Below are 112,635 nucleotides of genomic sequence, written 5' to 3' on the forward strand. Positions count from 1 at the left end.
CGTCCCCGTTGAGCGCGGATACCTCGTCCACGGCGACCCGGGCCAGCGGGTGCGCGTCCGACGGGCTGGTGGGCTGCGACAACGCATCGATCAGGTCCGTCGCCCGGTGGCAGGTCGTCGGACCGTCTCCGCCGATGGTCTCCAGGGCGGTGCTCTTGCCGTAACCGGCGGCGGCCACCATCATCAGCCACCGCTGGGCTCGGGTCCGCCGGTCGGTTGCCATCGCGTCGCCTCCGCTCGTCCGAGCACCGCGGAGGGTCACCCGGAGGGCCGGTCACCCACGCTAACCATCCGGTGGCCCGTCGACGCTGGCGTTGTCCGAGAACCGACGCAGTGCCGCCGGTGGGTCAGGACGGCCCTCGGGCGGCGGACCGTGCCCGCGACCGGTCGGTCACGATGACGGCGACGGTCACCGCCAACGCCAGCGCGGCGCACACCGCGACGGGCAGTCCCAGCCGCACGCAGATCGGCACCAGCGCCAGCAGCACCAGCACGGCGGTGATCCGGCTGGTCGGTGGGCGTCGCCACAGCAACGCCTTGTAGGCGCCGTGCCCGGCGAGGAACAACGCCGGACCACCCAGGGTGAACAGCGCGGCGACAGTGGTGGCCGGCGCGCCGGGCTCCCGCAGCAACAGCTCGTCGCCCGCGGAGGCGACGATCACGCCGGCGACGATCACCGGGTGCAGGTAGTTGAACGCGACCCGGCTCAACGCCCCGGTGCGCTCGCCCGCCCCCGCGATCACCTCGGTCGCGGCCGGGGCCGACCGGGCGAAGTACACCCACCACAGCGCCACCGAACCGGCGAACGCCAGCAGGAACGCCCCGGACGTCACCAGGTCCACGTGTGAGGTGAGGGTACTGCCGGTGACCAGGATCGACTCACCCAACGCGATCAGGACGAACGCCGCGCACCGTTCGGCGAGGTGCCCGCCCTCGACCATCCACCGTTCGGGGCGGCTGCGTCCCCGCCCCGGTAGCGGGTAACCGATCAGCAGGCCGACCACCTCGAGCACGATCACCGCCGCCCACAACGCCTCCCGGGCGACCCCGCTGGCCAGGCCGCCGAGCACCACGAGCACCGACGTCCCGGTGATCCACGGCAGCACCTGCTGGAATCCGGCGACCAGCCACGGGCTGCCCTGCACCGCCCACAACGCGAACAGGGTGCGGCCCACCTGTACGGCCACGTAGACCACCGCGAAGAGCAGGCCGGTCCCGGCGAACGCCTCCGGGATCGCCGCCGACAACGACAGGCTGCCCAACGCCACCCCGATCAGCACCGTGCGCACCGGCCCCTGATCCGGTTGCAACCAGTTGGTCAGCCAGGTGGTGTAGACCCAGACGAACCAGACGAGCGCCAGCAGCAGCGCCGTCCGCGCGGCGCCCCGCCAGTCCGGGTGGGCGATCAGGTAGTGCGACAACTGGGTGATGGTGAAGATGAAGACCAGGTCGAAGAAGAGTTCGGTGGACGTGGTCGGTTGCACCCCCGTGCGCGGGCGCAACAACTGCGGACGTACCGGGGTGGAGGTCGGTGGCTCAGAAGGGGTCACCGCACACCCGCCAGTCCCCGCCCTCGCGGACCACCGGCAGGCGCCGTTCCTCGCTGAGCCCGCCGTCACGGGTCACCTTCACCGTCACCGTGCCGTGCGGTCGTCCGCTGCGGGTGGCGACCGACACGTCGGTGATCTCGTAGTCGGTGACCATCGGCGGCGTCCGCACCCAACTGGTGAAGCCGATCGCGCTCCACCGGCTGCGCGCGTCCGCGCAGAGCCGCTCGTACGCCTGGTCGCTGTCGCCCAGGGCGACCTCGCTGAGAAAGTCGTCAGCGGTTTCCCGGATCGGGCCGGCGGCCTGGCGGACGGTCTGCAGGTTCCAGGCGGCCACCCCGGCCACGCCGACGCAGCACAGCGCCACACCGAACCCGGCGAACGCCAGCCCGGTGCGCATCGGGCGGTTGCGCCGGGCCGGTCGGCTCCACGGCTGGCCGGCACCCACGACTACCGACCGTAGAGAACGCCATCGCACTGAAGTGCGACAAGTCGGAAATCGGGCGTACCTGGGTCGGTGGGACTGCCCTGTTCGGAGCGGCCACGGATCGTCTACCGTCGGCGCACGTCCCCGAGCAGTGCCAGGAGTCGATCGATGAGCCGCTTCGTGCAGCCGGTGCCACCTCCCGTCGACCCGTACGCCGGTGACGGCCTGCTGCGCTCCTGGCTGGAGCGCCACCTGGGTCCGGACGGGCACGCCGCCGCGAAGGGACGCCTCGCCGACCTGGCCGCCGACGTCAGCGGGCCGCTGCGCGCGGCGCACGCCGACGCGGAGGCGCACCCGCCGACCCTGGTCCGCTACGACCCGTGGGGTGCCCGGATCGACCGGATCGACACCTCCGCCGGCTGGCAGGCGCAGCGCGCCGCCGCCGCCCGACACGCCGTGGTCGCGCTGCCCTACCTGACCGAAGCGCGCGGCACCTGGGGCGCCGCCGCGCGGGTCGTGCAACACGCCCTGCTACACCTGTACGGGCCGGAGTCGGCGACGTTCTCCTGCCCGGTGGCGATGGCCGACGGGGCGGCGGCGCTGCTGAGCATGCCCGACGTGGACGCCGGGGTGCGCGACGCGTGGCTGCCCCGGTTGATCTCCACGGACCCGGCCACGGCGATCACCAGTGGGCAGTGGATGACCGAGTCGCAGGGCGGCTCCGACCTGGGCCGGTCGAGCACGATCGGCCGACCGGCGGCGGATGGGTCCTGGCGGCTGACCGGGGAGAAGTGGTTCTGCTCGGCCGCCGACGCGGCGATGGCGGTGGCGCTGGCCCGACCGGAGGACGCCGGACGCGGCAGTCGGGTGCTGGCACCGTTCCTGGTCCCCCGCTACGCGGCCGACTCGCCGTTGAGCATCGGCGGGGCGCCGGACGCGCCCGCATCGGGTGTCACCGTGCGCCGCCTCAAGGACAAGCTCGGCACCCGCGCGCTGCCCACCGCCGAGATCGGTCTGCACGACGCGTACGCGCTCCCGCTGGGCGACCCGGCGGTGCCCGGCCTGGTCCGGGCGATGACCCTGGTCGTGGTGACCCGGGTGCACAACGCCGCCGCGGCGGCCGGCGGGATGCGCCGCGGGCTGGACTACGCCCGCGCGTACGCCGACGTGCGGCACGTCGCCGGCGGGCCGTTGCTGTCCTCGCCGCTGCACCGGGCCACGCTGGGCACCCTCGCGGTCGACGCGGCGGGCGCGTTCGCCCTCGCCGGGCACGCGTTCGCCCTGCTGGGGCGGGTCGAGGTCGGCGCCGATCCGGAGGCCGCAGCGGAGCTGCGCATCGTGGCACCGCTGGCGAAGCTGGCCACCGGCCGGCTGGCCGTCAGCTCCGCCAGCGAGTACGTGGAGAGTTTCGGCGGCGCCGGTTACGTGGAGGACACCGGCGTGCCCCGGCTGCTGCGCGACGCGCAGGTGCTGCCGATCTGGGAGGGCACCACAAACGTGCTGGCCCTGGACGTGCTGCGCGCGTTGACCAGGGAGGACGCCGGGACCCCGGTGCTGGGCCGGCTCGCCGCCGCGGTCGACCTGGCCCGACCGCTGTCGCCGACGCTTGCCGACACCCTGGCCGCCGCCGCCACGGCGCTGGGCGACACGATCACCTCGGTGACCGCCGATCCGGGCGCCGCCGCGGTGCAGGCCGGTGCCCGTGGTCTGGCGCTGCGCCTGGCGTACGCGCTGACCACCGCGTTGCTCACCGAGCACGCCGCGTGGGGTGACGAGCAGGCCGAGCTGGCGGCCCGGCTGTGGGCGCGGCGCTGGCTGCGGCACGAAGAGATCGCTGAGGACGCCCACCACCACCTGGAGTTGCTCTGCTGACCGGCCGGAGCGAGCACACGGACGGGCACCCGTGTCGGTGCTGATCGAGCTGGGCGACGACCGGGGTGCGCCCCGAGACGACGACAGACCCCCGCCGAAGGTGTCGCGGGGTCGGCGGGTGGCGCTGCTGGTGGTGGCGTGCGCCCTGCTCGGCGGGGCCGCCGAGCCCGCGTACCTGACACCTGAGCTGGGACCGGCGACGCCCGCCGGTGCGACCGTGCTCGGTGCGGGGCCGCTGCTTCTGGTCGTCGACCCCGGCCCGGACCCGCCGACGATGAGTGCCTACGACGCGGCCGCGCCACGTCGCCCGGCGCGGTGGCGGGTCGCGGTGCCGCCGGGCTCCGGGTGGTCCGCCGAAACAGTCGGTGACGTGGTGCTGGTCGCCGAACGCGACCAGGTACGCGGGACGCGAGTGACCACCGCCCGGTCGATCCGCACGGGCCAGGTGGTGTGGCGACGACCCGAGCGGGTGTACGCGGCCGGCGACGTGGCGGTCGCGGTGAGCGAGGTACGCAGTGCCTCCGAGCCGGGTCGCCGGATCGAGGGCGGCGTGCACGGGGTCGATCCGGCCACCGGGGTCAATCGTTGGTCGGTGCCGGTGCCCTCCACGGCCGTCCTGCGGGTGCTGCCCGACGTACCCGGGCGGTTGCTGCTGGTCCAGGACGACGGGCTGGCCCGGCTGCTCGACATCCGCGACGGCGCCGACCGGGGGCGGGGGCGACTTCCGCCGGCCGACTACGGCCCGGACAACCCGCAGGTCGTTGGCGCGCACCTGGTGCTGCGGCATCCGAGCGGCAGCGGAGGGTCGGCGCTGACCGGTTACGACCTGCCCGGGCTGACGCCGCGCTGGCAGGTGGCGGCCGAGCCGGGCGAGTTGACCCTGCGGCCCTGCCAGGGTCTGATCTGCGGGCAGGACGAGCAGGGCCGCTGGGCCATCGACGCGGGCACCGGCGCGCGGCGGTGGACGTGGCCGGGCGGGGCGCGTTGGCACACCGTCGCGGGCGCTCGGGTCGCCGGCGAGTCGTTGGTGCTGCTGGGCTTGGCCTCGGACGGCCGGCGCGTCCTGGTCGCGACGGTGGGCGCGGACGGTCACCGGGTGATCGCGGTGCTTCCGGCCGGGCTGAGCGGCTGCCGGCGGGTCGGCGCCCGGCTCATCTGCGGCGACGGCACCCGCGTGACGCTCTGGCCGCTCGGTGTCCCCTGACCCGACCGCGTCCGCGGGTCGACGCTCAGCGCAGCGGGCCTCGGGCGACGGCGGCGCGCATCGTGCCCGGGTCGTCGACCGGGATGAACTCCAACCACCAGGTGGCGCCGGCTGCCGCGAGGTCACCGAGGTACGCCCGTTCGGCGCGTTCGTCGGATCGGCGTCGCCGGCCACCGATCGCCACGTCGAACGGTTGACCGTCGGCGCGGGTCGCGGGCAGGGCGCTGACCAGGTCGTGGACCTCGTCGGGGGTGAAGTCGGACCACCCGTCGGTGTCGGTGAGCTTGTACGGCACGATGCCGTCGGCGCGGGCCGCCCGGCGGCGCACCGCCCCGGCCTGGGTGCTGCCGCCGACCCAGACCGGCACCCGGGGCGACTGCACCGGCGGTGGTCGGAGCGCGACGCCGTCGGCGCGGTAGTGGGTGCCGTGGTGGTCGACCCGCTCGCCGCTGAGCAGCCCGGTCAGCAGGTCGAGGCCCTCGTCGAGCATCGCGGCGCGCACGGACACCTCGGTCTGCTCGCCGAACGCCGCCATCCCCCGGTCAGCGGGGTCGCCGACGCCGACCGCCACGGTGGCGCGGCCCGCGCTGAGGTGGTCGAGGGTGAGGACCTCCCGCGCCAGCTTCGCCGGGCGGCGTCGGGGCAGCGCGGTGACCGTGGTGCCCAGCCGCACCCGGTCGGTGCGGCCGGCGATCGCGGTGAGCACCAGCCACGGGTCGTAGGTGGACGGGTCGTCGCCGGAGTAGTAGATCAGGTAGTCCTCCAGGAACACGCCGTCCCAACCGGCGCGCTCGGCGAGCTCACCCAGCTCGACCAGGGTGGACACCGCGACGGAGGCGCCGCCGCAGGAGATTTCCAGACCGTGTCTCATCGGTCGACCGTAGGACGGGGGTACGACGTCAGCTGCGGCGGCGGGACCGGGCCGCCCACACCACGTAGGCCGGGTCGCGGTCGAGGTTGTGCCGGTCGCGGTCGTAGCGGCGGGTGGTGCGCGGGTCGGCGTGGCCCATCGCGTCCTGCACGTCCTCCAGCGGCACCCCCTCGGAGCGGGCGGTGGTGGCGAAGGCGTGCCGCAGTGAGTGCGGGGACAGCTTCGCCCAGGCCGGGATACCGGCGGCGCGGGCGAGGCGGCGGACCATCCGGAACACCGAGTGCCGGTCCAGCCGGGCGCCGCTGGCGGTGACCAGCAGCGGCCCGGTGAGCTGTGGCACGGGCACGCCGGTGGCGGCGGCCCGCTGGGCCAGGTAGGCGTCCACGGCGTACCCGCTGCCGGGGGTGAGGGCCCGGCGGCGCTGCTTGCCGCCCTTGCCGACGAAGCGCACGCTGCGGTGGCCGCGTTCGGTGCCGAGGTCGGTCAGGTCCAGCGAGATCAGCTCGCCGACCCGCAGGCCCAGGTCGGCGAGGAGCGCGATCGCCGCCCGGTTGCGCAGGGCGGTCGGGCCGGTGTCCGCGTCGGCGGCGGCGAGCAGGGCGTCCACCTCCTCCGGGCTGAGCCCGAGGGTGGCGGAGTGGTCGCGGTCGACGCGGGGCCGGTCCGCGCCGGAGACCGGGTTGGCCGGCACCGCGCCCAGCTTCACCAGGAAGTCGTACCAACTGGACAGCGCGGAGAGTCGTCGCGCTACGGTCGCCGGGGTCAGCGGTCGGCCGCTGCGGGCGGCGAGGGTGGACTCCAACGCCCGGGCGTAGTCGTTGACGTGCAGGAACGTGGCGCGCAGCGGGTCGAGGTCGCGGCCGGCGCACCAGGTGAGCCAGCCGGTGACGTCGCGTCGGTACGCGTCGCGGGTGTGCTCGGACAACCGCCGGTTACGCAGCCACGCCTCGGTGACCTCGACCGGTCCACTCGGCAGCGCGGGTGGCGCGGACGGGCGGGCCAGCACCGGAGCGTCGGAGAACACCATGTGAAAAAGGTTCTCAGCCTCGGGTGGGATCAGCGCGCAGGCGCGCCGATCCCACCCGACACCGTGCTCATGCGTTGATCTGCCGACGCCCGTCGCCGTTGGCGGTGATGGTCACGCGGCGGGGCTTGGCGCGCTCGGCGACCGGGATGCGCAACGTCAGCACCCCGTGCTCGTACCCGGCTTCCAGCTTGTCGCTGTCCAGGGTGTCGCCCAGGAACAGCTGCCGGGTGAAGGTGCCCATCGGGCGTTCGGCGGCGACCAGCTCGACGCCGTCGCCGCTGGGTCGGCGACGCTCGGCGCGGACGGTGAGCACGTTGCGCTCGACGGTGCAGTCGATGGTGTCCGGGTCGACGCCGGGCAGGTCGAACGCCGCGTAGAAGTGGTCGCCGTCGCGGTAGGCGTCCAGGTGCATCATCGCGGGACGGGCTGCCGTACCGAAGAACTGCTCGGCGAGCCGGTCGATCTCGCGGAACGGGTCGGTACGCATCAACATGGTCATGCCTCCTCGGTTCTCCTGGCCGAAGGTGATGAGTTGAGCCGGGTCGACTCAACTTCCTCTTCTTATTTAGCGCATCCCCCGACCGGACGTCAACCGCTCAGCGCAGCCGCTTCTCGAACCAGTGCTCGGCGTAGGGGTCCTGCGAGTACGCCGGGATCTCGACGTAGCCGTGCCGGGCGTACAGGGCGCGGGCCTCGACCAGGTCGGCGCGGGTGTCGAGCCGTATCACGTCCGTCCCGGCCGCCCGGGTCCGCTGCTCGACGGCGGTCAGCAGTGCGGCACCGCCACCGCCGCCGCGGTGCGCGGGGCGGACGAACACCCGGGTCAGCTCGGCCCAGCCCGCATGCCAGCGCAGCCCGGCGCAGCCGGCCAGGTCGGCGCCGTGGTGGGCGAGCACCAGCAACCCGCTCGGGTGGGCCAGGTCATCGCCGGGCATCTCGGCGAGCGCCTTGTCGACCTCGCCGGGCAGCGCCGGGCGGCGGTGGTGGCGCACCACCATCTCGGTCATGTACTCGCGCAGCAGCAGCACCGCGTCGGGTTGGTCGGGTCGGCTGACGCTCGTCGTCCAGGTCGGTCCGGTGGTGGTCACCAGTCGATCATCAGCGCCCGGTCAATCGCTTATCGAGGTGGTCAGCGGCGGCGTGCCGGCAGCAGGGCGATCAGGGGGACCGCCACGGCCAGGTGCGTCGCGCCGAGGGTCAGCTTGGCCCCGCCGGTGGCCTCGACGCCGAACAGGGGGACGAGGGACACCGCCGTGACCACCACGGCGAGGGAGATCCAGACCGGCCGGGCGACCTTTGGGGCGAACCGCTCCAGCAGGGCCAGCGCCGCCCAGCCGAGCAGGGCGGCGCCCAGGGCGACCACGACGATTTCCCCCGCCCCGATGTCGATGGCGGGTTGACCCGGGCTCTCCACCGTGAAGTCGACGCCGGCCAGCGCGCCGATCGCCCAGACGGCCAGGGCGGCCACCACGGCGGCGGCGACGCCGAGGGCGCGGCGGCGCAGGGTCGAGGTGGTGGGGGTCGTGACGGCGGTAGCGCTCATGACGGCTCCTCGTTCAGGGGAAACGAACGAGTACGACCGTAGCAGATAGTCTTGTTCGGAACTATCTCTCTCGGAACTAACAGGTGGAGCGGCCACCCGGCGCGTACGGGGAGGTGGTGGCCAGCGGGCCGCTCACCAACGCCAGCAGGGCGCGCAGAAACGCCTCCCGGTCCTGCTCGGGCAGGGTCGCGAGCAGGTCGTCCTGAATGCGCCGGACCACCTGCTGCGCCCGTTGCAGGACCTGCTCCCCCGCCGGGGTCACCACGACCAGCCGGGCTCGCCGATCCGTCGGCGCCGGTCGGCGCTCGGCCAGCCCGGTCCGCTCCAACTGGTCGAGCGTGACGACCATCGTGGTCTTGTCCACGCCACACCGCTCGCCGATCTCGCGCTGGGTCAGCTCGCCGGTGCGGGCCTGCGCCAGCACGTAGTGCGCCCGCGGCGAGATACCCAACTCGGCCAGCCCCGCGGCATGCTCGGTCTGCAACGCGTGACTCGCCCAGGAGAGCAGGAACAACAGGTCCGGTGGGCCGTCGGCGGGCGTGCAGGAGGTCATGCGCCGAGGCTAGCAAGATGCTCCGCGACCAGACGGTTTGCGCCGTGGACGATCAGGGCCGCTGGTAGATGCCGTGCTCCCGGGTGAGCAACTGCTCGTCAATCAGATACCGACGTAGCGTGGCGTGGTCCGACCCGCCCGCCGCGCACCACGCCTTGAGCACCTCGTCGACGGCCCGCTCCGGATAGCGGGTGCCCGGCTCGAACGACCGCTCGGCGATGTGCGTGAGCAGGACGCGCCGCCGTTTCGGCTGCGCCGGCAGGCCCACCAGGACGTCTCCGCGTAGGAAGGTGCGCAGCACCGGATCGGCGGCCGGGTCGGTGTCGTCGGCCGGGCGGCTGTCGCGGGCGGCCGCCCGCAGCGACGCCTCGTCGGCCGCGAGCGCGCCGTCCGCGCCGGCGACAAGGCCCGCGTCGGTGAGCCGACGAACCCCGGTGAGCACGACCCGCACCGGCAGGCCGGTGCGCTCGGCGACCTGCGCCGCGCTGGTCGCCCCCAGCACGATCGCCGCGAAGATCCGTCGTCGTCCGTCGTCGGCCAGCGTCCCGGCCAGAGCATGCGCAGTCACGCCGGTCACCCTCGCATCAGCGGTACGCGCACCGCCAGGCGTTTTCCGGCCGATCGGATGGCCGAAGGCGATGATCGGCTATTTCCATGTGCGACGGGCACCCTCCCACGCCTAGGAAGAAGGCATGACCAACGAGCGGACCGTTCCCCTGCTGCCGTGCGCATCCATCGACGACATCGAGAACTTCTACGGAGTTCTCGGTTTCCGCACGACGTACAAGCAACGCAAGCCCAACGCGTGTGTGGGGGTGCAGCGCGAAGACCTGCATCTGCAGTTCTTCGAGATCACCGGATTCGACCCGGAGCAGTCCTATGGCTCCTGCCTCGTCATCACCGCCGACATCGAGGGACTACACCGGGCATTCGCGGCCGGCATGCGCGCCGCGTACGGCAAGGTACTGGTGTCCGGAACGCCGCGGATGACCCGACCCAGGGCGCGGAAGAACGCCGACGGGTTGGGCGGATTCAGCGTCATCGACCCGGGCGGCAACTGGATCCGCGTCTTCCGGGACGCCGCCACCGCGCCCCTGCCGGCCGCCACGACTGCCGGGCGGCTGGCCAAGGCCCTGGCGAATGCTGTCGTACAGGCCGATTCCAGGGGAAGCGTGGGACAGGCCGTTCGGATCCTCGACAGCGCGTTGGCCCGCCCGCAGGCCGACGACGACCCGGTCGAGCAGGTAGAGGTCCTGGTCTACCGCGCTGAACTCGCACTGGTGCTGCACGATCCATCGACCGCGACCGAGATGCTGACCCGCGCCCAGTCCGTCACGCTCACCGAAGACGAATCCGAACGGGCGGCACCGGCGTTCGACAACGCCACCGAACTCGCAGCAGCACTGCGGTGACTCACCATGCGAACGCCAGCCGGCCGACGGCTCCCGCCGGGCGGCTCAGTCGGCCGCGGGCTGCTCGGCGACGAGCAGCACCCGGCGCAGCAGGTCGGCGAGGTGTCGCCGCTCGGTCGTCGTGAGCGCGCCGAGCAACCGGTGCTCCTCCGCGCCCTGGATCTCCATCGCCCCGCGCCACGCCGCCCGCCCCGCGTCGGTGAGTTCCACGTCCACCCGCCGACGGTCGACCGTGGACGGGATGCGGCGCACGAAGCCGCGCCGCAGCAGGGCGTCCACCCGCGCGGTGATCGAGGCGGGAGCCATCGCGAGATCCGTGGCGAGGTCCGAGGGCGCCGCCCGGCCCCGGCGGCCGGCCAGGGCCTGCAGGGTGTCGTACTCATGGACCGACAGGTCGAAATCGGCCAGGACCCGCTCCTTCACCGAACGCAGGTGCCGGGTCAGCTTGATCATCCTGGTCACCGCGCCCTCGACGTCGGCGTCGAGGTGCGGCACCACCGGCAGCCACCGCTCGATGTGGCTGTCGACGGTGTCGGGAGTCGTGGTCACCGCCCCAGTTTACCTCAACGTCGAAATATTCGTTGTCGAAAGGTTCGACCTCGAAGTATGTTGCCGGTATGACCCACCCCCTGCGTACCCGCTCGTTCCGGTTGCTGTTCCTGGGCCGGACCGTCTCCGCCGTCGGCGACGCGGTGGTGCCCGCCGCGCTGGCCCTGGCCGTGCTGCGGGCCACCGGCTCCACCGGCGCGCTGGCCGTCGTCCTGGCCGCGGCGATGGTCCCCCGGCTGCTGCTGTTGCCACTCGGTGGTGTCGTCGCCGACCGGTTCGACGCCCGACGGGTCGCGTTGCTGGCCGACCTGGTCCGCTGCGCCACCCAGCTCGCGGTCGGCGTGGAGCTACTCGGGGGTGATCCGTCACTGACCACAGTCGTCATCGCGTCCGCCCTCGGCGGCACCGCGTCGGCGTTCGCGATACCGACCGCGTCTCCGCTGGTCGCCGGCACCGTCGAACCGGCCAGCCGGCAGCGGGCCAACGCCCTGATGGGGATCACCGCCAACGCCAGTCGCCTCGCCGGCCCGGCGCTGGCCGGCGCGCTGGTCTGGGCCGCCGGCCCCGGCTGGGCGTTCATCCTCGACGGCGCGTCGTTCGCGCTCAGCGCGGCACTGCTCGCGCTGGTGCGGATCCGCCACGTGCCGGTGCCCCACCGGTCCGTACTCGCCGACCTGCGCCACGGCTTCGGGGAGGTCCGCGCCCGGGACTGGTTCTGGACCAGCCTGCTCGGGCACGGCGTGTGGAACGGCGCCGCCGCCGTACTGATGACCCTCGGGCCGGCCGTCGCCATCGACCGCCTCGGCGGCGAGACGACCTGGGTGCTGCTGTTGCAGGCCGGCGCGATCGGCATGCTCACCGGCTCACTGCTGGCCGGGCGGGTCCGCCTACGGCGACCGGTGTTGCTGGCCAACCTCGCGTTGGCCAGCTACGCCGCGCCGCTGATCCTGCTCGCCGTCGCCGCGCCCGCCCCGGCGGTGATCGCCACGTACGCCGTGGCGCTGAGCGCCCTCGGCTACTTCAACCCGGTCTGGGAGACCGTCGTGCAGCACCACTTCCCGCCGGAGGTCCTGGCCCGCGTCACCTCCTACGACTGGCTGGTGTCGCTGGGCGCCATGCCGCTGGGGTACGCGCTGGCGCCGCTGGCCGCCGACGCGTTCGGCGCACCCGTCCCGCTGGCCGTCGCCGGCCTGCTGGTCCTCGTCTCCTGCGCGGGCACCGCACTCGTCCCCGGCGTACGCCGACTCACCTGGCCGACCACCCCGCAACCGCGAGCGGCCGGACCCGCCGGCGTTCGGTGAGCCAGACCGTGCGCGCCCACGAAGAAGGCTCTCGCCCAGCGCCGGGAGCCTGCGAGCGGGGTGGTCGGTCAGCCGGCGTCGCGGGTCATCGCGACGCGAAAACGCTGCATTAATCGCGCGCTCTGCGACGCCGGTATGGCTAGCCTCACCCAGAGGCTGGTCGGGAAACGGCACATCCATGAGTCGGAGGATTCTCGATGTCAGGCGCAGCGACCGGCGGCGACTCGCTGCGTCCCACCCAACTGCTTCGCCGCAGTCGGCCCTTTCGCAATCTCTTCTCGGCCCGGCTCGTCTCGTACGCCGGCGACTCGCTCAGCCTCGTCGCGCTCATGTTGCACGTCAGCGAGACGACGGGGAAGGCGCTGGCCGTCTCCCTCCTGCTGCTTGTCGGAGACCTCGCGCCCTCGATGTTGGGTCCCTTCAGCGGCGCGCTCGTCGACCGGCTCAACCTCCGGCGGCTGATGGTCGTCTGCGAACTCGTCCAGGCCGCGGTCCTGCTGGTGATCGTGGTGACGCTGCCCCCGCTGCCGGTGCTGCTGGCCCTCGTCGCGATCCGCGCCACCGCCTCGCAGATCTTCCAACCGGCGTCGCGGGCGGCGGTGCCCGCACTGGTCGCCGACCGTGACCTGGAGACCGCCAACTCCACAGTCGGGTTCGGCTCGAACGCGGCGGAGGCGGCCGGACCGCTCCTCGCCGCGGCCCTGTTCCCGCTGGTCGGAGTGCGTGGGCTGCTGCTCGCCGACGCGGTGACGTTCCTCGTCTCAGCCGTCCTGCTCGCGACTCTCCCTTCGCTTCCGGCGGTGACCCCCGAGGGGCGCCAGCCGTCGCTCCTGCGCCAGGCCAGATCGGGAATCGGCTATCTGCTGAGCGTTCCGACGGTGCGGGTGATCTTCCTGGGCTTCACCGCGGTGGTCGCCTTCAACGGGGTCGACGACGTGGCACTGCTGGTGTTGGCCCGGGACACGTTCGAGGTGGGCAACTCCGCGTTCGGGTTGCTGCTGGGCGCGGTCGGCATCGGACTCGTCGCCGGGTACGCCGTGTTGTCCCGGTGGGGTACCCGGGCGTCGATGGCGCTGCTGCTGATCGTGGGCTTCGGGGTCAGCAGTCTCGGGAACCTGCTCACCGGGCTCGCCTGGGCCGTCGCCGCCGCGATCGCGCTCCAGGGGGTCCGGGGGCTCGGACTGGCGGCCATGGACGTCGCCTCCAGCACGCTGCTGCAACGGACGGTCCCCGCGGGCATGCTCGGCCGGGTCTTCGGCAACCTGTACGGCGCGATCGGGGTCGCCGCTGCGGCGTCCTACCTGGCCGGTGGCCTGCTGCTGGACCTCACGTCCGCTCCGGTGACCCTGGTGATCGCGGGTGTCGGCGGTCTGGTGGCCACCGGCATAGTCGCCCTGCGACTGCCACGGGCGATGCAACGCGATGATGGTGCGACGCCGACGACATGGAGGTCCGGCGCTCCGGAATGAGGGGCCTCGGCCGCTCGACTGGCGCAGAGCGGGGCGCACCGGCCATCGCCGGTACGCCCCGCCGCGAGGGGGTCGGTGTGTCAGCTCGCGGGTCCGATGTTCATCACGTACTGGCCCTCCATGTTTCCGGGCGGCGAGAAGTTGGCCACGATGAAGGTCTCCCACCACTTCGTGCCCTGGCCGGCGACCCGCCCCACACCCAGCTTGGTGGTGGTCTTCCACACCAGTGCGGTGAAGTGCCCGATCGGCTTCGTGGGGTCGATGGGTTCGCCCGTGGCGAAGTTGTAGTTGCTGTTCTCGGCGTACCAATTCTCCACCGCGGCAGTTCCCGAACCCGCCGTGGGGCCGGTCGAGGCGCCCGCCCACGACGCGTTCTCACCGGTGTCCGGTCGCAGGCCCTCGTGGGTGAGCTTGGTGCTCTCGGCCATGAAGGACGCCCTCGACTTCGAATACTCCACGAGTTCCGGGTCGAGGGTGAGCAGCGACGAACCGTGCCGTGCCCGCAGTTGGTTGACCTTGGTCAGCACCTCCTGCAGGAACTCGTCGTTGGTTCGATCAGCGAATCCAGCTCGCATGATGTGACACCCTTCTGCTGAAGACGAACGGCGGAAGATCTACCCCCATGGCGGGCGGCTCGGCCCCGGAGGGCTCACACAGCGGGCCGGACAGCCATCGGCAGCCTTCCATCCGCCAACGCGAAAAGACCGTCACTTAAAGTGACGCATCAATGACAGAGGCGCTAACACTGGACTCGCCGATGAGTCGGCGAGGAGAGGTTGGGGCGAATCCCCAGGTAACCCCGGGTAGGCGGGCGCGGACGCAGCGTCAGCGGCAGGTCGTGCCAGCCGGGCATGACATCAGCGGCGTGCCAGAGAAATTTCTACTCTCTGGCACAACGGCAATTTCGCACCCAGCGGCACGGTGCGGCTACCCGCCGCCGGCCACCGGGTGGTCCGGTTGTTGCTGGCCGCCGAGGCTCCCGGTGGGCGCGGCGGCGTCACTCGCCGGTCGGGCCCCCGGCGAGTTCGGCGACCACGTCGAGGTGACCGAGGTGGCGGGCGTACTCCTGGACCAGGTGGAACAGCACCCGCTCCAGCGACGCCGGGTCCGCGCCGTTCCACCGCGGCCCCGGCGCGCCGATCTCCGCCAGGTCGTGCGCCGTCACCACCGCCGTGGTGTGCGCGCCCTGCGTCCGCAGCGCCGCCACCAGGTCCTCCCGCGTCTCGTCGGGGGCGACGTACCAGCGGTCCTCACGGCGGTCGCCCCACGGCTGCGCGACGTCCCGGCCCTGGAACCCCCACTCGATCCAGCGCCGCTCGACGTGGCGCAGATGCGTGAGCAGCTCCAGCGGGGTCCACCCGGACGGCAGCCGGCTGCGCCGCAACTCCGGCTCGGCCAACGCGGACACCTTGGCCACCAAGGTCTCGCGGAAGTAGTCCAGGTAGCGCAGGAAGACCTCGGTGCGGCTGCCGGCCGGTTCGGTCGGCTCGGGAAAGGCAGTCACGACCCGGTGGGCAGGTCGCGGGCGCGCTGTCGCACACCCGCCCCGCCGTACGGGTAGTCACCCACCAGCGGGGCGCTCGCCTCGTCCAGTGACCGCATCTGCTCGGCGTCGAGGACCAGGTCCGCGCTGGTGAGGTTGTCGTCGAGCTGCTCGGTGGTACGCGCGCCGAGGATCACCGAGGTGACCGCCGGGCGGGCCGCCAGCCAGGCCAACGCCACCGCCGACATGGACACGCCCCGTTCGTCGGCGACCCGGCGCACCGCGTCGAGCACCCGCCAGGTGCGCTCCTCGGCGTTGCGACCGGCGTACGCCTCGACGCCGCGCTGCGGGTTCTCACCGAGTCGGGTCGCGCCGGTGGGCGTGTTGTCGCGCTGGTACTTGCCCGTCAGCCAGCCGCCGCCCAGCGGCGACCACGGCAGGATGCCGATGCCCTCGTTCTCGCAGACCGGCACCAGTTCGAACTCGATCTCCCGGGCCAACAGGTTGTACTGCGGTTGCAGGGACACGATCGGGGTGAGGTTGAGGTGCTGGGTGAGCAGGGCCGCCTTCTGCAACTGCCAACCGGTGAAGTTGCTGACCCCCGCGTAGCGGATCTTGCCCGCGCGCACCGCGTCGTCGAAGAACCGCAGCGTCTCCGGCAGGGGGGTCAGCGGATCCCAGGCGTGCGCCTGGTACAGGTCGACGGCCTCGACACCGAGCCGCCGCAGGCTGGCGTCCAGGGCGCGGGTGAGGTGCACCCGGGACAGGCCGGCGTCGTTCGCGCCCGGACCCATCGGGAACCGGCCCTTGGTGGCGATCACCAGTCGGTCGCGCACGTCGGGCCGCGTCCGCAGCCAGCGTCCCACGATGTCCTCGGAGACACCCGCGGAGTAGACGTCGGCGGTGTCGAGGAACGTGCCCCCGGCCTCGACGAACCTGTCGAGTTGAGCGAAGCTGCCGGCCTCGTCGGTCTCCGCCCCGAACGTCATCGTGCCCAGACACAGGGTCGACACCACCGTGCCGGTGCTGCCTAGAGTGCGGTAGCGCATATCGTCCTTTCGGTCCGAGTGACAAAGCCGATCTTCGCACTCGGTGGGGCCACCCGCACACGGAGGCCGCCAGGCCCCGGCACGGGCACCCGCGCGGTCACCTCGCCGGTCATCATGGGCGGGTGAGCGAGTCCGCGATCAACATTGACCGGCCTCACCGGCCGGCTCCGACATCACCGCCGGGAGCACCGGAGCCCGGTGCGCCCACCCGCGGCCCGGGGCTGGTGGCCCTGGCGACGAGCGTGGTCCTGCTGTTGCTCGCCGGGCGCTACGGCTATCACCGCGACGAGTTGTACTTCCTGCTCGCCGGCCGGCACCTCGACTGGGGTTACGTCGACCAGGGGCCGCTGGTCCCGGCGCTGGCCCGGCTGCTGGACACGATCGCGCCGGACAACCTGGTGATTCTGCGGACCCCGTCGGCGCTGCTGGCCGGTGGCGCGGTGCTGCTGGTCGCCGCCATCGCCCGCGAGTTGGGCGCCGGTCGCGGTGCGCAGACCTGCGCGGCGGTGCTGGCCGCACTGTCCGGCATCGTGCTCGCCAGCGGGCACCTGCTCAGCACCACCACCGTCGACCTGCTGGTCTGGCTGGCCGCGGCGTGGTGTGCGGTGCGGTTGCTGCGTACCGGCGACAGCCGCTGGGCGCTGGGCATCGGGCTGGCGCTCGGCGTGGGCATGCTCAGCAAACTGCTGCCCGCGCTGCTGGCCGTGGGCCTGATCGCCGGCGTGCTCATCGGCGGGCCACGTCGGCTGCTGCGCGACCGCTGGGTGCTCGCCGCCGCCGGGATCGCCGTGCTGCTGGCCGCACCCAACCTGATCTGGCAGGCAGCACACGGCTTTCCCCAGCTCGACGTGGCGGCGTCCATCGCCGACGGTGACAGCTCCTACAGTGGCCGCCGCGACGCGTTGACCCTCCAGTTCGTCATCATCAGCCCGTACGCCGTACCCATCTGGATCGCCGGCCTCGTCGCGCTGCTGCGGCGACCGGCGTGGCGGGCCTACCGGGCGGTGGGCTGGGCCCGGTTGGTGGTGTTCGGCATCGTGCTGATCGCCGGTGGCAAGGGCTACTACGACGCGCCGCTGCTGCTGGTGCTGACGGCCGCCGGCGCGGTGGTGACCGTCGGGTGGGCGTCGCGCGGGTCGGTCCGGCTGCGCCGAGCGCTGCTCGCGTTGGGCGTGGTGCCGTTCCTGTTGCCCAACATCGTGCTGCTGCTGCCGGTGCTGCCGGCCGAGCGGTTGCCGGGTTTCGTGGTCGACGTCAACTACGACGCCGGCGAGACGATCGGCTGGCCGGCGTTCGCCGACTCGGTCGCCACGGTCCATCGTGGGCTGCCGCCCGAGGAGCGCCCCCGGGCGGTCATCCTGACCAGCAACTACGGCGAGGCCGGCGCGCTGGCCCGCTACGGTCCGGTCCGTGAGCTGCCCCGGGCCTACTCCGGGCACAACAGCATGGTCGACTTCGGCCAGCCGCCGGCCAGCGCGGACGTGGTCATCGCGGTCGGCTGGGAGCGCCCCGAGCCGCTGACCGCCTGGTTCGACGAGTGCACGCTCGCGGGGCGGGTGGATCAGCGGGTCGAGGTGGACAACGACGAGAACGGCGGCCCGATCCACGTCTGCCGGGGGCTGCGGCGTCCGTGGGCGCAGATCTGGGACACCGAGGTACGCCACACCGGCTGATGCCCCCGGGGCGCGCGCGTCGGCAGTGGGCCGCGGTGGTCAGCCGGCCCCGCTGGTCAGCCAGGTCTGGATGCCGGCCAGTGCTTCGGGGCCGGAGGTGGCGTCGACGTCGCGGGCGAGGTCGGCGATGGTGACCGCGGCGAGCGCCTGGCGCCAGGCGTCCTCGGCTGCCCACATCGCGCGGGCGACCGGGCACGGCGTGGTACAGGCGTCGGCCGGGGTCGCGAACGGGCCGCGCTGGCGGATCTCGGTGCAGACGAAGGTCGGGCCGGGGCCGTCGACGGCCCGGACCACGTCGAGCAGGGTGATGCTCTGCGGTGCCCGGGTCAGCACGTAGCCGCCCGCCTTGCCCTGCACGGAGTGGATCAGGCCGGCGCGGGCCAGGGCCTGGAGCTGCTTGGCGAGGTAGCTGCCGGAGACGTCGTGCAGCTCCGCCAGCTTGGCCGCCGGCACGGGCGCGCTGCTGGTGGTGAGCACCACGCAGCAGTGCAGCGCCCACTCGACCCCGCCGGACATCTTCATGCCCTCACCCTAGCCAACCCCACTTACTCGGACTTCAAATGTCCGAGTATTGTTCTCGGACAGGAAAGGTCCGAGTTTCGGCCGCGCACAGTGCGGCCGGACAAAGACCCCACAACGTCACGGGAAGGTGCACTGTCATGAAGATCGCCGTACTGGGTGGGACCGGGCTCATCGGTTCGCAGGTCGTGCGGATCCTGCGGGCCGCCGGTCACGACGCGGTGCCACTGTCGCCGTCCACCGGGGTGGACCTGCTCACCGGACAGGGCCTGGCCGACGGACTCACCGGCGCGGACGTCGTCGTCAACCTGACCAACTCGCCGACCTTCGACGACGCCTCCCCCGCCTTCTTCCAGACGACCATGGACAACCTCCTCGCCGCGGCCGATCGCGCGGGCGTCGGCCACGCCGTGGTGCTCTCCATCGTCGGCGTCGACCAGGTGCCCGACCTGGCCTACTACCGCGCCAAGGTCCTCCAGGAGGACATCCTCAAGGCCGGTCCCGTCCCGTACTCGATCGTGCGCGTCACCCAGTTCTTCGAGTTCGTCGAGGCGATCCTGTCGTGGACGGCCGACGACACCACCGTCCGCCTGCCCCGCACCCCCGTGCAGCCCATGGCCGCGGCCGACGTGGCGCAGGCCGTCGCGGACGTCAGCACGGGCGCACCGCTGCGCGGTGTCCGCAACGTCGCCGGCCCCGACGTCTTCGCCCTCGACGAACTGGGACGGGTCACCCTCGCCGCGCGAGGTGACCAGCGCACCGTCACCACCGACGACAGCGCCGGCATGTTCGCCGCCGTACCCGGCGCGGTGCTCATCGCCGCCGACGACGCCGTCATCGCCCCCACCACCTACCGGGAGTGGCTCGGCCGCCAGGGCTGAGGCGTCCGCCGGCCCGCACGCCACCGTGCGGGCCGGCGCCGGTCGTGGGGCCGGGGCCGCGAAGACGAGGTGGTGACGGCTAAGGTCGGCGTCGTGACCGACACCGCAACCGAGGTCGACAGGCCCGTCGCCGAGGCGTGGGCGCGGATCGAGGCTGGCCTCGGTCGCGTCCTGCCGTCCTCCCTGAGCCAGCTCAACGCACCGGCCCCGGCACCCGCGATCGATGCGGTGGAAACCGCCTTGGCCATCACACTGCCGCCCGATTTCCGCGCAAGTCTCCGCATCCACAACGGGACCGACCCCGGTACGACACTGCCGGCTGTTGAGCCGACCCCGGTACCGCTGGACAACCTCTGTGACACCGACCAGATCATCGAGATGACCCGGATGTGGCGCGACAACTACGGTCCGGAGCCGGACTGGGACGACCCTCAGGTCTGGGCCTACCTGGTCGACAGAGGAATGCTCTGCCTGAACGGCCCGGTGCGGCCGATCGTCGGCACGCCGGGCGCGGTGGTCGTGGGGCACATGAACGGCGACGTGCTGTGGCTGCTCGACGGTGACCCGGCACCGGGAGGAACGCCCGGACAGGTGGTCCGGGTGGATGTCGAGTGCGCCTCCTGGGACGTGCTGGCCCCATCCTGGACGCAACTGCTCGTCCGCTACGCCCAGGACCTCGCGCTGTTCGCGGCGGACCCGGACACCTCACCTCTGGAGATCGATCCCCTCGTGGGGCCGGCCTGCGAGTGGGGCAGCACCCCGTCGGCCTCGTGGGGGACGCGTCCGGCCTGGCTTCGGGACGTCCCAGCTCGCAGCCCCTACACCTGATCCTCGCCGACGAGCCCTGGACGGGCGGTCAGTGTCGCAGCAGGCCGGTCGTGTGGATCGGCTCCACGTGCCCGGTGGGTGGCGCGGTGCGGTGCAGTTGCAGACCGATGTCGACGACGACGGACCGCTCCAGTGCCACGACCTGCGCCAGCGGAACCCACTGCGCCAGGTCGGTCGTGCCACAGGTCTCGGATCGAAGCTCACCGCCCACGATCCGGGCCCGATAGAACACCGCGAGCATGTGCAGCTCGACGACGTCGTCGTCGAGTCGCTCCACGTTCCTGGTCCGCGAGTTCACCCCGAGCAACTGCTCGACCCGCGCCGCGTACCCCGTCTCCTCCGCCACCTCGCGCACGACGGCGTCGAACGGATCCTCGGTGTGCTCGACCCCGCCGCCGGGCAGCGTCCAGTGCCGCCGAGCCCCGTCCGGCGACACCCAACGGGCGAGCAGCAGACTCTCGTCCCGCAGACACACCGCGTACGCGGCCACGCGAAGCCGTTGTGTGATCACAGTGACCAGGATCGCGCAGTTGCCGGCGACGTGCCGCCCGCACACGCGGTCGGCCGGCCTCACCGTGGACGTGCAGACGATGTCCGCAGACGGGGAGCGATGGCGCGGCGCCGCTCTCGCTCCCGCAGGTCAGGAGGGCTGGACGTCGTCGAAGAGGGCGAGGGCGTCGGCGGGGTCCGGGCTCACGAGACGTTCCAGACCGGCCGTCGTGATCGTCGCCCACCTGCCGGCCCGTGCCCACATCTGTTCCTCGAAGGCGCGGACGGCCTCGTCCAGATTCTCGGGCTCGGCGGCGATGGACTCCGCGAGTTCGGCACCGTCCAGCATCGCGAGGTTCGCGCCCGCGCCCAACGGCGGCATCAGGTGGGCGGCGTCGCCCAGGAGCGTCACCCCGCGCACGTGGACCCAGGTGTGGGATTCGGGCAGCACGTAGAACGGGCGGTGGACGAAGGCGGTGCCGTGGCCGAGCAGGTCGAGGACGGGAGGTGCCCAGCCGTCGAACAGCGCCAGCAGGCCCGATCGCGTGGCCTCGACGTCGGCCAGGTCCAGGCCGGCGTGCCAGTCCAGCGGTGCGCGGAACTTGGCGTACACCTTGACGTGACCGCCGCTGTTGCGCTGGGCGACGAGAGATCGGTTCACGCCGTACACGGCCACCGAACCGTCGCCGATCAACCGGGCGAGGGCGGGGTGGCGGGTGTCGACGTCGTCGAGGGAGGTCTCGACCGAGGTGACGCCGGTGTACTGCGGCGTCACCGGCGAGACTGCCGGGCGTACCCGGGACCAGGCGCCGTCCGCGCCCACCACGAGATCGAACGTCTCCTGCCGCCCGTCGGCGAAACGAATGAGTACGCCATCCCCGGCCCCCGACACCACCTGCGCCACCTCTCGACCCCACTGCACGTCGAGGGAGCCGAGCAGCAGGTCACGAAGGTGCCCGCGGTCGATCTCCGGATTGGCCTGTTCCTCCGGATCGGGTCGCCAGTCGCGCAGAACGGTCCCAGCAGTGTCCAGGATGCGCATGGCCTGCCCCTCGGGACGAGACAGCGCCTGGAACTCTGCCCGCAGCCCCGCCTTGTCCAGTGCCAGCTGGCCCAGCCCCTCGTGCAGGTCCAGCGTGCCGCCCGGGGGGCGGGCGTCGGGCGCGGGATCGCGTTCGAGGACGGTGACGGGGTAGCCGTGGCGGTGCAGGACACGGGCGAAGGTGAGACCCCCCGGGCCACCCCCGACCACCGCGATACGGTGTCTCATAGCGATACACCGTATATCGCCCGTACAATGCATCGCAACAACAGGGAGTGATCATGACCGTGTGGGACCGGCCGGAGCCGCCGCATCGCCCCGTGCCGCTCAGCCGGGAGCAGATCATCACCGCCGCCATCGCGCTCGCCGACGAGGGCGGACTGGAGGCGGTGTCGGTGCGCAAGGTCGCCGCCCGCCTCAACGCCGGCCCGATGCGGCTGTACGGATACATCTCCACCAAGGACGAACTGCTCGACCTCATCGTGGACGAGGTCCACGCCGAGATCCTCCCCGCGGAGCGGCCCGGTGACTGGCGGGAGACGCTGCGCATCCTCGCCCACCGCACCAGGCAGGCCGCGCTGCGCCACGTTTGGCTCGCCGATCTGCTCGGCGGCCGCCCGACCCTGGGCCCCAACGCCATGGCCGTGACCGAGGCCAAGCTGGCCGCCCTCGACGGTCTCGCCGACATCGACACCGTCCTGCGCGCCGTGGACACGGTCAGCGCCTACGTCATCGGTGCGATCAGGCGCGAAACCGCGAACCTGCGGGCCGAGCGCGCCACGGGCCTGTCCAAGCGCGACTGGCAACGCGCCTTCGGCCCGCACGTGACGAAGATGTTGGCCACGGGTCGCTTCCCGGCACTGTCCAAGGCCGTGCACGACGGCACCGAGGTGGACCCCGAAGCATCCTTCGCGACCGGCCTGGACTGGGTCCTCGACGCCGTGGCCGGCAAAATCACCCGACCGCCGGCGTAACGCTCACCTCCTACCCAACCCGCGGATACGCAGGTAGGCGCGATCGTCGAAGCTCACCTGACCAGGCAGCACCCCCTTGGTCCCGGCAAGTTCAGCCACGCACCACGGGTCCTGTCGCTCCGATGGTCTCTCCACTCAGGCTCGTTCGCACTCAGCTCGACCCTCGTCGGCCGATGTCGACCTTGGTGAGGATCGGCCGGGTCACATCCTGGTTGTCGATGACGACGTCCGCGCGTTCGTGCGGCGCACAGGCGGCGAAGTACAGCCGCTGGCCGCCGACGTAGCGGCCGAGGCTGGGATGGTCGGGATCCGGATGCGAGCCATCGCGTCCGGCCATCCGTGCCGCGGTGACCGCGAACGGCGCGTCGAGAAAGACGGAGAAGTCCCAGAAGTCCACCAGTTCGTCTCGGTGCAGGAACAGCCCGTCGACGATGAGTACCGTGCCAGGCGCCGCGGTCCGCCACGCAAGATCCAGGACCTCGTCGGTCCGAAGATCGTGGGCAGCAGGGCGGTAACGGCGCGCGCCCCCGGGACCGAACCCCTCTAGGACGTTGTGGACGAGGGCGTCGTAGTCGTAACTGTCGAGCCAGAATCCTTCCGGCGAATCCCGGCCCCGGCGATGCCGCACGGCCCGACGGTGATGAAAGTCGTCCGCCGACACGTGCACGACATGACGTCCCCGCTCGCTCAGCGACGCGGCCAGCTCGCCGGCGAACGTCGACTTCCCCACCCCATCGACCCCGTCAACGGCCACCCGCACGCACTGCGGCGCGGCGAACGTCGGAACCAGGTCAGCGACATCGTCAAGCAGTTGCCCCCGTACGACGTCCACGCCCGTCCCCTCCGCACGCCGACCGCCCGCGACCACCGTGCTCTCCCCCACCTGTCAGGGGTGCAGCGGTGTGCGGCGGGGAATCACCCTGCGATACGCGATACGCCATCCAGCCGCTTCCCGACGCACGACGTCCTCGTAGACGACACTGCCCACGCCGCCGTCGGCGGAGATCCCGATTCCCTTTGACCGCACCCGCACCGTGCCGTCCGGATCCTCGGTCACGCAGATGTTCGTGACGTGATGCCCCACCGGGTTCGCATCGCCTACCGCCAGGCTGGCTTCGGTGATCGCCTCGTACCCACGCAGTTCACCGAACCCCAACGCGGAGACGTCGTACACGATGTCGGTACAGAACAGCTCACCCATCCGGTCGAACTCGCCGCTGTCCATCAGATGCCCGTGCAACGAGATCAGCTCATGCACCGCGAGCCTGTCTTCGACTGACAACGCCACCAATGACCTCCACCCGACAACCCGACATCTTCGGCGGCGCATCGCCAACCCGCCGACGTCGATATTCCTATCAGGTCGTGGGCGGGACAGCGCGGCCGGCGACCGGGAGCATCCCCGACATGGGTACGGTGACACCGTGCTCTCGGCCGTGAAGGGTCTGTCCCGCTACCACACCGAGGAGTCGCTGCGCACCTACCTGCTGCAGCGCTCACACCGCACCGAGGATGGCTGCCTGGTCATCGAAGGCTACGGGCGGCGACGCGGGGTGCACCAGAAGGTCGCCGGTCGTGCGTGGGCGCACATCGCCGCGTACGTCGTCCTCGTCGGCGGGTACGACGCTGCCCTCGACGTCGACCAGACCTGCGGCGCCGCCGACTGTATCGAGCCGACGCACCTGCGCCAGCTCAGCCGGGCCGAGACCTGCCGCACCCGCAACCAGCCGGCACTGTGCCGCAACGGCCACGACCGTGAACTCGACCCGGTGACCAACCGGTACCGGCGAGTCTGCCGGACATGCAACCGGGAGGCTCAACGCCGATGGCGCGAACGCCAAGCCGCCGAGGTAGCCCAAGCCCGCTCCGCGCATGGCCGCTGACAGCGTGTTCCCTGACGCACCACCACGAACACCTCCCCAACCCGAACCGGTCCGTCAGCATCGCAGCCGCCACGCCGGTCTGCCGTCGGTCGAGCGGCGGGGTCAACGGGACATCGCGTAGAGGGTCAGCGCAGCCAGCGACGGCGCATCGACGATTTCACCAGCCAACACCATCGCCCGGATCTGCACGTCGGTGAACGACAGGTGCACCATGTCCTGCTCGGTCGCCTCGCGGTCCGGCTCTCCCTCGGTCAACCCGGTGGCCAGGTAGACGTCGCAGCCCTGGGTGGAAAACCCGTACGCCTCGTACAGGTGCCCCAGATGGGTGACGGTCTCCGCACGCAATCCGGTCTCCTCGGCCAACTCCTGACGAGCCAGCTCGGCAGCGTCGCCCCTGACCCCGTGTCCCCAACTGCCCTGAGGAAACTCCCAGGCTCGCCGGCCGACCGGGTAGCGGAACTGCTCGACCAGCCAAAAGCCCTCAGCCCAGCGGGGCAGGACCAGCGCGGAGTCCGGCTTCTCCACCACCCCGTAGATGCCGGTCGAGCCGTCCGGCCGGCGAACGCGATCCTCCCGGACGGTCATCCAGGCATTGGTGTAGACGGTCCGACTATCCAAGCGCTCCATCGCACGATGCTCGCAGGCCACCTGCATCGGTCGAAACACCGTCGCCGCCACTGAGCGGCTTCAGTGGCCCGCGCCCGCACCGAAAACCCGCGTCATCGACGGATCCACACCAGCCGGATGCCTTACGCACAAGAACTGTCATTATGGTGTACGCCTGGTTCGCCCCTTTTGTGATGGTGATTTACTGGATTACTGTTACTGGCAATACGATAAATAAGCGTCGCAGGACTTCCAGCGGGACTGAGCACCGCCACCATCCATGCCTGGTGCTCGTGCCGGCTGAACCGGCACGAGCACCAGAGGCGACGAGGTCACCTCACGCGACGGCGGTTCCCTCAAGTTCGACCATCTGTCCGGGGATCGCCAGCCGTGTCACCCCGAGCATCGTGGTGGTCGGTGCCACCCCGGCGGCACCCAACCGCGACGCCAGGACGCCGTAGTGCGGAAACAGCAGGTCGACGTCGGTGGTGTAGACGTTGAGCCGGACGAGGTTCGCGAGGGACATGCCGGCCTCGCCGAGCACGGCCTCCAGGTTGTCGAGGCTCAGCGCCAACTGCGCGGCCAGGTCCCCGTCATGCAGAGGTTTGCCGTCGCCGCTCATCGCGGTCTGTCCGGAGCAGTACAGGGTCCGGGTGTGCCCGGACACGATCTCACCCTGGTTGAATCCCATGTCCAACGACCAGGTCACGGGGTTGACTGCCGTTCGCTGCACTGCCACATCAGCTCCATTCGACTCAAAGGACGTACGCCCACGGGCTCGGTAGCCACCGTCGTTGACGTCGCGTTGATGAGCCTCCCAAGCAATCACGACACCCTGTGTCGTGTATCGGTAGAGTCTTCGCATGCGTGCCGACCGATTGGTCTCGCTGGTGCTGCTGCTGCGCCAACGCGGTCGGCTGTCCGCGGCCACGCTGGCCCGCGAGCTGGAGGTGTCCACCCGCACGGTGCTGCGCGACATCGAAGCGCTGTCCGCCGCAGGCGTCCCCGTACGTGCCGACCGCGGTCGGCACGGAGGATTCGCACTGTTGCCCGGGTTCCGGACCGAACTCACCGGACTGAATCACGACGAAGCGCTCGCCCTGCTCGTCGCCGGATCGCGGCGCGGCGCTCAGGCATTCGGTCTCGGCTCGGCGCTGGCTTCGGCCATGCGCAAGGTGGTCGACGCGCTGCCCGAAGGCTACCGGGCCACTGCGGCCGACGCGGTCCAGCGATTGCTCATCGACCCACAGACCGACCTGCTGTCGCGCCGGCAGGTCCCCGACGAGGTGCCCGACGCCGTCGTGGCCGAGGTCCGACGTGCGGTGTTCGCCGGACACAAGCTGCGCATCCACTACGCAGCCGTGGACCAAACCCCGACGTGGCGCACGGTGGACCCCATCGGCCTCGTCACGGTACGCGACCAGGGCTACCTGCTGGCCACGAGGTCTGGCACGGACCGCACCTACCGGCTGTCCCGGATCGTGGCCGCCGAGGAACTCGCCGAACCCGCACAGCGACCAGACCAGGTCGACCTGGACGGGGCCTGGCAGGAACGCAGCGCGCAGTTTCGCAACGGCGGCGACCAGGTCACCGTGCTGGTACGGGTGAACCCCGCGCGGCGGGAGGACTTGGTGGGCACCGCACTGGCCGTCCACGCCGAGGAGACCGACGCAGACGGCTGGCTACGGATGGAGGCGACCTTCCAAGATCCAAGACACGCCGAATGGGCGCTCTGGCAGCTCGCCACGAACGCGGAAGCCTTGGCCCCGCAGTGGTTGCGCACCTCCCTCCGTAACCGAGCGGCCACGATCGCCGCCCGCTACGGGGTGCCATCCTGAGAGTTCGATCGGGGCTTCGCGTCGGGCGACTGCTCCGGTTCACGAGATGACAGCGCCCACCTCAGGCCAGCACGGGCGGCCTCGTACGCCAAGGGAATCGTTGACTGCGAATCGGTCGAGGGCATGAAGAACATGCTCGCGCGTCTCCACGGTACCGAGATGACCCGCGCTCTCGATCACGGTCAACGTCGAGTCGGGCCAGGCACGATGCAGATCCCACGCTGTTTGCAGCGGCCCGCCCAGGTCGAGTCGGCCATGGATGAGGACACCGGCGATGCCGGCCAGCTGGCCGGCATCGCGCAGCAGCGCGCCCTCCTCAAGCCACGCACCATGGGCGAAGTAGTGCGCGCAGATGCGCACGAAAGCCAGCCGCGCCGCAGGGGGGCGATCACCGTACGGACGTGATGCGCCGCCGGTCTCCCCGGACAGGACCGCGTCCTCCCAGGCGCACCAATCGATCGTGGCCCTGTCCCGCACGGCGGGGTCGGGGTGTTCCATGAGGCGGGCGTACGCGGCGACAACGTCCCCGTCGCGGGATGTGCCCGTAGCTCCTTCGAGGAATCGTTCCCACTGCTCGGGGAAGAACCGCCCGACGCCTCGGTAGAGCCAGTCGATGTCGGCGCGCCTGGTCATGGTGACGCCGGCGATGACGATCTCGGTCACCCGCCGAGGGTGCTGCTGCGCGTAGGCCAGGATGAGCGTGGAACCCCAGGATCCGCCATGAAGCAGCCAGCGGTCGATGCCGAGGCGTTCGCGCAGCCGCTCCATGTCGGCGATCAGGTGCCAGATGGTGTTGTGCCGCATGTCGGTCGCCGGATCGCTGGCGTGTGGTGTGCTCCGACCGCAACCACGCTGGTCGAACAGGACGACTTGGTACCGGTCCGGATCGAAGTACCGACGCCAGCCGGTCCCACACCCCGAGCCGGGCCCGCCGTGGACGACAAGCGCTGGCTTACCGGCCGGGTTACCGCACACCTCCCAGTACACGACGTTGCCGTCGCCGACGTCGAGCATGCCGGTCTCGTACGGCTCGACTGGTGGGTACAGCTCGGTCAAGGTCCAGACCTTTCGGTGCTCATTCGTGATCGGCTGCTGAGCCTGCCCGGCTGAGCAGGTGCAGAACTCTGCGGGCAAGCAAGGGGAGTACGAGCAGCGCGACCAGGCCCTGCGCGAACAGGTCCGACTTGAGGCCGACGGCGCGGTGTATCCGTGCAAGCGACTGCCCGACCAGGGTGAGGCCGCGCCTGCGGGTGGAGGTCATGATCAGCGCTACTCCCAGTGCGAACTGGGCTGCCAGCGTCCCCGGGTGATCGGCGCAGTTTCTCGCGCCCGTCCCGCAGCTGGCGTGCCGAGGCCTCCCATTTACTCGGATCCGGCCTCAGCTCGAACAGATGAGGTGAGCCAAGCCTGCGCGAGGACCGCGTGCGCGGCGACCGGGTCGGCGGCCAGGTACTCATCCGAGCACCGTATGGCCAGGCTGCCTGCATGGGCCGGGTGGCAACATCCCGACGACCGGTCCCGGCGACGGTCCGGCGGTGGTCCCGGCCGGGTCGTGAGGACGCGGGTCGCGGCACGACGGTACATCCGGTCCTATGCACGGCCGGTCAGGCCCGACTCATGGGCCCAGACGGCGATCTCGACCCGGTTGCGGGTTCCCAACCGGGCGTGGATGCCGGTGAGGTGCCCCTTCACCGTGCCCACGGAGATGTGCAGCTCAGCGGCGATCTCAGCGTTGGACCGGCCGGTAGCGACGAGTCGCGCGACGTCGCGTTCCCGCCCGGTGAGCATGGCCGCATCGGGCTGTTCCGGCGCGATGGCAGCCTTGGCGTTCAGATGCCTCAGTAGGCGCATCGTCACTTGTGGGCTGATCAGAGTGTCGCCAGCCATCGCCGCTCGGATTGCCTCGATCATCAGCGTCGGGCCCGACCGCTTGAGCATGAACCCGGACGCGCCGTGGCGCAGCGCGGCGTGCACGTACTCGTCGAGGTCGAAGGTGGTGACCACGATGACCCGGATCGGGTCGGCGACACCGGGGCCGGCGAGCTCGCGGGCGAGGTGCAATCCGTCGAGGCCGGGCATCCGCACGTCGGCGAGCACGATGTCCGGGCGCAGGTGGCGAGCCAGTTCCAGGGCGGTGACGCCGTCGGCCGCCTCAGCGATCACGGTCATGTCGGGCTGGGCGTCAAGGATCAGGCGGAACGCGGCCCGGATGCCCTCTTGATCGTCGGCCAGGAGGATTCTGATCGTCGTCACGGCCGGCCGTTCCCCGGCGCCAGTGGTAGTTCGGCACGCAGCCGCCAGCCGCCGCCGTGCGCTCCCGCGTCGAGGCGTCCGTGCAGAGCTGCCGCGGCCGCGGTGAGCTCCGGTAGCCCACGCCCACCGGGTGTGGCCCGAGCCGGTGCCGCCGCGGTGGTCGGCACGTCGTTGGTCACAGTCACGGTGAGGGTGCCGAGGTCGGTACGGACCACCGTGACCGAGACCGCGGTAGCGGTCGGGGCATGCCGGCGGATGTTGGTGAGCGCCTCGGCCACCGTGCGGTAGGCGAGGGCCGAGACGTCGGCCGGGACCAAGCCCGCGGGTACCGGGTCGAGGTCTAGGTCGGCGCGAACAGGACCGGCGGCGTCGAAGCCGGCCACCAGCACAGGCAGTTCGTCGAGGCCCGGTAGCTGATCGCCGAGCATGTGCACGGTCCGGTCGAGTGCGGCCATCGCGTGCTGTCCTGCCTGCTCGATCCGCCGGAACAGCGCCGTCGCGGTAGCCGGGTCGCCGCCGACGACCATCCCGGCCTGAGCGGCGGCAACCATCTCGCTGACGTCGTGGGCAACGTAGTCATGTAGATCCCGCGCAAGTCCCAGCCGCTGTGCCCGCCGCGCCTCGGCTGCGACCTGTACCCGTCGCCGGTCCTGGCGACGCAGGTGCAGTCCGACAGCGACCGCACCCACAGCCGGCAATCCCCACAGGCAGCATGCCCCGACGGCGGCGAGCAGCGACGGCGGCCCGGTGAGCCGCAACACGAGCAGGGCCACCGCCACCCCGGCCGAACCCGCCCCGAGCGCCGCTGCCCGTGGCCCGGTCCGGCGCGTCACCCAGGCCACGATCACCGTCAGCGCCGCGAACTCTGCCAGCAACGGCAGCAGCGACAGCCCCCAGGCCGGAGGCGAGCCGCTGGGACTCCGCCCGGCGACCGTGACGGTCATCGAACCCGTGACGGCGACGGCCACAGCGAACCCGCCGAACCTGCCCCGAACGATCAACACGGCCGCGACCACCGCGAGCACGGCCGAAGCCAACGTCAGCACGGTGCCAACCCTAGTGACCTGCCCGCACCGGCCACACCTGCCCAACGGCCGAAGTGCGTAGCGGGTGCGGCCCGGAACCGGCCGTTCGGCAGGTACACGGGCAACGGCTCCGCGCCGACGCTGGTCTGCATGCGAAAGAACCTCGTGCAAACAGCGACCGCCGGATGGTCGGCAGCGACCGCGGTAGCCGGTTTGATGTGGGCGACCGGCGGCCCGGGCTTCCCGTTCGGTGACAGCGATCGGGCCACCCGGATGGGCGCGGTATTGACTGGCCTCGACCCGCTCCCCACCGGCCTCGCCCTCGCCGTGCTCGCCGCGCTCGGCGCGGTCGTGGCCGTGCTGCCGGCAGGGCGCCCACCGTTGCGGTTCGTCGGTTGGCCGGCCGCCGCCGTACTCCTCCTGGTCATCCCCGACGGGCGTCTGCTGCTCGCGGTCGGCGAACTGCTGATGCTGCGGGCAGATCGGGTGGAAACGGCCGCGGTTGCGCAGGCCTGGTTCGCGGCGGGCGGCGCGTTGTGGGCGGCGGTGGCACGCCGGCCCACACCCTGCACCGCACCGCCCTGGGGCCGGCCGGTGACGTTGCTCGCCGCAGCGTTCCCGTTCGTGTATGCGGTACCGCGAGCGGTGTGGGCCGCCGGTTATCCGTTCGGGCTTGATGCGGCGACCACCGTGATGGTGTCCTCGCCAGCCGGACGCGCGCGGGAACTGGTCTTCGCGTGCGCCGCGGCCGGCGGCGGCCTGCTGACGCTCGGGCTCACCCAGCCCTGGGGAACACGAATGCTCGGCATGCGTGTGCCACGGCTGCTGGCGGTCGTGCCGGCGACGGTCGTGGCCGTGATCCTCACCGGGTCAGGCGTCACGATGTGGCGAGCCCTGGCTCAGTTCGACCCGGCCAACTGGGCAGCATGGGTCGGAAACCTCGTATGGCTGCCGTGGGGCGTGACGCTGGGATTGGCCACCTGGGCGTATCACCGTCGACGCTGCACCGTCCACGACGAGAAGGCCCACGACAACGTGCCGGATCAGCCGTATCCGAACTCCGCCACGGCCACGTGACGCGACGCGATCACACTGCTCCGATCGCCCGCACGCTCATCGGCCAGAAGTGGATGCGCGATCAAGGTGGCACGGCACGCGTCACGTATGGCCGACGTCGCGTTTCCGGCCGTGCTGGCAGGTCGGTCAGGTCGGGCGTGGGGTCCCAGCCCAATGTGAAGACGATCTTCTCGTATGGCCGGAGTTCGGTGAAGTGGCCACGTACGACGGGCTGCTGGCCCCTGCGGCAGCCGAGGCGTCGGGAGCGCGTCGCGGTGAGGAGACGGTGTCGCCGGCGAATCGAGGACGACGATCGCGATCCGCTCCTCCCCCAACGACGGCAGCGTGATCGCGTATGGCGATGGTTGCTCGGTGACCCCTAGTCGGCTGGTGCTTGCGGCGTAAAGGGTCGACGGGCTTCCGTCGCACCAGAACCTGGCGGTGACGAGTGCAGCCCTCCGCCCGGGCCTCTTTTTGGGTGATTGGTAACGGCGCGGAGCGACGTTTCATCTTTGCTGTTGGTGCAGCTTGCCGCACGGCTGCTAAGCCGTCCTAGGACACTGGGTCCCTGCCTGGTTCGGCTCGGTCCGTTCATCGGGTCCCAGGGATCGGTACGGAACTCAGGAGGGCGGTCGCTGAGATCGGTGAGGACGCCGTCGACGAGCGCGATCGCCGCGTCGAGGGTGGCTGGGTCCCCCGTCGATATGGTCGAGGTGCTCGGCGTACGAGCGCAGGCCCTGCCGATGGGCCAGCTGCCCGGCGGTGGTCAGCACATTCGCGCGGCGTCGCCGTACCCGGCTCAGCCGCCACGGCCAGCGCCCCGTGCCGCGGTCCGGCCGTAACAGCCGCTCATTCAGGCCGCCTGCTCGGGCCTACCGCAGTCGGAGGTACGGGCGACGTGCGGCGGCGTTCCCCGTAACGCACCGAGCCTGACGGCAGGCCCGGCGCCGGGGCGGGAGATGTCTCGTGGTCAGTTGTCAGCACGGCCCCGTTGGTGCGGGCGGGCGGCGGTGGTGAAGCGACCGCGGTAGGCGCTGGGCGTCAGCCCGGTGTGGCGGCGGATCTGGGTACGCAGGTTGGCGCTGGTGCCCAGGCCGCTGGCGCGGGCGACGCTGTCCAGGCGTGGTTCACCTGCTTCGAGCAGGCGGCAGGCCAGATTGATGCGTTCGCTGGTCAGCCAGGCCAGCGGGGTGGTGCCCAGTTCGCTGTGGAAGCGGCGGTGCAGGGTAGCCGGGCTGACGGCGGCGTGGGTGGCCAGGTCCGTCACGCTCAGGGGTTGGTGCAGCCGTCCTCGGACCCAGTCGAGCAGCGGTGCCAGAGACGTGTCGAGTACGGCCGGCAGTGGCTGGGGGACGAACTGGCGTTGCCCGCCGTCGCGGTGCGCGGCGAACACGAGCCGACGGCTGACCGTGTTGGCGATCTCCGCGCCGTAATCGCGGCGGATCAGGTGAAGGCCGAGGTCGAGGGCGGCGGCGCTGCCGGCGGCGGTGAGGACGTCACCGTCGTCGACGAACAGCACGTCGGGGTGCAGCAACACCCGGGGGTGGCGGGCGGCGAACAGATCACTCCAGCGCCAGTGGGTGGTGGCGTGCCGGCCGTCGAGCACCCCGGCGGCGGCGAGGGTGAACGTGCCGGTGCAGAAGCTGACCAGTCGGGCGCCGCGGGCGGCAGCCCGCTGCACGGCGTCGATGACGGCGGGCGCGGGCGGGACGTGCGGGTCGGGCCGGTTCGGCACGATGAGGGTGTCGGCGCCCTCGGCGGCGTGCAGGCCGGGTACGCCGCTGAGGGTGAACAGCCCGGCGTGCAGCACGGTGTCCGGGGCGGCGGCGCACAGCGTGAAGTCGTACCAGCGGCGGTCGATCTCCGGGCGGCGCAGGCCGAACAGTTCGGTGGCCACGCCCAGTTCGAACGGGTTCGACCCGTCGTCGACGAGCATCACCACCCGGTGCGCGTCGCCAGGTTGCGAGGATTGGTGCGGCATACGCGATTTCTAGCACTCACGCCTGGCTGACGGCATCGGCCACGATGACAGCCATGATCAGCGAACCGGTCCAGCTGTCCACCGCCCTGGCCACCTTCGAGGCGCTGTGGAGCCCGCGCATCGTGACGCGGGTCAACGACTATGACGTACGCATCGCCAAGGTCGCTGGCGAGCACGTGTGGCACCGCCACGACAACACCGACGAGTTCTTCCTCGTACTGTCCGGGCAGTTGACCATCGCCCTGCGCCTACCGGGCGAGCAGGAACGAACCGTGGTGCTGCCACAGGGGTCGGTGTTCGTCGTACCGCGCGGCACCGACCACAGACCCTCCTCCGCGGACGGTGCCGCGATCCTGATGTTCGAACCCACCGGCACCCTCACCGTCGGCGACCACCATGACCCCGTGCCCGACCACGTCGACACCACCACTGGGTACGACCTGCGGTGATCCCGTCCACGTGCCCCCCGGTCAGGGCCGCAGCCAGCGATCGAACCAGGCGCGGGTGCGGCGCAGGACGTCGATCTGGTGGTGGCGTTCCCGGATCGAGTGGCCCTCTCTCGGGTAGATCACGAACTCGTGCTCGACGTCGAAGTGGCGCAGCGCGCGATGCAGGTACACGGCTTGTCCGAGGGGAACGTTCGTGTCCTCGGCGCCGTGCAGGATGAGCACCGGAGTGCGGATGTGGCTGGCGAAGGAGATCGGGCTGACCGCGTCGTGTGGGTGTGGTCCGGTGCCGGACCAGCCGGTGCTGCCACCGAGTGCGGCTTCGAACTGGCCGTTCTCCCCCGTTGCGGCGAGCATGCCCCAGTCGACGACGCCGGCGCCGACCACCGCGGCGCGGAAGCGGTCGGTCTGGCCGACGGCCCAGGCGGACATGAAGCCGCCGTGACTCCAGCCGGCAATGCCCAGCCGGTCGGGGTCGGCGATGCCCTCGGCGACGAGCAGGTCGATGCCGGTCAGGATGTCCGTCCACTCCTGCTGTCCGACCCGGCCGGCGACGCTGGCGGCGAAGCCGTGGCCATGGCCCTGACCACCGCGCGGGTTGGGCAACAACACGGCGTAGCCGGCGGCGGCCAGCCACTGCGCGCTGGGAAACCAGAACAACTGGCACCGATCGGCGTAGCGGTCGTACGGGCCGCCGTGCACGATCGTGATGAGCGGGAACGGACCCTGCGCTGCGGTTCTTCCGACCGGCAGGACGAGCAGGCCGTCCAGGTCGAGGCCGTCGGCGGCCCGGTAGGCCAACGGTTGTTGCGTGCCGAGTGCGACGCCGTCCAGTTCCGGGCGCGTGTTGGTGATCCTTCGCAGCGCCCCGGTTGGCGGTCCGACGTGCACGTTCGGCGGTTCATAGCGGGTCCCGGTAAGGACGGCGATCACCGCACCGGCTGGGGTGGTGGTCAGGTTGTCGAGGCGTCCCGGGTGCTGCGACAGGGTCGTGAGGCCGGTGGGGTCGAGTCGGGCCAGGGTCGTGTTCAGGCCATCAGCGCACACCACCAACGGCGCGGCGTCGGTCTGGCAGAGTTCGGTGGGGCACATCGGTAGACCAGCCGTGCGGTTGCGCAGGACGCGGCTGTCCACGGCCAGGTCGAACACGGCAGTGCCGGCCTGCAGACCCGGTGGGGTGAGCGCGAGGTGTCCGAGGTGCCAACCGTCCTCGCCCGGCCACCAGGCCAGCGACTGTGCGTCGACCCCGACCGGTCCGAGGTTCTCCACGGTTTCGGTGGTGGGGTCGAGCAGGTGCAGTTGGCCGCCGCGCGGGCCGTGGTCGTTGTCGGCGCTGGCCCTGGTCAGCACGGCAAGTGGGCCGCCGTCGGGACGTTGCCGCAGTTCCACGACGTGCCGGTCACCGAACACGTTCGGGGTGGTGATCCGGCCGGTGCGCAGGTCGAGCAGACGCAACCGGGCACGCGGTTCGCGCTCGCCGACGACGATGGCGTCGTCGCGGTCCCGGGCGCGGCGCGCGTCCGGCCCGGTGGGTTCGTCCTCGGCGAGCAGAGCGACCAGGGTGGGGTCGGCGAGCGGCAGATGGTCGATGACGCCGGTGCGCCAGCTGGTCACCGTGGTCAACGTGCCGTCGGAGAGGTTGAGGGCGTGTAGCTGCGGGGTGCCACGGACGGCGCGGTCGGACAGGAAGAACAGGGTCGTCGAGTCGGCCGACCAGCGTGGTACGGACTCGGTCGCCGTGTCGGCGGTCGCCCGGTGCGACGCGACGGCGCCATCGGTGTCGACGAGCCAGAGTTCGGTGTCGAGGTGGTCACCGGTCCGGCTGGTCGGAGCGAGGACGTAGCAGAGCCGGCGCCCGTTCGGGGCGAGCGCCGGCCTCTGCGGGGTACGACCATCGACCACGAGCTCGGCGGTCAGACCTGTCATGCGATCAGTCTGCCCGGTGTCGATCGAGTCGATCAAGAAGCGACGTCAGTGGGTGGACGTGCCGAACCAGCGGGAAAGGTGGTCGTCCAGGCTTTCTTGGTCGTCGCCGATCCAGGCGACGTGCCCGTCGGGGCGCAGCAGGACACCCGGCACGTCCAGCGCCGCGGTGGGATCCGCGAGGTGGTCGACCCGGTCTGACCAGCCGCCGACGGTCAGGCGTTCGGTGCGGTCCAGCAGCAGGCCGCGGCCGCGATGCAGCAGACCGTAGAGATTGCCCTGTTTCAGGGCGACGTCACCCAGGCGGCGTCCGAGCAGATCGGGACCCTCGCCGAAGTCGTAGCGGATGGCGACCGCGGTGATCTTCTCCAGCAGGTAGCGGTTGACCTCGTCGAAGTCCATCAGCTCGGTGAGCAGCCTGCGCACGGCCCGTGGACCCGGTTCGGTGGACAGCAGCTCCGTCTGGGCGCGGGTGTTGTCCAGCACGTCCTCGGCGACCGGACGGCGTTCGGCCTGGTAGGTGTCCAGCAGTTCATCCGGCGCCCAGCCGCGGATCCGCCCAGCCAGTTTCCAGCCCAGGTTGACCGCATCCTGGACGCCCAGGTTGAGGCCCTGTCCGCCGATGGGTGGGTGGATGTGCGCCGCGTCGCCGGCCAGGAGCACCCGCCCGACCCGATAACGTTCGGCGAGCCGCGTGGCGTCACCGAAGCGGGACAACCAGCGCGGAGAGTGGACGCCGAAATCGGTTCCGGCGATGCTGCGCAACTGCTGTTGGAAGTCCTCGAGGGTGGGTGGTCCCGTGCGGTCGCTGACTCCTGCGGCAGGGACCAGCACGCTGTAGACCCCTTCCCCGAAAGGCCGGAGCCAGAACCGTTGTGGGGCCTCGCCGAGCGCGGCCACCGTGGCGGCGACCTCCTCCGGGGGCATGCCCACCTTCATCTCGCCCATCAGCGTCTCGGTGCGTGTCGGCTCACCGGGGAAGCCGACACCGAGCAGTTTTCGTACGGTGCTGCGCCCGCCGTCGCAGCCGACGAGGTAGCGCGACCGCAACCGTTCCCCGTCGGCCAGCAGGACTGTCACACCCTCGTCGTCCTGCTGCACGTCGGTGACCGCGCACCCGTGCCGTACCTGCGCACCCAGTTCGAGCGCGCGTTCTTCGAGCACGTTCACGATGACCGGCTGCGGGATTCCCAGCAGGTAGGCGTACGCGGAGTCCAGGCTCTTGGGCGCGGGTTTGGCGATGGCGGCGAAGAAGCCGGCAGCTGGACGCCGTCGCCCGTGCGGGAGGACGCGATCCAGCAGTCCACGCATCGCCATCAGCTCGAGACTGCGCATGTGCAGACCGACGATGCGGACGAACGACGCGGGCTCGGTTTCCTTCTCCAGGACGAGTACCCGCACCTCGTGCAGCCGTAGCTCGGCGGCCAGCATGGCTCCGGTCGGTCCACATCCCACGATGATCACATCGAAGGTGAGGGGTGCGCGGTCGGCCCGGCTGGCAGACGGCTGCGCGGTGGTGAATTGCGGAGAACGCATAGGTGTTGCCCTTCGAGAGTGCCTTGGTGGCGAGGCGCTCCCGGCGACACCTACGTCAATCGCCCGGCCATGACGGGATGGGGAGCACCCATATCGATACAGCGGTCATGGGTCTCACCTCCTCGGGTGCTGTCACGGTCAGGCGCAAACTACAAGGCGCGCATCATCGCGTCCAATGCTTTTTCCGCGCCAGGCGATCACCTTCGGGCTGGCCCGCGGGGCGCGGTCAACGATCGGTGGAGCCACTCCGTCATGAGCGCGCGTTCGGCGTCGGTGAGCCCCGGAAGGTCGGGCACCACCGTGGCGAAGGTGACCGCCACCGCGCTCACTGTGGTGTCGGGTGTCGCTGGAGCGCTCACGAGGATGCTGCTGAGTACGGCGTCGAACATGGCGTCACCCAGACCACTGTCGCGCTCCTGCGGAGGTGTCGCCAGGAGGGCGAGGATGGTTCCGTTGCCGGCGGCGTGGATCATCATGAGCGCACGCCGCTCGTCGACGCCCAGCAGGCCGGCCGCGGCCAGTCGCCGCACGCGGGTGCGCAGCACCTCGATGCCGGCAGCCGTCGCCGGCGACGCCCTCCCGGCCTCCCGAGTGCCGATGAGGGCGTACAACTCGGGATTCGCCAGGCCGAACTCGATGTGCACCCGCCATCCGAGCCGCAGGTCCGCTACCGGATCTCCCTCGGCGGCCTGCACCACGGCGGATTTGGCGGCGACGTAGGTCGCCATGACGTGTTCCGCGACGGCATCGATCAGGCCGTCCTTGTCGCCGAAGAGGCGGTAGATGGTGGGCGCCTGCACACCGGCCGCCTGGGCGACGGCCCGCGTCGTCACCGCGTTCGCGCCCTTCTCCCGCAGCAGTTGGCTGGCCGCCGTGACGATGCCGAGCCGCACGTCGTCTCGGGATGCCGTGTCCTGCGCCGCAGTCATGGATCAATGCTAACAGAAACTTGTTATCCTAGTACTATCACTGCTAACGTTGCCACGATAACGTCGATAACAGGGAGTGCCCATCATGTTCGTCATCACCGGTGCCACCGGTCAGCTCGGCTCCCAGATCGTCGACCGGTTGCTCGAGCGGGTGCCCGCCGACACCGTGGGCGTCAGCGTGCGCGATGTGACCAAGGCGGCGGGTCTCGCCGCGCGCGGCGTACGGGTCCGCGCCGGAGACTTCACCGAACCGACCACGTTGCAACACGCCTTCGAGGGCGCCGAGAAGGTCCTCGTCGTGTCCGCCGCCATTCGCGGCAGCGGTGCGATCACCGCGAACCGCGCCGCCATCGACGCCGCCCACGCCGTCGGGGCCAAGCGCGTGCTGTACACCAGCCACCAGGCGGCGGCCAGGGATTCGCTCTTTCCCGCCCAGCACACGCATGCCGAGACCGAGGAGCATCTGGCCGGACTGGGTGTTCCCTTCACCGCCCTGCGCAACGGCTTCTACGCGAGCACGCTCGGCTTCGCCATCGGCACGGCCCTCGACACCGGTCAGCTCGTGGCACCAGCGGACGGTCCGGTCTCCTGGACCGCACACGCCGACCTCGCCGAGGCCGCGGCCATCGCCCTCGCCGAGGACGGCGTACTCGGCGGGGTCACGGCCCCGCTCACCGCGCCGGAAATGCTCGACCTCGAGGCGGTGGCGGACATCCTCAGCACCGTGACGGGCCGCACCATCAGGCGCGTCGTCGTGGATGACGACCAGTGGCGGGCCGCCGCCATCGCCCGCGGCATGCCCGCGGCGGCAGCGGACTTCACCCTCGGCATGTACCGCGCGGCTCGCCGTGGCGAGTTCGCCGTCACCGACCCGACACTGGAGGCCCTCATCGGTCACCGTCCGACGTCCGCCCGTGCGGTGCTCACGGCCATCGCCGCCCAGGCCTGAGGGGCACCAGTTCAGCGGGCGGGGCACTTGTCGGGTGCGGGTTGGGAGGAGTCCGACCACCATCGCGTCGTCCTGCGGGTGTGGGCCGCCCCAGGACGACTCCGACCAGAACGAGCGCCAGCCCGCACAACTGCTGAACTGTGAGCACATCTCCGGCCAATGCCGTGCCGAGCAGCACGCCGGTGACAGGGTTGAGCAGTCCGACCAGGCCCACCGTCCCCGCGGGCAGGTGCCGCAGCCCGGTGAACCAGGCAACGAATGCCAGCGCCGTGGCGACGACTGTGACGTAGCCGAACGCGACGAGTGCCGGCGCGGAGAGCGCGGGCGGTGGGCCCTCCACGGCCGCGGCGACAGGCAGCAGGAACAGCCCTCCGGCCGTTAGTTGCCAGGCGGTCGAGGCGAGCACGTCGGCACCGGTGTTGTTCCACCGTTTGGTCAGGATGTGGCCAAAGGCCGACACGAGCATCGCCGCAGCCGAGGCGAGGACTCCCGGCGTGCTCACTCGTCCCGCCCCCGTGAGCAGCATGAGGCAGACCCCGCCGAGCCCGATCGCGGCGCCGGCGAGGTGCGCGATGCCTGGGCGCTCGGAGACGAGGGCCCAGGCGATGAGCATCATGGCCAGCGGGGACAGCGCCATGACGGTCGAGGCGATGCTCGTCGGGAGGAGTTGCGAGGCGGCGTAGACGAGCACGAAGAACACGCTCACATTGAGCAGCCCGAGCACCGCGGAACGCCACCACCACGCACCGCGCGGTCGCTGCCTGCACAGGCCCAGCAGGACGAGGCCGGCGGGGAGCGCCCGCAGAGCGGCTCCGTAGAGAGGGCTGTCGGGTGGCAGAAATTCATGGGTGACGTAGTAGTTCGCGCCCCAGGCCACCGGTGCGACAGCGGTCAGGGCCACCCACCGCAGATTAGCTTCCACGGAAGACAATATAGCTTCCTCCGAAGCTATATTGGGGTACATGGACGACCCGCAACCGCTGGACCGCGTGGCCCGCATCCAGGCCGACTGGCGTCGCGAGCGGCCCGACCTCGACATCTCCCCGCAGGGCGTGATCGGTCGGCTGCATCGCCTGGCCGACCACCTCACCGAAGAACTCTGCCTCGTCTACCGCCGCTACGGACTCAGCGAGGGAGAGTTCGACGTCCTGTGCGCACTGCGCCGCGCTGGTGAGCCCTATGAGCGCGCGCCCGGCGAACTCGCCGCACACACCATGGTCACCACCGGCGCGATGACGAAGCGAATCGACAGCCTGGAGCGGGCCGGACTGGTCACCCGCCGCCGTTCCGACGACGACCAGCGCGGCCGGATCGTCGCCCTCACCCAGCCCGGTCGCGAACTGATCGACCAGGCATTCACCGACCACATGCGCAACGAGCGCCGCCTGCTGAGCGTGCTGACGACCGCGGAGACCAAGGCACTTGAGGGACTGCTCACCACCTGGACTTCCCACGTGGAAGATCTGCGTCCGTCCGACAGCGAGTGACCCGACCGGCGCGCCGGCACGGTGCCCGAAGTGCTCAGGGTCCCCCACACCAGCGCGAGACGGTTTGCCGGGCCAGCGACCGGCGACCCGCGCGGTGCCGTGCGGAGCCCTTCGGGTCGCGGCTCAGTTCGCGCCGGCAGACCGGACCGGTGACGGCCGCACCTCGGCGGTGGCCAACGTCTGGAAGCACGGACGAAGCAGCTCGATGATCTCATCGGGTGAGGCGTCCGCGAGTCGGCCGAGTCGAAGCAGGTAACGCTCGATGATCACGCCGTGGACGATCGCGCTGAGCAGGCTGGCGCGCAGTTCGGCGTCCTCGGTCGGAATCGCGGTGGTGATCTGGCTGAGCTGAGGCTCGGCGGCGGCCCGGTACCGCTCGGCGGCGTCGCTGTTGGTGAGCATGGACCGCAGGACCGCCAGTGAGGCGACCGGCTCGTCGTCCAGGCGGCTGGCGAGCGAGGCGAGCAGGACGTCGACGATCCCTTCATCCCCGCCGCTGGGCAGATCGGCGGCCGGCAGCTCGTCGGCGGGCAGTTCGGCGGCACGGGAGAAGAGGTTGTCCTTGGTTCCGTAGTAGTGCATCACCAGGCCGGCGTCGACCCCGGCCGCCCTGGCCACGGCACGGATCGTGGTGCGCTCGTAGCCGAGTTCGGCGAACATCTGCCGGGCCGCCGTCAGGATGCTCTCTTCGGTCTGGCGGCGCTGTTGGGCTCGAGTCAACCGCGGGCTCGGTTCGGTCACCTGGTCATTCTACGGTTGTTGACCGGCTCTCTCGTTCGTTCTACGCTGGTTCAATCAACGCTTGTTCAATCAATGCTGGCCGGGAGGTCGCGATGACAACCTCGTCTCGCACTGTCGTCGAGAAGGTGCTGCGGGCTGGCCGCGAGGTCGACGTCGACACGTTCGTGGCGTTGATGGCGCCGGACGGATACATCGAGTGGCCCTACCGACCGCCGGGCGTGCCCGCTCGACTGCGAGGGCGTGCGGAGATTCGCCGTCATCTCACGGAGACAGCCGGCACCTTCGTCACGTTCGACGAATACCGCAACGTGGTGCTACACGAGACCGCCGACCCGGAGGTCGTCATCGTGGAGTACGAGGCGTACGGCAACCTCGTCGTCACCGGCCAGCCTTTCGAGCAGACGGTGATCGCGGTCATCAGAGTTCGCAATGGCCAGATTCTGTCCTATCGCGACTACCTCAACCCCTTGCCCTTGGTCGAGGCGCTGGCCAGTGTCACGGCCCGACCGACTGGCCGGGTCGGGTAGGCGAACCGGTACGCGGCCCGCCAGCGCAATCCCGCCTACCGTTTCGGCAGGTGTCGGTGTGCGGTGATGGTGAGGAGTGCGAGCAGACCGGCTGTCGTCGCGGCGGCGACCGCGACGTGGTTGAGGCTGATGGCGAACGCCTCCCGGGCGGCCTGGGTGAGGTCACCGGCCAGCCCGTGGGGCAGTTGACCCGCGATGGCGGCGGCGTCGATGACCGACTGCCGAGCGGTCTCCGCGGCTGCCGTTGACAGCGCGTCGGGCACGGTGAGGTGCTGCCGGTAGACGGCATTGCCGAGGCTGCCGAGCAGCGCGACGCCGAGCGCGAGTCCCAGTTCGACGCTCGTTTCGGAGAGAGCCGAAGCCGCGCCGGCTTTGCGGGGAGGTGCCGCACCGACGACGAGATCGGTGCCCAACGCCATGATCGGACCTTGACCGAGGTAGACCACGGTGATGCCGGCCAGGAGGGGGACCGGGCCCGATCTGGCGTCGATCTGTGTGATCAGGGCAAACCCGATCGCGGAGAGCGCAAGCGAGCCGCACACGATGCCACTGGCGGAGCAGCGCTGGGCCAGCCGCGGCGCGAGTATGGATGTCACGGTCATCGCCACCGCCGGTAGCAGCAGCCACAATCCCGCCTCGAACGCGGATAGATCAGCCACGTACTGCAGGTACACGGTGACGAACAGATAGACGCCAGCGACCGAGGCGAGCCCGAGGATCAGCGTGACTATCGTCGTGGCGAACTTGCGGTCGCGGAACAGACCCACGTCCACCATCGGATTGCTGAGCCGTCGTTGCCGCCGCCAGAACGACAGACCGGCGGCGAGTCCGCACGCGATGAAGGCAACGGCCACTGGTGTGGCGCCGGAGTTGGCAAGCTGCTTGATCCCGCCGACGACCGGCAGCACCGCGGCGAGGAACAACGCGATGCTGGCGGCATCCATGCGGGCCGACCGGTGATCGCGGAACTCCGGCAGGAGCCAGGGCCCAGCGATCAGCAACAGGACCATCACCGGTACGGCGATCAGGAAGGCGGCGCCCCACCAGAACCAGTCCAGCAACGCTCCCCCCACCAGCGGTCCGAGCGCCACTCCTGCGGACAGCGAGGCCGCCCAGATGCCGATCGCGGTGCCGCGTTGCCGTGGCTGCTGGAACATGTTGCTGAGCAACGCCAAGGTGGACGGCATCAGCGTGGCGCCGGCCACGCCCAACACGGCGCGCGTGGCGATGAGCATGCCGGTACTCGTCGAGTAGGCGGCGAGTATGGATGCGGCAGCGAACACCGCCGCGCCGACGAGGAGGAGTCTGCGCCGTCCGATCCGATCCCCCAGGACCCCCATGGGCACGAGGAAGCCAGCGATCATGAATCCGTAGATGTCAGTGATCCACAACAGCTCGGTGCCGTTAGGACGCAGGTCGACGGCGAGGTGCGGTACAGCCAGGTAGAGCACCGTCACGTCCATGGACAGCACGAAGGTGGGTAGGGCCAGCACGGCCAGGCCGAGCCATTGGCGTGGCGCAGCCCCGGTCGATGCGGCCTGATCGGCGTGGTTGGTGGTCATGGGCCGAGGCTAAACTCTCTCATCGATGTGAGAGTCAAGCAGTTGGGCGTGAGCACATGCGAATCGGAGAGCTTCAGCGTCGTACCGGCGTCAGCCACCGGCTGTTGCGCTACTACGAGGAGCAGAATCTGCTGCGACCAGAACGCCGCCCCAGCGGCTACCGCGAATACCGCGAGTCCGACGTGGCCACCGTGGCGCACATCCGCACGCTGCTGGCCGCCGGGTTGTCCACCGCGACGATCGCCGATCTGCTGCCCTGCATGGGCACGGACGGCAACCGCCTGATCGTCGACTGCCCGGAGCTGCTCGTGGACCTCAATCGGGAACGCGAACGCCTCACCGCCGCCATCGACGACCTGCGGGCCGTGCGGGATGTCCTCGACGGCGTCATCTCCTCCGCCCCGCCGGAGGTCTCCCGAGCGTGACCGGAGGGTGCGCGTCGTCAGGGGTGGCGTACGCGCAGGGCGACGAAACTCGGGCGCTCGGTCAGCCGCTCGTAGCGCTCCGGGTTGACGGCGCGCAGCGTCTCGACCGCCCGCGCCTCGACCAGCCGCTCCAGCACGAACCCGGCGTCGAGCACCTCGGTCACCAGGGACTCGATGGTCATCCGCTGGAAGCGCATGGTGATCCCGTCGGCTGCCGGGAACTCGACCCAGCTCTCGTCGAAGTACGATCCGCCGAAGTACCGCCAGTCCGACGTCGGGTGGGTCGTCGACAGCAGGAACCAGCCGCCCGGCCGCAGCACTCGCCGCACCTCCCCGAGGAACCGGGCGCGGTCGGTCAGGTGTTGCAGCACCAGCGCGCAGACGACTCCGTCGAACGACGCGTCGGCCGCGAACTCCAGCGGGGCGTCCAGATCGTGCTGCTGGACGTCGGCGCGGTCGCCGAGCAGTGCCCGGGCGTGCCGGACCAGCGTCGCGCTGCCGTCCACCGCCACCACCTCGGCTCCCCGGTCGACCAACTCGACCGCGTAGTGCCCGCCACCGCAGCCGGCGTCCAGGATCCGGAGACCGGCGACGTCGCCGGCGAGCGTCAGCATGGCTGGTCGGTCCGTGTAGGCGTTGTGCGGACCGTCGGCGGCGTGCGCCGCGAACACGTCACCGGCCTGGTCGTGGTACGCGTGGGCTGCGGGCATCCGGGAAGCGTGCCCGGGTGCTGGCACGGACCGCAACCGAGATCGACCAGGGCGCAGCTGATTTGACCCTCGACCGGGTCGAGGCCCGAGCATCGGCGGTATGGACGACCACCCGACACCCGACCCGACAATGACCCGTATCGGCGAGGCGGTGCAGCTCGGCCGGTCAGGGCGCAAGGGTCCCGCCCGCGACGCCCTCACCGCGTTGTGGGACGAGATCGGCCCCACCGGCGACGCCTTCCACCGCTGCACCCTCGCCCACTACCTCGCCGATCTCCAGGACACCACCGAGGCGGAGCTGACCTGGGACGAGCGCGCCCTGGCCGCGGTGTCCGACCTGACCGACGAACGCGCCCAGCGCTACCTGTCCTCCCTCCAGGTCCGGGCGTTCCTGCCGTCGCTGTATCTCAACCTGGCCGACTGCCACCGGCGTCTGGGTAACCCCGCCCAGGCCCGGGAGCACCTGGCTCGGGCCGGCGAACACCTGGCGCACCTGCCCGACGACCCGTACGGCGAGGCGATCCGTGCCGCCGTCCGCGACTTCGCCGCGGACGACCCGACCGACGCAAGGCGGTGACCACCAGCGGACCGACCCGACCCAGCCGCACCGTCAGCGCAGCATCATCCGGGTCATGCGACGGGTCGCGACGATCATCGCGATCGACCCGAACGCGAGCAGGTAGACGACCGGGATCAGCAGGTCCCAGCCGAGCCGACCCAACGTCGGTTCGCGGACCAGCTCGATGCTGTGGTAGAGCGGCAGCGCCTGGATCAGGGGTCGCACCGCCTCCGGATAGACCGACAGGGGGTAGAACGTCGTCGCGAACAGGTACATCGGCAGCATGAAGAGCTGGATGTACTGGAAGTCCGGGAAGTCGCGCAGGTACGTCGTGACGGCTAGCCCGCCCGCGGCGAACGCGTACGCGATCAGCAGCGACGCGGGTAGGGCCAGCAGCACCCACGCCGAGGTCACCAGCCCACCGACCGCCATGAGGATGAGGAATCCGATCGACGTGAGCAACGCGTTGATCATCGCGCTGGTGACCTCGCCGACGGCGATGTCGGTGACGGACAGCGGCGTCGGCAGGATCGCCTGGTAGGTCTTCTCGATCCTCATCCGGGCGAAGACACCGAAGCTGGTCTGGTTGAACGCGGTGTTCATCGCGGTCGTGGCCAGGATCGCCGGGGCCACGTAGACGGCGTACGGGACGTCGACCCCGGGTACGGCGCCGACGAGCATCCCGACGCCGACGCCGATCGACAGCAGGTACAGGATCGGTTCGACGAGCGCGTTGAGCAGCGGCGTGACCGACCGACGGTAGATCATGAAGTTGCGTTCGACGAGCGCGAACGCGCGACGTCGCGTCCAGGCCGGTACGACCACGACGGTGCTCATGCTGTCTCCACGGGACTCGGTGGGTGGGCCGTCACGGGTGCAACCGTCGCCGGTAGGTGACCCGGGCGACCAGGAAGCCGCCGACGGCCAGCGTCAGCAGGTAGGCGATGTGGACGGAACTGCCGGTGATCGTCGCGGTGCCGAGGCTGAGGGTGCGGCACAGCTCCACCCCGTGCCACAGCGGCAGCAGGTAGGACACCGGGCGGATCCACTCCGGCAGCTGGGAGACGGCGAAGAACGTGCCGGAGAACATGTAGAGCGGCATGATGACGAAGCGGAACACCGTGTCGATGTGGCGCAGCTTGCGTACCCCGACCGCCCACGCGGCGGCCGGTGCCGCGAACGCGACCCCGGTCAGTGTCGCGCCGAGCAGGGCGCCGAGCGCCCACCAGCCTCCGACCAACCCGAACGCGGCCATCACCACGATGAAGGCGCCGCTGGCGATGAGCACCCGGAAGGTGATGAAGAGCAGGTGCCCGGCGGCGAGCTGCTCCGGGCCCAGCGGCGTCGGGGTGGCGCTGCGGTACGCCCCGAAACCCGCGGCCCGGGCAACTCCCCCGGACCCCTCCAGGAACGCGTTCTGCATCGCCGCGGCGGCCAGCATGCCCGGGGCGAAGAACGCCGCGTACGAGACGCCGGCGATCTGGGCCGGCGCGTTGTCGTCGACGAGGGCGCCCAGGCCGGCGCCGATACCGATGAGGAACAGCAGCGGGTTCAGTACGTTGATCACGATCGAGCCACGCCAGGTGCGTCGGTAGCGGACCATCCAGTATCCGAATGCCTGCAACACCGTGGTCTCCTCTGCTACTCGATGAGCGATCGGCCGGTGAGCGTGAGGAACACGTCCTCCAACGTCGCGCGACGGACCAGGGCGGTGAGCGGCGTGAGCGACATGGCGTGCACCGCGGCGAGGGCGGCCTCACCGTCGGCGGTGTAGACGAGCACCCGGTCGGGAAGCGACTCGACACGGCCGTCGGTGTCGTTGCCGTCGGTGGCCAGGGCCGACGTCCGGAGCTTCTCCGTCGCGGTGTCCCGGTCGTCGAGGCGGAACCGCAGTTCGAGGACCTCCCGGGTGGCGTACCTGGTGATCAGGTCCCGGGGTGAGCCCTGCGCGACGATCCGGCCGTGGTCGACGACGATGAGCCGGTCGCAGAGTTGCTCGGCCTCGTCCATGTAGTGGGTGGTGAGGATGAGCGTGACGCCCTCCTGCTTGAGCTGGAAGAGCCGGTCCCACAGGATGTGCCGGGCCTGCGGGTCGAGGCCGGTGGTGGGCTCGTCGAGGAGCAGGATGTCGGGTTCGTTGATCAGGGAACGGGCGATGGTCAGGCGTCGGCGCATACCGCCGGAGAGCGTCTCCACCTGGTCGCCGGCCTTCTCCTGAAGCTGGGCGAAGTCCAGCAGTCGGGTCGCGCGGTCCCGGATGACGGCCCGGGGCAGGCTGAAGTAGCGCCCGTAGATGTGCAGGTTCTCCCGGACGGTCAGCTCGTTGTCCAGGTAGTCGTCCTGGGTGACGACGCCGAGCCGGGCGCGGATCTCCGGCCCCTGTCGTGTCGGGTCCAGGCCGAGCACCCGCAGGCTGCCGCCGCTGATCGGCGACGTCGCGGCGATCATCCGCATGGTCGTGGACTTGCCGGCGCCGTTGGGGCCGAGCAGCCCGAAGGACTCCCCCCGCTGGACCTCGAAGTCGATGCCGTCGACCGCGCGGAACTCCGCTGTGGACCCACGCGGTGGATAGACCTTGGTCAACTGCCTCGCCTGAACCAGGGGCTGATCGATCACCAGGGCAGCCTACGAAAATCAACATCGGCCTGCAAGATTTTATCAGACAGATGAAATTTACGAACGAGAGCGCTGGTGGGCGGCGGCCCGGTATGCCTGCGGTGAAAGTCCGAAGCGAGCACGAAACAGGCGGCTGAAGTGGGCCTTGTCCGCAAACCCCCACCGGGCGGCGATGGCCTGAACCGGTTGCCGGAGGTGCAGCGGATTCCCGAGATCACGCCGGCACTGTTCCAGACGCTTGACGCGGATCAGTTCGGCCGCCGTCGTCGTCTCCCCTTCGAACAGACGGTGCAGCGACCGCAGCGAGATGTGGTGGGCGGCGGCGACGCTACGAGGGCTGAGCTCAGCACTGCCGAGATGACGATCGATGAAATCGACGACGCGGGCGCGCAGCGCGGTGTGCCGGGCCTCCGGTGACAGGGTGCCCTCGACATCGAGGTGCTGAGCGAGCATGGCGGTGAGCAGGTCAAGTGCCACCCGGCCCAGGACCTCGGCGTCAGCCTGCCCATACTGCTCCGGCTGCGCCGCGACGCTCCGGAGGTGGTTGGCCAACAACCCGCCGACGCCGAGGTGCGACGGCATCGTCATGGCCAGCAAACGGCGCAGCAGGTCCGGCGCGAAAGGTAGCGCCGCGTGGGGTATCTGCACAGTGATCGTGGCGGCGAGACCGGGGCCGTCAGCGCTGTGCCGGGCCACGTGCGGCCGCGCGGTGTCCAGCAGCGTGAAATGATTCCCGGCTTCGAACGCGGACTCGTTGCGGTCCTGAGTCAACACGTTGCGGCCCGTCAGAGGTAGGGCGAGCTGATACACGTCCGCCTCGGCTCTGCGGACCAGTTGGGCGGGCCGGGTCGAGTCCAGCGACGGGTACCGCAGCGAGGTCAGCCGGATGGGACCGAGATCGATCGCCTGGGCGTACGCGACGAAGTTGTCCAGCTGGGCACTGCTGATGTGCGCCGGCGCTGTCTCCTGGGCGACCAGGGCATGCCAGAATTCGAACCTGTCCGCCGGTGCCAACACCGTCGTGTCCACCAGCAGGTTGGGCAACACTCCACTCGCCTCCCCGCATGCAAGAATGGATTCTTGCATGCGACGAATCTCCTTGCTGACGACGAAATTCCCACGTCTTCCGATGCTGTCCGGCAGGTCGACGAATGTCAGCGGTGACCGGCGTCGAGGTGCTCCAAGCGGCCGACGAGATGACCCGGGTGTTGCACCCGCACCGCGAGCGCGACTGGTCCGTGCCCGCCGGGCCGCTGACCTGGAACTGCTGGACCACCGCCGCGCACGTCGCACACGACCTGCTCGCGTACGCCGGCCAGGTCACCGGCCGCCCGGAGGACGGCTACCTGCCGTACGACCTGCGGGTCTCCCCCGACGCGAGCCCGGCGCAGACCCTCACCGTGGCGCGGGCCTGCGCCGGGCTGCTCGCCGCCGCCGTCGACTCCGCCCCGCCGGACGCGCGGGCCTGGCACTACGGTCCCTGCGACCCGGCCGGCTTCGCCGCGATGGGGGTGGCCGAGATCCTGCTGCACACCCACGACATCAGCGTCGGCCTCGGTGTGCCGTGGCAGCCGCCGCAGCGGTTGAGCACGTTGGTGTTGCGGCGGTTGTTCCCGGACGCCCCCAGCGGCGCCGCACCGGAGGTGCTGCTCTGGATGACCGGCCGCGGTGAGCTGCCCGGCCGAGCGCGGCGAACCTCGTGGGTGTGGCAGGCGGCGGTCAGCTGACCGCTAGTCGACGCTCAGCGAGTGCCGGTGACCGTCCAGCGGAAACGGCGGCCGGGCGGGCAGCACCTCCTGGAACACGTAGCCGCTCTTCTGGGCCACCCGGCAGGAGGCCACGTTGTCCACCTGGTGCAGCAGGTCGAGGCGCTCCAGCGCGGGGAACCTGTCGAACGCCCACCGGCTGAGCGCGGTGACCGCCCGCGGAGCGACGCCGCGCCCGCGCGCCCACGCCGCCGTCCAGTAACCCACCTCGGGCGCGGGCCAATCCTCGCTGACCCGCTTGAGCACCACGTTCGCCACCAGCCGCGGCCCGTCCGCGTCGTCGTCCTCGACGACCGCGAAGCTGTACCGCCGACCCGCGTCCCAGTCCTCTCGCACCCGCTCCAGCCACTGCCGGCCCTCGGCCGGGTTGGTCACCGGCAGCCGGGTCCACTGACGCAACACCGGATCCCGGTACGCGTCCAGCAGGGCGTCCAGATCGTCGTCCGCCCAGGGACGCAGGGCCAGGCCCGGCACCGAGGAGATGCCGGACGTTCGTGGGTCGATCACCATCTGCACAGTCTGCCGGTGCCGGGCACGGCCGAGCAGGCGGGTCAGCGCGACCGGCGGCGCCACGGCAACCACCAGGCGCGACGCGGCCGGCGTGGCGCGACGACGGTCACCCGGTCGGTCGTCCGCGTCGGGAGGCTGGGCGGGGCGTGCTCGGCGCGCCAGCAGCGTACCACCTCGTCGGTATTGACCGGACGCACCGCCACGCGGGGGCCGTCGGGGTTGCGCAGCCACGCCACGATCTGCGTGTTCAACTGACCCACGAAGTCACGGACGGCCTGTTCGGTGGGCAGGTCACGGACCTCGTCGGGGACCTGCTCGACACGTCGGCGCAGTTGCAGCGGGGTGGGTAGGAGCAGGTCGCTGGGCAGCGCCTCCCGTTCCAGGAAGCTCTTGATCCACCACGACTCGTCGTACGGCGCTCCCCGGCCGGGAATCGGCTTGCCCATGCCGGGCAGGTCGTCGAACTCGCCGCGTTGCACGGCTCCCCGGATCTGCGCCTCCACGGCCGCTTCCCACGCATCGGTCACTCTGCGGCACCTCCCCTGGCCACGGTAACGCGCCGCCTCCGCCCGGCGACGCGCGCTCGTAGGGGGTCAGCGCGCCCGCGACGGTGACCATTCCCGGCGGCGACCGGCCGAGGTGGTTTCGGCCCAGGTGTCCGATTCGAGGGCCACGACCTGCGAGGTGGCCCTCGGTCGACACGGTCGCCCCGCCTACCGTCGGTACGGGGCTGACGAACGGGGGAAACATCGTGGTGAGCACGGGGGCACTGCTGGGCATCGCGCTGGTGGCGTTGGGGCTGGTCCTCACGCCCGGCCCGAACATGGTCTACCTGGTGTCCCGCTCGGTGGCCCAGGGCCGTCGGGCCGGCCTGGTCTCACTGCTCGGGGTGGCCGCCGGCTTCGGGGTGTACCTGGCGGCGGCGGTCGCCGGTCTGGCCACCGTCTTCGTGCTGGTGCCGACCCTGTACGCGGTGGTGAAGCTGGCCGGTGCCGGTTACCTGCTCTGGCTGGCCTGGCAGACGCTGCGCCCGGGTGGGCACTCACCGTTCACGCCGACGCCGCTGCCGCCGGACCCGCCCCGGCGGCTGTTCACCATGGGTCTGATCACCAACCTGCTGAACCCGAAGATCGCGATCCTCTACGTGTCGGTGCTGCCCCAGTTCATCGACCCGGCGCGCGGGCAGGTGGCGGCGCAGAGTCTGCTGCTGGGCCTGACCCAGATCACCGTGGCGCTGTTCGTGAACACGCTGATCGTGCTCAGCGCCGGCTCGTTGGCCGGGTTCTTCGCCCGCCGACCGGGGTGGCTGCGGGCGCAGCGGTGGGTGACCGGGACGGCCCTGGCCGGGCTGGCGGTCCGGATCGCCGCCGACCGCTCCCGCGCGGCGGTCGCCACGCCCTGACCGGACGGTCGCTGCCACGGTCGCGGCGGACCACCGAGAGCCACGCCCGGACCGAGGCGGTCAATGCCCCCGGTGGCGGCGGACCATCCCGGCGGCCAGCGGCGCGGCGTCCAGGTCACCGGCGGCGAGCCGGGCGGCGAGGGTACGACGGACCAGCCGATCGGCGAGCGCGGGCGCGTGCCGGCCGACGGCCAACTCCAGCCGACCGCGCGTCGTGGTCGCCACGTCGCGGGGTGCCCGCCGGGCCGTGGCGGTCCGCAGGATCGCCGCGACCACCCCCTCGACGGGCTCGGGGCGGGACACCCCCCGCAGGGACAGGCCGGCCTCGGCGGTGCTGTGGTGGATGGGTGAGACGACCATGCTCGGGTAGACCACGCTCACCCCGACGTGTGTGCCCACCTCGTGGCGCAGCGCGTCGGCGTACGCGACCAGAGCCCGTTTGCTGACTCCGTACGCGGCGGCGAGGGGCAGGGGCAGCACCGCCATCCGACTGGCCACGAAGATGACTCGTCCGCGCGCGGTGAGCAGCGGTGGCAGTGCCGCGGCGGTGGTCCGCCAGGCGGCGAGCAGGTTGACCTCCAGTTGTCGGCGGACCACCTCGTCGGGTGGCAACTCGGCGGGGGCGGGACCACCGACACCGGCGTTGTTGATCAGCAGGTCCAGCCCGCCGAGCCGGTCGACAGCGGCTCGTACGGCCGGTGCCACGGCGTCCGGGTCGGTCAGGTCGCAGCTGAGCACCGGCAGGTCGCCGTCGGGGCGCGCGCGCAGGTCGAGGCCCACCACGTGCGCGCCAGCGGCGGTGAAGGCCGCGCCGAGATGCCGGCCGAAGGTTCCGCTCGCGCCGGTCAGCAGCACCCGACGGCCCGCCAATGCGCTGGCCCTCACTGCTGAACCCCGACCGAGGAGGCCGTAGCGGTCGCAGCGGCGGCACCGGATCGGGCGCGGCGGGTGCCGGCGGTCAACTCGCGGGCCAGGTCGGCCAGGTAGGCGTCGAAGTCCACGCGCATCGCCGGGCGGCGCTGGCCCCACCGGGCGGTCGCAGACCGCAACTCGGCCCGGCACGTGGCCCGCTGTCGGTCCGGGTCCGGCAGCGCGTACCGGCCGGCGAGCTGCGCGGCGATCAGCTTGGCCTGCGCCTCCACCAGGGGGAACGCGGACCCGGTGGACTGCATCAGGCCGACGAAGGTCAGGCCGGGGGCGTCGGTGTGGAACACGTGCCGGTACAGCGGCAGGGTGTCGGCGCCACGGCCGAGCAGCGCCGGGTCGAGGAACGGGATCTCCACCCGGTAGCCGGTGCACCAGACGATCAGGTCGACGCTGTCGCTGCGGCCGTCGGTGAACTCGACCCGGTCGCCGTCGAGGGCGGTGACGCCGGGTCGGGCCTCGACGTCGCCGTGGGTCAGCCGCGACAGCAGCCCGTCGGAGAGCGTCGGGTGGTCCTGCAGGAGACCGTGCGTCGGCGCGGGCAGCCCGTAGCGGGCCGGGCTGCCGACGGTGGCGCTGAGCATCGTCTGGCTGATGCGTTGGCGCAGCCGCCACGGCAGTCGGCGGGCCAGCGCACCGTTGAGAGTGTCCGAGGGGCGACCCAGCAGGTACTTCGGCACCACCCAGACACCCCGGCGCAACGACAGCAGGGTGCGGGCGGCGGCGTACGAGGCGTCCACGGCGATGTCCATCGCGGAGTTGCCGCCACCGACGACGAGGACGCGCCTGCCGGCCAACTGCTCCGGGCCCCGGTAGTCGTGGCTGTGGATCTGCTCGGCGGTGCAGGTGCCCGGGTACGCGGGGTCGGGCAGCCGGGGCACCCGGTTGTGCCCGTTGGCGACGACCACGGCGTCGACGGTGACCTCGACCGACCGGTCCGGCCCGCGAGCGGTCACCGTCCAGGTGCCGGCGGAGTCCCGGGTGACCTGCTCGACGGTGTGTCGCAGCCGGATGTCCTCGCCCAGCCCGAAACGGTCGGCGTAGTCGGCGAGGTAGGCGGCGACCCGGCGGTGGTCGGGGTAGTCGGGCCAGTCGCCGGGCATCGGGTGGTCGGCGAACTGGGTACGCCCCCGGCTGGTGTTCAGGTGCAGCGTGCGGTACGCGGGCGAGTCGGGTGCCCCGTACACCCAGAGGCCACCGACCTGGTCGGCGGCCTCGAAGCCGATCACCGGCACCGCGGCGTCGCGCAGTGCCTTGACGGCGGCGAGCCCGGCCGCGCCAGCGCCGATCACCGCCACCCTGGGTGGTACACCCATCGCCGCCCCCATTTAATCCAACGTCTGCTGGATAATCGTCGCGCGGCGGCGACGCGTCAAGGGGTCGACGGTCCGTACAGGCCGACGAGCAGGCGATGCACGAACGCGCGGAACTCACGCCGCTCCCGAGCGCCCGGCGCACCCGCGGCCAGCGCCACCACGTGACCGTGGGTCGCCCACACCAGGCTGCGGACGGTGATGTGCGGGGTCGGCTCGGCCAGCGCCCCGGCCGCCGCGGCGGCGGTGAGCAGCTCCGCGACCAGCCGGTACAACGGCTCGGCGTACCGCTTGTCGAGCTCGTCGTGCCGCTGCGGTTCCAGCCAGCGGCGCAGCCACAGCGCGGTGGTCTCCGGGCGGTCCTCCAGAAAGTCGACGAAGACGTCGACCAGGTCGTGCAGCGCGCGCCGGGAGGCGTCCGGCCCCGCGTCGAGGGCCGCGCGGGCCTGCTCGGCGGCGCGGGTGAGCACCTCCTGCTCGGCGGCGAAGACCCGGGCGAAGCAGGCGTCGTAGAGCGCCGCCTTCGTACCCGTGTGGTGCGCGACCGTGGCGACGTCGACCCCGGCGGCGGCGGCGACCTCCCGCAGCCCGACGGCGTCGAAGCCACGCTCGGCGAACAGCGCGGTCGCCGCGGTGAGCACCACCTCCCGGGTCGGCCGGGTCTCGTCGCGGCGGGGCCGACCGGGACGGCGGCGGGGCATGGTCATGACCGCCATTCTGCCCCTAGAATCCAGCAACCGTTGGATTACCGAGGGGATGCGGCGATGACCGGGCTCGACCGGCGGCCCGTGGCCGCCACCGACGCGACGCTTGCCCGTGGTCCCCTGGCGGGCTTCGCGGCCGGCTCGCTCGGCATGGGTGTCTGGGTGACAGTTCCCGGCCTGCTGCTGCTGTACTTCCTCACCGACGTGCTGGCGGTCGGGCCGTGGTTGGCCGGCCTCGCGCTGCTGCTGCCGAAGATCGCCGACGTGCTGCTGCACCCCTGGGTGGGGCACCGCGCCGACGTCGAGCAGACCCGCCGGGGCGACAGGCGTCGCCTGCTGCTGCTCGGCTGTGCCCTGCCGGTCGCGTTCGCCGCGCTCTTCGCGGTGCCCGGCGGCCTGACCGGCGTGCCGGCGGCCGCGTGGGTGGCGGTGTTCTTCGTCGCCGGCAACCTGCTCTTCGCCGCCTACCAGGTCCCCTACCTGGCCACCCCGGCCGACCTGCGGATCGGTTATGACGAACGCACCCGGCTGATGGCGTTCCGGATGGTCGTGCTGACCCTGGGGATCCTGCTCTCCGGGTTGCTGGCCCCGCTGCTCACCGGCGGCGACGCCGCGACCCGGGGCGGCTACCAGCGGATGGGGGTGGTCCTCGCCGTCGGCATGCTGGCCGCCATGCTGGTCGGTGTCGCCGGCATCGCCCGGCTGCGCGGCGGCGCGGCGGACCCCACGCGAGCGGGGCACGGCGGGTGGCGGGCGCTGCGCACCGCGCTGCGCGACCGACAGTTCCGCTGGCTGGTGACCGCGTACCTGGCCATGTCCACCGCCACCCACCTGGTGCTCGCCGGGGTGCCCTACTACGCCGAGTACGAGTTGCGCGCGCCCGGTCTGACCACGGTGCTGGTGGCCGCGTTCGTGGCGCCGGCGCTGCTGGTGACCCCGGCCTGGCTGGTGGTGGCCCGCCGGGTCGGCAAGCAGCGGGCGTTGCTCGGCGCGCAGGGCACGTTCGCCCTCGGCTCGCTGGTGCTCGCGGTGGGTCGCCCGGCCGGACTACCGGTGCTGATCGGCGCGGTGGCAGTGCTCGGGGTGGCGTTCGCGGGCATGCAACTGCTGCCCTTCTCGATGCTGCCCGACGTGATCCGCGCCGCCGCGAGCGACCGCGCACCGACCGCCGACAGCACCGGTGCCGCCGCACCGACGGGCGCCGGCACCTACACCGGGGTGTGGACGGCCACCGAGGCCACCGGCGCGGCCCTGGGCCCGTACGCGTACGCGCTGTGCCTGGCCGTCGGGGGTTTCGTGGCCTCGACGGCCGGTGACTCGCCGACGCAGCCGGACGCGGCGCTGGCGGCGGTCCGCTACGGCTTCGGGGTGCTGCCGGCGGTGGCGATGCTCGCGGCGCTGCTGCTGCAACGCCGCTACACCCTGGACGCGAGCGCCCGCGCCGCGAGCTGACCCCGCCGCGGTGCGCCGGGCGGCGCCGCCCGGCACTAGACTGCCACCTCGATGGACGCCCAGCCCACCACCACCGAGACCCGCCCGTGCGCCCACTGTGGACTGCCGGTGCCGCAGCGTGTCGGCGCGGGCCGACCGTTTCGGTACTGCCGGGACAACGACGGCGCCTGCCAGCGCGCCTCCCGCAACAGCCGGATGCGCCACCGCAACGCCCCCGGCCTGCCGGGGCAGGTGGCCCGCACCTGGGAGGCGGTGGACCGCCTCGACCAGATCGTCGAGACGTTGACCGAGTCCCTGCACGCCGAGTTGTCACCGGTGGGTGTGCAGCGCCAGATCGCCCAGGCTCGCGCGGAGGCCGCCACCGAGGTCGCGGCGGCGCAGACCGAACGCGACGAGGCCCGCGACGACGCCGAGGCCGCCGCCGCCGACGCGGCGCGGGCCCGGGAGCAGGCCCGCACGGCTCTCGCCGACGCCGACGAGGCCCGGCGACGCGCCGAGCAGGCCACCGAGGCCACCGAGCGGGCGCACCAGCAGGCCACCGCTGCCGACGAGCGGGCGCGGCACGCCGAGGCCGCCCGCGACCAGGCCCGCCACGACGTCAGCGCCGCCGAGGCGTTGCGCGCCCAGGCCGAACGCGACCGGGACCAGGCCCGCGCCGAGGTGCGGGATCTGCGCACGCAACGCGACGCCGAGCGGCAGCGGGCGGCCGACCTGACCGCTGAACGCGACGCGGTCCGCGCCGACGCCGAACGAGCCACCCGGGTCGCCGCCGACGCGACCGAACGGGCCGGCCGGTGGCAGGCCGAGGTGCAGGACGTGCGCCGCCAGATCGAGCAGGCCCGCGCCGACGCCGCGCGCGCCCGCGCCGAGGCCGCCGACGCCACGCGGGCGCGGGAGCAGGCCGACCGGGCCCGCGAGCGCGCCCAGGTCGCCGCCCGCGAGGTCGACGACGCCCGGCAGGAGGTCGCGCAGGTGGCGGCACGGCTGCGCGCGGAACTGGCGGCCACCGAAGCCCAGCGCGACACGCTCACCGCCGAGCTGACCGCCGCCCGGCAGGCGGCGGCCACCGCCGAGAGCCAGGTCACCGCCCTGACGGTACGACTCGACGCGGCTGAAGGCGGCCGGGACCTGGCTCAGCAGCGGGTGGCGCAGCTCGGTGACCAGGTCAGCGACCTGGCGGCGGCGCTGGCCCGGCTCGGCTCGGTGCCGACAACCGGTTGAGCCGCCCGGGGGCGCAACTTCCGCCGCCCCCGGGCGGTTAACCTCCCCGGTGGCAGCGGATCCACACCCCCGTTGCGACAGGCCTGGGGATCACCCGGCCGGGTGCGTGTCCCGGCCGGCTACCCTTGGTCGCGGCCCCACCCGTGGACGCCTCACGCCCTCGGGCGGGAATGGCTCGACGGGAACGCGCCGTTACACCCAGAAGACCAGCACCACGAACGAGGGGAAGTCGATCATGGGCGAGCGTATGCTGCGCGGAAGCCGCCTTGGCGCGGTGAGCTACGAATCCGACCGCAACACGGAGCTCGCGCCGCGTCAGACCCGCGAGTACCTCTGCGCCAAGGGCCATCAGTTCGAGGTGCCGTTCGCCGTCGACGCCGAGGTCCCGATGACCTGGGAATGCAAGTTCGACGGCAGCGTCGCCCGACTCGTCGACGGCAACGAGCCGGAGCAGAAGAAGGCCAAGCCGCCGCGTACCCACTGGGACATGCTGCTGGAGCGGCGTTCGATCGCCGAGCTCGAGGACATCCTCGAGGAGCGTCTGCAGGAGGTTCGGACCCGCCGCGGCCGCGCCTGAGCCGCACGACACACGGCGCCCCCGGGATCATCCCGGGGGCGCCGTCGTGTCCGCGTGTGATGCTGAGGCTAGCGACCGGGCTCGATGATCTCGCCCTCGATGGCCCGACCGCCGTCGACGACCACCGGCTGCTGCGGCTGCGGGGCCGGTTGCGGCGCACCCTGGCGCACCCGCACCGTGCGGGGGCCGAACAGGTCACCGGCGACCATCGACGACACCCGCCGCTCGGTGGCACGTCGCACCCCCGCGCGGGCCAGTCGACGCACCGGAGGCACCAGCAGCAGCAACCCGATCAGCCCGCTGACCAGCCCGGGCGCCGCCAGCAACAGGGCGCCGCCCAACCCGACGAGCCCGTCGGTCACCTGCCCACCCGGTGGTTGCCCGGCCGCCGCGGCGGAGCGGAAACCACGCCAGGCGCGCATCCCCTCCCGGCGCAGCAGCACCAGGCCCAGCAGGGACGCGGCGAACACCAGCAGCACCGCCGCCCCGAACCCCAGCGCCCGTCCGACTCCGACGAACACCGCCAACTCCAGCACCACCGCCAGCAACAGGGCCAACGGCACGAACCTCAGTCCTCGGCGCATCTCACCTCATCGCCATTCCCGCGACACCATGGACGTGTCCCGCTCATCCAGCATGACACGGCCGCGCTCACGACCATCGCGCCTGCGGCGCCTCACGGCCACCGCGCCTGACCGGTGGTGGTGCCATGTAGGCCACGGCGTACCGCCTGCCGCCGGTCCTGCACACCCCAGGCGGTGATCCGCCACAGCGCCTCGGCCACGATCCGCGGGCTCATCTTGCTGTCCCCGTGTTCCCGTTCGGCGAAGGTGATCGGCACCTCCACGATCCGCACCCCGGCCCGGTGCGCCAGCCGAGACAGCTCCACCTGGAACGAGTACCCCTGCGACGTCACCGACTCCAGGTCGATGGCGTCCAACGCGCTGATCCGGTACACCCGGTAACCGCCGGTGGCGTCCGAGACGGGCATGCCCAGGGCGAGGCGCGCGTACAGGTTGCCGCCGCGCGACAGCAGCAGCCGCCGCAGCGGCCAGTTGAGCACCCGCGCGCCGCTGGTCCACCGTGACCCGATCACCACGTCGGCGTCGCGGGCGGCCTCCAGCAGCGCCGGCAGGTCCTCCGGCGCGTGCGAGCCGTCGGCGTCCATCTCCACGACCGCCTGGTAGTCGCGCTCACGCGCCCACCCGAACCCCGCCAGGTACGCCGCTCCGAGGCCCTGCTTGCCCCGGCGGTGCAACACCTGCACGTGCGCGTCGCCGTCGGCGAGGGCGTCGGCGATCGCGCCGGTGCCGTCGGGGCTGTTGTCATCGGCGATGAGGATCCGCACCGCCGGGACGGCACGTCGGACCCGACCCACGATCGAGGCGATGTTGGCCGCCTCGTTGTAGGTGGGGATCACCACCAGCACCCGGCCCACGCCCGGCACCTCGTCCGGGCGTCGGATCGTATCGGTCGCCTGGATCATGGTTCCTCCGCTCCCGCCGGCGTACCGGCTGTTGCTACCCGGGCATGACCCGCTGCCGCCGGCGCAGCACCGCCGCGCCGACCAGGGCCGCCACGGCCAGCGCGGCGAGCGTCACCTCCGGCCACCAGCCGAGGCGGGTGGCGAGGGTACGTCCGTCGTCGAGCCGCAACTGCCGCACCACGACCTCCCGGGTGTTGAACCCGGTGGCATCGCTTACCCGCCCGTCGGGTGCGACGAACCCGGACACGCCGACCGTGGACGCCATCAACGCCGGTCGGCCGTGCTCCACCGCCCGCAGCCGCACCATGGCCATCTGCTGGCGGGCCTCCGCCACGTTGAAGGTGGCGTTGTTGGTCTGCACGACCAGCAGCTGCGCGCCGCCGTCGACGGTGTCGCGGACCACGTGGTCGTAGGCGACCTCGAAGCAGATCACGTCGCCGAGCACGGCCGGGCCGGCGCGTACCACGCCCGGGGTGCTTCCGGGCACGAAGTCGCTGCGGATCAGGTCGACCTGCTTGCTGACCATCCGGGCGATGTCGCGCAGCGGCACGTACTCGGCGAACGGCACGGGGTGGCGTTTGGTGTACAGCTGGTCCAGGTCGGCGCCGGTGCCGGGGTGCCACAGGATGCCCGCGTTGCGGACCTGCCCGGGGCCGGGGCCGAGCAGCACTGCCCCGACGAGGATCGGCGCGCCGATCGTGTCGGCGGCCTGGGAGATCCGCGCGCCGGCCGTGGGGTTGCGCAGCGGGTCGATGTCGCTGGAGTTCTCCGGCCACACCACCAGGTCGGGGCGACGTTCCTGACCGGCGGCGACCCGCGCGGCCAGCTCGATGGTGGCGTCGACGTGGTTGTTGAGCACCGCCTGCCGTTGGGCGTTGAAGTCCAGGCCCAGCCGCGGCACGTTGCCCTGCACGATCGCCACGGTGGTGGTGGCGCCCGACCCGGCGGTGGCGACCGGCACGAGCAGGCCCCCAGCGGTCAGCGCGAGGGCCACGGCGGCCGGTGCGGCCACCGGCGCCCACCGGCGAGCCGACGTGACCCCCCGCCCGCCGTCGGCGTCCTGGGAGCCCTCAGCGGGCGAGGTGGGGGGACGGGCGGCGGCCCAGCCCCGCCACGCGGCGGTGACCAGCAACCCGCCCACGAGCGCCGTCGTGAAGGTCACCAGCGGCGCGCCGCCCAGCGCGGCCAGACGCAGCAGCGGGGAGGTGTCCTGACTGAACGCCAACCGCCCCCACGGGAACCCACCGAACGGGGTGCGGTCGCGCAGCGCCTCCTGCCCCACCCACAGCAGCCCGGTCAGCACCGGCCACGCCCAGCGGACCCGGTCGGCCAGCGGCGACACCCAGGCGGTGGCCACGCCCAGCAGCGCCAGGTAACCGGCCTGCAGCAACGACAGCAGCACCCACGGCAGGTAACCGGTGTGCAGGTTCGTCCAGGCCAACAGCGGGGCGAACAACGCCACCCCGGTCAGGAAGCCCAGGCCGGCGCCGGCGCGCAACCGCCGCCGGTGTGCGGCGGCGGCCAGCAACGCCACCCCGACCGGCGCGAGCGGCCACACCCCGTACGGGGGGAACGCCACCAGCAGGGCCAGCCCGGCGGCCACGGCCAGGGGCACGGCGACCCGCAGCGGCAGCGGCCGACCGGTCCCGACCGGCTGACTCGGCGCGGCCGGGCTGTGGGTGTCGTCCCGGTCCAGAATCGTCACCGCTTCACCTCGATCACGGGGCGAAGGCTACCTGGCTGGCCTGCGAACCGACCGCATCGGGCCGGCCGGCACAGACCGCCCAGCGGACATGAAATCGGGGCGCGGCTCACGCCGCGCCCCGATGCTCCCAGGCCCTTCCCGGCCGGTGTGGCGAGGATGGGGTACGACGACCTTCGGACCGACCGGACGTGGACTGGCTGCCCCCGCCGGGCCGTTGTCTACTGGCCGTGCACCTCACCCTGCCCGTACACCGGTAACCGCGGCCGGTTCGCGCCGCCCCGCCGACCCCCGCCCGCTGGACCTGGCCGCCGCGACGATGACGCTGAAAATGTCGCTCGGCCAGCGGACGAGAGGACGAAGCGAACAACAGCCGCTTCCCGTGGTAGGACTCAAAGACGGTACGTGCCGACCCCCGTCGGTTGTCAACCCACCCCCGGCCTGTCGTGTGTTGCGACACGGCGTGTCGGGTCGGCGAGTCTCAATGCGTGCGTAGATGGTGGCGCAACAGCGCCCCCGCCGCCGCCCGGTGCTCCTCGGCGAGCAACCCCCCGGCGGCCAGCACGTACTCGGTGTCGACGACCGCGGCGGCGGCGCGCGGCAACGCCCACCCGCCGGCGTGGTCGGCCAGCACCGCCGCCAACACCTGCGCGGACGTGTCCGCCGAGGCGTGCCGCAGCACCCCACCGGAACCCACCAGCAACCGCACGTCGCGCAGGTCCCGCCCGGCCCGTTCACCGGTGGCGGCGCCGCGGGCGTGGCGGCGCAACGCCACCGTCGCCGCGAGGGTGGCGATCCGCCGGTCCACGGCCCGCTCGATGTCGTCGACAGCCAGAAACGCCGGGTCCGCGGCCCGACCCGCCGCGGCGGCGCTCAGGTCGTCGGCCTCGTCCGGGGTGAGCAGCCGCTCCTCGACGGCGGCCCGCACCACCCCGGGCGCACTCCACCGCATGCCCAGGTCACCCTCCACGGTACGGGCCCGCCACAGGTTCCCGGCGACCTGCCGCGCCGGCCCGCTGGCCCGCTCGTCGGGGGTGAGCACCGAGTACACGTCGGTGGTGGCACCACCCACGTCGACCACGGCGAGGTCACCGCCGAGGGTGTCGGCGAGCACCTCCACACCGGTGAGCACCGCGTCCGGGGTGGCCGCGCGCACCAGGCGCGCGAACCGGGTGCCCCTCGACAGTCGTTTGCCCCCGATGACGTGGCGTAGGAACACCGCGCGGATCGCCGCCCGCGCCGACGCCGGGGCGAGCACCCCGATGCGGGGCAGGACGTTCTCCGCGCCGGTCACCGGCACCCCGGCGGCCTCCAGCAACCCGGTCAGCTCGGCGCGCACGTCGGCGTTGCCCGCGTACACCACCGGGACCCGCCACCGGGCGCGGGCCAGGCGGGTCGCGTTGTGGGTGACCGTCTCGGCGTCACCGCCGTCGGTGCCACCGACGAGCAGCACCACGTCCGGGCGGGCCGCCCGCATCGCCGCCAGGTCCACCGCGCCGAGCCGACCGGCCGCCACGTGCACCACGTGCGCGCCGGCGGACAACCCGACCCGCCGGCCCGCCTGCGCGGTGACCAGCGGCTCGTAGCCGACCACGGCCAGCCGCAGCCCACCACCGGCCGACGAGCACACGTACCACGGCGCGTCGCGCACCCCCAGTCCGGCGGTGGCCGCCGCGACCGCGGCGTCCAGGCCGTGCAGCACGTCGGTGCCCACCGTGGTCGGCGCCGCCGCCGCGCCGACCAGCACACCGGCGGCCAGGTCCACCACCGCCACCTTCGTGTACGTGGAACCGACGTCCGCGCAGACCGCCAGGGTCACGAGTCGGCGGGAACGACCACGGTGCCGGTCGCGGTGACCGCCACGATCGGCGGGTCGAGGACCTCGGCGGCGGACGCCGAGCGCTCCGGTCGGCCCCGGCACACCACCGCACAGCTCAACTCCAGGGTGCGGCTGCGGGTGCCCACCCGCGACACCTGGGCGGTGACCTCGATGACGTCACCGGCATGGATGGGCGCGTGGAAGCGCACGTCGGCGTAGCCGGCGAACAGGCCCTCGTCGCCGTCGGTGCGGATACACACCTCCGTGGCGACGTCGCCGAACAACCCGAGGGCGTACGCCCCGTCGACGAGGTTGCCGGCGTAGTGGGCGTGCGAGTACGGCACATACCGCCGGTGCGTCACCGTCAACCCGAGCCGTGCGTCGGTCATGCGTTCACCTTCCGTTGCGTGATCAGGGCGTGCACGAGGTAACTGGCCACCTCGCCGGGCGTGGTGCCCCGACCGAAGATCCGGTCCACGCCCAACTCGTCGGTCATCGACTCGTCGAACCGGGGACCACCGACGATCAACAGGGGCCGCCGGCCCGCCGGCATCGCCTCCCGGAACGCCGCCGACATCTCCCGGGTGTTGTGCAGGTGCGCATCGCGTTGCGTGACGACCTGCGACACGAGCACCGCGTCGGCCTTCTCCACCCTCGCTGCCTCCACCAACTCCGGCACACTGACCTGCGCGCCCAGGTTGGTGACCTTCAACTCCCGGTAGTACTCCAGGCCCTTCTCCCCCGCGATGCCCTTGACGTTGAGGATCGCGTCGATGCCCACGGTGTGCGCGTCGGTGCCGATGCACGCCCCGACGACGGACAGCTTGCGCCGCAACCGCTGCTTGACCACCGTGTTGACCTCCTTCGCCGACAGCAGCGCGAAGTCCCGTTCCACCACCTGCACCGCGTTCAGGTCGACCAGGTGGTTGACCCGCCCGTAGACCACGAAGAACGTGAACCCGTCACCCATCGGCTTGGCGTGCACCACCATCGCCGGGTCGATGCCCATCTTGTTGGCCAGCTGCACCGCCGCGCCCTCGGCCCGCTTGTCGTGGGCCACCGGCAGGGTGAACGACACCTGCACCATCCCGTCACCGGTGGTGTCCCCGTACGGGCGCACGATCTGCTTGCCGGTTCGCTCGCTGCGCTCGCTCACGCCGCCACCTCCAGGATGTCGGTGGCCGGATTGCAGTAGTCCGCCTCGTGCGCGGCCACTCCCGACAGGCCCTTGCCCCGGTCCGCGGGCCGCTTCATGATCCCGAAGGTGCCCTCGGCGATGGCCGTGAGCAACGTCTGCTCCCCGATGCGCTCCAGCAGGTCCAGCGCCTCACCGAGAACCTGGTTGGCGCGGCGGCGGATGAACCCATCCGGCGCCGGCACGAAGTCCTCGTGCAGCCCACCGGCGGCGCCCAGCACGTACCGCACGTTCTGCAACGCGATGTCCCGATCCGACAACCACGGTGTCACCACCGCCTCGGTCATCATCCCCACCAGCAGGATGCCCTGACCGGTCAGCGCGCCCGCCAGGTTGAAGAACCCGTCGAGCAGGTTGCCCCGGAACACGTCACCGGTCATGTGCTTCGTCGGCGGCATCCACTTCAACGGCGCGTCCGGGAACAACTCCCGGGCCAGCAGGGCGTGCGCCAACTCCAGGCGGAACGACTCCGGCACCTCCGGGTTGATCTCGAACGCGTGCCCCAACCCCAACTGCCAGTCCGCCAACCCCGCCTCGTGCGCGAAGAACTCGTTGAGCAGCTGCGACACCGTCACCGTGTGCGCCTCGTCGACCGCGTCGGCGGTGGTCAGGTAGTTGTCCTCACCGGTGTTGATGATGATCCCGGCGCGGGCGTGCACCTGCCGGGAGAACCGCTGGTCGACGAACGTGCGCACCGGGTTGATGTCGCGGAACAGGATCCCGTACATCGAGTCGTTCAACATCATGTCGAGGCGTTCCAGCCCGGCCAGGGTCGCCATCTCCGGCATGCACAACCCCGACGCGTAGTTGGTCAACCGCACGTAGCGGCCCACCTCCCTCGACGACTCGTCCAACGCCGCCCGCATCAGCCGGAAGTTCTCCTGCGTGGCGTACGTGCCGGCGAACCCCTCCCGGGTCGCACCCTCGGGCACGTAGTCCAGCAACGACTGGCCGGTGGAGCGGATCACCGCGATCACGTCCGCGCCCGCCCGCGCGGCGGCCTGCGCCTGCGGGATGTCCTCGTAGATGTCCCCGGTGGCCACGATCAGGTAGATCCACGGCCGCTGCTTCGGGTCACCGTGGCGCTTGATCAGCCGGTCCCGCTCGGCGCGCCGCCGGTCGATGCGCCGAATGCCCGCGCCGACGGCCCTGCGCGCCGCCGACCGGGCGGCCGTGGCGGCCCGCCCGGTAGGCAGGTCGAACCGCACCGACCCGGCGGCGGCCTTCTGCGCCAGCAACGTCACGTCGGTGCCGCCCTCGCGGGCCAGGGCGTCGAACACCGGCACCGCGACCCCGTGACCCAACCCGACGTCCGCGGCGACCGCGTCGACGAGCCGGTTCACCCACGGAATCCCGTCCGGGTCCGCACCGGTCACCCCGGCCAACCGCAGCACCGCCCGCTCCACCGACACGGTGGTGTGGCTGCGGGCCAGGTCCACCACCGGCTGCCCGGCCCGACGCGCCAACTCCCGCGCCCGCGCCACCAGCACCGGATCAAGATCAAGCTTCCCGGTCATGATGACCCTTCCTCGTAGATGACCTCACCGCGCAGCACCAGCCGCCGGCACACCGGCAACGGCGTCGGGTCGTCCGGACCCCGCGCCTCCGGATCCTCGGCCAGCAACACCGGCAGTCCCCGCTGCACCCCCGCCGGCGTCGACCACACCGCGAACGTCGCCGGCGCGCCCAACGCGAGGACCCCCTCGGCGTCCAGGTGCACCGCCCGCCACCCACCACGGGTGTGCGCGGCGAACGCCGAACGCACACTCATCCGCTGCGTCGGGTTGTGGTGCGCTGCCGCCGCCCGCACCGACCCCCACGGATCCAACGGCGTCACCGGCGAATCCGACCCGAACGCCAACGCCACACCCACCGAGTGCATCGCGCCCATCGGGTTCGACTCCAACGACCGGTCCAACCCCAACCGTGACTCGTACATCCGGCCCGCGCCGCCCCACAACCTGTCGAACGCCGGCTGCATGCTCGCCACCACCCCGAACTCCACGAACCGCGCGATCAACCGCTTGTTCATGATCTCCGCGTGCTCGATGCGGTGCCGGGCCGCGCGCAGCCGCTCCACACCCAACGTCGTCGCCGCCGCCGCGAACCCGTCCAGCACCGTGCCGATCGCCGCGTCACCGATCGCGTGGAACCCACCCTGCACACCGTGCGCCGCGCAGTCCAACAGGTGATCGCGCACCTGCTGGGTCGTCAGGTACCCGTGCCCGCACCCGGCGCCGTCGCCGTACTCCTGGGACAGATGCGCCGTCCGCGAGCCCAACGCGCCATCGGCGAACAGGTCACCACCGGCGCCCACCGCACCCAACTCCCGGGCCCGCGCCGCGCCACCCAACTCACCCCAGTACCCGTACACCTCCGGCAACCCCGCACCCGAGATGCCCAGCAGGCCGGTGAAGTCCTCCTCGTCGGAGATCTCCGGCCCACCACACTCGTGCACCGCCGCGATCCCCAACGACGCCGCGTGCGACAGGGCCACCCGCTGCGCGGCGACCCGCTGCGCCCGACTCACCGACCCCTGCGCCGCCGCCCGCACCACGTGGTGCGCGTCGCGACGCAACCAGCCCGACGCGTCGTAACCGACCGCCCCGACCACCTCCGGGCACGCCGCCAGCATCGCCGACGACACCAACGCCGAATGCAGCGACGCCTGCGACAGATACACCCGCCGTCCACCAGCCGCCCGGTCCACCGCCGCCGCGTCCGGCAACGTCGCATCCGACCAGCCCGACTCGTCCCAGCCGTGCCCCAGCACCACCGCGTCCGCCGGCAGACCCGCCGCGAACCCGGCCACCGCGTCCAGCAACTGCCCCGCCGACCGCACCCCGGCCACATCCAGCCCGGCCAACGCCAACCCGGTGTCCGTGGCGTGCACGTGCGCGTCGACGAACGCCGGCGTCACCAGCGCCCCACCCAGATCCACCACCCGGTCGGCCGGCGGCGCGTCACCGTCGGTCCCCAACCAGGTGATCCGCCCACCGGACACCAGCAGCGCGGTGGCGCTCGGGTCGGCGGGGCAGTGCAGCACACCGCCGCGGTACAACGTCGAGGGGTTCGTCATGACTCTCAGTCTGCCGCGATCCGCGCCGCGAAAAGCTGACGCACGCCCGGCTCGGCCCGCAACAGGCCCAGCGCCAACTCCGCGTGCCCCGGCACGTACCCGTTGCCCACCAGCATCGTCACGTCCGCCGCCAACCCCTCGGCGCCCAACGCCGCCGCGGAGAAGCTCGTCGCCATCGAGAAAAAGATCACCGTGCCGCCGTCCGCGGTGGCCAACACCGCCCCGTGCTCACACCCCGGCACGTCCACGCACACCACCGTGACGTCCGCCGGCGCCCCCAGGGCCGTGGTCACCGCCGTGGACAACCCCACCGGGTCCCGCGCGTCGGCCAACGCCACCACCGACGCCAGGCCGGCAGCCGTCAGCGCGTCGCGCTCCGCCGCCACCGGCACCACCCCGACGGTACGCGCGGCACCGGCCCGCCGCGCCGCGGCGAGCGACAGCGACCCACTCTTGCCCGCCCCGCCGATCACCGCGACCCGCACCGGCGTCGGGTCACCGAGGCGACCGCGCTCCTCGACGTAGCGCGACACCACCCGGGCGGTCAGCGCGGGCGCCCCGCACACGTCCAGCACCGCCAGGGACAACTGCGGATCCTCGTCGTCGGGCAGCACCGCGGCGATGGACCGCGCGAACAGGATCGCCCACCCGTCACAGGGCACCTGCTCGCTGCGCCCGTCCCAGCGGGCCAACCCGTCGGTGATCACCAGGGGCGTCAGCGTCAACGACACCAGGGTCGCGACCCGCTCCCCCGCCCTGAGCCCGAGCGGGGAACGCCGGCCGGCCTCCTCGACCGTGCCGATCAGCATGCCGCCGGACCCGGTCACCGGGTTCTGCATCTTCCCCCGGGTGGAGATGATCTCCAACACCTCGGCGCGGACCGCGGCGCCGTCCCCACCGTGCTTCTCCGACAACTGCCGGAAGCTCGCCGCGTCCAGGTTGAGCCGCTGCACCCGGATCCGCACCTCGTTCGGCCCGATCGCCGCCGACGCGTCCAGGCGCCACGCCGCCTGCGGCAGCACCCCCGCCGGTTGCACGACACGGTGCAAGCCCACCGGTGACGTCACGCCAACCTCCCCCAGCCGCCGCCCGAAGCCCCCCGGTCAAGGCTCGCGTAACGGGAAAACTTACGGCAGACTAGTTTCTGCACCGAATATTTTCCAGTAGCCTTCGGGCCTTGCTGATCAGCCGTAACACCGAGGAGGGGCCGTGACCCAGACCCAACCGGTTGAGACCATCCCTCAACCCCGTCACGCCCCGGTCGCCGTACCGACCGCCGGGCAGCCCTACGAATACCACCGCCGCCCCCTGGTCGAACCGGACTGGACCCGCTTCCCCGGCTGGCGCCACATCACCCGCGACCAGTGGGAATCCGCCCAGTGGCAACGCGTCAACTGCGTCAAGAACACCAAGCAGCTCCGCGCCGTCCTCGGCGACCTCGTCGACGACACCTTCTACGCCGACCTCGAGGCCGACCAGCAGGCCATGGCCACCATGTCCATGCTGGTGCCACCCCAAATGATCAACACGATGGTGCCGTTCGCGACCCCCACCACCGAGGCGCTGCTCGCCGACCCCATCCGCCGCTACATGATCCCGGTCGCCTCCGACCGACGCACCGACTGGCCCTCACACCCCTACGCCAGCCGCGACAGCCTCCACGAGCACGACATGTGGGTCGCCGAAGGCCTCACCCACCGCTACCCCACCAAGGTCCTCGCCGAACTGCTCTCCACCTGCCCCCAGTACTGCGGGCACTGCACCCGCATGGACCTCGTCGGCAACTCCACCCCCGCCGTCGACAAACTCAAGCTCACCCTCAAGCCCGTCGACCGCTACGACGCCCACATCGCCTACCTCAAGGCCCACCCCGGCGTCCGCGACGTGGTCGTCTCCGGCGGCGACGTCGCCAACGTCCCCTGGCGCAACCTCGAGTCGTACCTCATGCGCCTGCTGGAACTGGAAACGGTCCGCGACATCCGGCTCGCCACCAAAGCCCTCATGGGCCTCCCCCAGCACTGGCTGCAACCCGACGTCGTCGAAGGCCTGGAACGCGTCGCCCGCACCGCCGCCCGCCGCGGCGTCAACCTCGCCATCCACACCCACGTCAACCACGCCCAGTCGCTCACCCCACTGGTCGCCAGGGCCGCCCAGACCGCCCTCGACGTCGGCGTCCGCGACGTCCGCAACCAGGGCGTCCTCATGCGCGGCGTCAACGCCACCACCCCGGAACTGCTCGACCTCTGCTTCGCCCTCCAGGGCGAAGCCGGGATCCTGCCGTACTACTTCTACATGTGCGACATGATCCCCAACGCCGAACACTGGCGGGTTCCGGTCTGGCACGCCCAGCAACTCCAGCACGACATCATGGGCTACCTCCCCGGCTACGCCACCCCCCGCATCGTCTGCGACGTGCCCTTCGTCGGCAAACGCTGGGTGCACATGCTCACCGACTACGACCGCGAGCGCGGCATCTCCTACTGGACCAAGAACTACCGCACCTCCATCGAATCCGCCGACCTGGAGGCGCTCAACAAGCGCTACGCCTACTACGACCCGATCGACACCCTCCCGGCCGACGGCCAGCAGTGGTGGACCGCCCACCGCGACGACTGACGACCGTCAGGCACGGATACCGGCGACGACGAGGTCCGCCACCAGACCGATCACCCGGACGCTCGTCGTCGCCGGCAACCGCCGAAGCGACGCGATGGCCAGCAGCCCGGCCCGGACCTCGTCCGCGCCGACGCCGTCGCGCAGCACACCCGCGGCCCGCGCCCGCACCACCAGCACGTTCAACGCCTGCGCGTGCTCCCGCCGCTCCCGCTGAAACGCCGCACCCAACTCACCCGGCCCCAACAGCACCTCGTTGAGCTCCCGGTCATGGATCTGCCGCTCAGCGAACTCGCGCACCACGCCGGACAACGCCCGCCACGGGTCCGGGTCGTCGAGCGCCCGGCGCATCCGCACACCGCAGTCGTCCACCCGCTCGGCCAGGACCGCCGCCACCAACTCCGTACGCGTCGGGAAGTGCCGGTACAGGGTCGCCACACCAACCCCCGCCCGTCGCGCCACCTCCCGCATGGGCACCTCGAGCCCCGCCGACGCGAACGCCTCCCGAGCCGCCGCCATCACCCGATCACGGTTGAACCGGGCATCAGCACGCCGTATCTGAGACATCCCCGATTCGCCCCACTCTCACTTGACCCCACAGCGGAACAGCTGCTCCGTTTCCGGCCTACGGTACGACTACCACCATGTCAACCAGGCAGAGGAGCCCCTGATGTTCGCCGTGCAGTACAACCAGTTCGGCGGTCCCGACGTACTCCACCTCGGCACCACCGACGCGCCACAACCGCGGGCCGACCAGATCCGCATCCGTGTCCACGCCGCCGGGGTCTCCCCCGTCGACGTCGGCCTCCGCTCCGGCCGCACCCCGATGAGCGCCCAGCTACCGTTGCCACACATCCCCGGCGTCGACGCGGCCGGAATCGTCGACGAGATCGGCGACGACGTCGACGGCGTGACAGTCGGCGACCACGTCTTCGGCATCGTCGAACTGGCCCGGCTCGGCGGCGCCAGTGCACAGTTCGCGGTACTCCAGCTCTGGGCGCACAAGCCCACCGCCATGCCGTGGGCCCAGGCGGGCGCCGCGGGCACCAGCATCGAGACCGCCACCCGGGCCCTCGACCTGCTGGACCTGCGGCCCGGCATGACGCTCCTCCTCGACGGCGCCGCCGGCGGTGTCGGCAGCATCGCCGTCCAACTCGCCGCCGCCCGTGGCGTCCACGTCATCGGCACCGCCCGCGCCGAGAACCACGATTTCCTCCGCCAGCTCGGGGCGACACCGGTCACCTACGGCCCCGACCTCACCAACCGCCTCGACGCCCTGGGAGTGACCCGGATCGACCGCGCCCTCGACGTCGCCGGCGCCGGGTCCCTGAGCGAACTGCTCCGCCTCACCGACGACCCCACAGCAGTGGTCACCCTCGCCGACTTCACCGCCCCCACGTACGGCATCCGCCTGTCCATGGGCCAACTGGCCGGTGAGCCCGACGGCCGGCACGGTCTCGGCGCCGTCGCCGAACTGTTCGCCGAGGACCGGTTCAGGGTGCCGATCGAGGCGACCTTCCCCCTGGAGAAGGCGGCCGACGCACACCAGACGGCCGAGCGCGGATCCCGCCGCGGCAAGATCGTCCTGACCGTCGACGACGTACCGGAAAGCTGAGCCTCAGCCCTTCGCCAGCACCTCGGACAACGGCGCCGGCACCAGCCCGCGCTCCCGCAGCCCGGCCAGGATGTGCGGCAACGCCTCATCGGTCATCGCCGCGTTCGCCTCGGTCACATGCATGATCACGACCGACCCGGGGCGGACGTGGTCCAGGACCGCCCGCACCAGCGGCTTCCACGCGGTCGCGAACGGATCGCCGCTGACCACGTCCCCGTCGACGACAGTCACACCCAGCGGCGCCAGGGCATCCAGGGTCGCCGCGTCGTGGCACAACCCCGGAAAACGGAAGTACCGGGTCTGCCGACCCCCGTACGGCTTGATCACCTCGAACGTCTTCGCCACGTCGGCGGCCAACTTGTCCACCGGCAGCGAGGGCAGGTCGTAGCAGTCAGCGGTGAACGCCGCGTGCCCGTAGGTGTGGTTGGCCAACTCGAAGCGCGGATTGCCGGCGATCCGCCGCGCCACATCCGGATACCGCTGCACCCACTTGCCGGTCAGGAAGAACGTCGCCGGCACCTCTTCCCGCTCCAGCAGGTCGAGGATGCGCAGGTTCGCGTACGACTTCACGCGGCCGGCCCGCAGGCTGGCCAGCATGCCGTCGGTCATGTCCGCGTCGAAGGTCAACGCGACCTTGGCGCCGGTACGCGGGCCGTGATCCACCACCGGTGCCCGGGTCCCCACCCGCGTCGCACCCGGGACAGCCGGTGCGGCGGCGCTGGCCGACGGGGCCGCAGTGGTGGCGGACGAGCCGACGAAGGCCGGGCGCTCCGTCGGGGGCACCCGGGACGCCGAGCACGCGGCGCTGCCGAGGACAGCCGCCGCCACCAGTACGCCCCACCGGAAGCGAAGCCGAGGTCGATTCACGCCGCCGATCATCGCAGAAGCGAAGAACGCTCACCGTCCCCGAAGCGCAGGGCGGCAAGGGTCTCAGGTACCGCGGGGGGCGTACATGATGACCGCCACGCCGAGCAGGCACAGCGCCGCACCGGCCAGGTCCCACCGGTCCGGACGGAAACCGTCGACCACCATCGCCCAGCCCAACGAGCCGGCCACGAACACCCCGCCGTACGCGGCCAGAATCCGGCCGAAGTTCGCGTCCGGCTGGAACGTGGCGACGAAGCCGTAACAGCCCAGCGCCACCACGCCGGCGGCGATCCACCACAGCCCACGCTGCTCCCGCCAGCCCTGCCAGACCAGCCAGGCGCCGCCGATCTCGGCCACCGCGGCCAGCGCGAACAACACCAGGGAACGCAGCACGGTCACCGGCCGACACTAACCGCAGCACGCGACAGGTCCCCGGGCGGTCATGCCGCCCGGGGACCCGTGGACCGCTCAGGTCACTTCGTGAAGGAGTCCTTCATGTTGCGACCGGCGTCCTTGACGTTCTGACCGGCCTGCTTGGCGCGCGCGTCGCTCTCCTGGCTGGCGCCCTCGCCACGCATCCGCTCGTTGTCGGTCATGTCGCCGACGCGCTCACGTGCTGCGCCGGCCATCTGCTCGACCTTGTTCTTGGCCTTCTCGGTGAAGCTCATCGCGCCTCCTCGGTCTGGCGGTTGTCCTCGTTCGCTTGCCCGGTCTCCGGGTGCCGAAACCGGTGGTGCCGGTCGGCACACCCGCTCAGGCATCCTAGGAAGATAGGTTGAGGGAGGGTCGCCTGCCGGCAACGGCCGCGATGGTTAACTGGCCGTATGGGAGAGCTCCTGCTGATCCGGCACGGCGAGACCACCTGGAGCGCCAGCCTCCGGCACACCTCGTACACCGACCTCGAGCTGACCCCCGACGGCGAGCGGCAGGCCCGCACCCTCGCCGCGTTCCTCGCCGGCCGGCGGTTCGCGACAGTGCTGGCCAGCCCCCGCGCCCGGGCGCTGCGCACCGCGCAGCTGGCCGGGCTCACCGTCGACGGGGTCGACGAGGACCTCAGCGAGTGGAACTACGGCGAGTACGAGGGCCGCACCACCGTCGACATCCACGCCGACGACCCGCACTGGAACATCTGGACCGACGGCTGCCCCGGCGGAGAGTCACCCGCGCAGGTGGGCGAACGGCTCGACCGGGTGCTGGCCCGGGTCACCCCACTGCTCGACCGTGGCACCGTCGCGCTTGTCGGCCACGCGCACAGCCTGCGCGTGCTCGGCGCTCGCTGGATCGGCCTGCCCCCGTCCGCCGGCGGACGACTGCGCCTGGAAACCGCCACGGTCAGCGCGCTCGGTCACGAGCACGGCCGGCAGGTCATCCTGCGGTGGAACCAGCCGGCTCCTCCGGCGCCCGGGACCGCGACCGACTCGATACCGCAGCGGTGACCTTCGGCGGCCGGTTCTCGTACGGGGTGGACAGCACCACGGTCGTCCGGGTCGTCACGTTGGCCGAGGTGCGGATCTCCTGCAGCAACCGCTCCAGGTCGGTGGGGCTGGCCACCCGCACCAACAACATGTAGAAGTCCTCCCCCGCCACGGAGTAGCAGGAGTCGATCTCGGGCAGGTGCGCGAGACGCTCCGGCGCGTCGTCCGGCTGCGACGGGTCGAACGGGCGGATCGCCACGAACGCCGTCAGGGGCAGGTCCAGCGCCTCGAACGACACCCGCGCGGCGTACCCCTTGATCACCTCACGCTGCTCCAGCCGGCGCACCCGCTGGTGCACGGCGGACACCGACAGCCCCACCTTCTCGGCCAGGTCGGTGTACGACAGTCGGCCGTCGGCGGTCAGCGCGGCGACGATAGCGCGGTCGATCTCCTCCACGGCGTGCAACCTACCGGGAAAACCGCCGCACGGCGACGCAGCGCCCTACGCGGCACCCGAGCGGCGGGCCGCGGCGGCTTCGCCGCGGCCCCACCAGCACAGGCCGACCTCAGCCCTGGGCGAGGGCCCGGGAGATCACCAGGCGCTGGATCTGGTTGGTGCCCTCCACGATCTGCAACACCTTGGCCTCACGCATGTACCGCTCCACCGGGTGATCGGCCACGTAGCCTGCGCCGCCGAGCACCTGCACCGCGTCGGTGGTCACCCGCATCGCCATGTCGGTGGCGAAGAGCTTCGCCTTGGCCGCCTCGATCGCGTACGGGCGGCCGGCGTCGCGCAGCCGGGCCGCGGCGAGGGTCAACGCGCGGGCGGCGGAGATCTGGGTGGCCGCGTCGGCGAGGAGGAACCCGAGGCCCTGGAAGTCGATGATGGAGCGGCCGAACTGCTGCCGCTCCCGGGCGTAGGACACCGCGTAGTCCAGCGCCGCCTGGGCCAGCCCCACCGCGCAGGCGGCGATGCCCAGGCGACCGGAGTCGAGCGCGGACATGGCGATGGTGAAGCCGGCGCCCTCGCCGCCGATCAGCCGGTCCGCCGGCACCCGCGCCTCGTCGAAGACGATCTGCGCCACCGGCGAGGCGCGCAGTCCCATCGTCCGCTCGGCGGCCTGTGGCTGAATGCCGGCCGTGCCCGCGTCGGCGAGCAGGCAGGAGATCCCCTTCGGCCCGGGTCCCCCGGTGCGGCAGAAGATGTTGTAGAAGTCGGCCGTCCCCGCGTGGGTGATCCACGCCTTGGTGCCGGACACCAGGTACGCGTCCCCGTCGCGAACCGCCCGGGTGCTCAACGCGGCCGCGTCCGAGCCGCCCTGCGGCTCGGAGAGGCAGTACGCGCCCAGCAGCTCGCCGCCGATCATGTCCGGCAGCAGTTTGCGCTGTTCGTCGGTGCCGAACGCGAACACCGGGTAACAGGACAGGGTGTGCACGCTGACCGCCTCGGCGACCGCGAGCCAGCGGCTGGCCAGGATCTCCAGCACCTGCAGGTAGACCTCGTAGGGCTGGGCCGCGCCGCCGTACTCCTCGGGGTAGGGCAGGCCGAGCAGGCCGGCGCGGCCCAGGGTCCGGAGTACGCCGCGGGGGAATTCGGCGCGCTCCTCGAAGGCGGTGGCGTTCGGCGCGAGCTCGCGGTCGGCGAGCTCGGTGGCGAGACCCAGCAGGTCGTGGGCCTCGTCGGTGGGGAGGATCCGGTCGACAGTCATAGCGCGATGAGCTCCGTGGGGGTGGTGTTGAGCCGTTGCACGCCGTCTGTGGTGCAGACGACGATGTCCTCGATGCGGGCGCCGTGCCGGCCCGCCAGGTAGACGCCCGGCTCGATGGAGAACGCCATCCCCGCCTCGATCGGGCGGTCGTTGCCCGCCACCAGGTAGGGCTCCTCGTGACCGTCCAGACCGATGCCGTGGCCGGTGCGGTGCAGGAACGCGCGGCCGTAGCCGGCGGCGGCGATCGGGTCCCGGGCCGCGGCGTCGGCGGCCGTCGCGGTGATCCCAGGCCGCACCGCGGCGACGGCGGCGCGCTGGGCGTCGTGCAGCACCGCGTAGTAGTCCAGGAAGTCCGCCGGCGCCGGCCCGCCCACCACGTAGGTGCGGGTGCAGTCCGAGCGGTATCCCGAGGCCATCGTGCCGCCGATGTCGACCACCACGGGCTCTCCGACGCCGATCGGCCGGTCCGAGGTGCCGTGGTGTGGGCTGGCGCCGTTCGGCCCGGCCGCCACGATGACGAAGTCGACCCGGACGTGTCCGGCGGCCCGGATCGCCGCGGCGATGTCCGTGGCGACCTCGGCCTCGGTGCGCCCCGGGCGCAGCCACTGCCCCATCCGCAGGTGCACCTCGTCGATCGCCGCGCCGGCCTCGGCGAGCGCGGCCACCTCCGCCGGGGACTTGCGCACGCGCAGCTCGCCCAGCACCTCGCCGGCGAGGCGTTGCGCGGCACCGGGCAGGGCGGCCCGCAGCGCGAGGACCTGCTCGGCCCACATCCGGTCGGCCAGCCCCACCGCCGCCGGCGGGCCGTCGAGGGCGGCGACGACAAGCGGGTACGGGTCGGTGCCGTCGAGGTGGTCGACGATGCGGACGCCGGTGGCCGGTGCCGCCTCGGCCGCCGGGCGTTCCAGCGTGGGCACGATGAGGGTCGGCTCGCCCTGGGCGGGCAGCACCAGGCAGGTCAGTCGCTCCCCCGCGTGGGCGTCGTAGCCGGTCAGGTACCGCAGGTCGGAACCGGGGGTGAGCAGCAGGGCGTCCAGCCCCGCAGCGGCGGTGGCGCGCTGCGCGGCGATCAGCCGGTCCGGCGGGTACAGCTCGTCGAGTCCCACGCCATCAGCTTAACGGTCGTTTGGGTAAACCCCCATATCGGCACCAGTGTCGGGGAATTCACAGATGTTGATTGACGCGGACAGTTAACACTCTTTAAGATTTGGCTGCCTCGAGGCCCACCCGTTCCTGCGTCCCGCACCGCCCGTCCGCGACAACCCGCGTGGGCGGGTGTCGTCCCCCGCCCACGGGAAGGCCCCCGATGTCCTCACCACTGCGCCGCGCCCTCGCCGCCGGCTTCCTCGCGCTGGCCACCGCCGGCGCCACCCTCACCGTCACCTCCACCGCCGCGCAGGCCGTGGTGCTGCCGAACAACTTCAAGAGCGTCGGCTACATGCCCTCCTGGGCCGGCAACATCAACACCATCCAGTACAACAAGCTCACCCACATCAACTACGCCTTCATCCTGCCCAACGCCGACGGCAGCCTGCAGGGAGTCGACGGGGGCCGGCTGTCCTCGCTGGTCTCGCAGGGACACGCCAACAACGTCAAGGTCTCGATCGCGGTCGGCGGCTGGAACGACGGCAACGACTCGGCCTTCGAAGCCCTGGCGGCCAACTCCGGCAGCCGGACCAACTTCGTGAACAACCTGGTCAACTTCGTCAACCAGTACAACCTCGACGGCGTCGACATGGACTGGGAGTACCCCGACCCGGGCACCTCGGCCAACAACTACACGGCGCTCATGACGCAGCTCGGCAGCGCCATGCACAGCCGCGGCAAGCTGCTCACCGCCGCCGTGGTCTCCGAGGGCGGCAGCGTGCAGGGCGTGCAGACCGCCGTCTTCAACCAGGTCGACTGGCTCAACATCATGGCGTACGACGGCGGCAGCCCACACGCCAACTACGACTGGTCGATCAACAGCATCAACCTGTGGAAGGCGCGCGGTCTGCCGGCCAGCAAGGCGGTGCTCGGCATCCCCTTCTACAGCCGCCCGGTGTACTACAACTACTCGTACATCGTCGGCCTGGACCCGGCGAACGCCAACCGGGACTGCGCCACCATCGGCGGGTCGCAGCAGTGCTGGAACGGCATCCCGACGGTCAAGCGCAAGACGCAGTGGGCGCTGGCCAACGCCGGCGGCGTGATGAACTGGGAGTTGAGCCAGGACACCAGCGGCTCGACCTCACTGCTCAGCGCCATGTACGACACCATCATGGGCGGCACCACCCCGCCGCCGACCGGGCGTACCGGCCGGATCACCGGCCTCGGCGGCAAGTGCGTCGACGTGGCCGCGGCCAGCACCGCCAACGGCGCCGCCATCCAGCTCTACGGCTGCAACGGCACCACCGCGCAGACGTGGACGGTGGCCGGCGACAGCACGCTGCGGGCCCTCGGTAAGTGCGCCGACATCGCCAGTGGTTCCACCGCCAACGGCGCGAAGGTCCAGCTCTGGGAGTGCAACGGCAGCGGCGCCCAGGTGTGGCAGGCGCAGTCCAACGGCACCCTGCGCAACCCGCAGTCGAACAAGTGCCTGGACGTCACGGACAACAGTTCCGCCGACGGAACCCGGCTGCAGATCTGGGACTGCTTCGCCGGCGCCAACCAGCGCTGGACGCTCCCGGCCTGACCGGCGTGGTCCCCGGTCCCCGGTCGACGCCCAGGCGTCAGCCGGGGACCGCCGCGTGTTCCCGGGCCAGGGTGAGCATCTCCTGCACCGAGCCGGCCGGGTCGGTGACCGGGAACTGCACGGCGCGCACCACCGCCGTCGGGTCGACGAGCAGCGTCAGCCGCTTGAACCGGGTCACCCCGCCGGCCCGGAAGACCGGCAGCAGCAGGCCCGCGGCCAGGCGGCCATCCTCGTCGGACAACAGCGGAAACGGCAGTTCGGCGTACGCGGCGAAGTCGGCGAGCTGGTCCGGGCGCTGGGTGCTGATCCCGTGCACCCGTACCCCGGCGGCCTGGAAGTCCGAGTGACGCGTGGCGTACGTGCGCGACTCCAGGGTGCAGCCCCGGGCGCCGGGGATCTCCCCCCAGCCCGGCGGGTAGCCGGGCGTTCCCGGCGCGTACGCCCCGGGGAAGAGGTAGAGGACCGCCCAGGTGTCCATCGTGGCCAACGCGACCGGCCGACCGCCGGGACCGGGCAGGGCTACCTCGGGCAGTCGCCGCCCGACCAGGTGGTGCGCCCGCTGCGCCTCGGCGGAGTCGGCGTCGGCCGTCGCGGTCAGCTCGCCGTCACCCATGAGATGCCTCGTTCCCCAGTCCTGTAGGGCGATCAGCACCGGCAGCAGCCCCTCGCCCCGAACGGTGAGCAGGTAGTCGTAGCGCGGTGGGTGCCGCGAGTAGGACCGACGCTCCAGCACCCCGTGCTGCACCAGGGCGGCGAGGCGTTCGGTCAACGCCCGCCGGCTGACGCCCAGCTCGCGTTGCAGCGCGTCGAAGCGGGTCGTTCCCCCGGCGACGTCGCGCACGATGAGGAACGTCCACCAATCCCCCAGCACGCCGAGCGCCTGCGCGATGCCGCAGTCCGCATCGGCGAGATCCTCTCGCCGCACCCTTTACCTCCGTCGGTCCCCACCGACTATAGTGCGTTCCAGATTGGAACGCACTGGTTCGACGAACGGGGGCCGACGACATGCGCGTCGACGATCGGGCCGGAGCCTTCTGGCGCTGGTGGACCGCCGGCACGACCAGCATGGTCGGATCGGCGGTCGGCTCGGTGGCCCTGCCGCTGACCGCGCTCACCGTGCTCGACGCCTCCGCGTTCCAGCTGGGCGTGATCACCGCGGCCAGCTACGTCGCCTGGCTCGTGATCGGGCTACCCGCCGGCGTCATCGTGCAACGCCTGCCGCTGCGCGGCGCCCAGGTGGGCGCCGACCTGGCCCGCGCGGTCGCCGTCGCGTCCATACCTCTTGCCTGGTGGTGGGGGCACCTCACCGTCGCCCACCTGGTGGTCACCGCGCTCGTGGTCAGCTTCGCCAACGTGCTCTTCGACGTGGCCAACTCGACCTTCCTGCCCAGCATCGTGGAACGGGAGCAGTTGCAGTCGCGCAACAGCCTCACGTCGGGCACCCACGCCGTGACCCTGCTCAGCGGCCCGTCCCTCGGCGGGCTCGCGGTGCAGACGCTCGGCGCGGTGCCCACCCTGCTCGTCGACTCGGCCAGCTACCTCGTCTCGGCGGCACTGCTGCGCACGCTGCCCGCCGGTCGGGTCGACGCGCCGGACCGCTGGCCGCCGGTCGGCGAGCTGATCCGCGCCGGCTGGCGTTTCGTCGCGCACCACCCGGTGATCGGACCGAGCATGTGGGCCGCGACGGCGATGAACCTCGTCTGCGGCGCACAGTTGGCACTCTTCCCGCTCTACCTCTTCCGCGAGCTGAACGCACCAGCCGGCCTGGTCGGGGTGCTGCTCGCCGTCGAGGGAGTCGGGGCACTGGTCGGGGCCGCGCTCACCACGCTCATCACCGCGCGGATCGGCACCGCCCGAGCATTGCTCGCCGCCGCGTTCACCACGGTCGCCGGTTCGTTCCTGCTCCCCTGGGGCACCGGCTGGCCGGCGTACGCCGCCTTCGCCACCGGCAGCGTCGTCTTCTCCCTCGGGACGGTGGTGCTGAGCGTGACCACCCGGACGTACCGGCAGATCGCCAGCCCGCCCGAGCTGCTCTCCCGGGTGATGGCCACCGTACGGTTCGTCTCCTGGGGCGCGATCCCGGTCGGCGGGCTGGTCGCCGGCGCGCTGGCCGGCCCGCTCGGCGCCCGCGCCACCCTGTTCGTCTTCGCGGCGACACTGGTGTGCGCGCCGCTGGTGCTGTTGCTCTCCCCCGTCCGCCACCTGCGCGACCTCACCGACCACGACGAACCGCGCCCCGTCGCGTCGCCGGTCACCGCCGTTCGGCGGTGAGGGCGGCACCGCAGGAGGCACTCTCGGCCAGCCGCGGCCACGAGGGCCGTGCGGATCACCCGGCGCGCGCCGCCGCCATCCGCAACGCGGTCGCGGAGTCCGGCGGGCCGAGCACGATCCACGACCCGTCCACGAAGAGCAGGGCGAGACGCCCGAGCATGCCGCCGGGCAGCGCGTCGAGGCGGACCAACGACTCCAGACCCACCTGCCAGGCCACCTCCAGTGGCGCGTGGCGGTCCACCGGGCCGGGTCCCTGCCAGGCCGCCCGCACCTGGCTGGCCGCCGCCGACAGGCGATCCCGCAGACCGCCACCGGCGGCCAGCTGCGTCCCGACCGGTCGCGCGCGGCGGCGGAGCACCAACACCCGGCGGTGTGTCAACGCCAGCACGCGCACCACGCTGGGCTCGGGCAACTGCTCGTCCAGCCCGACCGCCAACGAACCCGGCGGACCGCCGAGCACCCCGTTGCGGGCCGCCTCGTACCACTCCACCCCCGGCCCGGTGGATGCGGTCACCCCGACGGCGTCACCGGCCAGCCCTTCCGCCACCCGCAGCGGGTTGAACGCCGCACGGAACACCTCCCCCGCCGACCGGCGGCCCGGGACGCGGCCCACCCAGCACGCCTCCCGCAGGGTCTCGCCCGGGGCCAACACGGCTCGCACCTGAGTGAGCAGCTCTGCTCGGCGCGCCCCCGACTCGTCCATCGACTCTCCCCGCGTCACGGCACCCGGCCGGCTGCCGGGTCCGTCCTGACGCGGCTGCGCGACGAGCGTATCGATGACGATCCGACCTGGCTGCCCCGACGCGACGGCGTGGCCGGGCCACCCACAGGCACCGTGATTTCCCGTTCGAACGGGCGGACGGGGCCATAGCCTGGATCCGGGATGCCCGCGCGGGCGTCGCCGGCCGGGAGGATCACGTGGCACCGAACGAGGAGGACCGGGCGGCGACCCGCCGACGCCGCCAACTGTGGGCGGGAGTGCTCGCGCTCGTCGGCCTGGTCCTGCTGATCATCGGTGTCACCGTGGCCGACGGCGTCGCGGCCTGGGTCGAGGTGCTTGTCGCGATCCTGCTGCTGGTGACCAGTTACGTCGTGCAGCACCTGGCCCGGCGCGCGACCGTCTACCGGCACGACGAGCGGCGCTGACACCGCCGACGGCCGGGCGTACCCCGGATCGTCGGAGGCTTGTGCCAGGCTGTCCGGCGTGGCACACCAACCCCCGATCCTGCTGATCGACGCAGCCAGTCTCTACTTCCGGGCCTACTTCGGCATCCCGGAGTCCACCGCCCGCACCGAGGACGGCACCCCGGTCAACGCGGTGCGTGGCTTCCTCGACATGCTCGCCACCCTCATCCGCGGACGCGGCGCCGACCGGATGGTCTGCGCCCTGGACCACGACTGGCGTCCCGCCTGGCGGGTCGAGCTGTTGCCGTCCTACAAGGCACACCGGGTCGCCCCGCAGGGCGGCGAGATCGTCCCGGACACCCTGTCCCCGCAGGTGCCGATGATCCTGGAGGTGCTCGCCGCGGTCGGCATCACCGCCGTCGGGGCGACCGGCTACGAGGCCGACGACGTGCTCGGCACGCTCTCGGTCACCCAGCCGGGCCCGGTCGAGGTGGTCTCCGGCGACCGGGACCTGTTCCAGCTCATCGACGACGCGCGGCCGGTCCGGCTGCTCTACGTGGGGCGCGGCGTCAGCAAGCTCGACGACTGCGACGACGCGGCGGTCCGGTCCCGATACGGCGTGTCCGCCGACCGGTACGCCGACTTCGCCGCGCTGCGCGGCGACCCCAGCGACGGGTTGCCCGGCGTGGCGGGCGTCGGCGAGAAGACCGCGGCCCGGCTCATCGAGCGCTACGGCGACATCGCCGGCATCCTGGCCGCGCTCGACGACTCCGACTCGTCGTTCGCACCGGGCCTGCGTACCAAGCTGGCCGCGGCCCGCGACTACCTGGCCGTCGCGCCCACGGTGGTCCGGGTCGCGCTGGACGTGCCGCTGCCGGAACTGCCCACCGCGCTGCCGACCGCTCCTGTCGATCCGGACCGGCTGCTCGAACTCGCCGGCCGCTGGAACCTGGCCGGCTCCACCCGCCGGCTGGTGGACGCCCTCGCCGCCCGCGCCGACGCCTGACCGTCGAGGCGGCCGCGCCGACCGCGGGTCAGGCTCGTCGCACTCTATTTGATCTTTCGGGTGGACCGGACCACGATGCCCTCGTACTCCGGGTGTTTGACCAGCCAGTCGGCGAGGAACGGACAGATGGGTACGACCGTCCGCTTCCTGGCCCGTGCGTCGTCCATCACCGCGCGGGCCAGGGTCGAGCCGACGCCCCTGCCCTCGAACGCCGGGTCGACCTCGGTGTGGGTGTAGGCGATGATGCTGCCGGTCAACTGGTAGGTGACAAACCCGGCGATCGTCCCCGCCTCGTCGCGCGCCTCGAATCGCTCCCGCTCCGGCGCGTCTGTCACGGTGATCTGCATCCGGTCATCCAATCACCCGCCCCGCCACCGCTCACCGCGCGGCCGAGGTCAGGTGACGCCGCGCGCATTGTCCCGGCGGTAACGGGAAACGCACCGCCGCCGGTCGAGACGCGGGAGGAGGCGTGCCAGGTGACGAACCCGTCGACAGACCTCGGCTTCGCCGTCGTGGAGATGTTCACCTCGCAGGGCTGCTCGAGCTGCCCTCCCGCGGAAGAGGTGCTGACCGAGATCGAGCGGGACGCCCGGGATCGGGGACAGCCGGTCTTCGCCCTCGGATTCCACGTCGACTACTGGGACGACCTGGGCTGGCCCGACCGTTTCGCGGACGCGGCGTACACCGCACGGCAGGAGGCGTACGCCCGCGCCTTTGGCACCGGGCGTCTGTACACACCGCAGATGGTCGTCAACGGCACCGTCGAGTTCGTCGGATCGGACCGGCGGCGTGCGGCGGGTGCGATCGCGTCCGCCCTGGCGTCGAGCGCCACCACGGCGGTCACGCTCCGGGCGGAGGACCTCGGCGGACGGGTGGCGGTGGACTACCAGAGCGCGCCGCCGCCGGAGGGCGCGGTGCTGCACGTGGCGATCGTGGAACGTGGGCTGGACAGCGAGATCGCCCGGGGGGAGAACGCCGGGCGGACGCTGCGACAGGACAACGTCGTCCGCGCCTTCACGTCGGTGGACCTGCGCGCCGAGCGGGGACGGGTGGAGGTGGCGACACCACCCGATCTCGATCCTCGCGGGGCCTCGGTGGTCGGCTACGTGCAGGAGGACGGTAACCGGGCCGTCCTCGGCGCCACCGCCGTCGACCTGTCCACCGCGTAATCTCGGCACATGCTGATCGTGTGTGGTGCGGGGGGCCTTGGTGGCTGACGCCGACGACGTACGCCGGGTGGCGCTGGCCCTGCCGCACACGGTGGAGATCCCGAGTGACGGCTTCGACTTCCGGGTGGCGGACAAGGGCTTCATCTGGTCCTACCCGGAGCGCGTCCCCGGACAGCCCCGGGTGATCCGACTCGACATCGCCGTGCTGTTCGTCGGCGACGAGGCCGAGAAGCAGGCGCTCGTGCTCGGCGAGCCCGAGCTCTTCTTCACCACGCCCGGCTACGCCGGACTGCCCCTGGTGCTGGTGCGGCTGGCGGCGGTCGATGTCGAGCGGTTGCGCGAGCTGGTGACCGACGCGTGGCGGATGCGCGCGCCCGAGGCGCTCCTGGGCGACCTCGACGACGGCGGCGCGCCGGTCGTCGCGTCGGACGCGGGCGCTGGCGGTTAGCGACATCCGCACGCAACGGGTTTGACACATTGACGGGGATCTAGGTGCTCCACTACCGTTGCCGTGAGAGCGCTCTCTCGCCTGACCTTCTCCCTAATTCAGACGCAACGCGTCGGACCCGGCACCTGCCGCACCCCGGCGCGCGATGGAGGCACCATGAAACCTCCCGTCCCCCACCGCCGCTGGGCCCTGGCCATCGCGACCGCCCTGGCCCTGGTCGTCGGCGGTCTCACGATCCCCGTCAGCCGCGCCGCCGAGGCCGCACCTGTCGGCGCCGGCAGCTACACCACCACCCCGGTCGGCGCGCTCCCCAGCGGCTGCGGCGCGATGGCCAGCAACCCCCGACAGTTCGCCACCGCCAACGCGCCCGCCGGGCCGATCCCCACGAACGACTGGTGGTCCTCGCTGCTGTGGAAGCGCACCGACTGCTCCTTCAGCGAACCACTGCACGCTCACCCGATCTCGTACGACACCTTCACCGACGGCCTGGGCTTCTCCGCCAACTCCACGCCCACCATCAGCGGCACCGCGACCGGCGTCGGTGAGTACCACTACCCGTACGTGCAGGACATCCGGGTCGGCGTGGCCGGGCTCGGCGCACCCCAGGTCAGGGTGGACGGCTGGACCGACTGGACGGTCAGCCCACACTGGAGCGACGGCACCCGCACCATGCGCGCCACCATCGGCCACGGGCTGCCCTTCGCGTACTTCCAGACCACCGGCGGAGACGCGGTGATCGGCACCGCCGGCACCCCCGACGTGTGGTCCGCCAGCGGCGCCACCATCGGGTTCCGGGTCAACGGGCACGACTACGTCGCGTACGCGCCCAGCGGCGCCAGCTGGACCGTCGCCGGTGGCCGGATCTCGTCCACCCTCGCCGGTCGGGGCTACTTCTCCGTGGCCCTGCTGCCACCGACGTCCAGCGCCACGGAGCGCGCCGACCTGGCCGCGACCTACGGCCGGTACGCCCACGCCCACGTGACCGGCACCCAGGTGTCGTACGCGTACAACCCGTCGACCAGCGGCCTGACCACCACGTACGCGTTCACCACGACCGCCCGGGAGGGCTCCGCCACGCAGACCGTGGTCAGCCTCTACCCGCACCAGTGGAAGTCGCTGAGCGGGTCCACCGCCATCACCCCGACCTACCCGTCGGCGCGCGGCCGGATGAAGGTGCTCACCGGCGTCAACCAGTTCCGCACCGCCATGACCTTCCAGGGCGTCCTGCCGGAGCTGCCGGCCGTCGGCGACGGTAGCGGAAGCGACCTGGCCACGTTGAACAGCCAGCTCGCGGCCACCCGCGCGAACCCGATGGACCAGCGCGGCACCGACACGTACTGGACCGGCAAGGGGCTGGGCCGGGCCGCCCGGATCGCCGAGATCGCCGACCAGGTCAACGACACCACGACGCGCGACAGCGCGCTGAACGCCATCCGCGGCACGCTCACCGACTGGTTCACCGCGTCCAGCGGCAAGACCAGCCGGGTCTTCTACTACGACAACAACTGGGGCACCCTGATCGGCTATCCGGCGTCGTACGGCTCCGACCAGGAACTCAACGACCACCACTTCCACTACGGCTACTTCATCGCCGCCGCCGCCACGCTCGCCAAGTTCGACCCGACGTGGGCCACCGCCAGCCGCTACGGCGGCATGGTGGACCTGCTGATCCGCGACGCCAACAACTACCAGCGCGGCGACACCCGTTTCCCCTACCTGCGGGACTTCGACATCTACGCCGGCCACGACTGGGCGTCCGGGCACGGCTCGTTCGGCTCCGGAAACAACCAGGAGTCCTCGTCCGAGGGGATGAACTTCGCCAACGCCCTGATCCAGTGGGGGCAGGTCACCGGCAACACCGCCGTCCGTGACGCCGGTGTCTTCCTCTACACCACGCAGGCCGCCGCCATCCAGGAGTACTGGTTCGACTCCAGCGACCAGAACTTCCCCGCCGCCTTCGGGCACTCCACGGTCGGCATGGTCTGGGGCGACGGCGGCGCGTACGCCACCTGGTTCAGCGGCGAACCGGAGATGATCCAGGGCATCAACCTGCTGCCGGTCACCGGTGGACACCTCTACCTGGGCAACAACCCGGCGTACGTGCGGACCAACTACGCCGAACTGGTCCGCAACAACGGCGGGCAACCGACGGTGTGGCAGGACATCCTCTGGCAGTTCCAGGCCCTCGGTGACCCCGACGCGGCGCTGGCGAACCTCCGCGCGAACCCCGGCTACACCCCGGAGGAGGGCGAGAGCCGGGCACACACCTTCCACTGGATCCGCAACCTCGCGGCCCTCGGGTCCGTCGACCCGACGGTGACCGGCAACCACCCGCTGTCGGCGGTGTTCTCCCGCAACGGGGCACGCACCTACGTGGCCTCGAACCCGACCGCCGCGCCGATCACCGTGACGTTCTCCAACGGCACCAGACTCACCGTGGCGGCGGGCCGGACGGCCACCACCGGGGCGTACACCTGGAGTGGTGGCAACGCGTCCGGCGGCGTACCGCCGACCACCCCACCCACGACCGCCCCACCGACCACGGCCCCACCGACGACCGCCCCACCGACGACGGCCCCACCGACCACCGCTCCGCCGACCACGACGCCGCCGGCGACGGGCGGTCCCACCCGGTACCTGCTGCCCGGGGGCGGGCTGGGCGCGGCCGGTAGCGCGGCCACGACGACGGTCGCGGCAGCCAACGGCAACCACGACGGTACGCCCACCAACGCGCAGGTCTTCACGGCGACCGGCCTGAACCTCGCCTACTCCGGTGGGCAGACCGCGTTCGACCTGCTCGTGGATGCCGGGACGGCGGTCGGCAACGGTGTGCAGGTGCGGATCTCCTACGACCTCACCGGCAACGGCAGTTGGGACCGGGTGGAGACCCTGCGGTACTTCGCCACCGACCCGGTGCCCGGCTACGAGCGCTACACCCAGAGCGCCGGCCTGGCCTCGGCCACCGGCACGTTGGGCACGTTGAGCAACGGCACGGTCCGGGTGGAGATCTGGTCCGCGATCGGCAACAACCCCAGCACCGTGGGCATCGGCAACCAGTCGGTGGTGCGGCTGCCGTACTCCTGATCGGCTCGTGCACCGCGAACGGCCGGTGTGCGGGACCAGGAACGGTCCCGCACACCGGCCGACGGGGACGGGTCGGTCAGTCGTGCTCGGTCAGGAGGCGGCGCAGGTGGGTGTGATGCCAGCCCCGCTGCCGGTGCCCTGGAAGCCGAACTCGGCGACCTGGCCGGCGCCGAGCTGGCCGTTGTAGTTGACGTTGGTGAACCGGACCGTGCCGGTGGAGCCACTGGCCGTCGCACTCCAGGTGTTGGTGACACTCGCACCGCTGGGCAGCGTGACGCTGACGTTCCAGCCGTTCGTGCCGGCCGCGCCGGCGGTGACCTTCACGCTGGCCACGAAACCACCGGTCCACGAGTTCAGTGACACCGATGCCGTGCAACCACCCGGCGGAGGGGTCGTCGGCGGAGGAGTCGTGGGCGACGGGCTCGTCGGCGGAGGGCTCGTCGGCCCCGGGGTCGTCGGCCCCGGCGTCGTGGGCGACGGGGTGATGCCCGGGCCGGCGTTGAGGGCGTTCAGGACGCTCGTGTACGCGGCCTTCTTGTTACCACTGCACTCGAAGAGCAGGGCGTTGTCCGACCCACGCCACGAGTCACAGTCGCGCACACCCCAGGTGGTGATACCGGTGCACCGCGAGACGTTCATGCACGCGCGGGTAACCCCGGCGTAGATGTTGGCCTGGTTGCCGCCACTCATCACGTCCAGCTCGGTGATCTGCACGTCCACACCGAGATCGGCGAAACGCTGCAGATTCGCCTGGTAGTCACTGGACAACGACGTGCCCAGGTGCGACTGGAACCCCACACAGTCGATCGGCACACCACGGGACTTGAAGTCCCGCACCATGTTGTAGATACCCGTCGACTTCGCGTTGATCCCATCGGTGTTGTAGTCGTTGTAACACAACTTCGCACCCGGATCCGCGGCCCGCGCCGCCCGGAACGCCGCCTCGATCCAGTCGTTGCCCGTGCGCTGCAGGTTCGAGTCACGCCGCGCACCGCTGTTACCGTCGGCGAACGCCTCGTTCACCACGTCCCACGAATGGATCTTGCCCTTGAAGTGGGTCGCGACCTGCGTGACGTGGTTCATCATCGCGCTGCGCAACGGACTGCCGGACATGTTCTGCGCCCAACCCGGCTGCTGCTGATACCACAACAGCGCATGGCCCCGCACACTCTGACCATTGGCCTGCGCGTGCGCGACCAGCCGGTCACCACCGGTGTAGTTGAACCGACCCTGCTGCGGCTCGGTCGCGTCCCACTTCATGTCGTTCTCGGCCACGACACTGTTGAACTCGCGGTTCAGAATCGTCACATACGTGCTGTCGGACAGCTTCTGCCCCGCGACGGCCGCGCCGAAGTAACGGCCCTTCTCGGCCGCCGACGCCTTCAGGGTCGTGCCGGCACTGGCCGTGGAGGTCAGCGTCATCGTCATTCCGGCGGCGAGTGCGCCGGTGGCAGCGACGGTCACCGCCAATCGCAGGACTCTCTTGTGATTCATGCGAATTCCTTGTCTGTGGTGGTTCGGTGATGGAGACGGGTCGGCTCGCGGTGGCGACACCAGGACGAACGAGAGCCCGGTCGCCAGCACGGCACCGGTGGTGGGAGACCCCGACACGACGTCCGGCATGCCCTGGGCGGACGTTGTGCTCCGAGGTGCGACCAGCAGGCTCGCCCGGTGAACCACAGGTGCGGCCGCCCTCAAACATCGACTGTGAGCGATAACATGCCGTTCGTCAAGTCGTAACGATCCGCCGTCGCGGGCGGGCCGCTCCGGTCATCCCGGCCGGGGTTGTGCTGCCGGAGCCGTCCGCAGCCGGCTCCGGCAGCACGCGTCACTGGAACGAGGCGTCGTCGACGAGGAGGCTGTCGGTGCCCGCCGCCGTCTCGACGTAGAAGGTCGCGTTGGACAGCGTGCCGCTCCACGACACGGTCGTCGTGCCGGTGAGCAGGGTCCAACCGTTGACGTTCACCCCCACGGCCGGGGTGAGCTGGACGTAGTTCGTCGTACCGTTCGCGGTCAGCGACAGGGTCGCCTTGGCCGACGGCGTGCCGCTCTGCGCCCGTACCCAGACGTTCGTGGTGTAGCTCTTGCCGTTGGTGAGCTTCGAGGTCACGTCCTGGCCGGGGCCGTTCCACGCCCCGGTCCGGCCGGTGATCGACAGCGACCCGCTGCCGCCGTGGGCGACCGACGTGTTCCGGGAGAGCGTCCCGCTGCCGTGCACACCCCAGCCGGTCGTGCCGTTCTCCACGTCACCGTTGGTGAGCACGGTGCCGCTGCCGCCGGTGCCGCCGAACTGCCACCAGTTGATGTTGAACAGGTTGCCGCTACCGCCGGCGAAGCGGAGGTACAGGTCATGGGTGCCGGTGGCGCCGGTGACCGCGCAGGTCGTGCTGGTCCAGGTCTGCCAGCCGCCCGTGCCGCCCACGGTGCAGGTGCCCACGACCGGGCCGCTGGCACTGTCGAGGCGGACCTCGATACGCCCACCGCTGGTGGCCGAGGCGACCCGTGCGGTGAACGACGTCGCGCCCGCGCCGAAGGCGACGCCCTTGACCTTGACGTGGTCGCCGTTCTCGATCCACCCGACGTTCATACCGCCCTCGCTGGCGACCTCCGTCTCGATCCCCGAGCCCCACGCGATCGTCTCGGCCTCCTGGCGCACGTACGGGTTCAGCGTCCCCACCTGCGGCGCACCGGTCGTGCTCATCGTGATCGTCGGGAACATCCCGGTGGAGGTGTAGGAGAACCTCTCCACCGCCACCGACCGGGTGTAACCACTTCCACCGGGCAACGCCCCGTTGTGATAGAAGAAGTACGAGCCACCGTTGAAGTCGACGACCCCGGCGTGATTGGTGAAGCTGGCGCCCTGCCGCGGCATGATCGTCCCCCGGTACGTCCACGGCCCGGTCGGACCGGGGGCCGTCGAGTACGCGATGAACTCCGAACAACACTCCGCCGCGAACACGTTGTAGTACAACCCGCCGCGCTTGAACACCCACGGCCCCTCCTCGTACAGGGTCGGCCGAGAGGCGTTCCCCGTCCGAGTGCCGAAACCCGCGGTCGTCAACGGAATCCGCGTCACGCTGCCCGAGTAGGAGATCATGTCCGCGTTCAGCCGGACGTACCACAGACCCGGATTACCCCAGTACAGGTACGCCTGCCCATCGTCATCGACGAACACGTTCGGGTCGATCTCGTTGTTGCCCACCAGGGGCCGACCGAGCGCGTCCCGGAAGGGCCCCGTCGGGCTGTCCGCCACGCCGACGCCGATCACCATCTGTCCGTTCGACCGCTGCCGGACCGGCACGTACCAGTAGAACTTCCCGTTGCGCGCGACCACGTGACCGGCCCACGCGTTGGCATCCGCCCAGGCGAACGTCGCCAGACTCATCGGCGATCCATGATCGGTCCAGTTCACCATGTCCGCCGACGAGAACACCCGCCAGTCACGCATCGTGAAATTCGTCGACCCGTCCTCGTCATGACCCGTGTACAGATACACCCGGCCGTCGTGGACCATCGGGGCCGGATCAGCGGTGTACACGTGCTGAACGATCGGATTGTCCGCCTTGACGGCGCTGGCCGGGACCAGTGCGAGGACGCAGACGAGGCTCGCCAGCCAGGCGACGGCCCGCCTGAGGGTGGGGGTGGTGGTGGCTCGGGTTCTCACCTTCACGATTACTCCCAGAGAGAGTGCGCTGTGCGCGAGGTCCGCGTCGAGTCGACGAGTCACCGCCATCCGGGTTGCCGGTCGAACGAGCTGCACCGTGCGCGTGGGACGGAGCACGGGCGGCACCCGTGTTAGCGCTAACAGATCTTGGTCGATGCCTTCCTCGGCGGTTGACCTGGACTTTTGGGCGATGCGGAGCGCCCGTCGTAACGACATCGCCGCAAGGATGTAGCGACGACGACATCCAAGATTTACGATGCAACGTACTGAGCCGTGCAGCCGACGTCAACGGGGCGGTCACCGCCCGCCGGCATCGGCTGCCCGTTACGCGCTGTTATCTTCTGGTGGTCAGAAGCCCCATCCGCGTCCATTCCGGACCGACGGCGATCCCCTCGACCGGCGCCGACCAGGGGTCACGGCGTGCTGCCACCGGGCCGAGGCGGCGAGGCGATCGGCGCGGTGCACTCGGGGGTTGCGGGCGTGTTAACGACCAACTATGTTAGCGATCACATCGATGTGCCGCGATAGGCCTCCGGGCAGCCCATCGCGTCCACGGCGACCCTGCTCCACCACCATCGCACCCGCCGTGCGTGTTTTCCGCTGACGACCCGCCGCCATCGATGCGCCGCCACCAGCCGGCCCCCGACCACCGCTCGGGCGGCCACCACACCCGTCCCGCGCCTCGGAAAGGTCGCCTACCGTGCCGCTGACTCGACGCACGTTCACCCAGGACGCTCGGTCCACCGCCAGCGGCGCACCGAGTCTTCCGAGCGCCGCTGTCGCCGCGCCGCCGACCGCCAGCACCGACGCGCACCGCGGCAGCTCACACGCCGCCGACCGCCAGCACGCCACCGTTCGCACCACCCCGTAGCGCACCCGTCCCCGTACCGAATCTTCCCGGAGGTTCCCATGCCATCCCTGCCCCTCAGCCGCCGCCACCTCCTTCAGGCCGCCGGTGCCACCGCGGTGGTCTCCGCGGCCGGCAGCACCCTCGTCGCCGGCAGCGCCGCGGCCGCCGTGGTCCCGCCGGCCCGGGCGGACATCGGCGTCTCGGCGTACGCGTTCGACCTCGGTCAGGTGCGGCTGACCTCCGGCCGTTGGATGGACAACCAGTCGCGGACGCTCAACTACCTGCGGTTCGTCGACGTCGACCGGATGCTCTACAACTTCCGCGCCAACCACCGGCTGTCCACGAACGGCGCCGCCACCAACGGAGGCTGGGACGCGCCGAACTTCCCGTTCCGGACCCACATGCAGGGCCACTTCCTGAGCGCGTGGGCGTACGCGTACGCGGTGCTGGGCGACACCACCTGCCGGGACAAGGCCAACTACATGGTCGCCGAGTTGGCCAAGTGCCAGGCGAACAACGGTGCCGCCGGCTTCGGCGCGGGCTACCTCTCCGGCTTCCCGGAGTCCGACTTCAGCGCGCTCGAGGCACGGACGCTGTCCAACGGCAACGTGCCCTACTACTGCATCCACAAGACCCTCGCCGGGCTGCTCGACGTCTGGCGCTACATCGGCAACACGCAGGCCCGTACGGTCCTGCTGTCCCTCGCCGGCTGGGTCGACACCCGGACGTCGCGGCTCAGCTACAGCCAGATGCAGTCGATGCTGGGCACCGAGTTCGGGGGCATGAACGACGTGCTCGCCGACATCTACCAGATGACCGGCGACAGCCGGTGGCTCGCCACCGCACAGCGGTTCGACCACGCCGGCATCTTCGACCCGCTGGCCTCCGGCCAGGACCAGCTCAACGGCAAGCACGCCAACACGCAGGTGCCCAAGTGGATCGGCGCGGCCCGGGAGTTCAAGGCCACCGGGACCACCCGTTACCGGAGCATCGCCAGCAACGCGTGGAACATCACCGTCGGCGCGCACACCTACGTCATCGGCGGCAACAGCCAGGCCGAGCACTTCCGGCCGCCGAACGCGATCGCCGGCTACCTCACCAACGACACGTGCGAGCAGTGCAACACGTACAACATGCTCAAACTGACCCGGGAACTGTGGCTGCTCGACCCGAACCGAGCAGACTACTTCGACTACTACGAGCGCGCGCTGATGAACCACCTGATCGGCGGACAGAACTCGGCCGACAGCCGCGGCCACATCACCTACTTCACCCCGCTGCGACCGGGTGGCCGTCGGGGTGTGGGCCCGGCGTGGGGTGGCGGCACCTGGAGCACCGACTACAACTCGTTCTGGTGCTGCCAGGGCACCGGCCTGGAGATCAACACGAGGTTGATGGACTCCATCTACTTCTACAACGGCACGACGCTGAGCGTGAACCTGTTCACGCCGTCGGTGCTGAACTGGACCCAGCGCGGCATCACGGTCACCCAGACCACCAGCTTCCCGGTCAGTGACACCACCACGCTGACCCTGTCCGGCTCGATGAGCGGCTCCTGGAGCATCCGGGTGCGGATCCCGTCCTGGACCAGCGGCGCGACGATCACCGTCAACGGCACGGTGGAGAACGTCACCGCCACCCCGGGCAGCTACGCCACGGTCACGCGCACCTGGGCCGCGGGCGACACCATCACCGTACGGCTGCCCATGCAGGTCGCCATCAAGGCCGCCAACGACAACGCCAACGTCGGAGCGGTCACGTACGGCCCCACGGTGCTGGCCGGCAACTACGGCAACACGGCCCTGAGCACCCTGCCCACCCTCACCGTCTCCTCGATCACCCGGACCAGCACCAGCTCGCTCGCGTTCACCGCCAGCGCCAACGGGTCCACGGTGAACCTCGCCCCCTTCTACGACGCCCACGGCTACAACTACACGGTCTACTGGAACACCAGCGGCAGCGGCGGTGGCCCCACCGGCAGCTACCGCCTGGTCAACGTCGGCACCGGGCTGGTCCTCGGCGTGCAGAACATGTCCACCGCCGACGGTGGTCTGGCCGTGCAGTGGAGCGACAGCGGCACCGCCGACCACAACTGGGTGGTCGTGACCGACGGCAACGCGGTCCGGTTCCGCAACGCCCACAGCAACAAGGTGCTGGGTGTGGAGAACATGTCCACCGCCGACAACGCCCGGGTCCTGCAGTGGGCGGACAACGGCACCGCCGACCACCGGTGGATCCTCGTCGACAACGGCGACGGGACCTACAAGATCCGCAACGTCAACAGCAACAAGCTGCTCGCCATCCTGAACGGGTCGACCGCGATGGGAGCGCAGGCGGTGCAGGATTCGGACAACGGCAGCGCGGACAACCGCTGGCGGCTGGTCCGCAACGCCTGACGATCCGCCCAGCTCGCCGGCGCGCCGGCGCGGTCACCCCGAGGACCGCGCCGGCGACGCCGGGCGAGCGGGCGGCGGCGGTCGTACAGTGGCAGGGTCCTGGCCCCAGTGATCGTGGTGGATCTGTCGGCTCGTGCCGCGGTCCGCCCGGAAGGAGCACAGTGAACCGACCTCTTCGGGCCGCGCTCGGCGGTGCCCTGACCGCCGCCCTCCTGACCTGCGTCGCCGTCGCGCCCGCGCAGGCACACCCCGCCGGGCATCTGCCCACCGTCCTCGCCCTGCCCGACGGTTTCGCACCCGAGGGCATTGCCACCGCCGGCCGGTACGCGTATTTCGGCTCCCGCGCCACCGGCGCCATCCAGCGCGTCGACCTGGTCACCGGCCGGGGTACCGCGATCGGCGCACCCACCGGCACCCCGTCGCTCGGCCTCAAGATCGACCCGCGCGGCCGGCTCTTCGTCGCCGGGGGCACCGCCGGCGACGCCCGCGTGCTCGACACCCGCACCGGTGAGGTGCTGGCGCGCTACCAGTTCGCCACCACCCCGACGTTCGTCAACGACGTCATCCTGACCCGCGACGCCGCGTACTTCACCGACTCCAACCGGCCGGTGCTCTACCGGCTGCCGCTCGGTCGTGGCGGCGCCCTGCCGCCCGCCGACACGTTCACCACCATCCCCCTGACCGGGGCGTACGAGCAGGTCGGCACCGGCGTGAACCTCAACGGCATCACCACCACACCGGACGGCAGTGCGCTGATCGTCGTGCAGTCCAACACCGGGACGCTGTACCGGGTCGACCCGGCGACCGGCGCGACCACCGTCGTGGACGTGCCCGGCTACACCTTCACCAACGGCGACGGGCTGCTGCTGCGCGGGCGCACGCTCTACGTCGTGCAGAACAGCCTCAACCAGATCGCGGTGGCCACGCTCAACCACGCGGGCACCAGGGGCACGGTCACCGGCACCATCACCGACCCGAACTTCGACGTGCCCACCACCGTCGCCGAGGCGTTGGGCCGGCTCTACCTGCCCAACGGCCGCTTCACCACGCCACCGACCCCGACCACGCCGTACACCGTCGTCGCGGTCCGCGCCCGCTGAGGTGGACCGAGGGGGTACGCGCACCGCGGGTGCCCCCTCGGCCGGCCGTCAGTAGGATCACGGGCACCTCGGCGACGACTGCCGCCCTCTGCACCCGGAGCCCGCGTGGCCGACCCCCGCTCGCACCGCCTTCTGCGTCGCGCCCTGGCCGTCGGCTGTCTGCTCGCCGCCGCCGCACTGCCCGCCGGGCCGCCGCCGGCCAGCCCGCAGGACCGCACCGGGCCGACGGTCCTGCGGGTGCTCCAGATGAACCTCTGCAACAGCGGCCGCGCCGGGTGTTTCAGCGGCCGATCCCTGCACCGGGCCACCGAGGTGATCAGCACCGAGGCACCCGACCTGGTCACCCTCAACGAGATCTGCCGGGACGACGTGGCCGTCCTGGAGCGGGTGTTCGCGACGGTGCACACCGGGCGGCGGGTCGTCTCCGCGTTCCAGGCCGCCGGTGACCGCCCCAGCGGAGGCGACACGCGGTGCCGCAACGGCCAACCGTACGGCGTGGGACTGCTGACGCGGGCGCGGGCGCCGGACACCGCGCGCGCCGTGTACCGCGGGATCCACCCGACACAGGACCTCGCGGACCCCGAGGAACGAGCCTGGCTCTGCGTCGACGTCGACGCGGTCCTGCTCGCCTGCACCACACATCTGGCGGCCACCGGCTACGCGGTCGCGCTCACCCAGTGCCGCCACCTGCTCGACACGATCCTGCCGCCGATCCGTCGGCGGAGCGGGTACGTGCCCGTCCTGCTGAGCGGCGACCTCAACCTGCGCGCCGGCGGCGACCCCGACGTGCGCTCCTGCGTACCGCCCGGTCACCAGCGGATCGACGACGGCGCGCGGCAACACGTCGTGGCGACGACCGACGTGGGCCTCTGCTGCCGCAGGTCGGTGCCGATGCACGGGACGACCGACCACCCCGGGCTGCTGGCCACCCTCCGGATCGACGGCGGCCGGCCGACGACCTGACCCCGCATCGGCCGTGCCGCGCCCCGATCAGCGGGGTGGGGTGTCCCGGCGGGACGGGAACGGGGTGCCCGGCTGACCGAGGGTGGAGCGGGCGCGCAACCCGACCGGGTCCGGAGCGGCGGCGGGCGGCACCGCGGCAGCCGGCTCCGGGACCCGTCGCCCATCGAGGTACGCGGCGGCGGCCCGGTCGTCGTCGGTCGGGGCGGCGAGCAGGGCGTAGAGCAGACCGACCACGCCGAAGATCACCGCCACCATGATCGGCACCAGCAGGGTGCTCACCTGGGCGCCGGTCACCCCGCCCACGCGTTCGTGCCGGTGCACCGACAGGGCGCTCATCCCGGTGAAGTGCATCCCGTTCACGGCGATGCCCATGACCAGCGCGGAGGCGAAGACCGCCAGCCCTCGGCGGACGGTCATCGCGAGCCACAGCGCGACGGTGGACGCCACGACAGCGATGACCACCGAGAGCACGACCCGGACGGAGTCGTAGCCGAGGCTGCCGTTGAGGCGCATCGCCGCCATGCCGGTGTAGTGCATGGAGGCCACCCCGGCGCCGGTGAAGATGCCACCGGCGACCAGGCGTACCGGATTCAACCGACCGGTGCCCACGATGGCCAGGCCGATACCGACCGCCACCACGGCGATGGCCGTGCTCGCCGCGGTCAGCGGCACGTCGTAGCGGATCCGGGTGCCCTCGACGGCGAAGCCCAGCATGGCCATGAAGTGCATCGCCCAGATGGCGGTGCCGCCCAGCGCCCAGGCCGCCAGCAGGCCCCACCAGGCCCGCTGGCCGGCCGTGCGCGCGGTACGGATGCGCCCCGCGCACACCAGCCCGAGGACCGAACCGAGCACGGACAGCGCGTAACTCAACGCGGGCGTGATCCACCCGTACTCAAAGTGATTGATGTCCGCCACAGCGGTCTTCTCCCCGATCGTTACCGGCGCGTCAACAAAGGCGCTCGGCAATGATCAGGGGTGGCGTGATCAGGCGCAACAGTGCCCCCCAAGCTATTCGGGGGGTGCTGTCGCGGTGACTGTCCGAAGCGCCGATTCGTCGGCGATCGTTACTGAAAGTGACGGTCAGGTGGAGGTGTGGTACGCCAGGACGCCCCGGTTGACGGCCGCGATCGCCTGCCGGGCGGTGGACCGCAACTCCGGCGAGGCGCCGCCGGAGTCGGCGAGCTGACCGAGCAGATCGACCACCTGCCGCGCCCACCGGACGAAGTCACCGGCGGGCATCTCGCCGTCGATCTCGTGACCACTGCCGAGCACCTTGGCCAGCGCCTCGCCCCGGGCCCACCGGTAGACCGGCCAGGCGAAGCCCAGATCCGGCTCCCGGGTCGCGGTCAGCCCGCGGGCCGCCTCGTCGGCCTCGATCTCGCCCCAGAGCTTCACCGTCTCGTCCACCGCGTCGGCCACCGGCCCCCGCGGCAACGACGCCCGCTCGTCGACGTCGCGACGCGCCTCGAAGACCACCACCGACACCGCGGCGGCCAACTCGGCCGGGGACAGGCCGTTCCACACCCCCCGGCGCAGGCACTCGGCGACCAGCAGGTCCGCCTCGGTCCAGATCCGACCGAGCATCCGACCGGCGTCGGTGACCGCGCCGTCGCGAGCGAGGTAACCGCGGTCGGTCAACAGCGCCACGATCCGGTCGAAGGTCCGCGCCAGGGACCCCGTCCGCCCGGAGACGCGCTCGCGCAACTCCTCGGTGTCGCGCTCCAGTCGCCGCCGGCGCTCCGCCCAGCGGGCGTGGTCCTCCCGCTCCGGGCAGGCGTGGCAGGGGTGGTGACGCAGCTCGGTGCGGAGCTGGGCGATCTGGTGATCGTCGCCGGCCGCCTGCCGGGAACGGCCACCCCGCCGGCCGCCGTGCCGGTCCAGGCCGGTGCCGCTGACCTCTGCGGCGAGATCCCGCCGGGCACCCGGTGAACGGTGGTTGAAGTGCTTGGGCACCCGGATCCGGGCCAGCACCTCGGCCGGCGTGGTGAAGTCGCCGGGGCTGACCCGCCCGGCCCACCGGTCCTGGGTGAGCACCAGCGGCCGGGGCTCACCGAACCCGCCGGTCGCCGGGTCCAGGACGACGGCCAGCCCGGCCCGCCGACCCGACGGCACCCGGATCACGTCGCCGATCCGCAGCCGCTCCAGCGACGCCACCGCGGCGGCCTTGCGCTGGGTCTGACCCTGCCGGGCGATCGCCTTCTCCCGGTCCGCGATCGCCACCCGCAACGCGAAGTACTCGTCGAAGTCGCCGTGGTGGCAGGCGGCCTCCGCGCCGTACGCCTCGATGGTCTCGGTGTTGCGCTGCACCTGCCGGGCCAGACCGACCACCGACCGGTCCGCCTGGAACTGGGCGAACGAGGACTCCAGCAGCGCCCGGGCCGGCTCCGCGCCGACCGTGCCGACCAGGTTCACCGCCATGTTGTACGACGGACGGAAGCTGGAGCGCAGCGGGTACGTGCGGGTGGACGCGAGCCCGGCCACGTGCCGTGGGTCGGTCTCCGGGGACCACACCACGACGGCGTGCCCCTCCACGTCGATGCCCCGGCGGCCGGCCCGACCGGTGAGCTGCGTGTACTCCCCCGGGGTCAGGTCGACGTGCGCCTCGCCGTTGTACTTGACCAGCCGTTCCAGGACCACGCAGCGGGCCGGCATGTTGATGCCCAACGCCAGGGTCTCGGTGGCGAAGACCGCCTTCACCAGACCACGGACGAACAACTCCTCGACGATCTCCTTGAACACCGGCAGCATGCCGGCGTGGTGGGCGGCCAGGCCGCGCTCCAGGCCGTCGAGCCACTCCCAGTAGCCCAGCACCGTCAGGTCCTCGCCGGGGATCGCGGTCACCCGCGACTCGACCACCCGCCGGATCTCGGCCCGCTCCTCCGCCGAGGTGAGCCGCAGACCGGCGGCGAGGCACTGCTGCACCGCGGCTGCGCAGCCGGCCCGGCTGAAGATGAACAGGATCGCCGGCAGCAGCCCCTCCCGGTCCAGCCGGTCGACGATGTCCGGGCGCATCGGGCCCCGCCACCGGGGGCCACGTCGACCGGAGCCCGGTCCGGCGCTGCGCCCCTCCCCCAACTCCAGGCGGCGTACCTGGTCCCGGGTGTAGCGCAGCAACTCCGGGTGCACGTCGTGCTTGCGGGCGGCGTCGGCGTCGTGGAACAGGTCGAACATCCGCTTGCCGACCAGCATGTGCTGCCACAACGGCACCGGTCGGTGCTCACTGACCACCACCGCGGTCTCGCCGCGCACGGTGACCAGCCAGTCGGCGAACTCCTCGGCGTTGGACACGGTCGCCGACAACGAGACCAGGGTGACCGAGGCGGGCAGGTGGATGATCACCTCTTCCCACACCCCGCCACGGAACCGGTCGGCCAGGTAGTGCACCTCGTCCATCACCACGTACGCCAGACCCTGCAGGGTGCTGGAGCCCGCGTAGAGCATGTTGCGCAGCACCTCGGTGGTCATCACCACCACCGGCGCGTCGCCGTTTATCGCGTTGTCGCCGGTCAACAGGCCGACCTGCTCGACGCCGTACCGGGCGACCAGGTCGTGGTACTTCTGGTTGGACAGCGCCTTGATCGGCGTGGTGTAGAAGCACTTGCGCCGGGCCGGCGGCTCGTCGCCGGGCACCGGGTCGTCGGGCCGCCCGCGCAACGCCAGGTGGACCGCGAACTCCCCCACCACGGTCTTACCGGCTCCGGTGGGGGCGCAGACCAGCACCCCGCTGCCCCGCTCCAGTGACTGACACGCCTCCCGCTGGAAATCGTCGAGGTCGAACCCCAGATCGAGGGCGAACTCGTCCAGCGCCGGAAACTCTGCGGCCTGTGCGGCCCGGCGGCGCGCCGCTGCGTACCGCTCGGCGGGGCTCGACATGGCACCAAGATTAGTGCGTGCCGGGACGGGACACCCGACAAGGCCGACCCGTTGGGCCATCCGAGGCGGTCGGTAGGGTGCACGGCGTGCCGGACCATGCCGAACCGCCCCAGACTCGTCCGCCGGTCAGCCCCGAGACCGACGCCCCCCGGGCGTCCCGACGGCCCGTCAAGGCGGTGCTCTTCGACTTCCACGGCACCCTGGCCCAGGTCGAGGAGCCCCGGCAGTGGGTGCTGGCGGCCGCGGCGGCGTGCGGGGTCACCCTGGACCGGGTCCGCGCCACCTCGCTGGCCGACCGGCTGCTGACCGCGGGGCGTGCCGGCGGCCCACTGCCTGCGCGGGTGCCACCCCGGCTGGCCGAACTGTGGGCCGACCGGGACCTCTACCAGCACGCCCACCGAGGCGCGTACACCGGGCTGGCCGAGACCGTCGACGCCGGCATCGAGGGCTTCGCCGACGCCCTCTACGACCGGCTGCTGACCGCCGAGGGCTGGCTGCCGTACCCGGACACCGCGCCGACACTGACCGCGCTGCGCGCCGCCGGAGTGCCCGTGGCGGTGGTCAGCAACATCGGCTTCGACGTACGACCGCACTTCGACACCTGGGGGCTGACCGACCTGGTCGACGCGTTCGTGCTGTCGTACGAGGTGGGGCGCTGCAAACCCGACCCGGCCATCTTCTGGCGGGCCTGCGGGATGCTCGGCGTCGACCCGGAGCAGACACTGATGGTCGGTGACACCCCGGCGGACGCGGGCGCGGTGGCGGCCGGCTGCGCGGTGCTGGTGCTCCCCACCGCCGACCCGGGTCGGGAGAACGGGCTGGGCGCGGTGCTCGACCTCGCCCTGCCGGGCTGACCCGCACGTCGTCAGGCCGGAATGTGAATCACCGGTAGCTCGTCGCCGTACCGGTCCTCCCCGGTGAGGATCGAGGCATCGTGCTCGAGGACGGCCAGCGCCGTGGTGGCCAGATCGGCGCGGCCCGTCACCGTGCGCCAGAAGCTGAGTTCGTGCCAGGAGTGCCCCTCGGTCGAGAGCACCTCGCAGGCGTCCAGGCTCAGCAGCCGGTGCAGGGTCGCCCGTTCCTTCGGGTCACTGACGATCGCCAGCGTCTCCGCCGCGGTCACGGCGGTGACGCCGAACCTGTTGCGGTCCTGGATGACCTCGTGCAGCGGCTCCCCGACATGCACCGACCCCGCCAGGTACGCCAGCAGAGCCGACCGGTCCAGCACGAGCCGGACCGGTCGGTCGTCCTCGGTGCTCACGCCGCCGGTTGTTCGCGCGTGCCGGCGGCGGCGTCCCGCGCGTGCTGGCGGGCCCGCTCCCGAAGCGCGCCGCGGCGCTCCGGGGACCAGTCGGCCTCCACGGCGGCACGGCGGGCGCGCGCCTCGGCCACACCCTGCTCGGTGATGGGAATGCCCTGGTGGGCCAACTCCGCGTCCAAGGCGTCCAACCGCATCCGGTCCCGGACGGCCCGGGTGATGTAGGCGCTGGCGTTGGACTCGCGCTCCAGGCGCTCCGCCACGTCGGGTGGCACGGAGATCGACAGCTTCCGCATCGCGCTGGTCATACCAGGAACCGTACGCCGGTAGCACCGCGTTGGCGACCAGGAACGGCCGTGTCGGCCCCGCCGGGGTTCGCATTTCGGCAGGTCGACACCGCCGCGAGGGAGCCGGAACCGACCGCTACCGTCGTGCGCGTGACCGAGACGCTGCTGCCCACGCCCACGCCGGCCGACACGCCACCGGCCCGGCGCGGCGGCGTCGTCGCCGTGGGGCTCGTCCTGGGCGGGGCGCTGTCGGTGCAGTTCGGGTCCGCCGTGGCCGCGCTGCTCTTCCCGCGTACCGGGGTGGCCGGCGCGGTGACCCTGCGGCTGACCATTTCGGCGGTGCTGCTGCTCATGGTGTGCCGGCCCCGACTGCGCGGGTACGACCGGTCGGCCTGGCTCGCGGCGGGCGCGTTCGGGCTGGCGCTGGCCGGCATGAACTCGCTGTTCTACCAGGCCATCGAACGCATCCCACTGGGGCCGACGGTGACGCTCGAGGTGCTCGGCCCGCTGGCGCTGTCGGTGTTCAGCGCCCGACGACTGGCCAGCTGGGGCTGGGCGGGACTCGCCCTGGCCGGGGTGGCGCTGCTCGGGCAGAGCGGCTTCGACCGGCTCAACCCGGCCGGGGTGGCCTTCGCGTTCGGCGCGGGCACCATGTGGGCCGCGTACATCGTGCTGAGCGCCCGGGTCGGCGGCCGGTTCCCGGGCGCGGACGGGCTGGCCCTGGCGCTGACCGTCGCCGCGCTCGTCACCCTGCCGTTGGGCATCGTCGACGGCGGCGCGGTCCTGCTCGACCCGCCGGTGCTGGCGCTCGGCGCCGTCCTCGCGGTGCTCGCCTCCGGGCTGCCGTACACCCTGGAGCTGCTGGCGCTGCGACGGATGTCGACCGCCACGTTCGCGGTGCTGATGAGCCTCGGCCCGGCCGTCGCCACGCTCGCCGGGTGGCTGGTGCTGCGGCAGGCCCTCACCCTGCTGGAGTGCGCCGCCATCGTGCTGGTCATCGCGGCCAGCATCGGAGCGGTACGGGTCAACGCAGCAGCCGCACGGCGCCCGGAACGGCGCTGATCGTCACCGGCAGCTCCAGGGAACGTTCCCCGTCGGCGTACGTGACGATCCCGTCGGCGGCCAGCTCCACGGTGCGGGCCCGGTAACTGGTCACCAGGGGATGGCTCACGTGCGTGCCCTGGTAGATGCGCGGCTTCACCCGGACCAGCGTCCGGCGGTTGACCCGCCCCGCCACCACCACGTCCAGCAGCCCGTCGGTCGGGTCGGCGGCGGGACAGATCCGCATTCCGCCCCCGTACGTCGGGCAGTTGCCCACCGCCACCAGCACCGCGTCGAGGTCGTGCGGCACCCCGTCGAGGCGCAGCGTGTAGCGGCGGGGCCGCAGCCGGGCCAACTCCACCAGGATCGCCAGGTCGTACCGGCGGGGTCCGCGCGGCCAGCGCATCCGGTTGGCCCGCTCGTTGACGATCGCGTCGAACCCCGCCGCCAGGACCGCCCCGAACCACCGCTCGGCGCCGTCAGCCCCGGTCATCCGGGCCAGATCGACGACGTGGGTCCGGCCGGCCCGCAACGCGGACGCGATCACCTGCACCGCCGCCACCGGGTCGGCGGGGAACCCGGTGTCGAGGGCGAAGTCGTTGCCGGTCCCCGCCGGCACCGGACCGAACGGCACGGCGGTGCCGGCGACCGCCTGCATCGCCCGGTGCACGGTGCCGTCCCCACCGATCGCGACAAGCGCACCGATGCCGTCGGCGACGGCGGCACGACAGGCGGCCTCCGCCTCGCCCGGACTGACCGCCGACAGCACGCGGACCGGACGGCCGGCGGCGGCCAGCCCGTCCAACAGCCGGGGCAGCAGGGCCCGGTGCCGCCCCCGACCGGCGGTCGGGTTGGCGAGCACCGCCACGGGGCCACCGGGGAGCGGGGCGCGGTCGGCCGGGGCACCGGCGGGCGGGCCGGGCAGGTGATCGTCTGCGGTCACGGGCAGCACCGTACCGGTCGGACACCCACCGTTTTCCGGGGGCAGGCGCGGACACCACCGGTAACGCGGCGACGCCGCCCCCGGGGAACGGGGACGGCGTCGGCTGACCGGGCGGCGCGGGGCCGTCAGGTCATGTCGTCGTAGCGACGCTCGATCGGTGCCGGTGCGGCGACCGGCTCGGGTACGCCGATCGGCGCGGCCGAGTCGACCCGCTGCCCGGCCACGACCGGGTCCTTGTCGAACTCCAACGGCGACACCTCGTCGTCGTCGATGCCGGCGTAGATCTCCTTGCCCCGCCCCCGTCGCCGGTCGTTGATGAACGCGACCCCGACCGCGGCGAAGTAGAGCGCGGTGAGGCAGAGCGCCAGAGCGGTCATCCCGAACGGATCCGGGGTGGGGGTGACCACGGCGGAGAAGGCGAAGAACACGAAGATCGCCACCCGCCACCAGCTGAGCAGCCGTTTCGCGCTGGCCAGGCCGACGAAGTTGAGCATCAGCACGATCAGCGGGAACTCGAACGCCACACCGAACAGCAGGATCAGGTTGGTGACGAACGAGATGTACCGGGTGACTTCCAGATTCGTCGCGATGTCGTCGCCGGACACGTTCAGCAGGAACTCGAGGCCCTTGGTGGTGACGAAGAAGGCCAGGACCGCGCCGGCCGCGAACAGCGGCGCGGCGAGAGCCGTGAAGATGTACGCGTAACGCCGCTCGTGCCGGTGCAGGCCCGGCGCGATGAACGCCCACAGCTGGTAGAGCCAGATGGGCGCCGCGATGATCAGGCCCACCCACAGACCGATCTTCAGGTTCAGCAGGAAGACGTCCGCGACACCGAGCTGGACGAACTTGCACTTCCCGGTGACCGGGTCGAGCGAGGCGTCGAGGCTGCAGTACGGCTCCGACAACAGGATCCGGACCGGCTTCGCCAGCCAGATGCCCACGCCGAAGCCGAGCATGATCGCCAACGATGCGCGGAACAGACGATTACGCAGCTCGCGGACGTGCTCGATGAGTGTCATCGAGCCATCGGCGGCCCGCTCGAACGCCTTGGGGCCGCGTTTGCGCAGTGCGAAGGCCACGGTGGTGGGGCCCTTCGGTCAGTTGTCGCGGACGCGGTGCACCGGGTCGACGACCGGCTGCTGCGTCGGCGCCTGCTGGTACGGCGCCTGCTGCGGCTGCCCGGCGTACGGCGCCTGCTGCCCGGCGTGCGGCGGCAACGGCTGGTAGCCAGCCTGCGCGTCGGCCTTCTCGGCGAGGTCGCGGTCGTCGTCCTGCAGGCTCTTGGTCTCGGCCTTGATGATCCGCAGCGACCGACCCAGCGAACGAGCAGCGTCGGGAAGCCGCTTCGCCCCGAAGAGCAGGATCAGCACAACCACGAGAACAGCGATGTGCCACGGCTTGAGGGCACCCATGAGAAGCTCCAGTCGGTCTGTGTCCGAGGGGTGGTACGCAGCCCATCGTACGTGCGGATCGGCTGCCTGACACCCGCCGGGTGGGGGTGGTTCGACCCGAAGGGTGAAGTCTTGACCAACGCGCGATGATCCGTCAACCGCCGCCGGGCACCCAGCCCGGCGGGGCGCGATCAGCCCCGCTTGGCCTTGATCACCGCGAGCCGTTGGGACGTGGTGTCGAGCTGGCGTTGGACATCCTCGGCGCGCTGCTGCAACACCTCGGCGGTCTCCCGCAGCGCCTCGGCCTCGGCGGCCCGTCGCTGCAACGCCACCGCGGCGCGGCGCAGCCGAGGCAGCCGGGTCAGCACCGGGCGTACGGCCAGCACGAGCGCCACGAGCGGGAGCAGCACCACCGCGAGCACGATCCAGATCAGCACGGCGGTCAGCCTACTGGGTGCGGCCGGCCACCGCCGGGTCGCCCGCCGGCGCGCTCGTCGCGTCGACCTCGGGCACCCGAAGCTCGGCCGCGGGGGCGGGCACCGCGTAGGCGTCCAACGCGGCGGCCGCCGCCGCTCGGACCTGCTCGGCCAGCTCGGCCGGGGCGACCACGACGGCGTCCGGGCCGAGGCCCAGCACGAACCGGCGGGCCCACCCCAGGTCGGTGACCCGCAGGGAGACCAGCCACTGGTCGCCGTCACCGGCCTCGACCCGCTCGCACGGATAATATTCGGTGATCCACCGCTCGCTCCGGCCGATGCGCAGCGTGATCAGCGGCAGGTCCGGCGAGGGGCGGAAGACACCCTCGGTGAGGTCGTGCGGAACGGCCTGCGGCGGGACGGTGGCCGGCTCGGGCAGCTCGGTGATCGCGTCGATCCGGTCGGCCCGGAACAGGCGGACCGCCTCCGCGCGCCGGCACCACGCCTCCACGTAGGCCCGGCCGCCGACCATCAGCATCCGCAGGGGGTCGATGACGCGGTCGGTGGTCTCGTCCCGGGCGGCGGTGTAGTAGGTGATCCGCAGCGCCCGGCCGCCCTCCACGGCGGCCCGCAGCGCCTCGACCCGCCGGGTGTCGCCGGGCAGCCGGACCGCCACCGGCGCACCCACCAGGTCACCGGCGTCCTCGATCTTGGCCAGGGCCCGTTCGACGGCCTCGCGGTTGGCCACCCCGGGCGTCTCGGCGAGCATCCGCAACGCCACCACCAGCGCGAGGGCCTCGTCCGGGGTGAGCCGCAGAGGCCTGTCGATGCCGGCGTCGTAGGTGATCGTCACCCGATCACCGTCGAACGCCATGTCGATCAGGTCACCGGGACCATAACCGGGCAGCCCGCACACCCAGAGCAACTCCAGGTCCTCCCGCAGTTGGCGCTCGGTGACACCCAGGTCACCGGCCGCCTCGGCGATCTCGATGCCGGGTCGGGCCAACAGGTAGGGCACCAGGTTGAGCAGGCGGGCCAGCCGGTCGGCGGACGTGCGGGAACCGCCCCGGGCAGCCGGGCGGGTCACCGGGCACCGCCGGTGACGGCCAGTTCGTCGTGCCGGACGGCGATCTCCTTGAGTCGTTGGATGACCGCGTCGCGGACCTCCGGTGGGTCGAGCACCCGCACGTCCGGGCCGTAGCCGACGAGGTGGCCGGCCAACCCGTCCGGGTCCGCGTACGGCAGGACCAGGCGGTCGCCGTCCGGCCCGGTCGTCACCTGCACGGCCCAGCGGCGCAGCCCGGCGGCCCGGCCCGCAGCGGCCAGCACGGTGGCCCGGCCGGTGCGCTCCACCGGACCCGACCAGCGGGCCACGTGGCTGATCAGGTCGACGTTCGGCGGCGGCTGGTACGCGCCGGGCACGCCCGTCACCCGGACCGCGCCGACCACCCGGGACAGCCGGAAGCAGCGGGTCGCCGCCCGGTCCAGGTCGTGGCCGACCACATACCACCGGCCGCGCCAGCAGACCACGCCCCACGGTTGCAGCCGCCGCCGGCTGGGCGCGTCCCGGTCGGGCACCCGGTAGTCGAACCCGACCTCGCGGCGGTCCCGGGCCGCGGCCGTCAGCGGCGCGAACGCCGGATCGACGGTCACCATCGGCTCCAGGCCCAGGGTGGCCTGCGGATCCACGTCCACCCCGGCGGCGCGCAGCTTGGCCAGCCCGGACGACGCGGCGGCGGCCAGCCCGGCGTGCTGCCACAGCCGGGCGGCGATGCCCACCGCGGCAGCCTCGTCGGGCTCCAGCAGGATGTCGGGCAGCGCGTACTCGCGGTGGGCGATCCGATAACCCGGCTCGGCGTCGAAGGCGCTCGCCGTGCCCGTCTCCAGTGGCACACCCAGCTCACGCAGCTCGGCCTTGTCCCGCTCGAACTTGCGTTGGAACGCCTCGTGGTCACGCGCGTCGTCCGGGTCGTGCTCGTAGCCGGGCACGGTCGCGGCGATCTGCGCGGCGGTCAGGAACCGTCGCGTGGACAGCAGACAGATCACCAGGTTGACCAGGCGTTCGGTGCGGGTCCGCGACACCCGGTAGACGCTAGCAGCCGACACGCCCGCGACGTGCACCCACGCGGGCGTGCCGCACACTTGTTCGGATCCGGCCTCCCCCAGCGCCTCGCCGTTTCCGGTCATAGGGTGATCCTCATGTCGCAAGCGGAGGACAGGATGTCGCAGGCGGAGGCCAGGCCGGAGAGCGAAAGCGTCGGCACGGTGGTCGTCGCGGGTGTCGCCAACCTCGCCATCGCGATCGCCAAACTGATCGCCGGGCTGATCTCCGGATCGGCCGCGATGCTGTCCGAGGCCGCCCACTCGGTCGCCGACACCACCACCGAGGTGCTGCTCTTCCAGGCGCTGCGCCGGGGCGCCCGGCCGGCCGACCAGCGACACCCCTTCGGGTACGGCAAGGAGAGCTACGTCTGGGCGTTCTTCGCCGCGATGTTCACCTTCGTCGCCGGGGCCGGCTTCGCCGTCACCCACGGCGTCACCACGATCCTGGTGCACGAGCACAGCGGCGACTACCTGGTCTCGTACATCGTCCTGGCGGTGTCGTTCGTCATCGAGTCGATCTCCCTGGCCCGGGCGGTACGGCAGGTCCGCCGCGAGGCGCGGCGCTGGCACACCACGCCGCGGCGGTTCCTGCGGCTGACCGCCGACACCACCGTCAAGGCGGTCTTCCTGGAGGACAGCGCGGCGCTCATCGGTCTGCTGCTCGCCGGGGCCGGCGTCGGCCTGTCGCACGCCACCGGCGACGAGGTGTGGGACGGCGTCGCGTCGATCCTGATCGGGCTGCTGCTACTGACGGTCGCCGGGATCCTCGCCGGCAACAACCTGTCGCTGCTGGTCGGTCGGGCCGTACCGGAGCGGTTGCGCCGCGAGATCGAGCAGGACCTGGCCGGACTGCCCGAGGTGGAGCGCATCGACACCCTGTTGACCATGCAACTCGGCCCGCAGGACATCCTGGTCGCCGCGAAGGTCGACTTCCGCGACGAGGCCACCGGCGCGCAGATCGAGGCCACCGCCGACGAGGCCGAGCGACAGCTCACCGAGCGGTACCCGGAGATTCGCTTCGTCTTTCTCGACCCCACCCGCTCACTGCCGGGGGCCACCGGCACCGCCCGACACACCCAGGCCGGGCCGACCCCGGACGCCGGCGGCCCCGAACCGGCCTGATCCGCCACCACCGCCGTACCCGGGCGCGGGCCGTCGGGTCCGCGCGGCTAGCGTGCCCGTCATGGTGCGATGGCGTACGGGGACGGTGGCGACGCTGCGACGGCAGTGGACCGGGGCGGTGGAACTCGACGTCGACCTGCCCGACGGCACGCGCATGCGGGCGCTGGCCTACCCGGAGCTGGTCGGCACACCCGAGCCCGGCGACCGGGTGCTGCTCAACGCCGGCGCGCTGCTGATGGGTTTGGGCACCGGCGGGTACGCCCTGGTGGTGGCCCTGCCGGACCGACTGCCGCCGGACCCGCCGGAGGTCGGCGACACCCGCGACGCCGGGCACCTGGTCAAGGCCCGCTACACGCCGTTGCAGCCGATCCTGCTCGGCGTCGACGAGGAGGCGTCCCCGCACCGCGCGGTACTCGCCGACGCGGACGACCTCGGCGGCCTGCCGGTGGTCACCGCCGATCTGCACTCGGCGCTGCCGGCGATCCTGGCCGGCATCCGGGCCGACCTCCCGCAGGCGCGGGTGGCGTACCTGCTCACCGATGGTGGGGCCCTGCCCGCCTGGTTCTCCCGCACCCTCGCCGGGCTGCGCGCCGACCTGGCCGGCACGATCACCGTCGGACAGTCCTTCGGCGGCGACCTGGAGGCGACCACGTTGCACGGTGGCCTGCTCGCCGCCCGGCACGTGCTCGACGCCGACCTGGCCATCGTCGCCCAGGGGCCCGGCAACCTGGGCACCGGCACCCGGTGGGGGTTCTCCGGTGTCGCCGTCGGTGAGGCGGTCAACGCGATCGCCACCCTGGGTGGACGGCCGGTCGGCTCCCTGCGGATCTCCGACGCCGACCCCCGCCCCCGGCACCGGGGCGTGTCCCACCACAGCCTCACCGCGTACGGCCGGGTGGCCCTCGCCCCGGCGGAGCTGGTGGTGCCCGACGACCTGGACCCGGCCCTCGCGGCCGAGGTGGACGCGTCGTTGGCCCCCCTCGCCGCCCGGCACCGGATCGTCCGGGTGCCCACCGCCGGTCTCGACGCCGCGCTGCGCGCCAGCGCCGTGCCGCTGTCCACGATGGGCCGTGGTCTCGACGCCGACCACGCGTACTTCCTGGCCGCCGCCGCGGCAGGCCGCCACGCCGCCACCCTGCTGCCCTAACCGCCCGCCCTCCGGCCGTCCTCCGCCCCGTTGATCATGGGGTTATTGCCCGCCGCCTCGCGTGTCAGGGCAATAACCCCATGATCAACGCGAGCATTGCGGGGTGGAGTGGGGTGGGGTGGGGTTAGGCCAGGAAGACCAGGGTTAGCCAGCCGCCGACGATGAGCACCAGCGCCAGCGCCAGCACCCACGTCGGCACGGTGTATTCACCACGGCGGTTACGGTCGACCTCGGCGCGGATCTTCTCCCGCCGGCGTTCGACCCAGTTCTGCCGCTCGGCGCCGCGCTCAGGGCGGTCGGAAGGTCCAGAAGTCGTCATGGCGGACCCAGCTTAGCGGCCACCGCGCCGCCCGCGCCGGTGCGCCCACCGGTAGGCCGGCCCCGTCGGCGGACACCACCGCCGGGGCCGGCAGACCCGTCACATGCTGGCGATCAGCCGCTCCACCCGCTCGTCGTACGCCCGGAACGGGTCCTTGCAGAGCACGGTGCGCTGCGCCTGGTCGTTGAGCTTCAGGTGCACCCAGTCCACGGTGAAGTCCCGCCGCTTCTCCTGGGCGTGCCGGATGAACTCGCCGCGCAGCCGGGCCCGGGTGGTCTGCGGCGGGGTCTCCTTGGCCTCGAAGATCTCCGGGTCGGTGGCCACCCGGTCGACCTCGCCACGCCGTTCCAGCAGACCGTAGAGGCCGCGACCGCGACGCACGTCGTGGTAGGCCAGATCCATCTGCGCCACCCGGGGGTGCGACAGCGGCAGGTCGTGCTTGCGCTGGTAGCGCTCGATCAGCCGCAGCTTGCTGACCCAGTCGATCTCCCGCGAGACCGGCTCCAGGTCACCGGTCTCCACCGCGCTGAGCACCCGGCCCCACAGCTCGACGACCCGCTTGGCGGCCTGGTCGCCGCCGCGCCGCTCGACGAACTCGGTCGCCTTGGACAGGTACTCCTGCTGGATGTCCAGGGCGCTGACCTCCTTGCCGTTGGCCAGCCGCACCTTGCGCCGGCCGGTGATGTCGTGCGACACCTCCCGGATCGCCCGGATCGGGTTCTCCAGGGACAGGTCGCGCATCACCACCCCGGCCTCGATCATCCGCAGCACGATGTCGGCGGTGCCGACCTTGAGCAGCGTGGTGACCTCGTTCATGTTGGAGTCGCCGACGATGACGTGCAGCCGCCGGTAGCGCTCGGCGTCGGCGTGCGGCTCGTCACGGGTGTTGATGATCGGACGGCTGCGGGTGGTCGCCGAGGAGACGCCCTCCCAGATGTGTTCGGCCCGCTGCGACAGGCAGTAGACCGCGCCGCGCGGGGTTTGCAGGACCTTGCCGGCCCCGCAGATCAACTGCCGGGTGACCAGGAACGGGATGAGTACGTCGGCCAGCCGGCCGAACTCCCCGTGCCGGGAGACCAGGTAGTTCTCGTGGCAGCCGTACGAGTTACCGGCCGAGTCGGTGTTGTTCTTGAACAGGTAGATCTCACCCGCGATGCCCTCGTCGTGCAGCCGCTTCTCCGCGTCGACGAGCAGGCCCTCCAGGATCCGCTCGCCAGCCCGGTCGTGGGCGACGAGATCGGTCACCGAGTCGCACTCCGGTGTCGCGTACTCCGGATGCGACCCGACGTCCAGGTAGAGCCGGGCTCCATTACGCAGAAAGACGTTGCTCGACCGACCCCAGGACACCACGCGACGGAACAGATACCGCGCGACCTCGTCCGGGGACAGCCGCCGCTGCCCGCGATAGGTGCAGGTGACGCCGTACTCGGTCTCGAGGCCGAAGATTCGCCGCTCCATGGTGTGACATTAGCCGCCCGGAGGCCCGGTTCGTCACTGTCACACCACAGGTCGTGCCCCGGGGGTGGTCACATACCGGTTGAGTGCGACATTCCGTCCGGACCGAGGCTCGCCACGAACCGCCGGCAGTTGTCGTACTCCGGAAGCAGGCCGCTCTCGCGGGCCTGAGCGAGGGTCGGCGCCGCGTCGTCCCGCGCGGACAGCAACGGAACGTCGGCGGGCCACTCGATGCCCAGCTCCTCGTCCAGCGGGTGCACCGCGTGCTCACCCGTCGGGTTGTAGCTGGCCGAGCAGAGATAGCTCAACGTGGCGTCGTCGGTGAGCGCGCAGAAACCGTGCCCCAGCCCCTCGCTGAGGTAGACCGCCCGACGGTCGGTGTCGTCCAGCCGGACGCCCTCCCAACGGCCGAAGGTCGGCGAGCCCACCCGCAGGTCCACGATGACGTCGAGGACCGCACCGCGCACGCAGGTGACGTACTTGGCCTGCCCCGGCGGAACGTCGGCGAAGTGGATGCCGCGCACCACGCCACGGGCGGAGACCGACAGATTGGCCTGGGCCAGCCGCAGCGGATGCCCCACCACGTCGGCGAGCTTGTCGAAGCGGTACCACTCCATGAACATGCCGCGCGAGTCGCCGTGCTGCTGGGGGGTGATCTCCCAGGCGCCCTCGATGCTCAGCTCCCGGATCTTCACCAGGCCACCCCCTGGCGGCCGCTCGGCTCAGCGAGCAGACCGAGCAGGTAGTCGCCGTAACCGCTCTTGGTCAACGGCGCGGCCAACGCGCGCAGCTGGTCGTCGTCGATCAGGCCGGCCCGCCAGGCCACCTCCTCGACACAACCGATCTTCAGGCCCTGCCGCTCCTCGACCACCCGGACGAACTCGGCCGCCTGCATCATGGAGGCGAACGTGCCCGTGTCCAGCCAGGCGGTGCCCCGATCCAGCACCGTCACCGACAGCTCCCCGGTCTCCCGGTACACCTCGTTGACCGCCGTGATCTCCAGCTCGCCGCGGGCGCTCGGGGTGAGCTTGCGGGCGATGTCCACGACCCGGTTGTCGTAGAAGTACAGGCCGGGCACCGCGTAGCGGGACTTCGGCAGGGCCGGCTTCTCCTCGATCGAGAGCACCCGACCGGCGTCGTCGAAGTCGACCACACCGTATTCCTGCGGGTTGGCCACCTGGTAGGCGAAGACCCGCCCGCCGACCGGGTCGCCGTGGGCCGCGAGCTGCCGGCCCAGACCACCACCGTGGAAGATGTTGTCGCCGAGGATCAGCGCCACCGACTCCGTGCCGATGAAGTCCGCCCCGAGGATGAAGGCCTGCGCGATGCCCTCCGGGCGCTCCTGGCTGACGTACTCCAGCCGCAGCCCGAACTGGCTGCCGTCGCCGAGCAGCCG

Annotated in this window: 118 protein-coding genes (1 of these 118 only partly in view); 41 read left to right on the forward strand and 77 right to left on the reverse strand. The window is 71.7% G+C overall.

The features are described 5' to 3' along the window. The 3 genes from AB0C01_RS30610 to AB0C01_RS30620 form a co-directional block, all read right to left on the reverse strand. On the reverse strand, window positions 1-223 hold a 223-nt coding region (locus tag AB0C01_RS30610), incomplete at its 3' end, for a hypothetical protein (RefSeq protein ID WP_357572792.1). A gap of 124 nt (window positions 224-347) precedes the next feature. Continuing rightward, the gene (locus AB0C01_RS30615) at window positions 348-1,550 is read right to left on the reverse strand and encodes a low temperature requirement protein A (RefSeq protein ID WP_357249326.1); all 1,203 of its coding nucleotides are present in this window, start codon (window positions 1,548-1,550) and stop codon (window positions 348-350) included. Further along, complete coding sequence (locus AB0C01_RS30620) at window positions 1,537-1,995, reverse strand: hypothetical protein (protein WP_357249328.1); 459 nt, start codon at window positions 1,993-1,995, stop codon at window positions 1,537-1,539. The genes AB0C01_RS30615 and AB0C01_RS30620 overlap by 14 nt, the downstream gene beginning before the upstream one ends. A gap of 147 nt (window positions 1,996-2,142) precedes the next feature. On the opposite strand from AB0C01_RS30620, the gene AB0C01_RS30625 reads away from it, so the two are divergent. Then, the gene (locus AB0C01_RS30625; protein WP_357572793.1) at window positions 2,143-3,846 is read left to right on the forward strand and encodes an acyl-CoA dehydrogenase family protein; all 1,704 of its coding nucleotides are present in this window, start codon (window positions 2,143-2,145) and stop codon (window positions 3,844-3,846) included. Between the two features lie 31 nt (window positions 3,847-3,877). Then, complete coding sequence (locus AB0C01_RS30630; RefSeq protein ID WP_357572794.1) at window positions 3,878-5,050, forward strand: hypothetical protein; 1,173 nt, start codon at window positions 3,878-3,880, stop codon at window positions 5,048-5,050. A 25-nt stretch (window positions 5,051-5,075) separates the two neighbouring features. Here AB0C01_RS30630 and AB0C01_RS30635 read toward each other — a convergent pair whose 3' ends face one another. The 7 genes from AB0C01_RS30635 to AB0C01_RS30665 form a co-directional block, all read right to left on the reverse strand. After that, window positions 5,076-5,921 (reverse strand): LLM class flavin-dependent oxidoreductase, encoded by an 846-nt coding sequence (locus AB0C01_RS30635; protein WP_357572795.1) that lies wholly within the window; start codon window positions 5,919-5,921, stop codon window positions 5,076-5,078. Window positions 5,922-5,949: 28 nt separating this feature from the next. Continuing rightward, window positions 5,950-6,948: a tyrosine-type recombinase/integrase gene (locus tag AB0C01_RS30640; protein WP_357249340.1), complete on the reverse strand. Its 999-nt coding sequence runs from the start codon at window positions 6,946-6,948 to the stop codon at window positions 5,950-5,952. Between the two features lie 67 nt (window positions 6,949-7,015). Beyond that, complete coding sequence (locus AB0C01_RS30645; RefSeq protein ID WP_357249343.1) at window positions 7,016-7,441, reverse strand: Hsp20/alpha crystallin family protein; 426 nt, start codon at window positions 7,439-7,441, stop codon at window positions 7,016-7,018. Window positions 7,442-7,544: 103 nt separating this feature from the next. Beyond that, window positions 7,545-8,036: a GNAT family N-acetyltransferase gene (locus AB0C01_RS30650; RefSeq protein WP_357572796.1), complete on the reverse strand. Its 492-nt coding sequence runs from the start codon at window positions 8,034-8,036 to the stop codon at window positions 7,545-7,547. A 41-nt stretch (window positions 8,037-8,077) separates the two neighbouring features. Then, on the reverse strand, window positions 8,078-8,491 hold the full coding sequence (locus AB0C01_RS30655; protein WP_357249350.1) for a DUF6069 family protein: 414 nt from the start codon (window positions 8,489-8,491) through the stop codon (window positions 8,078-8,080). Window positions 8,492-8,567: 76 nt separating this feature from the next. Continuing rightward, the gene (locus AB0C01_RS30660; RefSeq protein ID WP_357249353.1) at window positions 8,568-9,044 is read right to left on the reverse strand and encodes a MarR family transcriptional regulator; all 477 of its coding nucleotides are present in this window, start codon (window positions 9,042-9,044) and stop codon (window positions 8,568-8,570) included. A gap of 52 nt (window positions 9,045-9,096) precedes the next feature. After that, the gene (locus AB0C01_RS30665) at window positions 9,097-9,612 is read right to left on the reverse strand and encodes a DUF2087 domain-containing protein (protein WP_357249356.1); all 516 of its coding nucleotides are present in this window, start codon (window positions 9,610-9,612) and stop codon (window positions 9,097-9,099) included. 124 nt (window positions 9,613-9,736) lie between these two features. Between AB0C01_RS30665 and AB0C01_RS30670 the strand changes: the two genes are divergently transcribed. Then, a complete protein-coding gene (locus AB0C01_RS30670; protein ID WP_357572797.1) occupies window positions 9,737-10,456 on the forward strand; it encodes a VOC family protein in 720 nt (239 codons plus the stop codon). Between the two features lie 45 nt (window positions 10,457-10,501). On the opposite strand, the gene AB0C01_RS30675 is transcribed toward AB0C01_RS30670, so the two are convergent. Next, entirely contained in the window at window positions 10,502-11,005 is a 504-nt protein-coding gene (locus tag AB0C01_RS30675) for a MarR family transcriptional regulator (RefSeq protein ID WP_357572798.1), read from the reverse strand. A 68-nt stretch (window positions 11,006-11,073) separates the two neighbouring features. On the opposite strand from AB0C01_RS30675, the gene AB0C01_RS30680 reads away from it, so the two are divergent. Both AB0C01_RS30680 and AB0C01_RS30685 read left to right on the forward strand, forming a co-directional pair. Further along, window positions 11,074-12,306 (forward strand): MFS transporter, encoded by a 1,233-nt coding sequence (locus AB0C01_RS30680; protein WP_357249366.1) that lies wholly within the window; start codon window positions 11,074-11,076, stop codon window positions 12,304-12,306. A gap of 197 nt (window positions 12,307-12,503) precedes the next feature. Continuing rightward, a complete protein-coding gene (locus AB0C01_RS30685) occupies window positions 12,504-13,775 on the forward strand; it encodes an MFS transporter (RefSeq protein WP_357572799.1) in 1,272 nt (423 codons plus the stop codon). Window positions 13,776-13,855: 80 nt separating this feature from the next. On the opposite strand, the gene AB0C01_RS30690 is transcribed toward AB0C01_RS30685, so the two are convergent. The 3 genes from AB0C01_RS30690 to AB0C01_RS30700 form a co-directional block, all read right to left on the reverse strand. Continuing rightward, window positions 13,856-14,350 (reverse strand): CAP family protein, encoded by a 495-nt coding sequence (locus tag AB0C01_RS30690; protein ID WP_357249371.1) that lies wholly within the window; start codon window positions 14,348-14,350, stop codon window positions 13,856-13,858. 422 nt (window positions 14,351-14,772) lie between these two features. Beyond that, complete coding sequence (locus AB0C01_RS30695; protein WP_357249374.1) at window positions 14,773-15,279, reverse strand: DinB family protein; 507 nt, start codon at window positions 15,277-15,279, stop codon at window positions 14,773-14,775. Next, a complete protein-coding gene (locus tag AB0C01_RS30700) occupies window positions 15,276-16,307 on the reverse strand; it encodes an aldo/keto reductase (protein WP_357572800.1) in 1,032 nt (343 codons plus the stop codon). Before AB0C01_RS30700 ends, AB0C01_RS30695 begins: the two co-directional genes overlap by 4 nt. 122 nt (window positions 16,308-16,429) lie before the next feature. On the opposite strand from AB0C01_RS30700, the gene AB0C01_RS30705 reads away from it, so the two are divergent. Then, window positions 16,430-17,980, forward strand: coding sequence for a glycosyltransferase family 39 protein (locus AB0C01_RS30705; RefSeq protein WP_357572801.1), 1,551 nt, complete (start codon window positions 16,430-16,432; stop codon window positions 17,978-17,980). 39 nt (window positions 17,981-18,019) lie between these two features. On the opposite strand, the gene AB0C01_RS30710 is transcribed toward AB0C01_RS30705, so the two are convergent. Further along, window positions 18,020-18,502, reverse strand: coding sequence for an Rrf2 family transcriptional regulator (locus tag AB0C01_RS30710; protein WP_357249384.1), 483 nt, complete (start codon window positions 18,500-18,502; stop codon window positions 18,020-18,022). 137 nt (window positions 18,503-18,639) lie between these two features. Here AB0C01_RS30710 and AB0C01_RS30715 point away from each other — a divergent pair, with 137 nt between their 5' ends. Together AB0C01_RS30715 and AB0C01_RS30720 are read left to right on the forward strand one after the other, a co-directional pair. Next, complete coding sequence (locus AB0C01_RS30715) at window positions 18,640-19,380, forward strand: NAD(P)H-binding protein (RefSeq protein WP_357249387.1); 741 nt, start codon at window positions 18,640-18,642, stop codon at window positions 19,378-19,380. Between the two features lie 93 nt (window positions 19,381-19,473). After that, window positions 19,474-20,208, forward strand: coding sequence for an SMI1/KNR4 family protein (locus AB0C01_RS30720; protein ID WP_357249390.1), 735 nt, complete (start codon window positions 19,474-19,476; stop codon window positions 20,206-20,208). Window positions 20,209-20,236: 28 nt separating this feature from the next. Here the strand turns inward: AB0C01_RS30720 and AB0C01_RS30725 are convergent, their stop codons facing one another. Further along, the gene (locus AB0C01_RS30725) at window positions 20,237-20,719 is read right to left on the reverse strand and encodes an NUDIX hydrolase (RefSeq protein ID WP_357249392.1); all 483 of its coding nucleotides are present in this window, start codon (window positions 20,717-20,719) and stop codon (window positions 20,237-20,239) included. A gap of 129 nt (window positions 20,720-20,848) precedes the next feature. Beyond that, a complete protein-coding gene (locus AB0C01_RS30730) occupies window positions 20,849-21,967 on the reverse strand; it encodes an NAD(P)/FAD-dependent oxidoreductase (protein ID WP_357249395.1) in 1,119 nt (372 codons plus the stop codon). Window positions 21,968-22,020: 53 nt separating this feature from the next. On the opposite strand from AB0C01_RS30730, the gene AB0C01_RS30735 reads away from it, so the two are divergent. Next, window positions 22,021-22,713, forward strand: coding sequence for a TetR/AcrR family transcriptional regulator (locus AB0C01_RS30735; protein WP_357249398.1), 693 nt, complete (start codon window positions 22,021-22,023; stop codon window positions 22,711-22,713). Window positions 22,714-22,864: 151 nt separating this feature from the next. Here the strand turns inward: AB0C01_RS30735 and AB0C01_RS30740 are convergent, their stop codons facing one another. Continuing rightward, a complete protein-coding gene (locus AB0C01_RS30740; RefSeq protein WP_357249401.1) occupies window positions 22,865-23,545 on the reverse strand; it encodes a uridine kinase in 681 nt (226 codons plus the stop codon). 54 nt (window positions 23,546-23,599) lie between these two features. Beyond that, entirely contained in the window at window positions 23,600-24,001 is a 402-nt protein-coding gene (locus AB0C01_RS30745; RefSeq protein WP_357572802.1) for a nuclear transport factor 2 family protein, read from the reverse strand. A gap of 136 nt (window positions 24,002-24,137) precedes the next feature. Between AB0C01_RS30745 and AB0C01_RS30750 the strand changes: the two genes are divergently transcribed. Then, entirely contained in the window at window positions 24,138-24,596 is a 459-nt protein-coding gene (locus AB0C01_RS30750; RefSeq protein ID WP_357249404.1) for an HNH endonuclease, read from the forward strand. 102 nt (window positions 24,597-24,698) lie between these two features. Here AB0C01_RS30750 and AB0C01_RS30755 read toward each other — a convergent pair whose 3' ends face one another. Together AB0C01_RS30755 and AB0C01_RS30760 are read right to left on the reverse strand one after the other, a co-directional pair. Beyond that, window positions 24,699-25,223 (reverse strand): NUDIX hydrolase, encoded by a 525-nt coding sequence (locus AB0C01_RS30755; RefSeq protein ID WP_357249407.1) that lies wholly within the window; start codon window positions 25,221-25,223, stop codon window positions 24,699-24,701. Window positions 25,224-25,539: 316 nt separating this feature from the next. Next, entirely contained in the window at window positions 25,540-25,935 is a 396-nt protein-coding gene (locus AB0C01_RS30760) for a RidA family protein (protein WP_357572846.1), read from the reverse strand. Window positions 25,936-26,065: 130 nt separating this feature from the next. On the opposite strand from AB0C01_RS30760, the gene AB0C01_RS30765 reads away from it, so the two are divergent. Next, window positions 26,066-27,040, forward strand: a complete 975-nt coding sequence (locus tag AB0C01_RS30765; protein WP_357572803.1) for a WYL domain-containing protein — start codon at window positions 26,066-26,068, stop codon at window positions 27,038-27,040. A 39-nt stretch (window positions 27,041-27,079) separates the two neighbouring features. On the opposite strand, the gene pip is transcribed toward AB0C01_RS30765, so the two are convergent. From pip to AB0C01_RS30785, 4 genes are all read right to left on the reverse strand, one after another. Beyond that, on the reverse strand, window positions 27,080-28,096 hold the full coding sequence (gene pip / locus AB0C01_RS30770) for a prolyl aminopeptidase (protein ID WP_357572804.1): 1,017 nt from the start codon (window positions 28,094-28,096) through the stop codon (window positions 27,080-27,082). Between the two features lie 19 nt (window positions 28,097-28,115). Beyond that, window positions 28,116-28,301: a hypothetical protein gene (locus AB0C01_RS30775; RefSeq protein ID WP_357249415.1), complete on the reverse strand. Its 186-nt coding sequence runs from the start codon at window positions 28,299-28,301 to the stop codon at window positions 28,116-28,118. Between the two features lie 329 nt (window positions 28,302-28,630). Further along, window positions 28,631-29,293 (reverse strand): response regulator transcription factor, encoded by a 663-nt coding sequence (locus AB0C01_RS30780; protein WP_357249418.1) that lies wholly within the window; start codon window positions 29,291-29,293, stop codon window positions 28,631-28,633. Continuing rightward, entirely contained in the window at window positions 29,290-30,339 is a 1,050-nt protein-coding gene (locus AB0C01_RS30785; RefSeq protein ID WP_357249420.1) for a histidine kinase, read from the reverse strand. Before AB0C01_RS30785 ends, AB0C01_RS30780 begins: the two co-directional genes overlap by 4 nt. Window positions 30,340-30,468: 129 nt before the next feature. Here AB0C01_RS30785 and AB0C01_RS30790 point away from each other — a divergent pair, with 129 nt between their 5' ends. Then, window positions 30,469-31,395, forward strand: coding sequence for a hypothetical protein (locus tag AB0C01_RS30790; protein WP_357572805.1), 927 nt, complete (start codon window positions 30,469-30,471; stop codon window positions 31,393-31,395). 949 nt (window positions 31,396-32,344) lie between these two features. Here AB0C01_RS30790 and AB0C01_RS30795 read toward each other — a convergent pair. Next, window positions 32,345-33,355, reverse strand: coding sequence for a helix-turn-helix domain-containing protein (locus tag AB0C01_RS30795; RefSeq protein WP_357249426.1), 1,011 nt, complete (start codon window positions 33,353-33,355; stop codon window positions 32,345-32,347). Window positions 33,356-33,408: 53 nt separating this feature from the next. On the opposite strand from AB0C01_RS30795, the gene AB0C01_RS30800 reads away from it, so the two are divergent. Continuing rightward, a complete protein-coding gene (locus AB0C01_RS30800; RefSeq protein WP_357249428.1) occupies window positions 33,409-33,804 on the forward strand; it encodes a cupin domain-containing protein in 396 nt (131 codons plus the stop codon). 21 nt (window positions 33,805-33,825) lie between these two features. Here AB0C01_RS30800 and AB0C01_RS30805 read toward each other — a convergent pair whose 3' ends face one another. The 3 genes from AB0C01_RS30805 to AB0C01_RS30815 all read right to left on the reverse strand — a co-directional run bounded on the left by AB0C01_RS30805 (window position 33,826) and on the right by AB0C01_RS30815 (window position 38,189). Beyond that, window positions 33,826-35,727 (reverse strand): prolyl oligopeptidase family serine peptidase, encoded by a 1,902-nt coding sequence (locus AB0C01_RS30805; RefSeq protein ID WP_357572806.1) that lies wholly within the window; start codon window positions 35,725-35,727, stop codon window positions 33,826-33,828. A 45-nt stretch (window positions 35,728-35,772) separates the two neighbouring features. Then, a complete protein-coding gene (gene rox / locus AB0C01_RS30810) occupies window positions 35,773-37,260 on the reverse strand; it encodes a rifampin monooxygenase (protein WP_357572807.1) in 1,488 nt (495 codons plus the stop codon). Between the two features lie 197 nt (window positions 37,261-37,457). Then, window positions 37,458-38,189, reverse strand: a complete 732-nt coding sequence (locus AB0C01_RS30815) for a TetR/AcrR family transcriptional regulator (RefSeq protein WP_357249436.1) — start codon at window positions 38,187-38,189, stop codon at window positions 37,458-37,460. An 85-nt stretch (window positions 38,190-38,274) separates the two neighbouring features. Here AB0C01_RS30815 and AB0C01_RS30820 point away from each other — a divergent pair, with 85 nt between their 5' ends. Then, entirely contained in the window at window positions 38,275-39,138 is an 864-nt protein-coding gene (locus AB0C01_RS30820) for an NmrA family NAD(P)-binding protein (protein ID WP_357572808.1), read from the forward strand. Here AB0C01_RS30820 and AB0C01_RS30825 read toward each other — a convergent pair. Then, window positions 39,113-40,060 (reverse strand): EamA family transporter, encoded by a 948-nt coding sequence (locus AB0C01_RS30825; protein WP_357572809.1) that lies wholly within the window; start codon window positions 40,058-40,060, stop codon window positions 39,113-39,115. The two genes, AB0C01_RS30820 and AB0C01_RS30825, sit on opposite strands and share 26 nt — an antisense overlap. A gap of 40 nt (window positions 40,061-40,100) precedes the next feature. Between AB0C01_RS30825 and AB0C01_RS30830 the strand changes: the two genes are divergently transcribed. Beyond that, the gene (locus AB0C01_RS30830; protein ID WP_357249445.1) at window positions 40,101-40,625 is read left to right on the forward strand and encodes a MarR family transcriptional regulator; all 525 of its coding nucleotides are present in this window, start codon (window positions 40,101-40,103) and stop codon (window positions 40,623-40,625) included. Between the two features lie 123 nt (window positions 40,626-40,748). Here the strand turns inward: AB0C01_RS30830 and AB0C01_RS30835 are convergent, their stop codons facing one another. Next, window positions 40,749-41,366, reverse strand: coding sequence for a TetR family transcriptional regulator (locus tag AB0C01_RS30835; RefSeq protein ID WP_357572810.1), 618 nt, complete (start codon window positions 41,364-41,366; stop codon window positions 40,749-40,751). Window positions 41,367-41,458: 92 nt separating this feature from the next. Here AB0C01_RS30835 and AB0C01_RS30840 point away from each other — a divergent pair, with 92 nt between their 5' ends. Next, the gene (locus AB0C01_RS30840) at window positions 41,459-41,893 is read left to right on the forward strand and encodes a nuclear transport factor 2 family protein (protein ID WP_357572811.1); all 435 of its coding nucleotides are present in this window, start codon (window positions 41,459-41,461) and stop codon (window positions 41,891-41,893) included. A 35-nt stretch (window positions 41,894-41,928) separates the two neighbouring features. Here AB0C01_RS30840 and AB0C01_RS30845 read toward each other — a convergent pair whose 3' ends face one another. Beyond that, window positions 41,929-43,455, reverse strand: coding sequence for an MFS transporter (locus tag AB0C01_RS30845; protein ID WP_357572812.1), 1,527 nt, complete (start codon window positions 43,453-43,455; stop codon window positions 41,929-41,931). Between the two features lie 56 nt (window positions 43,456-43,511). Here AB0C01_RS30845 and AB0C01_RS30850 point away from each other — a divergent pair, with 56 nt between their 5' ends. Then, window positions 43,512-43,880: a MerR family transcriptional regulator gene (locus AB0C01_RS30850; protein WP_357572813.1), complete on the forward strand. Its 369-nt coding sequence runs from the start codon at window positions 43,512-43,514 to the stop codon at window positions 43,878-43,880. A gap of 17 nt (window positions 43,881-43,897) precedes the next feature. On the opposite strand, the gene AB0C01_RS30855 is transcribed toward AB0C01_RS30850, so the two are convergent. Beyond that, window positions 43,898-44,590, reverse strand: coding sequence for a class I SAM-dependent methyltransferase (locus AB0C01_RS30855; protein WP_357572814.1), 693 nt, complete (start codon window positions 44,588-44,590; stop codon window positions 43,898-43,900). 100 nt (window positions 44,591-44,690) lie between these two features. Between AB0C01_RS30855 and AB0C01_RS30860 the strand changes: the two genes are divergently transcribed. Continuing rightward, window positions 44,691-45,167 carry a tetratricopeptide repeat protein gene (locus AB0C01_RS30860; protein ID WP_357249461.1) on the forward strand — a complete coding sequence of 159 codons (477 nt, stop codon included), beginning with the start codon at window positions 44,691-44,693 and terminating at the stop codon, window positions 45,165-45,167. 33 nt (window positions 45,168-45,200) lie between these two features. On the opposite strand, the gene AB0C01_RS30865 is transcribed toward AB0C01_RS30860, so the two are convergent. The 4 genes from AB0C01_RS30865 to AB0C01_RS30880 all read right to left on the reverse strand — a co-directional run bounded on the left by AB0C01_RS30865 (window position 45,201) and on the right by AB0C01_RS30880 (window position 48,851). Then, window positions 45,201-45,986, reverse strand: coding sequence for an ABC transporter permease (locus AB0C01_RS30865; RefSeq protein ID WP_357249464.1), 786 nt, complete (start codon window positions 45,984-45,986; stop codon window positions 45,201-45,203). A gap of 31 nt (window positions 45,987-46,017) precedes the next feature. Next, window positions 46,018-46,776: an ABC transporter permease gene (locus AB0C01_RS30870; RefSeq protein WP_357572815.1), complete on the reverse strand. Its 759-nt coding sequence runs from the start codon at window positions 46,774-46,776 to the stop codon at window positions 46,018-46,020. Between the two features lie 14 nt (window positions 46,777-46,790). Continuing rightward, window positions 46,791-47,732, reverse strand: a complete 942-nt coding sequence (locus AB0C01_RS30875; RefSeq protein WP_357249684.1) for an ABC transporter ATP-binding protein — start codon at window positions 47,730-47,732, stop codon at window positions 46,791-46,793. Between the two features lie 90 nt (window positions 47,733-47,822). Further along, a complete protein-coding gene (locus AB0C01_RS30880; RefSeq protein WP_357572816.1) occupies window positions 47,823-48,851 on the reverse strand; it encodes a helix-turn-helix domain-containing protein in 1,029 nt (342 codons plus the stop codon). A gap of 65 nt (window positions 48,852-48,916) precedes the next feature. Here AB0C01_RS30880 and AB0C01_RS30885 point away from each other — a divergent pair, with 65 nt between their 5' ends. Next, entirely contained in the window at window positions 48,917-49,492 is a 576-nt protein-coding gene (locus AB0C01_RS30885) for a maleylpyruvate isomerase N-terminal domain-containing protein (protein WP_357572817.1), read from the forward strand. A gap of 3 nt (window positions 49,493-49,495) precedes the next feature. Here AB0C01_RS30885 and AB0C01_RS30890 read toward each other — a convergent pair whose 3' ends face one another. Together AB0C01_RS30890 and AB0C01_RS30895 are read right to left on the reverse strand one after the other, a co-directional pair. Continuing rightward, window positions 49,496-50,104, reverse strand: coding sequence for a GNAT family N-acetyltransferase (locus AB0C01_RS30890; protein ID WP_357572818.1), 609 nt, complete (start codon window positions 50,102-50,104; stop codon window positions 49,496-49,498). Next, the gene (locus AB0C01_RS30895; RefSeq protein WP_357572819.1) at window positions 50,083-50,568 is read right to left on the reverse strand and encodes a DUF1992 domain-containing protein; all 486 of its coding nucleotides are present in this window, start codon (window positions 50,566-50,568) and stop codon (window positions 50,083-50,085) included. The genes AB0C01_RS30890 and AB0C01_RS30895 overlap by 22 nt, the downstream gene beginning before the upstream one ends. Window positions 50,569-50,792: 224 nt before the next feature. Between AB0C01_RS30895 and AB0C01_RS30900 the strand changes: the two genes are divergently transcribed. Continuing rightward, a complete protein-coding gene (locus AB0C01_RS30900; protein WP_357572820.1) occupies window positions 50,793-51,443 on the forward strand; it encodes a LysE family translocator in 651 nt (216 codons plus the stop codon). A gap of 60 nt (window positions 51,444-51,503) precedes the next feature. Here AB0C01_RS30900 and AB0C01_RS30905 read toward each other — a convergent pair whose 3' ends face one another. Genes AB0C01_RS30905 through AB0C01_RS30915 form a run of 3 tightly spaced genes read right to left on the reverse strand, consistent with a single transcriptional unit; the run spans window position 51,504 to window position 54,387 of the window. Next, the gene (locus AB0C01_RS30905) at window positions 51,504-52,328 is read right to left on the reverse strand and encodes an SDR family NAD(P)-dependent oxidoreductase (RefSeq protein WP_357572821.1); all 825 of its coding nucleotides are present in this window, start codon (window positions 52,326-52,328) and stop codon (window positions 51,504-51,506) included. Next, window positions 52,325-53,683, reverse strand: a complete 1,359-nt coding sequence (locus AB0C01_RS30910; protein ID WP_357572822.1) for an NAD(P)-binding domain-containing protein — start codon at window positions 53,681-53,683, stop codon at window positions 52,325-52,327. Before AB0C01_RS30910 ends, AB0C01_RS30905 begins: the two co-directional genes overlap by 4 nt. 56 nt (window positions 53,684-53,739) lie before the next feature. Further along, window positions 53,740-54,387, reverse strand: coding sequence for a TetR/AcrR family transcriptional regulator (locus tag AB0C01_RS30915; protein WP_357572823.1), 648 nt, complete (start codon window positions 54,385-54,387; stop codon window positions 53,740-53,742). A 57-nt stretch (window positions 54,388-54,444) separates the two neighbouring features. On the opposite strand from AB0C01_RS30915, the gene AB0C01_RS30920 reads away from it, so the two are divergent. The 3 genes from AB0C01_RS30920 (at window position 54,445) to AB0C01_RS30930 (ending at window position 57,634) form a co-directional block, all read left to right on the forward strand. Further along, complete coding sequence (locus AB0C01_RS30920; RefSeq protein ID WP_357572824.1) at window positions 54,445-55,836, forward strand: MFS transporter; 1,392 nt, start codon at window positions 54,445-54,447, stop codon at window positions 55,834-55,836. Window positions 55,837-55,887: 51 nt separating this feature from the next. Then, complete coding sequence (locus AB0C01_RS30925) at window positions 55,888-57,057, forward strand: hypothetical protein (protein WP_357572825.1); 1,170 nt, start codon at window positions 55,888-55,890, stop codon at window positions 57,055-57,057. Between the two features lie 235 nt (window positions 57,058-57,292). Further along, window positions 57,293-57,634, forward strand: a complete 342-nt coding sequence (locus AB0C01_RS30930; protein ID WP_030489777.1) for an RNA polymerase-binding protein RbpA — start codon at window positions 57,293-57,295, stop codon at window positions 57,632-57,634. Between the two features lie 68 nt (window positions 57,635-57,702). Here AB0C01_RS30930 and AB0C01_RS30935 read toward each other — a convergent pair whose 3' ends face one another. From AB0C01_RS30935 to AB0C01_RS30975, 9 genes are all read right to left on the reverse strand, one after another. Next, window positions 57,703-58,218 carry an FxsA family protein gene (locus AB0C01_RS30935; RefSeq protein WP_357572826.1) on the reverse strand — a complete coding sequence of 172 codons (516 nt, stop codon included), beginning with the start codon at window positions 58,216-58,218 and terminating at the stop codon, window positions 57,703-57,705. Window positions 58,219-58,310: 92 nt separating this feature from the next. Next, on the reverse strand, window positions 58,311-59,120 hold the full coding sequence (locus tag AB0C01_RS30940) for a polyprenol monophosphomannose synthase (RefSeq protein WP_357249502.1): 810 nt from the start codon (window positions 59,118-59,120) through the stop codon (window positions 58,311-58,313). A 34-nt stretch (window positions 59,121-59,154) separates the two neighbouring features. After that, window positions 59,155-60,753 carry an apolipoprotein N-acyltransferase gene (gene lnt, locus AB0C01_RS30945; protein ID WP_357249687.1) on the reverse strand — a complete coding sequence of 533 codons (1,599 nt, stop codon included), beginning with the start codon at window positions 60,751-60,753 and terminating at the stop codon, window positions 59,155-59,157. Window positions 60,754-61,303: 550 nt separating this feature from the next. Then, the gene (locus tag AB0C01_RS30950; protein ID WP_357572827.1) at window positions 61,304-62,641 is read right to left on the reverse strand and encodes a glutamate mutase L; all 1,338 of its coding nucleotides are present in this window, start codon (window positions 62,639-62,641) and stop codon (window positions 61,304-61,306) included. Next, the gene (locus AB0C01_RS30955) at window positions 62,638-63,030 is read right to left on the reverse strand and encodes a hotdog domain-containing protein (RefSeq protein ID WP_357249508.1); all 393 of its coding nucleotides are present in this window, start codon (window positions 63,028-63,030) and stop codon (window positions 62,638-62,640) included. The genes AB0C01_RS30950 and AB0C01_RS30955 overlap by 4 nt, the downstream gene beginning before the upstream one ends. Next, entirely contained in the window at window positions 63,027-63,797 is a 771-nt protein-coding gene (locus AB0C01_RS30960; RefSeq protein WP_357572828.1) for an OAM dimerization domain-containing protein, read from the reverse strand. Before AB0C01_RS30960 ends, AB0C01_RS30955 begins: the two co-directional genes overlap by 4 nt. Then, window positions 63,794-65,353 carry a lysine 5,6-aminomutase subunit alpha gene (locus AB0C01_RS30965; RefSeq protein ID WP_357572829.1) on the reverse strand — a complete coding sequence of 520 codons (1,560 nt, stop codon included), beginning with the start codon at window positions 65,351-65,353 and terminating at the stop codon, window positions 63,794-63,796. The genes AB0C01_RS30960 and AB0C01_RS30965 overlap by 4 nt, the downstream gene beginning before the upstream one ends. After that, window positions 65,350-66,915: an amidohydrolase gene (locus AB0C01_RS30970; RefSeq protein ID WP_357572830.1), complete on the reverse strand. Its 1,566-nt coding sequence runs from the start codon at window positions 66,913-66,915 to the stop codon at window positions 65,350-65,352. The genes AB0C01_RS30965 and AB0C01_RS30970 overlap by 4 nt, the downstream gene beginning before the upstream one ends. Window positions 66,916-66,920: 5 nt before the next feature. Further along, window positions 66,921-67,970 (reverse strand): zinc-binding alcohol dehydrogenase, encoded by a 1,050-nt coding sequence (locus tag AB0C01_RS30975; RefSeq protein WP_357249690.1) that lies wholly within the window; start codon window positions 67,968-67,970, stop codon window positions 66,921-66,923. 154 nt (window positions 67,971-68,124) lie between these two features. Between AB0C01_RS30975 and AB0C01_RS30980 the strand changes: the two genes are divergently transcribed. Further along, window positions 68,125-69,531 carry a lysine 2,3-aminomutase gene (locus tag AB0C01_RS30980; RefSeq protein ID WP_357249520.1) on the forward strand — a complete coding sequence of 469 codons (1,407 nt, stop codon included), beginning with the start codon at window positions 68,125-68,127 and terminating at the stop codon, window positions 69,529-69,531. A 6-nt stretch (window positions 69,532-69,537) separates the two neighbouring features. Here AB0C01_RS30980 and AB0C01_RS30985 read toward each other — a convergent pair whose 3' ends face one another. Further along, window positions 69,538-70,047: a helix-turn-helix domain-containing protein gene (locus AB0C01_RS30985; RefSeq protein WP_357572847.1), complete on the reverse strand. Its 510-nt coding sequence runs from the start codon at window positions 70,045-70,047 to the stop codon at window positions 69,538-69,540. A 151-nt stretch (window positions 70,048-70,198) separates the two neighbouring features. Between AB0C01_RS30985 and AB0C01_RS30990 the strand changes: the two genes are divergently transcribed. Beyond that, window positions 70,199-71,143 (forward strand): NADP-dependent oxidoreductase, encoded by a 945-nt coding sequence (locus AB0C01_RS30990; RefSeq protein ID WP_357572831.1) that lies wholly within the window; start codon window positions 70,199-70,201, stop codon window positions 71,141-71,143. A 3-nt stretch (window positions 71,144-71,146) separates the two neighbouring features. Here the strand turns inward: AB0C01_RS30990 and AB0C01_RS30995 are convergent, their stop codons facing one another. The 3 genes from AB0C01_RS30995 to AB0C01_RS31005 all read right to left on the reverse strand — a co-directional run bounded on the left by AB0C01_RS30995 (window position 71,147) and on the right by AB0C01_RS31005 (window position 72,678). Continuing rightward, window positions 71,147-72,010, reverse strand: coding sequence for a polysaccharide deacetylase family protein (locus tag AB0C01_RS30995; protein ID WP_357572832.1), 864 nt, complete (start codon window positions 72,008-72,010; stop codon window positions 71,147-71,149). Window positions 72,011-72,073: 63 nt separating this feature from the next. Next, window positions 72,074-72,409 carry a YnfA family protein gene (locus AB0C01_RS31000; protein ID WP_357249529.1) on the reverse strand — a complete coding sequence of 112 codons (336 nt, stop codon included), beginning with the start codon at window positions 72,407-72,409 and terminating at the stop codon, window positions 72,074-72,076. 74 nt (window positions 72,410-72,483) lie between these two features. Then, window positions 72,484-72,678: a CsbD family protein gene (locus tag AB0C01_RS31005; RefSeq protein ID WP_124856785.1), complete on the reverse strand. Its 195-nt coding sequence runs from the start codon at window positions 72,676-72,678 to the stop codon at window positions 72,484-72,486. A gap of 156 nt (window positions 72,679-72,834) precedes the next feature. On the opposite strand from AB0C01_RS31005, the gene AB0C01_RS31010 reads away from it, so the two are divergent. Continuing rightward, entirely contained in the window at window positions 72,835-73,446 is a 612-nt protein-coding gene (locus AB0C01_RS31010) for a histidine phosphatase family protein (RefSeq protein WP_357249533.1), read from the forward strand. Here the strand turns inward: AB0C01_RS31010 and AB0C01_RS31015 are convergent. From AB0C01_RS31015 to AB0C01_RS31025, 3 genes are all read right to left on the reverse strand, one after another. Then, window positions 73,376-73,882 (reverse strand): Lrp/AsnC family transcriptional regulator, encoded by a 507-nt coding sequence (locus AB0C01_RS31015; protein ID WP_357249536.1) that lies wholly within the window; start codon window positions 73,880-73,882, stop codon window positions 73,376-73,378. The genes AB0C01_RS31010 and AB0C01_RS31015 overlap by 71 nt on opposite strands. A 109-nt stretch (window positions 73,883-73,991) precedes the next feature. Next, window positions 73,992-75,134, reverse strand: a complete 1,143-nt coding sequence (locus tag AB0C01_RS31020) for an acyl-CoA dehydrogenase family protein (RefSeq protein WP_357249539.1) — start codon at window positions 75,132-75,134, stop codon at window positions 73,992-73,994. Further along, window positions 75,131-76,240, reverse strand: coding sequence for a Xaa-Pro peptidase family protein (locus AB0C01_RS31025; protein WP_357249542.1), 1,110 nt, complete (start codon window positions 76,238-76,240; stop codon window positions 75,131-75,133). Before AB0C01_RS31025 ends, AB0C01_RS31020 begins: the two co-directional genes overlap by 4 nt. A gap of 200 nt (window positions 76,241-76,440) precedes the next feature. Between AB0C01_RS31025 and AB0C01_RS31030 the strand changes: the two genes are divergently transcribed. Continuing rightward, complete coding sequence (locus tag AB0C01_RS31030) at window positions 76,441-77,808, forward strand: glycosyl hydrolase family 18 protein (protein ID WP_357572833.1); 1,368 nt, start codon at window positions 76,441-76,443, stop codon at window positions 77,806-77,808. 37 nt (window positions 77,809-77,845) lie between these two features. Here AB0C01_RS31030 and AB0C01_RS31035 read toward each other — a convergent pair whose 3' ends face one another. Continuing rightward, complete coding sequence (locus AB0C01_RS31035; protein WP_357572834.1) at window positions 77,846-78,733, reverse strand: winged helix-turn-helix transcriptional regulator; 888 nt, start codon at window positions 78,731-78,733, stop codon at window positions 77,846-77,848. 80 nt (window positions 78,734-78,813) lie between these two features. Here AB0C01_RS31035 and AB0C01_RS31040 point away from each other — a divergent pair, with 80 nt between their 5' ends. Then, complete coding sequence (locus tag AB0C01_RS31040) at window positions 78,814-80,079, forward strand: MFS transporter (RefSeq protein WP_357572835.1); 1,266 nt, start codon at window positions 78,814-78,816, stop codon at window positions 80,077-80,079. Window positions 80,080-80,134: 55 nt separating this feature from the next. On the opposite strand, the gene AB0C01_RS31045 is transcribed toward AB0C01_RS31040, so the two are convergent. After that, entirely contained in the window at window positions 80,135-80,782 is a 648-nt protein-coding gene (locus AB0C01_RS31045) for a hypothetical protein (RefSeq protein ID WP_357249553.1), read from the reverse strand. Window positions 80,783-80,997: 215 nt separating this feature from the next. On the opposite strand from AB0C01_RS31045, the gene AB0C01_RS31050 reads away from it, so the two are divergent. Both AB0C01_RS31050 and AB0C01_RS31055 read left to right on the forward strand, forming a co-directional pair. Then, window positions 80,998-81,225: a hypothetical protein gene (locus AB0C01_RS31050; protein WP_357249556.1), complete on the forward strand. Its 228-nt coding sequence runs from the start codon at window positions 80,998-81,000 to the stop codon at window positions 81,223-81,225. 58 nt (window positions 81,226-81,283) lie between these two features. Beyond that, window positions 81,284-82,210: a 5'-3' exonuclease gene (locus AB0C01_RS31055; RefSeq protein WP_357572836.1), complete on the forward strand. Its 927-nt coding sequence runs from the start codon at window positions 81,284-81,286 to the stop codon at window positions 82,208-82,210. A 44-nt stretch (window positions 82,211-82,254) separates the two neighbouring features. On the opposite strand, the gene AB0C01_RS31060 is transcribed toward AB0C01_RS31055, so the two are convergent. Further along, window positions 82,255-82,557: a GNAT family N-acetyltransferase gene (locus AB0C01_RS31060; protein ID WP_357572837.1), complete on the reverse strand. Its 303-nt coding sequence runs from the start codon at window positions 82,555-82,557 to the stop codon at window positions 82,255-82,257. A 129-nt stretch (window positions 82,558-82,686) separates the two neighbouring features. Between AB0C01_RS31060 and AB0C01_RS31065 the strand changes: the two genes are divergently transcribed. The 3 genes from AB0C01_RS31065 to AB0C01_RS31075 all read left to right on the forward strand — a co-directional run bounded on the left by AB0C01_RS31065 (window position 82,687) and on the right by AB0C01_RS31075 (window position 86,911). Then, entirely contained in the window at window positions 82,687-83,379 is a 693-nt protein-coding gene (locus AB0C01_RS31065) for a DUF1223 domain-containing protein (protein WP_357249564.1), read from the forward strand. A 40-nt stretch (window positions 83,380-83,419) separates the two neighbouring features. Then, the gene (locus tag AB0C01_RS31070; RefSeq protein WP_357572838.1) at window positions 83,420-83,827 is read left to right on the forward strand and encodes a hypothetical protein; all 408 of its coding nucleotides are present in this window, start codon (window positions 83,420-83,422) and stop codon (window positions 83,825-83,827) included. A 156-nt stretch (window positions 83,828-83,983) separates the two neighbouring features. Next, complete coding sequence (locus AB0C01_RS31075) at window positions 83,984-86,911, forward strand: glycosyl hydrolase (protein ID WP_357572839.1); 2,928 nt, start codon at window positions 83,984-83,986, stop codon at window positions 86,909-86,911. 90 nt (window positions 86,912-87,001) lie between these two features. Here AB0C01_RS31075 and AB0C01_RS31080 read toward each other — a convergent pair whose 3' ends face one another. Then, entirely contained in the window at window positions 87,002-88,339 is a 1,338-nt protein-coding gene (locus tag AB0C01_RS31080; RefSeq protein ID WP_357572848.1) for an endo-1,4-beta-xylanase, read from the reverse strand. Window positions 88,340-88,739: 400 nt separating this feature from the next. Further along, window positions 88,740-90,524 (reverse strand): family 43 glycosylhydrolase, encoded by a 1,785-nt coding sequence (locus tag AB0C01_RS31085; RefSeq protein WP_357572849.1) that lies wholly within the window; start codon window positions 90,522-90,524, stop codon window positions 88,740-88,742. Window positions 90,525-91,275: 751 nt separating this feature from the next. On the opposite strand from AB0C01_RS31085, the gene AB0C01_RS31090 reads away from it, so the two are divergent. From AB0C01_RS31090 to AB0C01_RS31105, 4 genes are all read left to right on the forward strand, one after another. Then, window positions 91,276-91,446 (forward strand): hypothetical protein, encoded by a 171-nt coding sequence (locus tag AB0C01_RS31090; RefSeq protein WP_357249579.1) that lies wholly within the window; start codon window positions 91,276-91,278, stop codon window positions 91,444-91,446. 38 nt (window positions 91,447-91,484) lie between these two features. Continuing rightward, window positions 91,485-93,821, forward strand: coding sequence for a beta-L-arabinofuranosidase domain-containing protein (locus AB0C01_RS31095; RefSeq protein WP_357572840.1), 2,337 nt, complete (start codon window positions 91,485-91,487; stop codon window positions 93,819-93,821). Between the two features lie 161 nt (window positions 93,822-93,982). Continuing rightward, the gene (locus tag AB0C01_RS31100) at window positions 93,983-94,921 is read left to right on the forward strand and encodes a superoxide dismutase (RefSeq protein ID WP_357572841.1); all 939 of its coding nucleotides are present in this window, start codon (window positions 93,983-93,985) and stop codon (window positions 94,919-94,921) included. A gap of 105 nt (window positions 94,922-95,026) precedes the next feature. Next, on the forward strand, window positions 95,027-95,884 hold the full coding sequence (locus tag AB0C01_RS31105; RefSeq protein WP_357572842.1) for an endonuclease/exonuclease/phosphatase family protein: 858 nt from the start codon (window positions 95,027-95,029) through the stop codon (window positions 95,882-95,884). A gap of 27 nt (window positions 95,885-95,911) precedes the next feature. On the opposite strand, the gene AB0C01_RS31110 is transcribed toward AB0C01_RS31105, so the two are convergent. Next, on the reverse strand, window positions 95,912-96,799 hold the full coding sequence (locus AB0C01_RS31110; RefSeq protein WP_357249589.1) for an MHYT domain-containing protein: 888 nt from the start codon (window positions 96,797-96,799) through the stop codon (window positions 95,912-95,914). A gap of 165 nt (window positions 96,800-96,964) precedes the next feature. After that, window positions 96,965-99,757 (reverse strand): DEAD/DEAH box helicase, encoded by a 2,793-nt coding sequence (locus AB0C01_RS31115; protein ID WP_357249592.1) that lies wholly within the window; start codon window positions 99,755-99,757, stop codon window positions 96,965-96,967. Between the two features lie 86 nt (window positions 99,758-99,843). Here AB0C01_RS31115 and AB0C01_RS31120 point away from each other — a divergent pair, with 86 nt between their 5' ends. Further along, a complete protein-coding gene (locus AB0C01_RS31120) occupies window positions 99,844-100,611 on the forward strand; it encodes an HAD-IA family hydrolase (RefSeq protein ID WP_357249595.1) in 768 nt (255 codons plus the stop codon). Between the two features lie 11 nt (window positions 100,612-100,622). On the opposite strand, the gene AB0C01_RS31125 is transcribed toward AB0C01_RS31120, so the two are convergent. Continuing rightward, window positions 100,623-101,018 (reverse strand): PIN domain-containing protein, encoded by a 396-nt coding sequence (locus AB0C01_RS31125; RefSeq protein WP_357249598.1) that lies wholly within the window; start codon window positions 101,016-101,018, stop codon window positions 100,623-100,625. After that, window positions 101,015-101,323: a hypothetical protein gene (locus AB0C01_RS31130; protein ID WP_357249601.1), complete on the reverse strand. Its 309-nt coding sequence runs from the start codon at window positions 101,321-101,323 to the stop codon at window positions 101,015-101,017. Before AB0C01_RS31130 ends, AB0C01_RS31125 begins: the two co-directional genes overlap by 4 nt. A 123-nt stretch (window positions 101,324-101,446) precedes the next feature. Between AB0C01_RS31130 and AB0C01_RS31135 the strand changes: the two genes are divergently transcribed. Beyond that, window positions 101,447-102,364, forward strand: a complete 918-nt coding sequence (locus tag AB0C01_RS31135) for an EamA family transporter (RefSeq protein WP_357572843.1) — start codon at window positions 101,447-101,449, stop codon at window positions 102,362-102,364. Here AB0C01_RS31135 and AB0C01_RS31140 read toward each other — a convergent pair. The 6 genes from AB0C01_RS31140 to AB0C01_RS31165 all read right to left on the reverse strand — a co-directional run bounded on the left by AB0C01_RS31140 (window position 102,327) and on the right by AB0C01_RS31165 (window position 107,175). Then, window positions 102,327-103,268 carry a diacylglycerol kinase family protein gene (locus AB0C01_RS31140; RefSeq protein ID WP_357249705.1) on the reverse strand — a complete coding sequence of 314 codons (942 nt, stop codon included), beginning with the start codon at window positions 103,266-103,268 and terminating at the stop codon, window positions 102,327-102,329. The two genes, AB0C01_RS31135 and AB0C01_RS31140, sit on opposite strands and share 38 nt — an antisense overlap. A gap of 143 nt (window positions 103,269-103,411) precedes the next feature. Beyond that, window positions 103,412-104,365, reverse strand: a complete 954-nt coding sequence (gene tatC / locus AB0C01_RS31145; protein WP_357249606.1) for a twin-arginine translocase subunit TatC — start codon at window positions 104,363-104,365, stop codon at window positions 103,412-103,414. 18 nt (window positions 104,366-104,383) lie between these two features. Then, on the reverse strand, window positions 104,384-104,698 hold the full coding sequence (gene tatA, locus AB0C01_RS31150; protein ID WP_355031473.1) for a Sec-independent protein translocase subunit TatA: 315 nt from the start codon (window positions 104,696-104,698) through the stop codon (window positions 104,384-104,386). A gap of 170 nt (window positions 104,699-104,868) precedes the next feature. Then, window positions 104,869-105,114, reverse strand: coding sequence for a hypothetical protein (locus tag AB0C01_RS31155; protein WP_357249610.1), 246 nt, complete (start codon window positions 105,112-105,114; stop codon window positions 104,869-104,871). A 10-nt stretch (window positions 105,115-105,124) separates the two neighbouring features. Beyond that, the gene (locus tag AB0C01_RS31160) at window positions 105,125-106,180 is read right to left on the reverse strand and encodes a YafY family protein (RefSeq protein ID WP_357572844.1); all 1,056 of its coding nucleotides are present in this window, start codon (window positions 106,178-106,180) and stop codon (window positions 105,125-105,127) included. Next, on the reverse strand, window positions 106,177-107,175 hold the full coding sequence (locus tag AB0C01_RS31165; protein WP_357572850.1) for a WYL domain-containing protein: 999 nt from the start codon (window positions 107,173-107,175) through the stop codon (window positions 106,177-106,179). Before AB0C01_RS31165 ends, AB0C01_RS31160 begins: the two co-directional genes overlap by 4 nt. Before the next feature lie 117 nt (window positions 107,176-107,292). Here AB0C01_RS31165 and AB0C01_RS31170 point away from each other — a divergent pair, with 117 nt between their 5' ends. Beyond that, window positions 107,293-108,318, forward strand: a complete 1,026-nt coding sequence (locus tag AB0C01_RS31170) for a cation diffusion facilitator family transporter (protein WP_357249616.1) — start codon at window positions 107,293-107,295, stop codon at window positions 108,316-108,318. A 61-nt stretch (window positions 108,319-108,379) separates the two neighbouring features. Beyond that, the gene (locus AB0C01_RS31175; protein WP_357572845.1) at window positions 108,380-109,465 is read left to right on the forward strand and encodes a DUF3866 family protein; all 1,086 of its coding nucleotides are present in this window, start codon (window positions 108,380-108,382) and stop codon (window positions 109,463-109,465) included. A gap of 124 nt (window positions 109,466-109,589) precedes the next feature. Here AB0C01_RS31175 and AB0C01_RS31180 read toward each other — a convergent pair whose 3' ends face one another. The 4 genes from AB0C01_RS31180 to rfbA all read right to left on the reverse strand — a co-directional run. Then, complete coding sequence (locus tag AB0C01_RS31180) at window positions 109,590-109,784, reverse strand: hypothetical protein (protein ID WP_357249621.1); 195 nt, start codon at window positions 109,782-109,784, stop codon at window positions 109,590-109,592. Between the two features lie 99 nt (window positions 109,785-109,883). Beyond that, window positions 109,884-111,242, reverse strand: a complete 1,359-nt coding sequence (gene pafA, locus AB0C01_RS31185; RefSeq protein WP_357249624.1) for a Pup--protein ligase — start codon at window positions 111,240-111,242, stop codon at window positions 109,884-109,886. 68 nt (window positions 111,243-111,310) lie between these two features. Further along, window positions 111,311-111,934, reverse strand: a complete 624-nt coding sequence (rfbC, locus tag AB0C01_RS31190; RefSeq protein WP_357249627.1) for a dTDP-4-dehydrorhamnose 3,5-epimerase — start codon at window positions 111,932-111,934, stop codon at window positions 111,311-111,313. Next, on the reverse strand, window positions 111,931-112,635 hold the 3' portion of the coding sequence (rfbA, locus tag AB0C01_RS31195) for a glucose-1-phosphate thymidylyltransferase RfbA (RefSeq protein ID WP_357249630.1). It continues 186 nt past the right edge of the window; the window shows 705 of its 891 coding nt (coding positions 187-891); its start codon lies beyond the right edge, outside the window; it ends in the stop codon at window positions 111,931-111,933. Before rfbA ends, rfbC begins: the two co-directional genes overlap by 4 nt.

The sequence above is a fragment of the Micromonospora sp. NPDC048905 genome (genome assembly GCF_040649655.1).
Lineage (GTDB): Bacteria > Actinomycetota > Actinomycetes > Mycobacteriales > Micromonosporaceae > Micromonospora.

Coding starts and splice junctions, on each gene's coding strand:
- AB0C01_RS30925 (WP_357572825.1), top strand. CDS start 55,888: ATGGACGCCCAGCCCACCACCACCGAGACCCGCCCGTGCGCCCACTGT.
- AB0C01_RS30815 (WP_357249436.1), bottom strand. CDS start 38,189: ATGACTGCGGCGCAGGACACGGCATCCCGAGACGACGTGCGGCTCGGC.
- AB0C01_RS30670 (WP_357572797.1), top strand. CDS start 9,737: ATGACCAACGAGCGGACCGTTCCCCTGCTGCCGTGCGCATCCATCGAC.
- AB0C01_RS30710 (WP_357249384.1), bottom strand. CDS start 18,502: ATGAAGATGTCCGGCGGGGTCGAGTGGGCGCTGCACTGCTGCGTGGTG.
- AB0C01_RS30680 (WP_357249366.1), top strand. CDS start 11,074: ATGACCCACCCCCTGCGTACCCGCTCGTTCCGGTTGCTGTTCCTGGGC.
- AB0C01_RS30655 (WP_357249350.1), bottom strand. CDS start 8,491: ATGAGCGCTACCGCCGTCACGACCCCCACCACCTCGACCCTGCGCCGC.
- AB0C01_RS31130 (WP_357249601.1), bottom strand. CDS start 101,323: ATGACCAGCGCGATGCGGAAGCTGTCGATCTCCGTGCCACCCGACGTG.
- AB0C01_RS30840 (WP_357572811.1), top strand. CDS start 41,459: ATGACAACCTCGTCTCGCACTGTCGTCGAGAAGGTGCTGCGGGCTGGC.
- AB0C01_RS30820 (WP_357572808.1), top strand. CDS start 38,275: ATGTTCGTCATCACCGGTGCCACCGGTCAGCTCGGCTCCCAGATCGTC.
- AB0C01_RS30715 (WP_357249387.1), top strand. CDS start 18,640: ATGAAGATCGCCGTACTGGGTGGGACCGGGCTCATCGGTTCGCAGGTC.
- AB0C01_RS30965 (WP_357572829.1), bottom strand. CDS start 65,353: ATGACCGGGAAGCTTGATCTTGATCCGGTGCTGGTGGCGCGGGCGCGG.
- tatA (WP_355031473.1), bottom strand. CDS start 104,698: ATGGGTGCCCTCAAGCCGTGGCACATCGCTGTTCTCGTGGTTGTGCTG.
- AB0C01_RS31040 (WP_357572835.1), top strand. CDS start 78,814: ATGCGCGTCGACGATCGGGCCGGAGCCTTCTGGCGCTGGTGGACCGCC.
- AB0C01_RS31030 (WP_357572833.1), top strand. CDS start 76,441: ATGTCCTCACCACTGCGCCGCGCCCTCGCCGCCGGCTTCCTCGCGCTG.
- AB0C01_RS30830 (WP_357249445.1), top strand. CDS start 40,101: ATGGACGACCCGCAACCGCTGGACCGCGTGGCCCGCATCCAGGCCGAC.
- AB0C01_RS30735 (WP_357249398.1), top strand. CDS start 22,021: ATGACCGTGTGGGACCGGCCGGAGCCGCCGCATCGCCCCGTGCCGCTC.
- AB0C01_RS30845 (WP_357572812.1), bottom strand. CDS start 43,455: ATGACCACCAACCACGCCGATCAGGCCGCATCGACCGGGGCTGCGCCA.
- AB0C01_RS30805 (WP_357572806.1), bottom strand. CDS start 35,727: ATGACAGGTCTGACCGCCGAGCTCGTGGTCGATGGTCGTACCCCGCAG.
- AB0C01_RS31005 (WP_124856785.1), bottom strand. CDS start 72,678: ATGAGCTTCACCGAGAAGGCCAAGAACAAGGTCGAGCAGATGGCCGGC.
- AB0C01_RS30855 (WP_357572814.1), bottom strand. CDS start 44,590: ATGCCCGCAGCCCACGCGTACCACGACCAGGCCGGTGACGTGTTCGCG.
- AB0C01_RS30880 (WP_357572816.1), bottom strand. CDS start 48,851: ATGCAAGAATCCATTCTTGCATGCGGGGAGGCGAGTGGAGTGTTGCCC.
- AB0C01_RS30865 (WP_357249464.1), bottom strand. CDS start 45,986: ATGAGCACCGTCGTGGTCGTACCGGCCTGGACGCGACGTCGCGCGTTC.
- rox (WP_357572807.1), bottom strand. CDS start 37,260: ATGCGTTCTCCGCAATTCACCACCGCGCAGCCGTCTGCCAGCCGGGCC.
- pafA (WP_357249624.1), bottom strand. CDS start 111,242: ATGGAGCGGCGAATCTTCGGCCTCGAGACCGAGTACGGCGTCACCTGC.
- AB0C01_RS31115 (WP_357249592.1), bottom strand. CDS start 99,757: ATGTCGAGCCCCGCCGAGCGGTACGCAGCGGCGCGCCGCCGGGCCGCA.
- AB0C01_RS31095 (WP_357572840.1), top strand. CDS start 91,485: ATGCCATCCCTGCCCCTCAGCCGCCGCCACCTCCTTCAGGCCGCCGGT.
- AB0C01_RS30755 (WP_357249407.1), bottom strand. CDS start 25,223: ATGGAGCGCTTGGATAGTCGGACCGTCTACACCAATGCCTGGATGACC.
- AB0C01_RS30625 (WP_357572793.1), top strand. CDS start 2,143: ATGAGCCGCTTCGTGCAGCCGGTGCCACCTCCCGTCGACCCGTACGCC.
- AB0C01_RS30660 (WP_357249353.1), bottom strand. CDS start 9,044: ATGACCTCCTGCACGCCCGCCGACGGCCCACCGGACCTGTTGTTCCTG.
- AB0C01_RS31075 (WP_357572839.1), top strand. CDS start 83,984: ATGAAACCTCCCGTCCCCCACCGCCGCTGGGCCCTGGCCATCGCGACC.
- AB0C01_RS30775 (WP_357249415.1), bottom strand. CDS start 28,301: ATGACCTCCACCCGCAGGCGCGGCCTCACCCTGGTCGGGCAGTCGCTT.
- AB0C01_RS31170 (WP_357249616.1), top strand. CDS start 107,293: ATGTCGCAAGCGGAGGACAGGATGTCGCAGGCGGAGGCCAGGCCGGAG.
- AB0C01_RS30930 (WP_030489777.1), top strand. CDS start 57,293: ATGGGCGAGCGTATGCTGCGCGGAAGCCGCCTTGGCGCGGTGAGCTAC.
- AB0C01_RS30730 (WP_357249395.1), bottom strand. CDS start 21,967: ATGAGACACCGTATCGCGGTGGTCGGGGGTGGCCCGGGGGGTCTCACC.
- AB0C01_RS30635 (WP_357572795.1), bottom strand. CDS start 5,921: ATGAGACACGGTCTGGAAATCTCCTGCGGCGGCGCCTCCGTCGCGGTG.
- AB0C01_RS31080 (WP_357572848.1), bottom strand. CDS start 88,339: ATGACGATGACGCTGACCTCCACGGCCAGTGCCGGCACGACCCTGAAG.
- AB0C01_RS30790 (WP_357572805.1), top strand. CDS start 30,469: ATGCGAAAGAACCTCGTGCAAACAGCGACCGCCGGATGGTCGGCAGCG.
- AB0C01_RS31175 (WP_357572845.1), top strand. CDS start 108,380: ATGGTGCGATGGCGTACGGGGACGGTGGCGACGCTGCGACGGCAGTGG.
- AB0C01_RS31060 (WP_357572837.1), bottom strand. CDS start 82,557: ATGCAGATCACCGTGACAGACGCGCCGGAGCGGGAGCGATTCGAGGCG.
- AB0C01_RS30990 (WP_357572831.1), top strand. CDS start 70,199: ATGTTCGCCGTGCAGTACAACCAGTTCGGCGGTCCCGACGTACTCCAC.
- AB0C01_RS30795 (WP_357249426.1), bottom strand. CDS start 33,355: ATGCCGCACCAATCCTCGCAACCTGGCGACGCGCACCGGGTGGTGATG.
- AB0C01_RS30640 (WP_357249340.1), bottom strand. CDS start 6,948: ATGGTGTTCTCCGACGCTCCGGTGCTGGCCCGCCCGTCCGCGCCACCC.
- AB0C01_RS30860 (WP_357249461.1), top strand. CDS start 44,691: ATGGACGACCACCCGACACCCGACCCGACAATGACCCGTATCGGCGAG.
- AB0C01_RS30685 (WP_357572799.1), top strand. CDS start 12,504: ATGTCAGGCGCAGCGACCGGCGGCGACTCGCTGCGTCCCACCCAACTG.
- AB0C01_RS30935 (WP_357572826.1), bottom strand. CDS start 58,218: ATGCGCCGAGGACTGAGGTTCGTGCCGTTGGCCCTGTTGCTGGCGGTG.
- AB0C01_RS30690 (WP_357249371.1), bottom strand. CDS start 14,350: ATGCGAGCTGGATTCGCTGATCGAACCAACGACGAGTTCCTGCAGGAG.
- AB0C01_RS30985 (WP_357572847.1), bottom strand. CDS start 70,047: ATGGCGGCGGCTCGGGAGGCGTTCGCGTCGGCGGGGCTCGAGGTGCCC.
- AB0C01_RS30920 (WP_357572824.1), top strand. CDS start 54,445: ATGACCGGGCTCGACCGGCGGCCCGTGGCCGCCACCGACGCGACGCTT.
- AB0C01_RS30940 (WP_357249502.1), bottom strand. CDS start 59,120: ATGATCCAGGCGACCGATACGATCCGACGCCCGGACGAGGTGCCGGGC.
- AB0C01_RS30645 (WP_357249343.1), bottom strand. CDS start 7,441: ATGTTGATGCGTACCGACCCGTTCCGCGAGATCGACCGGCTCGCCGAG.
- AB0C01_RS30955 (WP_357249508.1), bottom strand. CDS start 63,030: ATGACCGACGCACGGCTCGGGTTGACGGTGACGCACCGGCGGTATGTG.
- AB0C01_RS31045 (WP_357249553.1), bottom strand. CDS start 80,782: ATGGACGAGTCGGGGGCGCGCCGAGCAGAGCTGCTCACTCAGGTGCGA.
- AB0C01_RS30910 (WP_357572822.1), bottom strand. CDS start 53,683: ATGGGTGTACCACCCAGGGTGGCGGTGATCGGCGCTGGCGCGGCCGGG.
- AB0C01_RS30700 (WP_357572800.1), bottom strand. CDS start 16,307: ATGCGCTACCGCACTCTAGGCAGCACCGGCACGGTGGTGTCGACCCTG.
- AB0C01_RS31010 (WP_357249533.1), top strand. CDS start 72,835: ATGGGAGAGCTCCTGCTGATCCGGCACGGCGAGACCACCTGGAGCGCC.
- AB0C01_RS30800 (WP_357249428.1), top strand. CDS start 33,409: ATGATCAGCGAACCGGTCCAGCTGTCCACCGCCCTGGCCACCTTCGAG.
- AB0C01_RS30970 (WP_357572830.1), bottom strand. CDS start 66,915: ATGACGAACCCCTCGACGTTGTACCGCGGCGGTGTGCTGCACTGCCCC.
- AB0C01_RS30915 (WP_357572823.1), bottom strand. CDS start 54,387: ATGACCATGCCCCGCCGCCGTCCCGGTCGGCCCCGCCGCGACGAGACC.
- AB0C01_RS30765 (WP_357572803.1), top strand. CDS start 26,066: ATGCGTGCCGACCGATTGGTCTCGCTGGTGCTGCTGCTGCGCCAACGC.
- AB0C01_RS31180 (WP_357249621.1), bottom strand. CDS start 109,784: ATGACGACTTCTGGACCTTCCGACCGCCCTGAGCGCGGCGCCGAGCGG.
- AB0C01_RS30885 (WP_357572817.1), top strand. CDS start 48,917: ATGTCAGCGGTGACCGGCGTCGAGGTGCTCCAAGCGGCCGACGAGATG.
- AB0C01_RS31020 (WP_357249539.1), bottom strand. CDS start 75,134: ATGACTGTCGACCGGATCCTCCCCACCGACGAGGCCCACGACCTGCTG.
- AB0C01_RS30850 (WP_357572813.1), top strand. CDS start 43,512: ATGCGAATCGGAGAGCTTCAGCGTCGTACCGGCGTCAGCCACCGGCTG.